Origin of the sequence: Bradyrhizobium sp. U531 (genome assembly GCF_051710265.1) — a bacterium.
In the GTDB taxonomy this organism is placed as follows: Bacteria; Pseudomonadota; Alphaproteobacteria; order Rhizobiales; family Xanthobacteraceae; genus Bradyrhizobium.
Window position 1 is genome coordinate 736,541 of record NZ_JASVEN010000002.1, and the last position, 115,343, is coordinate 851,883.

At 65.0% G+C, this 115,343-nt stretch carries 94 protein-coding genes and 1 tRNA gene (2 of these 95 running past the window's edge); 56 read left to right on the plus strand and 39 right to left on the minus strand.

Going from position 1 to position 115,343, the window contains the following annotated elements:
* From QRQ56_RS15380 to QRQ56_RS15395, 4 genes are all read right to left on the minus strand, one after another.
* A protein-coding gene (locus QRQ56_RS15380; RefSeq protein ID WP_097660705.1) for a hypothetical protein crosses the window boundary here: on the minus strand, positions 1-32 show its 5' end (the start). 217 nt of this gene lie to the left of the window's left edge; only the first 32 of its 249 coding nucleotides appear in the window; it begins with the start codon at positions 30-32; the stop codon falls past the left edge of the window.
* Between the two features lie 191 nt (positions 33-223).
* Positions 224-601, minus strand: coding sequence for an Hpt domain-containing protein (locus tag QRQ56_RS15385; RefSeq protein WP_438741206.1), 378 nt, complete (start codon positions 599-601; stop codon positions 224-226).
* A 158-nt stretch (positions 602-759) separates the two neighbouring features.
* On the minus strand, positions 760-1,458 hold the full coding sequence (locus QRQ56_RS15390; RefSeq protein ID WP_438741208.1) for a Crp/Fnr family transcriptional regulator: 699 nt from the start codon (positions 1,456-1,458) through the stop codon (positions 760-762).
* Between the two features lie 178 nt (positions 1,459-1,636).
* Positions 1,637-2,347 carry a Crp/Fnr family transcriptional regulator gene (locus tag QRQ56_RS15395; protein WP_438741209.1) on the minus strand — a complete coding sequence of 237 codons (711 nt, stop codon included), beginning with the start codon at positions 2,345-2,347 and terminating at the stop codon, positions 1,637-1,639.
* Positions 2,348-2,773: 426 nt separating this feature from the next.
* On the opposite strand from QRQ56_RS15395, the gene QRQ56_RS15400 reads away from it, so the two are divergent.
* The 7 genes from QRQ56_RS15400 (at position 2,774) to QRQ56_RS15430 (ending at position 9,290) form a co-directional block, all read left to right on the plus strand.
* A complete protein-coding gene (locus QRQ56_RS15400; RefSeq protein WP_438741210.1) occupies positions 2,774-3,256 on the plus strand; it encodes a response regulator in 483 nt (160 codons plus the stop codon).
* 428 nt (positions 3,257-3,684) lie between these two features.
* The gene (locus tag QRQ56_RS15405) at positions 3,685-6,459 is read left to right on the plus strand and encodes a hybrid sensor histidine kinase/response regulator (RefSeq protein ID WP_438741211.1); all 2,775 of its coding nucleotides are present in this window, start codon (positions 3,685-3,687) and stop codon (positions 6,457-6,459) included.
* Between the two features lie 27 nt (positions 6,460-6,486).
* Complete coding sequence (locus QRQ56_RS15410) at positions 6,487-6,963, plus strand: chemotaxis protein CheW (protein WP_438741212.1); 477 nt, start codon at positions 6,487-6,489, stop codon at positions 6,961-6,963.
* Between the two features lie 33 nt (positions 6,964-6,996).
* Complete coding sequence (locus QRQ56_RS15415) at positions 6,997-7,383, plus strand: response regulator (protein ID WP_438741213.1); 387 nt, start codon at positions 6,997-6,999, stop codon at positions 7,381-7,383.
* A gap of 61 nt (positions 7,384-7,444) precedes the next feature.
* Positions 7,445-8,323 (plus strand): CheR family methyltransferase, encoded by an 879-nt coding sequence (locus QRQ56_RS15420; RefSeq protein WP_438741215.1) that lies wholly within the window; start codon positions 7,445-7,447, stop codon positions 8,321-8,323.
* 2 nt (positions 8,324-8,325) lie between these two features.
* The gene (locus QRQ56_RS15425) at positions 8,326-8,643 is read left to right on the plus strand and encodes a hypothetical protein (RefSeq protein WP_018321617.1); all 318 of its coding nucleotides are present in this window, start codon (positions 8,326-8,328) and stop codon (positions 8,641-8,643) included.
* Between the two features lie 143 nt (positions 8,644-8,786).
* Entirely contained in the window at positions 8,787-9,290 is a 504-nt protein-coding gene (locus tag QRQ56_RS15430) for a response regulator (protein WP_438741216.1), read from the plus strand.
* A gap of 56 nt (positions 9,291-9,346) precedes the next feature.
* Here the strand turns inward: QRQ56_RS15430 and QRQ56_RS15435 are convergent, their stop codons facing one another.
* Positions 9,347-9,622 (minus strand): hypothetical protein, encoded by a 276-nt coding sequence (locus tag QRQ56_RS15435; protein ID WP_438741217.1) that lies wholly within the window; start codon positions 9,620-9,622, stop codon positions 9,347-9,349.
* Positions 9,623-9,808: 186 nt separating this feature from the next.
* On the opposite strand from QRQ56_RS15435, the gene QRQ56_RS15440 reads away from it, so the two are divergent.
* Positions 9,809-10,444 (plus strand): response regulator transcription factor, encoded by a 636-nt coding sequence (locus QRQ56_RS15440; RefSeq protein ID WP_063198355.1) that lies wholly within the window; start codon positions 9,809-9,811, stop codon positions 10,442-10,444.
* Positions 10,445-10,556: 112 nt separating this feature from the next.
* Here the strand turns inward: QRQ56_RS15440 and QRQ56_RS15445 are convergent, their stop codons facing one another.
* Positions 10,557-14,150, minus strand: coding sequence for a PAS domain S-box protein (locus QRQ56_RS15445; protein WP_438741218.1), 3,594 nt, complete (start codon positions 14,148-14,150; stop codon positions 10,557-10,559).
* On the minus strand, positions 14,128-14,547 hold the full coding sequence (locus QRQ56_RS15450; RefSeq protein ID WP_438741219.1) for a response regulator: 420 nt from the start codon (positions 14,545-14,547) through the stop codon (positions 14,128-14,130). The genes QRQ56_RS15445 and QRQ56_RS15450 overlap by 23 nt, the downstream gene beginning before the upstream one ends.
* A gap of 351 nt (positions 14,548-14,898) precedes the next feature.
* On the opposite strand from QRQ56_RS15450, the gene QRQ56_RS15455 reads away from it, so the two are divergent.
* Complete coding sequence (locus tag QRQ56_RS15455; RefSeq protein WP_438741220.1) at positions 14,899-17,079, plus strand: HAMP domain-containing methyl-accepting chemotaxis protein; 2,181 nt, start codon at positions 14,899-14,901, stop codon at positions 17,077-17,079.
* A gap of 139 nt (positions 17,080-17,218) precedes the next feature.
* On the opposite strand, the gene QRQ56_RS15460 is transcribed toward QRQ56_RS15455, so the two are convergent.
* Positions 17,219-17,935, minus strand: a complete 717-nt coding sequence (locus tag QRQ56_RS15460; protein ID WP_438741222.1) for a GntR family transcriptional regulator — start codon at positions 17,933-17,935, stop codon at positions 17,219-17,221.
* Positions 17,936-18,029: 94 nt separating this feature from the next.
* On the opposite strand from QRQ56_RS15460, the gene QRQ56_RS15465 reads away from it, so the two are divergent.
* The 8 genes from QRQ56_RS15465 to QRQ56_RS15500 all read left to right on the plus strand — a co-directional run bounded on the left by QRQ56_RS15465 (position 18,030) and on the right by QRQ56_RS15500 (position 31,209).
* Complete coding sequence (locus QRQ56_RS15465; protein WP_438741223.1) at positions 18,030-19,049, plus strand: ABC transporter substrate-binding protein; 1,020 nt, start codon at positions 18,030-18,032, stop codon at positions 19,047-19,049.
* On the plus strand, positions 19,049-19,810 hold the full coding sequence (locus QRQ56_RS15470) for an ABC transporter ATP-binding protein (protein WP_438741224.1): 762 nt from the start codon (positions 19,049-19,051) through the stop codon (positions 19,808-19,810). The genes QRQ56_RS15465 and QRQ56_RS15470 overlap by 1 nt, the downstream gene beginning before the upstream one ends.
* Before the next feature lie 10 nt (positions 19,811-19,820).
* Entirely contained in the window at positions 19,821-20,681 is an 861-nt protein-coding gene (locus QRQ56_RS15475; RefSeq protein ID WP_438741225.1) for an ABC transporter permease, read from the plus strand.
* Positions 20,678-22,414, plus strand: coding sequence for an L-arabinonate dehydratase (araD, locus tag QRQ56_RS15480; protein ID WP_438741226.1), 1,737 nt, complete (start codon positions 20,678-20,680; stop codon positions 22,412-22,414). Before QRQ56_RS15475 ends, araD begins: the two co-directional genes overlap by 4 nt.
* A gap of 122 nt (positions 22,415-22,536) precedes the next feature.
* A complete protein-coding gene (locus QRQ56_RS15485; protein WP_438741228.1) occupies positions 22,537-23,256 on the plus strand; it encodes a ribonuclease activity regulator RraA in 720 nt (239 codons plus the stop codon).
* A 73-nt stretch (positions 23,257-23,329) separates the two neighbouring features.
* Entirely contained in the window at positions 23,330-24,421 is a 1,092-nt protein-coding gene (locus tag QRQ56_RS15490; RefSeq protein WP_438741229.1) for an SMP-30/gluconolactonase/LRE family protein, read from the plus strand.
* Positions 24,422-24,835: 414 nt separating this feature from the next.
* Entirely contained in the window at positions 24,836-26,356 is a 1,521-nt protein-coding gene (locus tag QRQ56_RS15495; protein WP_438741230.1) for a ShlB/FhaC/HecB family hemolysin secretion/activation protein, read from the plus strand.
* Positions 26,356-31,209: a beta strand repeat-containing protein gene (locus QRQ56_RS15500; RefSeq protein WP_438741231.1), complete on the plus strand. Its 4,854-nt coding sequence runs from the start codon at positions 26,356-26,358 to the stop codon at positions 31,207-31,209. Before QRQ56_RS15495 ends, QRQ56_RS15500 begins: the two co-directional genes overlap by 1 nt.
* A gap of 118 nt (positions 31,210-31,327) precedes the next feature.
* Here the strand turns inward: QRQ56_RS15500 and QRQ56_RS15505 are convergent, their stop codons facing one another.
* Complete coding sequence (locus QRQ56_RS15505) at positions 31,328-33,427, minus strand: S9 family peptidase (RefSeq protein ID WP_438741232.1); 2,100 nt, start codon at positions 33,425-33,427, stop codon at positions 31,328-31,330.
* Between the two features lie 352 nt (positions 33,428-33,779).
* Between QRQ56_RS15505 and QRQ56_RS15510 the strand changes: the two genes are divergently transcribed.
* The gene (locus QRQ56_RS15510) at positions 33,780-35,216 is read left to right on the plus strand and encodes an MBOAT family O-acyltransferase (protein ID WP_438741233.1); all 1,437 of its coding nucleotides are present in this window, start codon (positions 33,780-33,782) and stop codon (positions 35,214-35,216) included.
* Positions 35,216-36,316: a hypothetical protein gene (locus tag QRQ56_RS15515; RefSeq protein WP_438741236.1), complete on the plus strand. Its 1,101-nt coding sequence runs from the start codon at positions 35,216-35,218 to the stop codon at positions 36,314-36,316. Before QRQ56_RS15510 ends, QRQ56_RS15515 begins: the two co-directional genes overlap by 1 nt.
* Positions 36,317-36,592: 276 nt before the next feature.
* Here the strand turns inward: QRQ56_RS15515 and QRQ56_RS15520 are convergent, their stop codons facing one another.
* The 3 genes from QRQ56_RS15520 to QRQ56_RS15530 all read right to left on the minus strand — a co-directional run bounded on the left by QRQ56_RS15520 (position 36,593) and on the right by QRQ56_RS15530 (position 40,565).
* On the minus strand, positions 36,593-37,780 hold the full coding sequence (locus QRQ56_RS15520; protein WP_438741237.1) for a pyridoxal-phosphate-dependent aminotransferase family protein: 1,188 nt from the start codon (positions 37,778-37,780) through the stop codon (positions 36,593-36,595).
* A 165-nt stretch (positions 37,781-37,945) separates the two neighbouring features.
* Positions 37,946-38,671 carry a thermonuclease family protein gene (locus tag QRQ56_RS15525; protein ID WP_438741239.1) on the minus strand — a complete coding sequence of 242 codons (726 nt, stop codon included), beginning with the start codon at positions 38,669-38,671 and terminating at the stop codon, positions 37,946-37,948.
* A gap of 166 nt (positions 38,672-38,837) precedes the next feature.
* On the minus strand, positions 38,838-40,565 hold the full coding sequence (locus QRQ56_RS15530) for a hypothetical protein (protein WP_438741241.1): 1,728 nt from the start codon (positions 40,563-40,565) through the stop codon (positions 38,838-38,840).
* Between the two features lie 437 nt (positions 40,566-41,002).
* Between QRQ56_RS15530 and QRQ56_RS15535 the strand changes: the two genes are divergently transcribed.
* Positions 41,003-41,851 (plus strand): caspase family protein, encoded by an 849-nt coding sequence (locus QRQ56_RS15535; RefSeq protein ID WP_438741243.1) that lies wholly within the window; start codon positions 41,003-41,005, stop codon positions 41,849-41,851.
* Positions 41,852-42,038: 187 nt separating this feature from the next.
* Here QRQ56_RS15535 and QRQ56_RS15540 read toward each other — a convergent pair whose 3' ends face one another.
* The gene (locus QRQ56_RS15540) at positions 42,039-42,929 is read right to left on the minus strand and encodes an efflux RND transporter periplasmic adaptor subunit (protein WP_438741246.1); all 891 of its coding nucleotides are present in this window, start codon (positions 42,927-42,929) and stop codon (positions 42,039-42,041) included.
* A gap of 291 nt (positions 42,930-43,220) precedes the next feature.
* Here QRQ56_RS15540 and QRQ56_RS15545 point away from each other — a divergent pair, with 291 nt between their 5' ends.
* Positions 43,221-43,844, plus strand: coding sequence for a PAS domain-containing protein (locus tag QRQ56_RS15545; protein WP_438741248.1), 624 nt, complete (start codon positions 43,221-43,223; stop codon positions 43,842-43,844).
* Positions 43,845-43,851: 7 nt separating this feature from the next.
* On the opposite strand, the gene QRQ56_RS15550 is transcribed toward QRQ56_RS15545, so the two are convergent.
* From QRQ56_RS15550 to QRQ56_RS15560, 3 genes are all read right to left on the minus strand, one after another.
* Entirely contained in the window at positions 43,852-44,022 is a 171-nt protein-coding gene (locus tag QRQ56_RS15550; protein ID WP_438741249.1) for a hypothetical protein, read from the minus strand.
* A 66-nt stretch (positions 44,023-44,088) separates the two neighbouring features.
* Positions 44,089-45,216, minus strand: a complete 1,128-nt coding sequence (locus tag QRQ56_RS15555; RefSeq protein WP_438741252.1) for a lactonase family protein — start codon at positions 45,214-45,216, stop codon at positions 44,089-44,091.
* Positions 45,217-45,344: 128 nt separating this feature from the next.
* The gene (locus tag QRQ56_RS15560; protein WP_438741255.1) at positions 45,345-45,476 is read right to left on the minus strand and encodes a hypothetical protein; all 132 of its coding nucleotides are present in this window, start codon (positions 45,474-45,476) and stop codon (positions 45,345-45,347) included.
* 140 nt (positions 45,477-45,616) lie between these two features.
* On the opposite strand from QRQ56_RS15560, the gene QRQ56_RS15565 reads away from it, so the two are divergent.
* The 3 genes from QRQ56_RS15565 to QRQ56_RS15575 all read left to right on the plus strand — a co-directional run bounded on the left by QRQ56_RS15565 (position 45,617) and on the right by QRQ56_RS15575 (position 47,787).
* Complete coding sequence (locus QRQ56_RS15565; protein ID WP_438741258.1) at positions 45,617-45,793, plus strand: hypothetical protein; 177 nt, start codon at positions 45,617-45,619, stop codon at positions 45,791-45,793.
* A gap of 104 nt (positions 45,794-45,897) precedes the next feature.
* Positions 45,898-46,020, plus strand: coding sequence for a hypothetical protein (locus QRQ56_RS15570; protein ID WP_438741260.1), 123 nt, complete (start codon positions 45,898-45,900; stop codon positions 46,018-46,020).
* A gap of 318 nt (positions 46,021-46,338) precedes the next feature.
* Positions 46,339-47,787 (plus strand): acetyl-CoA hydrolase/transferase family protein, encoded by a 1,449-nt coding sequence (locus QRQ56_RS15575; RefSeq protein ID WP_438741261.1) that lies wholly within the window; start codon positions 46,339-46,341, stop codon positions 47,785-47,787.
* Between the two features lie 10 nt (positions 47,788-47,797).
* On the opposite strand, the gene QRQ56_RS15580 is transcribed toward QRQ56_RS15575, so the two are convergent.
* The 3 genes from QRQ56_RS15580 to QRQ56_RS15590 all read right to left on the minus strand — a co-directional run bounded on the left by QRQ56_RS15580 (position 47,798) and on the right by QRQ56_RS15590 (position 51,626).
* Complete coding sequence (locus QRQ56_RS15580) at positions 47,798-50,461, minus strand: bifunctional diguanylate cyclase/phosphodiesterase (RefSeq protein WP_438741263.1); 2,664 nt, start codon at positions 50,459-50,461, stop codon at positions 47,798-47,800.
* Between the two features lie 266 nt (positions 50,462-50,727).
* Positions 50,728-51,423, minus strand: coding sequence for a hypothetical protein (locus tag QRQ56_RS15585; RefSeq protein WP_438741266.1), 696 nt, complete (start codon positions 51,421-51,423; stop codon positions 50,728-50,730).
* Between the two features lie 11 nt (positions 51,424-51,434).
* On the minus strand, positions 51,435-51,626 hold the full coding sequence (locus tag QRQ56_RS15590; protein ID WP_438741268.1) for a hypothetical protein: 192 nt from the start codon (positions 51,624-51,626) through the stop codon (positions 51,435-51,437).
* Here QRQ56_RS15590 and QRQ56_RS15595 point away from each other — a divergent pair.
* Both QRQ56_RS15595 and QRQ56_RS15600 read left to right on the plus strand, forming a co-directional pair.
* Entirely contained in the window at positions 51,601-52,731 is a 1,131-nt protein-coding gene (locus QRQ56_RS15595; RefSeq protein WP_438741270.1) for a LysM peptidoglycan-binding domain-containing protein, read from the plus strand. The two genes, QRQ56_RS15590 and QRQ56_RS15595, sit on opposite strands and share 26 nt — an antisense overlap.
* A 172-nt stretch (positions 52,732-52,903) precedes the next feature.
* A complete protein-coding gene (locus QRQ56_RS15600; RefSeq protein ID WP_438741489.1) occupies positions 52,904-54,184 on the plus strand; it encodes a Spy/CpxP family protein refolding chaperone in 1,281 nt (426 codons plus the stop codon).
* Here QRQ56_RS15600 and QRQ56_RS15605 read toward each other — a convergent pair whose 3' ends face one another.
* From QRQ56_RS15605 to QRQ56_RS15615, 3 genes are all read right to left on the minus strand, one after another.
* The gene (locus QRQ56_RS15605; protein ID WP_438741272.1) at positions 54,185-55,051 is read right to left on the minus strand and encodes a hypothetical protein; all 867 of its coding nucleotides are present in this window, start codon (positions 55,049-55,051) and stop codon (positions 54,185-54,187) included. It abuts the gene before it with no gap.
* Positions 55,052-55,360: 309 nt separating this feature from the next.
* A complete protein-coding gene (locus QRQ56_RS15610) occupies positions 55,361-57,808 on the minus strand; it encodes an adenylate/guanylate cyclase domain-containing protein (RefSeq protein WP_438741274.1) in 2,448 nt (815 codons plus the stop codon).
* Positions 57,809-58,043: 235 nt separating this feature from the next.
* Positions 58,044-60,134 (minus strand): AsmA family protein, encoded by a 2,091-nt coding sequence (locus tag QRQ56_RS15615; protein WP_438741276.1) that lies wholly within the window; start codon positions 60,132-60,134, stop codon positions 58,044-58,046.
* 252 nt (positions 60,135-60,386) lie between these two features.
* On the opposite strand from QRQ56_RS15615, the gene QRQ56_RS15620 reads away from it, so the two are divergent.
* The gene (locus tag QRQ56_RS15620; protein ID WP_438741278.1) at positions 60,387-61,061 is read left to right on the plus strand and encodes a Crp/Fnr family transcriptional regulator; all 675 of its coding nucleotides are present in this window, start codon (positions 60,387-60,389) and stop codon (positions 61,059-61,061) included.
* Between the two features lie 2 nt (positions 61,062-61,063).
* Here the strand turns inward: QRQ56_RS15620 and QRQ56_RS15625 are convergent, their stop codons facing one another.
* The 6 genes from QRQ56_RS15625 to QRQ56_RS15650 form a co-directional block, all read right to left on the minus strand.
* Positions 61,064-61,429: a DUF5615 family PIN-like protein gene (locus QRQ56_RS15625; protein WP_438741279.1), complete on the minus strand. Its 366-nt coding sequence runs from the start codon at positions 61,427-61,429 to the stop codon at positions 61,064-61,066.
* Entirely contained in the window at positions 61,426-61,665 is a 240-nt protein-coding gene (locus QRQ56_RS15630; RefSeq protein ID WP_438741280.1) for a DUF433 domain-containing protein, read from the minus strand. The genes QRQ56_RS15625 and QRQ56_RS15630 overlap by 4 nt, the downstream gene beginning before the upstream one ends.
* 60 nt (positions 61,666-61,725) lie before the next feature.
* Positions 61,726-64,875, minus strand: a complete 3,150-nt coding sequence (locus QRQ56_RS15635; protein ID WP_438741281.1) for an efflux RND transporter permease subunit — start codon at positions 64,873-64,875, stop codon at positions 61,726-61,728.
* The gene (locus QRQ56_RS15640; RefSeq protein WP_438741282.1) at positions 64,875-65,804 is read right to left on the minus strand and encodes an efflux RND transporter periplasmic adaptor subunit; all 930 of its coding nucleotides are present in this window, start codon (positions 65,802-65,804) and stop codon (positions 64,875-64,877) included. The genes QRQ56_RS15635 and QRQ56_RS15640 overlap by 1 nt, the downstream gene beginning before the upstream one ends.
* A gap of 158 nt (positions 65,805-65,962) precedes the next feature.
* Positions 65,963-66,637 carry an OmpA family protein gene (locus QRQ56_RS15645; protein WP_438741284.1) on the minus strand — a complete coding sequence of 225 codons (675 nt, stop codon included), beginning with the start codon at positions 66,635-66,637 and terminating at the stop codon, positions 65,963-65,965.
* Positions 66,638-66,783: 146 nt separating this feature from the next.
* On the minus strand, positions 66,784-68,343 hold the full coding sequence (locus QRQ56_RS15650; protein WP_438741285.1) for a caspase family protein: 1,560 nt from the start codon (positions 68,341-68,343) through the stop codon (positions 66,784-66,786).
* Between the two features lie 370 nt (positions 68,344-68,713).
* Here QRQ56_RS15650 and QRQ56_RS15655 point away from each other — a divergent pair, with 370 nt between their 5' ends.
* Together QRQ56_RS15655 and QRQ56_RS15660 are read left to right on the plus strand one after the other, a co-directional pair.
* The gene (locus QRQ56_RS15655; RefSeq protein ID WP_438741288.1) at positions 68,714-69,520 is read left to right on the plus strand and encodes an N-acyl homoserine lactonase family protein; all 807 of its coding nucleotides are present in this window, start codon (positions 68,714-68,716) and stop codon (positions 69,518-69,520) included.
* Between the two features lie 280 nt (positions 69,521-69,800).
* Positions 69,801-70,559 (plus strand): hypothetical protein, encoded by a 759-nt coding sequence (locus QRQ56_RS15660; RefSeq protein ID WP_438741289.1) that lies wholly within the window; start codon positions 69,801-69,803, stop codon positions 70,557-70,559.
* An 85-nt stretch (positions 70,560-70,644) separates the two neighbouring features.
* On the opposite strand, the gene QRQ56_RS15665 is transcribed toward QRQ56_RS15660, so the two are convergent.
* Entirely contained in the window at positions 70,645-71,187 is a 543-nt protein-coding gene (locus tag QRQ56_RS15665; protein WP_438741291.1) for a MarR family winged helix-turn-helix transcriptional regulator, read from the minus strand.
* Between the two features lie 109 nt (positions 71,188-71,296).
* Between QRQ56_RS15665 and QRQ56_RS15670 the strand changes: the two genes are divergently transcribed.
* The 5 genes from QRQ56_RS15670 (at position 71,297) to fahA (ending at position 76,970) form a co-directional block, all read left to right on the plus strand.
* Positions 71,297-72,928 (plus strand): FAD-dependent oxidoreductase, encoded by a 1,632-nt coding sequence (locus QRQ56_RS15670; RefSeq protein ID WP_438741293.1) that lies wholly within the window; start codon positions 71,297-71,299, stop codon positions 72,926-72,928.
* Positions 72,929-72,963: 35 nt separating this feature from the next.
* Positions 72,964-73,188: a DUF2783 domain-containing protein gene (locus QRQ56_RS15675; RefSeq protein WP_438741295.1), complete on the plus strand. Its 225-nt coding sequence runs from the start codon at positions 72,964-72,966 to the stop codon at positions 73,186-73,188.
* 22 nt (positions 73,189-73,210) lie between these two features.
* Entirely contained in the window at positions 73,211-74,167 is a 957-nt protein-coding gene (locus tag QRQ56_RS15680) for an MBL fold metallo-hydrolase (RefSeq protein WP_438741490.1), read from the plus strand.
* A 2-nt stretch (positions 74,168-74,169) separates the two neighbouring features.
* Entirely contained in the window at positions 74,170-75,516 is a 1,347-nt protein-coding gene (gene hmgA / locus QRQ56_RS15685; RefSeq protein ID WP_438741297.1) for a homogentisate 1,2-dioxygenase, read from the plus strand.
* A gap of 179 nt (positions 75,517-75,695) precedes the next feature.
* Positions 75,696-76,970: a fumarylacetoacetase gene (fahA, locus tag QRQ56_RS15690; RefSeq protein WP_438741299.1), complete on the plus strand. Its 1,275-nt coding sequence runs from the start codon at positions 75,696-75,698 to the stop codon at positions 76,968-76,970.
* 224 nt (positions 76,971-77,194) lie between these two features.
* Here fahA and QRQ56_RS15695 read toward each other — a convergent pair whose 3' ends face one another.
* Positions 77,195-77,506: a DUF1272 domain-containing protein gene (locus QRQ56_RS15695; protein WP_438741300.1), complete on the minus strand. Its 312-nt coding sequence runs from the start codon at positions 77,504-77,506 to the stop codon at positions 77,195-77,197.
* Between the two features lie 71 nt (positions 77,507-77,577).
* Entirely contained in the window at positions 77,578-78,057 is a 480-nt protein-coding gene (locus QRQ56_RS15700) for an Lrp/AsnC family transcriptional regulator (RefSeq protein ID WP_438741303.1), read from the minus strand.
* A gap of 120 nt (positions 78,058-78,177) precedes the next feature.
* Between QRQ56_RS15700 and hppD the strand changes: the two genes are divergently transcribed.
* Entirely contained in the window at positions 78,178-79,296 is a 1,119-nt protein-coding gene (gene hppD, locus QRQ56_RS15705; RefSeq protein ID WP_438741305.1) for a 4-hydroxyphenylpyruvate dioxygenase, read from the plus strand.
* A gap of 193 nt (positions 79,297-79,489) precedes the next feature.
* Here hppD and QRQ56_RS15710 read toward each other — a convergent pair whose 3' ends face one another.
* The 4 genes from QRQ56_RS15710 to QRQ56_RS15725 all read right to left on the minus strand — a co-directional run bounded on the left by QRQ56_RS15710 (position 79,490) and on the right by QRQ56_RS15725 (position 84,531).
* Positions 79,490-80,599: a CaiB/BaiF CoA transferase family protein gene (locus QRQ56_RS15710; protein WP_438741307.1), complete on the minus strand. Its 1,110-nt coding sequence runs from the start codon at positions 80,597-80,599 to the stop codon at positions 79,490-79,492.
* A 206-nt stretch (positions 80,600-80,805) separates the two neighbouring features.
* Entirely contained in the window at positions 80,806-81,606 is an 801-nt protein-coding gene (locus QRQ56_RS15715) for an FAD binding domain-containing protein (protein WP_438741308.1), read from the minus strand.
* A 14-nt stretch (positions 81,607-81,620) separates the two neighbouring features.
* Positions 81,621-83,963: a xanthine dehydrogenase family protein molybdopterin-binding subunit gene (locus tag QRQ56_RS15720; RefSeq protein ID WP_438741310.1), complete on the minus strand. Its 2,343-nt coding sequence runs from the start codon at positions 83,961-83,963 to the stop codon at positions 81,621-81,623.
* A gap of 82 nt (positions 83,964-84,045) precedes the next feature.
* Positions 84,046-84,531, minus strand: coding sequence for a (2Fe-2S)-binding protein (locus tag QRQ56_RS15725; RefSeq protein ID WP_298240482.1), 486 nt, complete (start codon positions 84,529-84,531; stop codon positions 84,046-84,048).
* 114 nt (positions 84,532-84,645) lie between these two features.
* Between QRQ56_RS15725 and QRQ56_RS15730 the strand changes: the two genes are divergently transcribed.
* From QRQ56_RS15730 to QRQ56_RS15755, 6 genes are all read left to right on the plus strand, one after another.
* Entirely contained in the window at positions 84,646-84,906 is a 261-nt protein-coding gene (locus QRQ56_RS15730; protein ID WP_438741311.1) for a hypothetical protein, read from the plus strand.
* An 81-nt stretch (positions 84,907-84,987) separates the two neighbouring features.
* On the plus strand, positions 84,988-85,389 hold the full coding sequence (locus QRQ56_RS15735) for an SRPBCC domain-containing protein (RefSeq protein WP_438741312.1): 402 nt from the start codon (positions 84,988-84,990) through the stop codon (positions 85,387-85,389).
* 248 nt (positions 85,390-85,637) lie between these two features.
* Positions 85,638-87,353 carry a PQQ-dependent methanol/ethanol family dehydrogenase gene (locus QRQ56_RS15740; protein WP_438741314.1) on the plus strand — a complete coding sequence of 572 codons (1,716 nt, stop codon included), beginning with the start codon at positions 85,638-85,640 and terminating at the stop codon, positions 87,351-87,353.
* 221 nt (positions 87,354-87,574) lie between these two features.
* A complete protein-coding gene (locus QRQ56_RS15745) occupies positions 87,575-88,684 on the plus strand; it encodes a c-type cytochrome (RefSeq protein WP_438741316.1) in 1,110 nt (369 codons plus the stop codon).
* Positions 88,685-88,807: 123 nt separating this feature from the next.
* The gene (locus QRQ56_RS15750) at positions 88,808-89,494 is read left to right on the plus strand and encodes a response regulator (protein ID WP_438741318.1); all 687 of its coding nucleotides are present in this window, start codon (positions 88,808-88,810) and stop codon (positions 89,492-89,494) included.
* Positions 89,495-89,595: 101 nt separating this feature from the next.
* On the plus strand, positions 89,596-90,291 hold the full coding sequence (locus QRQ56_RS15755) for a response regulator (protein WP_438741319.1): 696 nt from the start codon (positions 89,596-89,598) through the stop codon (positions 90,289-90,291).
* 151 nt (positions 90,292-90,442) lie between these two features.
* On the opposite strand, the gene QRQ56_RS15760 is transcribed toward QRQ56_RS15755, so the two are convergent.
* Together QRQ56_RS15760 and QRQ56_RS15765 are read right to left on the minus strand one after the other, a co-directional pair.
* A complete protein-coding gene (locus tag QRQ56_RS15760; RefSeq protein WP_438741321.1) occupies positions 90,443-91,801 on the minus strand; it encodes a hybrid sensor histidine kinase/response regulator in 1,359 nt (452 codons plus the stop codon).
* A complete protein-coding gene (locus QRQ56_RS15765) occupies positions 91,798-92,964 on the minus strand; it encodes an FIST N-terminal domain-containing protein (RefSeq protein WP_438741322.1) in 1,167 nt (388 codons plus the stop codon). Before QRQ56_RS15765 ends, QRQ56_RS15760 begins: the two co-directional genes overlap by 4 nt.
* 251 nt (positions 92,965-93,215) lie before the next feature.
* Between QRQ56_RS15765 and QRQ56_RS15770 the strand changes: the two genes are divergently transcribed.
* The 5 genes from QRQ56_RS15770 to QRQ56_RS15790 all read left to right on the plus strand — a co-directional run bounded on the left by QRQ56_RS15770 (position 93,216) and on the right by QRQ56_RS15790 (position 102,205).
* Positions 93,216-95,255, plus strand: a complete 2,040-nt coding sequence (locus QRQ56_RS15770) for a methyl-accepting chemotaxis protein (protein ID WP_438741323.1) — start codon at positions 93,216-93,218, stop codon at positions 95,253-95,255.
* Positions 95,256-95,563: 308 nt separating this feature from the next.
* Positions 95,564-97,597, plus strand: a complete 2,034-nt coding sequence (locus tag QRQ56_RS15775; RefSeq protein ID WP_438741324.1) for a methyl-accepting chemotaxis protein — start codon at positions 95,564-95,566, stop codon at positions 97,595-97,597.
* 596 nt (positions 97,598-98,193) lie between these two features.
* Positions 98,194-99,678 (plus strand): MFS transporter, encoded by a 1,485-nt coding sequence (locus tag QRQ56_RS15780; RefSeq protein ID WP_438741491.1) that lies wholly within the window; start codon positions 98,194-98,196, stop codon positions 99,676-99,678.
* Between the two features lie 4 nt (positions 99,679-99,682).
* Positions 99,683-100,501 carry a trehalose-phosphatase gene (gene otsB, locus QRQ56_RS15785; protein ID WP_438741326.1) on the plus strand — a complete coding sequence of 273 codons (819 nt, stop codon included), beginning with the start codon at positions 99,683-99,685 and terminating at the stop codon, positions 100,499-100,501.
* 240 nt (positions 100,502-100,741) lie between these two features.
* Complete coding sequence (locus QRQ56_RS15790) at positions 100,742-102,205, plus strand: trehalose-6-phosphate synthase (protein ID WP_438741328.1); 1,464 nt, start codon at positions 100,742-100,744, stop codon at positions 102,203-102,205.
* A gap of 99 nt (positions 102,206-102,304) precedes the next feature.
* Here the strand turns inward: QRQ56_RS15790 and QRQ56_RS15795 are convergent, their stop codons facing one another.
* Complete coding sequence (locus tag QRQ56_RS15795; protein ID WP_438741329.1) at positions 102,305-102,646, minus strand: hypothetical protein; 342 nt, start codon at positions 102,644-102,646, stop codon at positions 102,305-102,307.
* Between the two features lie 195 nt (positions 102,647-102,841).
* Here QRQ56_RS15795 and QRQ56_RS15800 point away from each other — a divergent pair.
* The 8 genes from QRQ56_RS15800 (at position 102,842) to recQ (ending at position 113,243) form a co-directional block, all read left to right on the plus strand.
* A tRNA-Ser gene (locus QRQ56_RS15800) sits at positions 102,842-102,931 on the plus strand.
* A 397-nt stretch (positions 102,932-103,328) separates the two neighbouring features.
* Positions 103,329-104,891: a M15 family metallopeptidase gene (locus tag QRQ56_RS15805; protein ID WP_438741330.1), complete on the plus strand. Its 1,563-nt coding sequence runs from the start codon at positions 103,329-103,331 to the stop codon at positions 104,889-104,891.
* Positions 104,892-105,080: 189 nt separating this feature from the next.
* On the plus strand, positions 105,081-106,718 hold the full coding sequence (locus QRQ56_RS15810) for an amidase family protein (RefSeq protein WP_438741332.1): 1,638 nt from the start codon (positions 105,081-105,083) through the stop codon (positions 106,716-106,718).
* Between the two features lie 68 nt (positions 106,719-106,786).
* Entirely contained in the window at positions 106,787-107,722 is a 936-nt protein-coding gene (locus tag QRQ56_RS15815; RefSeq protein ID WP_438741333.1) for a glutathione S-transferase family protein, read from the plus strand.
* Between the two features lie 239 nt (positions 107,723-107,961).
* Positions 107,962-109,263 carry an O-acetylhomoserine aminocarboxypropyltransferase/cysteine synthase family protein gene (locus QRQ56_RS15820; RefSeq protein ID WP_438741334.1) on the plus strand — a complete coding sequence of 434 codons (1,302 nt, stop codon included), beginning with the start codon at positions 107,962-107,964 and terminating at the stop codon, positions 109,261-109,263.
* A gap of 12 nt (positions 109,264-109,275) precedes the next feature.
* The gene (gene metA / locus QRQ56_RS15825; RefSeq protein ID WP_438741336.1) at positions 109,276-110,316 is read left to right on the plus strand and encodes a homoserine O-succinyltransferase MetA; all 1,041 of its coding nucleotides are present in this window, start codon (positions 109,276-109,278) and stop codon (positions 110,314-110,316) included.
* 63 nt (positions 110,317-110,379) lie between these two features.
* Positions 110,380-111,126 carry a polysaccharide deacetylase family protein gene (locus QRQ56_RS15830; RefSeq protein WP_438741337.1) on the plus strand — a complete coding sequence of 249 codons (747 nt, stop codon included), beginning with the start codon at positions 110,380-110,382 and terminating at the stop codon, positions 111,124-111,126.
* A gap of 251 nt (positions 111,127-111,377) precedes the next feature.
* Complete coding sequence (gene recQ, locus QRQ56_RS15835; RefSeq protein WP_438741339.1) at positions 111,378-113,243, plus strand: DNA helicase RecQ; 1,866 nt, start codon at positions 111,378-111,380, stop codon at positions 113,241-113,243.
* Between the two features lie 210 nt (positions 113,244-113,453).
* Here recQ and QRQ56_RS15840 read toward each other — a convergent pair whose 3' ends face one another.
* Positions 113,454-114,470, minus strand: coding sequence for a 1-aminocyclopropane-1-carboxylate deaminase (locus QRQ56_RS15840; RefSeq protein WP_438741341.1), 1,017 nt, complete (start codon positions 114,468-114,470; stop codon positions 113,454-113,456).
* 158 nt (positions 114,471-114,628) lie between these two features.
* Between QRQ56_RS15840 and QRQ56_RS15845 the strand changes: the two genes are divergently transcribed.
* Together QRQ56_RS15845 and QRQ56_RS15850 are read left to right on the plus strand one after the other, a co-directional pair.
* A complete protein-coding gene (locus tag QRQ56_RS15845; RefSeq protein WP_438741343.1) occupies positions 114,629-115,093 on the plus strand; it encodes an Lrp/AsnC family transcriptional regulator in 465 nt (154 codons plus the stop codon).
* A gap of 42 nt (positions 115,094-115,135) precedes the next feature.
* Positions 115,136-115,343: the 5' portion of a PLP-dependent cysteine synthase family protein gene (locus QRQ56_RS15850; protein ID WP_438741344.1), read on the plus strand. It continues 953 nt past the right edge of the window; 208 of the gene's 1,161 nt are visible here — the first part of the coding sequence; the start codon lies at positions 115,136-115,138; its stop codon lies off the right edge, out of view.

Genomic DNA, 115,343 nt, shown 5'->3' on the forward strand with positions numbered 1-115,343 from the left:
TCTTTCTGGTCCGCGGTCTCGTAGGTGAACATGGAAAACCCTCCTGGTTTCCCGCGACTATCACCACCTATGATTAGCCATCTCTAAAAATCCCAAGCCGTAGAAGTACGGCGGGTTTCGCGCGGCCCGAGCCGGTGCGCTTTTTTGCAGCGATCGTTCGAAGACACTATGCCTGAAAAGGTATGCGTAGCGTGACGATGTCTCGTCTCGAATGCGTCGCGCGTCAGGCCTGCGGCTCTTGCACACGCGCGGCGGCATAGGCCGCGTCCATCCGATCCAGGAGATCGAGGAATTCGACCTCGCGGAGCGTCTCCACTGTTCTCTCCAGCGTCAGCGCCAGCGCCGCGAGCCTGACATAGCCGAACGTCCCGGCCGCGCTCTTCAGCGAATGGGCCTCGCGCGCGATCCTGGCGGCGTGCTGCGCGAGAGAGAGCGTGCGAAACAATTGCAGGCGCGCGCAGGTCTCGCTCCAGAACACCTCGCGCACTTCGCCGGCCCCGTCCTCGCCGATCTCGCGCACCAGCGCTTCATAGGCGCGCGGCTCGCGTGCGGGCTCGGCATCGAGCGCCTTCTGCGCGGGTGCGACGGGAACGTCAAACATGGTCTTGCTGCCTCGGTCACGGGTCCTTGGCCGCGCGCATGTCGCGGCGCGCGAGCATGTCCCCATGCCTACGGCATTCGGATTTCAGTTCCGGTAGCGGGACGTGAGGAGTTTGCCGGCCCGCATTAGCCGGCGGTTTACCAAACCAGGGGCCGCGGTCAGCGCGGGCCGAGCAGCCGGTCGTACTGCGCCTTCACCGTGGCGTAGCATTCGCACGCCGTCTGGCGCAGTCCGTCGAGGTTGACGATCTGGATGTGCCCGCGGCTGTAATGGATGAAATTGGCCTGCTGCAATGTATTGGCGACCAGCGACACGCTGTTGCGCCGCGCCCCGATCATCTGCGCCATGGCCTCCTGGGTCAGCAGCAGCCGGTAGTCGCCGGACAGGTCATGCGTGTGCAGCAGGCAGCGCGACAGCCGCGACTCCACGGGATGGGCGGCGTTGCAGCCCGCGGTCTGCTGGACCTGGGCATAGACCGCCAGCCCGTGGCGCGTCAGCGAGGTGCGCAGGGTGCTGCTCTGTTCGGCGGCGCTCCGCAGCCGGTCGAGATCCATCACGGACGCAAGGCCGGGAACCAGCACGACGGCGGTGTTCAATGCACACGCGTCGCCCATGGTCGAGAGCGTCCCGAGCAGGCTGTCGCGGCCGATCATGGCGACCTGTACATGCTCGCCCTTGGCGAGCTTCACCACCAGCGAGATGACGCCGCGGTGGGGAAAGTAGGCGCGCTTCAGCGTCTCGCCGGTCTCGACCAGCACCGCGTCATGGGGCAGATCGACCGTCCGCAGATGCGGGCGGATCAAGTCGTAATCCTCCGCCGGCAGTGCGGACAGGAAACCGTTGGATGAGCGCACCATCGTTTCCAAAGCTGCCTCCCGTTTCCTGCACGATGAATCACGATATGCACGTTCTTCGCAGATAGGTTCCATCATGTTCGCGTCGGGATATATTGGCAATTGGGACAAGATGTCCGACCCGGCGATCGTTCCTATGCTGCATTCACGCCGGCACACAGAAGATCATCCCGCGCCGTGATCACGGCACGGCTCCCACCAGGCGGAAATGATGGGCCTTCACGGCGGCATAGCAGCTGCAAGACGTCATCTGCAGCGCCCGCAGATCGACGATCTCGATTTGACCGCGGCTGTAGTGAATGATGCCGGCGCGCTGCAGCGCATGTGCGACCAGCGAGATGGCATTTCGCCGGACGCCGATCATCTGCGCCAGCACCTCCTGGGTCAGCGGCAGGATTTCACTGTCGGAAAGGTCGCGGGCGCGCAGCAGCCAGCGCGCGAGCCGCGCCTCGACCGGGTGCAGCGTGTTGCAGAGCAGCGACTGCTGCGCATGCGCGAGCAAGGTCTGCTCATGGCGGACCATCAGCCTGCGAAACGCCGCGCTCGCGGCGGCGACTGCGCGGAAGGCCGCAATTTCCAGCACGGAAGCGGTGCCTGGGAACAACACGACCGCGTCCGTCAGCGCGATGCCGTCGGCCAGCGCGGCGCCGCCGCCTACGACGCTGTCGCGGCCCAGCATCGCAATCTCGATCATCTGTCCTTCCGACAGGCTCACCGTGATCGAGACCGATCCGCCATGCGGGAAGTAGACGTGTCGGAGTGCAGCACCCGCTTCACCCAAGACAGATTTCCTGACCAATTCGACCGTTGCGAGATGCGGACGCAGCCGATCGAGATCCGACGCATCGAGCAATTGCAGCAGCTGATTGGGCGGAGGGCCGCTCACGGTCATGCAAGTCATCCGGCGGGTTCGATGGACGATCGGCGCAGCGTCGGTTCGTCGTTCAGTTGCACGACGAACGAAGAATATTGTAAAGGTTGTGGCGTCGTCCATATACCCGTTAGAGGGCAGACAGGCTGTCTCATTTGCGGCGGAAATGAGAACTGTGCGTTGATTCGCTTTTGAGCAGCGCGAGTCCTGCAAGGGCATGCAGGAATAAGCGGCAAGGGGGCCTTGTGAGCCGGGATCATTGCATCCGTGCTGTCATCGGACGCTGGTCGATCCTGGTCGCCTCGTCGCTCGGCCGCGCGCTGACAGCCGTCCAACATCGCTCTCAACCCCGGCATGCCATCACCGCGGACCTCGTCACGGTCGTCTTCGGCGCGCCGACGAGCTTCGCGACCATCCCTCTCTTGATCGACAGCAAAGGAGAAAGGCGTGCCCCACGGTTCAATTATTGAATCGACGAAATCGGAAGCTCACACGGGGACTGACAGTCTACGCCATATTCTCGTTGTCGACGACGACCCGATGGTTTGCATGGCCATCGAAGTCTATCTTCAACGCAATAATTTTCGAGTGACGATCGCCGAGGGTGGTGACGCCGGATTGCGCGCTCTCGAGCACGGCCAATTCGATTTGATGATCATCGATATCTTCATGCCGCACATGCGCGGATTCGAATCGATCCGGATCTTCCACGAGCGGGCGCCCGTCATTCCCCTGATCGCGATGTCCGGCTACGCCTTCGCGAACCTGAACTCGCCTGCACCCGACTTCCTCCGGATGGCATTGGAGCTCGGTGCCGCCCGCTGTCTGCGCAAGCCGTTCACGCCGCATGCGCTGCTCGCCGCCATCAATGATTGCCTGGCGGAGCATCGTCCCGACGGTGGCATCACCTCGGCTGCGCGAATGGGTTAGCGCCTCGCGAGCCGCTATGGCGACGGGGTAACCGTTCGTTTACCGCGTCTGCGGAGCTTGCGGCACGCGGCGACCCCGGCAAACCAGGGGACAGACTGCGCGCGCGGCTGCGGGCGTCTCGTTCCAATATCACGCCGGCCGGCCCTATCGCCCTTCCCGCGCAGGACTTTCCCGCGCGCTTCGCCACGCCATTGTCGGAACGTTTACCGGGCGGCTTGCCGCCGGTGCGGCGCGGAGGCGGCGTTGCCGAAAAGCGCTGCTGCAGGCCGCTGAACGGCAAACTTCTCTTCAATATCCGTATTAGCACGGAGGATGAAATTAACGGGACTGTGAAAGGGGTTGTCTAACGATCCAGGGGAGGGACTTCCGTCCGTGCCAAGGGTGGCTCCGGCGTCGAAGTCCATGTTCAGGTCAGTAAGGCGTAGCTCATGGATGATCTGTTGCGGGAGTTTCTGACGGAGACCAGCGAGAGCCTGGACACCGTCGACAATCAATTGGTGAAGTTCGAGCAGGAGCCGAACAACGCCAAGATCTTGGACAACATCTTCCGCCTCGTTCACACCATCAAGGGCACTTGCGGCTTCCTCGGATTGCCCCGGCTCGAAGCGCTGGCGCATGCCGGCGAGACGCTGATGAGCAAATTCCGCGACGGCATGCCGGTAACGGCCGACGCGGTGTCGCTGATTCTGGCCTCGATCGACCGCATCAAGGAGATCCTGGCCGGTCTCGAGGCCACCGAAGCCGAGCCCGAGGGCAACGACCGCGATCTCATCGACAAGCTGGAAGCGATGGTCGAGCAGGGCATGGCCGCTATGGCCGCCGGCGCTGCCGCTCCTGTCGCCGAAGCTCCGCCGCTCGTGCCGGAAACCCCGGCTGCCGCAGCCGCGACCTCCGGCACGCTGATCGACCAGACCCTGGAGCGCCCCTTGCGTCCGGGCGAGGTCTCGCTCGACGAGCTCGAGCGCGCCTTCCGCGAGACCTCGATCGAAGCGCCGGCGCCCGTCGCCAAGGTTGAGGCCGCGCCGGCCGCTGAAGCGCCCGCGCCTGTTGCCAAGGAAGCCGCGAAGGAAGCGAAGCCCGCCAAGGAAAAGGCCGCGCCGAAGAAGTCGATGGCCGACGAGGGCGCATCCGACGGCGACCGCATCGCCAACCAGTCGATCCGCGTCAACGTGGATACGCTGGAGCATCTGATGACCATGGTCTCCGAGCTGGTGCTGACCCGCAACCAGCTCCTGGAGATCTCCCGCCGCAACGAGGACACCGAGTTCAAGGTGCCGTTGCAGCGCCTCTCCAACGTCACCGCCGAGCTGCAGGAAGGCGTCATGAAGACGCGCATGCAGCCGATCGGCAATGCCTGGCAGAAGCTGCCCCGCATCGTCCGCGATCTCTCCGGCGAACTCGGCAAGCAGATCGAGCTGGAGATGCACGGTGCCGACACCGAGCTCGACCGCCAGGTGCTCGATCTGATCAAGGACCCGCTCACCCACATGGTGCGCAACTCCGCCGATCACGGCCTCGAGACCCCCGCTGAGCGTCTCGCCAGCGGCAAGGGCGAGCAGGGCACCATTCGCCTGTCCGCCTATCACGAGGGCGGCCACATCATCATCTGCATCGCCGACAACGGCCGCGGCCTCAACACCGACAAGATCAAGGCCAAGGCCATCTCTAGCGGGCTCGCCACCGAGGCTGAGCTGGAGAAGATGTCGGAAGCCCAGATCCACAAGTTCATCTTCGCGCCGGGCTTCTCGACCGCCGCCGCCATCACCTCGGTCTCCGGCCGCGGCGTCGGCATGGACGTGGTGCGCACCAATATCGACCAGATCGGCGGCACCATCGACATCAAGTCGGTGGCCGGCGAGGGCTCCTCCGTCACCATCAAGATCCCGCTGACGCTCGCGATCGTCTCGGCACTGATCGTGGAAGCCGCCGGCGACCGCTTTGCGATCCCGCAGCTCTCGGTCGTCGAGCTGGTCCGCGCCCGCGCCAACAGCGAGCACCGCATCGAGCGCATCAAGGACACCGCGGTTCTTCGTCTGCGCAACAAGCTCCTGCCGCTGATCCATCTGAAGAAGCTGCTGAAGATCGACGACGGCGCGGCCTCGGATCCCGAGAACGGCTTCATCGTGGTCACTCAGGTGGGCAGCCAGACCTTCGGCATCGTCGTCGACGGCGTCTTCCACACCGAAGAAATCGTGGTCAAGCCGATGTCGACGAAGCTGCGTCACATCGACATGTTCTCCGGCAACACCATTCTGGGTGATGGCGCGGTCATCATGATCATCGACCCCAACGGCATTGCCAAGGCGCTTGGCGCCGCCGGCTCCTCGGCCCACGACATGGGCGACGAGAACGGCGCGCACCATATCGGCTCGGGCGAGCAGACCACTTCGCTTCTCGTCTTCCGCGCCGGCTCGTCGCAGCCCAAGGCAGTTCCGCTCGGGCTGGTCACGCGCCTGGAAGAGCTGCCTGCCGACAAGATCGAGTTCTCCAACGGCCGCTACATGGTGCAGTACCGCGAGCAGCTGATGCCGCTCGTTGCCATGGAAGGCGTCACCATCGCCAGCCAGGGCGCCCAGCCGATCCTGGTGTTCGCCGACGACGGCCGCTCCATGGGCCTCGTCGTCGACGAGATCATCGACATCGTCGAGGAACGCCTCAACATCGAGGTCGGCGGCTCCGCCAGCGGCATCCTCGGCTCGGCCGTGATCAAGGGCCAGGCCACCGAAGTGATCGACGTCGGCCACTTCCTGCCCATGGCGTTCTCCGACTGGTTCACCCGCAAGGAGATGAAGCCCTCGCTGCACTCGCAGTCGGTGCTGCTGGTCGATGACAGCGCGTTCTTCCGCAACATGCTGGCTCCGGTGCTCAAGGCCGCGGGCTACCGCGTCCGCACCGCGCCGACCGCGCAGGAGGGCCTCGCTGCGCTCCGTGCCCAGACCTTCGACGTGGTCCTGACCGACATCGAGATGCCCGACATGAACGGGTTCGAGTTCGCCGAGACCATCCGCTCCGACAACAATCTGGGCTCGATGCCGATCATCGGTCTCTCCGCCCTGGTGTCGCCGGCGGCGATCGAGCGCGGCCGTCAGGCCGGCTTCCACGACTATGTCGCCAAGTTCGACCGTCCCGGTCTGATCGCGGCGCTGAAGGAACAGACCGCGGGTGCCGCCGGCGCCTCCGAGCTGAACCGGGCAGCGGCGTAAGCAGGACAGGGATCAGGAGATACCGATATGAGCAACAAGAAGACCCAAGTAGGCGAAGGCGCCATGGTCGAATACGTCACCGCGATGATCGGGGGCCAGCTGTTCGGCCTGCCGATCTCCCGCGTCCAGGACGTGTTCATGCCCGAGCGCGTCACCCGCGTGCCCTTGTCCTCGCGCGAGATCGCGGGCGTGCTGAACCTGCGCGGCCGCATCGTCACCGTGGTCGACATGCGCGCCCGTCTCGGCCTGCCGCAGCCCGAGGACGGCAAGGTGCCGATGGCGGTCGGCGTCGACCTGCGCGGTGAATCCTACGGCCTGCTGATCGACCAGATCGGCGAAGTGCTGCGCCTGCCCGAAGCCGGCATGGAAGAGAACCCCGTCAACCTCGATCCCCGCATGGCCAAGCTCGCCGGCGGTGTCCATCGCCTCGACGGACAGCTCATGGTCGTCCTCGACGTCGATCGCGTGCTCGAGCTCGAAACCAAAGTGCAAATGGCTGCCTGAGCTAACGAAAAAAATCGGAGCCGGAGAACCAACATGAAAACCTGCTTGGTGGTTGATGATTCCAGCGTGGTGCGCAAGATCGCGCGCCGGATCCTGGAAGGCCTGGAATTCCAAGTGACCGAGGCCGAGGACGGCTCGAAGGCGCTGGAGATCTGCCAGCAGCAGCTGCCCGACGCGGTGCTGCTCGACTGGAACATGCCCGTCATGGATGGCTTCGAGTTCATGGGCCACATGCGGCGCCTGCCCGGCGGCGACCAGCCCAAGGTGGTGTTCTGCACCACCGAGAACAACGTGGCGCATATCGCTCAGGCGCTCAGCGGCGGCGCCAACGAATACATCATGAAGCCTTTCGACAAAGACATCATCGCCGACAAGTTTGCTGAAGTCGGCTTGCTCCCGGTCGGACAAGCCATGGTCTGAGCGAAATCTGGCCCGCGCGTTTTGGCCAGAGTGTTCCAGTACAGCTTCGAAGAGGCTACCAGTGACCCCGACCGAGTATGAGTACCTGCGTAAATTCCTGAAGGACAATTCAGGGCTCGACCTGTCCGCAGACAAGCAATATCTGATCGAAAGCCGGCTGCTGCCGCTCGCCCGCAAGGCCGGGCTTTCAGGCATCACCGAGCTCGTGCAGAAGCTGCAGGGCGGCGCGCGTCAGATGATCACCGACGTGGTCGAAGCCATGACCACCAACGAGACCTTCTTCTTCCGCGACAAGGTCCCGTTCGATCACTTCCGCGACCACATCATGCCGGAGGTCATCAAGGCACGCGCCGCCAGGCGCAGCGTGCGGATCTGGTGCGCCGCCGGCTCGACCGGGCAGGAGCCCTATTCGCTGGCGATGTGCCTGAAGGAGATGGGCGCGGCGCTGACCGGCTGGCGGGTCGAGATCATCGCGACCGACCTGTCGCAGGAAGTGCTGGAGAAGGCCAAGGCCGGTGTCTACAGCCAGTTCGAGGTGCAGCGCGGCCTGCCGATCCAGATGCTGGTCAAGTACTTCAAGCAGACCGGCGAGACCTGGCAAGTCAATCCCGAATTGCGGGCGATGATCCAGCATCGGCAGCTCAATCTGCTGCACGATTTCTCTCAGCTCGGCACCTTCGACGTGATCTTCTGCCGCAACGTGCTGATCTATTTCGACCAGGACACCAAGATCAACATCTTCAACCGGCTGGCTCGCCAGATCGAGCCCGACGGCTTCCTGGTGCTGGGCGCGGCCGAAACCGTGGTCGGCCTGACCGACACGTTCCGCCCGATTCCGGAACGGCGCGGCCTCTACAAGCCGAACGATCCGCGTGCCGCAGCCGCCAAGCCGGCCCTCGCCGGTGCCGCGCCGCGCCTTGCGGTCATGGCGGGACGATAGACATGGCCGAGGATGGCAAGGGTACGGAGCGCGTGACTTTCAGTCGCGGCTATGACGTCTGCATCATGGCCATCGACGGCACCTGGCGCCGTGACTGCAAGCTCAACGCGATCTCCGATACCGACGCCATCCTCACGGTGGAAGGCTCGATCCAGGGCTTGAACCTGAAAGAGTTCTTCCTGCTGCTGTCGTCGACGGGCCTCGCCTATCGCCGCTGCGAGCTGGTCCGCGTCAACGGCGCCGAAATGGACATCCAGTTCCTGCGCGGCAAGAACAGGAAGAAGCGCGGCGCGGCCGGCGGCCGTGACGAAGCGGCGTGATCCCTCTGCGCCGCTCGCCGTCGCCTTTCCGATCCCTTGCTTCACATATTCTGAACATATCGAAACGAATTCGCGACGGCAGCTTTACGCGGCCTAAGCGCGAACCGTGTATCCGTTGATGATCTCATTCCCAGGATACTGAAATGCCCAGAAGCTCTCTTTCGCCCATCACGCCCAACCTGCCCGACAGCACCGAACGGCGTGCGCTTCAGCTCCTGGTGGTCGATGACGACGCCACGCAGCGCAGCCTGATCACGGTCGCCGCCAAGCAAGCCGGTCACGAGGTCACGACGGCGCCGTCCGTGGCCGACGCGATCGAGAAGCTTCGCGCGGCCCGCTTCGACTGCGTGACGCTCGATCTCGTGCTGGAGGACGGCGACGGAATCGATGTGCTGCGCGAGATGGCGGCGGCGAAGTTCGGCGGCGCCGTGATCGTCATCAGCGGCATGGACGGCAAGCGCCGCAGCGCCGCCCGCAGCTTCGCCCGGTCCGTCGGGATCGAGCTCCAGAGCCTGCCCAAGCCGCTCGATCTGGCGGCCCTGCGCATCAGCCTCGCCAATCTCGGCAAGACCGCGATGGGCCTTCCGGCGATCCACACCTGGGGCGGCGTCGCGACCGACGCGATCGTGGAGCGGCACCGCGCCTAAGGGCGCAGCGGAGCTGTCATGCGATCGGACGAGGCGGTCGCCGCGTCGATCGCGATTTAGGCCGGGTTGCCGGATTCCGACAGAGATTGCAGGGCGTGGCCGAGGCCCGCCCGACAGACGTTGAGGGCGGCGCTCGCCGTGGCATAACGCGGCGTCACATCGTCGAGCACGAAAACGTCGGTGGAACCGGCCGGATCGCTGCAGGTGAGGCCCGTTTCCAACGTGTCCGCATTCATCATGGCTGCGTCGATCAGGCGCATGCTGCTCTCGATCCGCATGATCAGAGCGCGAAGATCGGCTGCGATCAACCGGCGGCTGTCGGTTTCAGCCATCGCGACGAGCGGGGGTCGTGGCCGCGAAATTTAGCATGGATATTCTCCGTACCCCGCAATTAGGCACCTTGCCGCTACTTGTGCGTTAAGTCCATGTCCCGTACAAATACGGGTGGGCCGAATCCGCGCCGAACGCCATAACGGGAGGCGCGGACGCGAATCCTTCATGCCAACCGGATGTGGCACATGGCCGAACAAAGCTCTCGCGGTGAAATCTTCGTGGTCGATGACGACCCTGCCGTTCGCGACACTCTATCGATGGTGTTGAAGGCGGCGGGTTATGAGGTGATCTGTTTTGCGGACGGCGCGGCGCTGCTCTCCGTCGCGCGCAACCGCACGCCGGCTGCGATCCTGCTCGACGTGAACATCCCCGGAAAGTCGGGTCTCGACATTCTGAAGGAGCTGCAAGGCGAGGACTATCCGGCGCCGATCTTCATGATCTCCGGACAAGGCGACATCGCGATGGCGGTGGGCGCGATCAAGAGCGGCGCGCTCGACTTCATCGAGAAGCCGTTCCGCGGCAGCGAGATCGTCGGCCGCCTCGACGAAGCGATCGGTGCCTATGCACGCAGGCAGGCGGAGAACGCCTCGCCGAAATTCGGCTCGCTGCATTTCCCAGGACGCGAGCCGCTGACGCGCAGGGAGCGCGAGGTGCTCGAGCAGTTCGCCTCCGGCGCGTCCAACAAGGAAGCCGGTCGCACGCTCGGCATCAGCCCGCGCACGATCGAGGACCACCGCGCCAACATCATGAAGAAGCTCGGTGCGCGCAACGCCGCCGACCTGATCCGCATCGTGATGACCGCGGCCCAGCGCGCGTCGTAACAAGCTGTCGTAGCCCGGGTGAGCGAAGCGACACCCGGGAACGCAGTTGCAAGAGTCCCGGATATCGCTTCGCTCATCCGGGCTACGAAGCTCGTCCGGGACACGAGCGCAATCAAGCGTTCAGCGCCTTGCGGATGATCCGCGCCAGATCCGATTTTCGATAGGGCTTGGCCAGCAGCATCACGCCGGAATCCAGCCGGCCGTGATGGATGATCGCATTCTCGGTATAGCCTGACGTGTAGACCACCCTGAGATCGGGCCGCTTCCTCATCAGCTCGTCGGCGAGCTGCCGTCCGTTCATCTTGCCGGGCATGATGATGTCGGTGAACAGAAGGTCGAACGGCTTGCCTGCGGCGACGATCGCGAGCGCCTCCGCGGCGTTGGCGGCCTGCAAGGTGACGTAACCCAGCGAATGAAGCTGCGCCAGCACGTAGTCGCGCACCAGCCGGTCGTCCTCGACCACCAGGATCGTCTCGTGTCCGCCCTCGATCGTCGCCGGCGTCACGCCCTCGCCGGCTGCGGTCGGCGTCTTGCCGGGCGGCAGGTACATCTTGATCGTCGTGCCGTGGCCTTCCTCGCTGTAGATCTTGATATGGCCCGCGGACTGCTTGATGAAGCCGTAGACCATCGAAAGGCCGAGGCCGGTGCCCTTGCCCGGCCCCTTCGAGGTGAAGAAGGGGTCGAACACCCTGGTCAGGATGTTCGCGGGGATTCCGCTGCCGGTATCGCTGACGGCGATCAGCACGTAGTGCCCGGGGCGTACGTCGTTGTCGCTGGCATAGATCTCGTCGAGATAGGCGGCGCCGGTCTCCACGATCAGCTTGCCGCCGCCGGGCATGGCGTCGCGGGCGTTGAGCGCGAGGTTGAGGATCGCGGTGGTGAGCTGGTTGGGATCGACGATCGCGACGCAGCTCTCCTCCTCGAACACGGATTCGATCTGGATCTGCTCGCCCAGTGTCGGCCGCAGCAGCTTCGCGGTGTCGACGACCAGCGAGTTGATGTCGATCTCGCGCGGCTGAAGCGGCTGCTTGCGCGCGAAGGCGAGCAGGTGCTGGGTCAGGTCGGCGCCGCGCGCGGCTGCCTCGTCGATCATCTTCGTGATGGCCGCGAGCTGTGGCTCCTTCTCGACGGCCTCCGCGAGAATTTCGATCGTCCCGGTGATGACGGTGAGGATGTTGTTGAAGTCATGCGCCACGCCGCCGGTCAGCTGGCCGATCGCCTCCATCTTCTCGGCATGCCGGATGCGCTCGTCGGCCGCGATCTTGTCGGTGAGGTCGCGGTAGAACACGTTGAACAGCAAACCCTCGCGGCGCTTCAGCGCGGTCACGCTGACCTCGGCCTTGAATTCCTTGCCGTCGCGGCGGCGGCACATCAGCTCGCGGCGGCGGTTCAGCGTCCTGCCGTCCTCGTTTTCGAGGAAGGTCTTCAGGCCCGATCTGACCCTGTCGCGTTCGCTCTCGGCGACGATCAGGTCGATCGTGCTCTTGCCGAGCACCTCGTCACGGCGCCAGCCGAACAGCTCCTCGGCCTGCGAGTTCCAGTTCAGGATGCTGCTGGTCTCGTCGGTCTGGATGAAGGCGTCGAGCGAGGTCTCGACGATGTTGCGGGCGAGCCGCTCGCTTTCGCGCAGCGTCTCCTGCGCGAGCCGGGCCTCGGTCATGTCGCGCCCGACGAAGAAGTAGCGCTGTGCCGGCTCGGACCAGCTGCCGAGCCAGGACAGCCAGACTTCGTGTCCATTGCGGTGGAAGCAGCGCGTGTCGGCAAGCTTGACGCGCTCGCCGCGGCGCAGCGCGCGCATTTCGGTGCGGGCGTGGTCGAGATGATCGGGATGAATGAAGTCGGCGCCGCTGTGGCCGATCATCTGCTCCGGCTGGTAGCCCAAAATGGTCTCGCTGCTCGGGCTGACCTGCGCGATGTGGCCGCGCGCGTCCATGACCATGATCAGATCTTGCGAGGTGTCGAAGATCTGCCGGCGCTCCTCGAGCTGCTGCTGGAGCTGCCGCTCGGCCCGCCGTGCCTCGGTCAGGCTGCGCGCGGTTCCGGCAACGCCGATGATCTCGCCTGAAGGCCCCCTGATCGACGACAGGCTGAGCGAGATCTCGACCGGCGTGCCGTCCTTGCGCATGCGCACCGTCTCGAATCGTTCGATCGGTTCGCCCCCGGCGATCCGCGCCAGATAGTCCTTGCCATGCGCACGGCGGTCGGGCGGGACGATGATCGCCGTGGGCTTTCCGATCGCCTCGCTCGCCGGATAGCCATAGAGACGTTCGGCAGCCGGATTCCAGCCCGTGATGATGGCGTCGAGCGATTGCATCACGATCGCGTCGTCGGATGATTCGACGGCGGCGCTGAACAAGCGCTCGCGCTCGGCGTGGTGGCTTCGCGCGGCCTCGGTGCGGCGATGCTCCCGGATTTCGTGCTCGAGGGCGGCCGTCTTCGCCCGCGTCTCTTCGACCATCTGGGCGAAGGCCCGCGCCAGCACGCCGGTCTCGCCGCTGGCATCGACGGGGATGTCCGCCGCCTGTCCGCGGCCGATCGCCTCCACAGCCGCGGTCAGACGGCCGATCGGACGCGTCAATGAGCGCGCCAGCAGCACCGCGAGCGCCGCCGCGGCAAGGATGGCGAGCACGCCGACCAGCACGGAGGTCTTTTGAATGGCGGCAGGCACCCGGCCGAACACGGCCGGGGGAATGGTCACGATGATCGCGACCCATTGCTTGCCGGCGAGCAATGCCGGCGCCAGCGCGGCGCCGGTCGGCCGCCCCGATTCGTCGGTCATGAGCCGCGTGGACACTTCGGTGCTGCCGGCGAGCGCTGCGAAGAACGGGAAATCATTGCGCCAGTTGGTGGCATGACCGCGCAGCGAGCCGAATTCGCGCGCGGGATCGGGATTGACGAGATAGTCGCCGCGCGAATTCACGACATAGATCTCGCCACCCGAGCTCGCCGTTGCGCGCACATGGTCGAGCGCCGGACGCATGTCGATATTGGCGACGATGATGCCGAACGCCTTGCCGTCCTGCGTGAACAGCGGGGTCGCGACCCGCAGCGTCGGGACGTGCGGGGCCGTGGTGCCGCCCTGGCGGGTCGCCAGATCGATGGACGACACGTAGATCTCGCCCGGAGCCAGCTTGATCGTGTCCTGAAAATAGGCGCGATCGCCCTTGCGCTCGAGCTCGCCGCTGGGGACGATCCGCACCGCTCCGTTCGGGCCGGAGCGGTCGACGCGGACCAGCTCGCGCTGATCGTCGTCGAGACCGATGATTCGAAACTGTCCGTAGATGGGTTTGGCTTCGATCTCGGCCGCGAGCCGCGTGGCGATTCGCTCGCGCCAGGTCTGCTCCGAGACGCCGTCCGACGGGTCGATTCCTCCGGCGAGGTGAGCGCGGATCAGGCCGTTGATGGCCGCGGCGGAACGATAGCCGACCAGATCACCGTGGGCGCCGGCAACATAGGATTCCAGACTGGTCGCGAGCAGGCGTGCCTGGGCCTCGACGCGCTCGAGCACGCGCGGAATGACCGCTTGCGTGGTGTTGCGATAACCCAGCCAACCGACGGCCGCCACGGTCACGGCCACCAGCAGGATCATGGCAATGGCGAGCTGCGTGGCGAGCGTGGAGGGGATGTTCGCGGCACTTCCCGGGTGATCGCGACCGATCTCGTCTGATGCAGACGAGCCCTCCTTATCGGTGGCCGGAGTTGACATCGGACCCCTCCGGCTCACCCGCCTTGAGGCAGCCATCGACCGCGGCGAGCAGTGCGCCGGCGCGGAAAGGCTTTTGCAGGCTGGCCACCGCGCCAAGCTTGGTCGCCATCTTCAGGAAGTCCGGTTCCGCATAGGCATCCGGGGTGATCGACCGGCCGGAGATGACGATGATCGGAATGGCCGGGGCCAGCGCCCGGATGTGACGCATCGTCTCCAGCCCATCCATGCCGGGCATGAAGATGTCGAGAAACAGCAGGTCGAATTGGTCGGCCTCGAACAGCGCCAGCCCCTTGCGACCATCGCCGGCGACGGTGACGTGATGGCCGGCCCGCTCAAGGAGCATCCGGATCGTGATCTGGACGGCCGGGTCGTCATCCACAATCAGGATGTTGGCCACGTCTGAATTCCTCCGGGCCGGGCAGGACATTCCCGCCGGCCACAAATCAAACCATCAAAGTCGAAATTGTTGCGCGGATTCCGCCCTGCCCGCAAGCACTTCGCGAGCGCACCACGACATTATGCATGGTTCCGTGCACATGACATCCGGGACGACTTCCCTTTCCTGCGCTGCGAAAGGATCAGCACTATTTTTCTCGCCGTAGTTGCACGGAACCCCGACTTCACCAGCGATTAAAGCCGGCGGTTCACAATCGGTACCAGTTCAGAAAAGCCAATTGTATCGGATCGCGCCGCCCCGTCCTGGCCCCCGGCGAGCCGGCCGATCAGACGAATTCAGTACGAGAGACTTATGTTCAAATCGATGGCGAACACCGGAATTCGCACCCGGCTGCTCGGCGGCTTCGCGCTGATCTGCATCCTGCTCGCGGCCACCGTGATCTACACCGTCACGGGGGTTTCCGACATCTCCTCGCGCATCAAGACGGTGGCGAACCAGCGGGCGCCGGTCGCGATTGCGAGCACCGAGCTCGTCGGCAACCTCTATTCCACGCTCTCGACGCTGCGCGGCTATCTCCTGACCGGCGATGCGCAGGGCAAGCAGAACCGCGCATCGGTGTGGGCCGAGCTCGATCGCACAATGGCCGCGGTCGATCGCATGGCCGAGGGATTTTCCAGTGCGGACAACAAGGCCAATTGGCGTGAGGCGAGGGCGCTGATTGCGGAATTCCGCCAGGCCCAGGACAAGGCCGAGCTGGCCGCCTTCACCCCGTCGGCCTATCCGGCGAGCGAGCTGCTGACGAAGGAGGCCGCGCCGCTGATCGCGACGATGTTCGCCGAAATCACAGGAATGATCGACGAGGAGGAGACGCTGGAGGCAACGCCGCAGCGCAAGCACCTGCTCAAGACCTTTGCCGATGTGCGCGGCAATCTCGCCGCCGCCGGATCGCAATTGCGGCTCTATGTGGCATCGGGCGAAACCGCCGACCGTGAGAAATTCGAGAAGCCGCTGGCGACGTTCCGCACCGCGCTCGCCGCGGTCAAGACGCAGGAAGCGCTGCTGACGCCGACCCAGCGAAACGCCTATCAAGCCATCGTCAAGGCGAACGAAGCCTTCGCGGCTTCGCCGGGAAAGATCTTCGCGATCCGCCAGACGCCGCAATGGAACATGCCGGTCTTCATTCTGTCCACTGAGGCAGCGCCGCGTGCGGCCCGCATTCTCGATCTGCTGGACGGCCGCAAGGACGCCGACGGCAAGCGCGCCGGCGGCCTCAAGAGCGACCAGCAATCGAAGCTCGCCGTGGACGCCGGCCGCGTCGTCGATCAGGCCGAGACGCTGCTGCAGCTGCAATGGATCCTGCTCGTCGCCGGGCTGGTGCTCGGTACCGCGATCGCGCTTCTGGTCGCGCGGTCCATCACGCGGCCGATCGTCGAGCTAGTCGGCGATTCCGCGCTGCTGTCCGCCGGCGACACCAGTGTCGCGTTCAGGACGGCCGAGCGCGGCGACGAGATTGGAACCGTCTCGCGGGCGGTGGCCAAATTCCGCGACAACGTGATCGCCCAGCAGCACGCCGCGGCGGGCCTTGCCCGCGAAGCCGAAGCGCGCGAGGCCAACAATCGCAACACGGAGAACGCGGTCGAGGAGTTCCGCGCGACCTCGCGCGACCTGCTCGCGCTGGTCGGCGAGAATGCCGGCACCATGCGGCAGACCGCGGAGAGCCTCGGCGGCATCGCGCATCATGCGACCAGTCAGGCCACGTCCGCAGCCACTACGTCCGAGCAGACCGCGGTCAACGTCCAGACCGTCGCAGCGGCCGCCGAGCAGCTTGCGAGCTCCATCGTCGAGATCGGCCGCCAGATCGAATTGTCGAATAAGACCGTCCGGTTGGCGGGCGACGTCACCGCGCGATCGGAATCGGAGATCGAGGGCCTGGCGAACGCCGCCCAGAGCATCAGCTCGGTGGTGGACCTGATCCAGGCCATCGCGGCCCAGACCAACCTCCTTGCGCTCAACGCCACCATCGAGGCCGCGCGCGCCGGCGAAGCGGGCCGCGGCTTCGCCGTGGTGGCGTCCGAGGTCAAGGCGCTGGCCGGCCAGACCCGCAATGCCACGCAGGACATTGCCCAGCACATCGCGGCGATCCAGAATTCGACGGGAAGCGCGGTCGCCTCGGTCAAGGAGGTCGCCAACGCCATGCGCAAGATCGACGAGGTCACCGCAGCGATCGCCAGTGCCGTGGAGCAGCAGGGCGCGGCAACGCGCGAGATCTCGCATAACGTCCAGCTGGCGGCGTCGGGGACGCAGACGCTCGCTGGCAGCATCGGCACCGTTTCAGGGGCCATCGCGGAAACCAGCCGCTCGGCCGACGACGTGATGGGAGCCGCCAACGCGGTCTCGGGTGCATCCGAGCGTCTTGCCGCGGAGGTCCAGGCCTTCTTCGTCAGGTTGCGCAGCGGCCCGATGGATCGCCGCAAGCGCGACGCGGCCGACTATCGCGGGCCGGAGCGGCGAAACGGCCGGGATGCGGCCTGATAAGAATAATCACCCTGCACACGAGGTATGAACTGAAGGCGCCGACGGCACGACAGCGTCGTGGCCGGGACAAGCCCGGGCATGACGACCTCTGCTGGCTGTTCAAATGCGATCGCGGCGCTCGCCGGGCTTCACTCCGCTAATCCGTCAGATATTCCGGGTAATTGCTTCGGATCTTGTCGAGCTCGCTCAGCGTGCCCGACAGATGCTTGCGCAGATGCTGTTGCGCGGCGTCGGGGTCGCCGGCTTCGATCGCGCGGGTGATCAATCGGTGGTGGCGGACGATGTTCTGGGCCTTGCCGGGTGAGGGCAGATGCAGACGGCGCAGCCGGTCGATATGTCCGCTGCGGCTGCGCACCAGCGTCCACAGCTCCTGCTTGCCGGCCGCGGCATAGAGCTGGGCGTGAAAATCATTGTCGGCGGCGATGAAGCTCTCGAAATCACCGGCCTTGGCGAATTGCTGCTGAAGCGCGATCACGTGGTCGAGGCGGAGGACCAGGGCCTGGTCATGCTGCTCGGCGAGCAACCGGACGATCTCGAGCTCGAGCGCCTGGCGCAGGAAGTGCGCCTGCTCGGCGCGGCCGACATCGACGCGGCTGACCACGGTCGCGTGCTGCGGAAACACGTCGACCAGCCCTTCCTCTTCCAGCCGCATCAGGGCATCGCGGATCGGCGTCGAGCTGACGCCGAACTGCGTGGCGAGATCGGTGCGGGACATCGGCGCGCCCGGGGGCAGCTCGAGCGCGAGAATGGCGTTGCGCAGCCGCTCGAACACCTGCGGCGCGGCCTGCCGCGCCCGGTCGAGCGGCGGCCCCCGGCGGGCGGTCGCGCGGGACGCGGAATGGGCGGTTTCCATGGCACGAGCTCCGGCAGGCTTGCCTTTGATGCACTAATGCATTAGTGCATCAGCAGGGTCGCCCGTCAATGCCGGCCGGAGGAAACGAACAATTATGATCAAGCCATTTCAGCGTGGCGTCGCCGCCATCGCCCTGATCGCTGCAACCGTGCTGGCGGCTTCGCCGGCGGTTGCGCAGCAGAAATCCGAGATCGGGCTGTCGCGCCAGCCCGGCATTTTCTACATGCCGAGCCACGTCATGGAGAAGCTGAAGCTGATCGAGAAGCACGCAGCTTCCCTCGGCGTCTCCGGCGTCACCACCAAATGGATCACCTTCTCCGGCGGCGGCGCGCAGACCGACGCGCTGCTCGCGGGCGGCGTCGACATCCTCAACACCGGCACCGGCAATCTTCTCCTGCTGTGGGACCGCACCCGCGGCGGCGTGAAGGGCATCGTCGCGACCTCGGCGCAACCGATGACGTTGATCAGCCGCGACGCCAACATCAAGTCGATCAAGGATTTCGGGCCGAGCGACAAGATCGCGGTGCCGACCGTGAAGGTGTCGACCCAGGCGATCGTGCTGCAGATCGCGGCCGCCGAGGCTTTCGGCGCCGACCAATGGTCGAAGCTGGACGCCAACACCGTGCAGCTCGGCCATCCCGACGCCTATGCGGCGCTGTCCAATCCCAAGCACGAGGTGCACAACCACTTCTCGATTCCGCCCTTCACCTTCCTGGAGCTGAAGAACGTGCCGGGCGCGCACATCGTGCTGTCATCGCCCGACGTGATGGGCGGTCCGCTGAGCCAGGCGCAGTTCTTCACCACCACGAAGTTCGCGGACGCCAATCCCAAGATCATCCAGGCCGTGCGCGACGCCACCAAGGAAGCGCAGGACCTGATCCACAGCGACACCAAGCAGGCGGTCGAGATCTACAAGGAGATCACCGGCGACAAGACCTCGGTGGAGGAGCTGCTCGACCTCCTGAAAGAGCCCGGCATGATGGAGTGGAATCTCGAGCCGCAGGGCACGATGAAGTTCGCCGCCCATCTGTTCAAGACCGGCACGCTGAAGAACCAGCCCAAGGCGTGGACGGACTATTATCTTCCGGTCGCGCACGATCTGAAGGGCAACTGATGGCGCTGCTCGACGTCAACTCCGTGACGCTGCGCTACAAGACCTCCAGCGCCGTCGTCACGGCCACGGAGCGGGTCAGCTTCACGGTCGACAAGTCCGACCGCTTCGTACTGCTCGGGCCCTCCGGTTGCGGCAAGTCGACCTTGCTCAAGGCCGTCGGCGGCTACATGAGCCCGAGCGAGGGCCGCATGACGATCGGCGATCGCGAGATCCACGGCCCCGGCGCCGATCGCATGATGATCTTCCAGGAATTCGACCAGCTGCTGCCCTGGAAGAGCGTGCTCACCAACGTGATGTTCCCCCTGCTGACGGCGCGAAAATTGTCGCGCAAGGACGCCGAGGCCAAGGCGCGGGCCTATATCGAGAAGGTCGGTCTCACCCGCGTGGTCGACGCCTATCCGCACACGCTGTCCGGCGGCATGAAGCAGCGCGTCGCGATCGCGCGCGGCATGGCGATGGAGCCGGATATCCTGTTGATGGACGAGCCGTTCGCCGCGCTCGACGCGCTGACGCGACGGACCTGCCAGGACGAACTGCTCCAGCTCTGGAGCGAGACCAGGTTCACGGTGCTGTTCGTGACCCATTCGATCGCCGAAGCCATCCGCATCGGCAACCGCATCCTGTTGCTGTCGCCGCATCCCGGTCGCGTCAAGGCCGAGGTGATCGACGTCGACAAGGTCTCGAACGACGACGGCAGCGCCGGCCGGCTGGAGAAGGAGATCCACGATCTCCTGTTCGCCGGTGAAGCCACCGCGCATTGAAGGATCCGTTATGGGCGAAGCGAGAATTCTGCTGCGTGACGCGCCTTCCGCCGCCATCGGCGCAGGTGAGGTCGAACGCAAGCTGAGTGTGCTGGAGCTGCTCTGGAATGACGGCTTCGTCCGCAAGGCCGTCATCATCCTGTTCCTGGCCGCGATATGGGAAGCCTACGGCCTCTATCTCGACAATCCCCTGCTGTTTCCGACGCTGCATGACACGGCCGTCACGCTGTTCGACCGCGTCAAAGACGGCACCATTCCGATGCGGGCCTGGACCTCGCTCAAGGTCCTGTTCATGGGCTATTCGGCCGGCATCGTGCTGGCCGCGATCTTCACGATCCTCGCCATCTCGACCCGGATCGGCACCGACTTCCTCGAGACCGTCACGGCGATGTTCAATCCGCTGCCGGCAATCGCGCTCTTGCCGCTCGCCTTGATCTGGTTCGGCCTCGGCAATGGCAGCCTCGTCTTCGTGCTGATCCATTCGGTGCTGTGGCCGGTCGCGCTCAACACCCACTCCGGCTTCAAGAGCGTCTCCAACACGCTGCGCATGGTCGGACGCAATTACGGCCTGCGCGGATTGCCCTACGTTGCCAAGATACTCATCCCGGCGGCCTTCGGCTCCATTCTCACCGGCCTGAAGATCGGCTGGGCGTTCGCCTGGCGTACGCTGATCGCGGCCGAGCTGGTGTTCGGCGTGTCATCCGGGCAGGGCGGGCTCGGCTGGTTCATCTTCGAGAACCGCAATCTCCTCGACATACCCGCAGTGTTCGCGGGCCTCTTGACGGTGATCATCATCGGGCTCTTTGTCGAGAACCTGATCTTCCGCGCGATCGAGCGGAACACCGTTCAGAAATGGGGCACCCAATCATGACCAAGAAGAAAACACCCGACCAGCTCCGCAGCGCGCGCTGGTTCGCGCCCGACGATCTGCGCTCGTTCGGCCATCGCTCGCGCACCATGCAGATGGGCTACGCGCCCGAGGAGTGGAAGGACCGCCCCTGCATCGCGATCCTCAATACCTGGTCGGATGCGCAGCCCTGCCACATGCACTTCAAGTCGCGCGTCGACGACGTCAAGCGCGGTATCCTGATGGCCGGCGGCCTGCCGATCGAGCTGCCTGCGCTGTCGCTGTCGGAATCGCTGCTCAAGCCGACCACCATGCTCTATCGCAATCTGCTGGCGATGGACGCGGAAGAGCTGCTGCGCAGCCATCCCGTCGACGGCGTCGTGCTGATGGGCGGCTGCGACAAGACCACGCCGGCGCTGCTGCTGGGCGCGACCTCGATGAACATCCCGGCGATCTATCTGCCGGCCGGTCCCATGCTGCGCGGCAATTGGAAGGGCAAGACGCTCGGCTCCGGCTCGGACGGCTGGAAATATTGGGACGAGCGCCGCGCCGGAAAGATCTCCGACAAGGACTGGCTCGACATCGAAGCCGGCATCGCGCGCAGCTACGGCACCTGCATGACCATGGGCACGGCCTCGACCATGACCGCGATTGCGGAAGCGATCGGCATGACGCTGCCCGGCGCCTCCTCGATTCCCGCCGCCGACGCCAACCACATCCGCATGGCCTCCGAATGCGGCCGCCGCATCGTCGAGATGGTGTGGGAAGACCTGACGCCGAAGGTGATCCAGAGCCGAAAAGCCTTCGAGAACGCGATCGCGGTCGCGATGGCGATGGGCTGCTCGACCAACGCGATCATCCATCTGATCGCGCAGGCCCGCCGCGCCGGCCAGGATGTCGGCCTCGACGATTTCGAGGTCGCGAGCCGCAAGGTACCCGTGATCGCCAACGTCCGCCCGAGCGGCGATGCCTATCTGATGGAGGACTTTTTCTATGCCGGCGGACTGCCGGCGCTGATGGGCGAGATCAAGCAGCATCTGCATCTCGACTGCATCACGGTAACAGGCAAGACCCTCGGCGAGAACATCGAGGGCGCCGAGGTGCACAATGCCGACGTGATCCGCTCGGTCGCCAATCCCATCTACAAGGAGGGCGCGCTCGCCGTGCTCAAGGGCAACCTCGCGCCCGACGGCTGCGTCATCAAGCCCAGCGCCTGCGCGCCGCGCTTTCTCAAGCACACCGGCCCGGCGCTGGTGTTCGACGACTACCCTTCGATGAAGAAGGCGGTTGACGATCCCGATCTCGACGTCACCGAGGATCATATCCTGATCCTGCGCAATGCGGGGCCGCAGGGCGGGCCGGGCATGCCGGAATGGGGCATGCTGCCGATCCCGACCAAGCTCGTGAAGCAGGGCGTGCGCGACATGGTGCGCATTTCCGATGCGCGGATGAGCGGCACCAGCTACGGCGCCTGCATCCTGCACGTCTCGCCGGAATCCTATATCGGCGGCCCGCTGGCGCTGGTGCGGAATGGCGACCGCATCACGCTCGACGTCGCCGCGCGCACCATCAATCTCGACGTCAGCGAGGCCGAGCTCGACAAGCGCCGCGCCGCCTGGAAGCAGCCCGAGCGCCGCTTCGAGCGCGGCTATGGCTGGATGTTCACCAAGCACATCAAGCAGGCCAATGACGGCTGCGACTTCGACTTCCTCGAGACCGATTTCGGCGCGCCGATCGGCGAGCCGTCTATCTATTAGCCACCTGTCATTCCGGGGCATCGCGAAGCGATGAGCCCGGAATCCATAACCACGATCGGGAGTATGGATTCCGGGCTCGCGCCAAGCGGCGCGCCCCGGAATGACGAAAGAAAGAGCACGAGATGTCCAAACTGTCCGAAGCCACCCGCAACAAGCTCAAGTCCGTCTCCACCGCCACCGTCGCCACCGCCTTGTTCAAGCGCGGCCTGCGTATCCAGATGATCCAGGACGTGCATCCGCTCGGCGCGGACCAGCCGAATATGGTCGGCGAGGCCTTCACGCTGCGCTACATGCCGGCGCGCGAGGACCTCAACACCATCGACGTCTTCAAAGACCGCTCCCATCCGCAGCGCAAGGCGGTCGAGGATTGCCCGCCGGGCGCCGTGCTGGTGATGGACAGCCGCAAGGACGCCCGCGCGGCGTCCGCCGGCGCGATCCTGGTGACGCGGTTGATGAAGCGCGGCGTTGCCGGCGTCGTCACCGATGGCGGCTTTCGCGATTCCGCCGAGATCGCCAAGCTCGGCATTCCCGCCTATCACCACCGCCCCTCGGCGCCGACCAATTTGACGCTGCACCAGGCCATCGAGATCAACGTCCCCATCGGCTGCGGCGATGCGCCGGTGTTTCCCGGCGACGTCATCCTCGGCGATGCCGACGGCGTCATCGTCATTCCCGCGCATATCGCGGATGAGATCGCCAATGAGACTTTCGAAATGACCGCGTTCGAGGATTTCGTCACCGAGGAGGTCGGCAAGGGCCGCGGCATTTTCGGCCTCTATCCCGCCACCGATCCGCAGACGCTGATCGACTTCGCGGCCTGGCGCAAGGCGAACGGCCGCTGAGCCCAACGAACGCACGTCAAGAAACGAGCCGGCGCAGCAAGCGCCGGCCTTTTATCAACCAGGGAGGACTTCCATGAATTTCACGCGACGTAACCTCATGGCCGGCGCTGGTGCTGCCGCAGCATCGACGCTTCTCGCCCGCGCCGCCGGCGCGCAGTCGTTTCCATTCACGCCGAACCAGCGCTATCCCGATCCCGCCGTCCAGATCCTCGATCCGAGCTTCGGCAAGTACCGGCTCTATTCCTCGACGGTCGAGCAGGTCGCGACCGGCTTCCGCTGGGCCGAAGGCCCTGCTTATTTCCCCGAAGGCGGCTATCTCCTGTTCTCCGACATTCCCAACAACCGCATCATGAAGTTCGACGAGAAGACGGGGCAGACCAGCGTCTTCCGCGCCAACGCCAATTACGCCAACGGCAATGCCAGGGATCGCCAGGGCCGCCTCGTCACCTGCGAGCACTCGGTGACCCGTCGCATCACCCGCACCGAGAAGGACGGCAAGATCACCGTGCTCGCGGACAAGTTCGAGGGCAAGCGACTGAACGCGCCGAACGACATCGTGGTGAAGTCCGACGACAGCATCTGGTTCACCGATCCCCTGTTCGGCATCAACGGCGAGTGGGAAGGCAAGAAGGAGAAGGCCGAACAGGCCACCACCAACGTCTATCGCATCGCCAAGGACGGCAAGATCAGCGCGGTCCTCACTGATCTCGTCAATCCCAATGGCCTTGCCTTCTCGCCGGACGAGAAGAAGCTCTACATCGTCGAGTGGAAGGGCACGCCCAACCGCAGCATCTGGAGCTACAATGTCGGCGACGACGGCACTCTCAGCGGCAAGACCAAGCTGATCGATGCCGCCGACCAGGGCTCGCTCGACGGTTTTCGCGTCGACCGCGACGGCAATCTCTGGTGCGGCTGGGGCTCCAACGGCGCGCTGCAGGGCGAGCCCACCGAGATCGGCGGCCGCAAGGTGTTTCAGCTCAAGGCAAAGCCCGAGGATCTCGACGGCGTCATGGTGTTCAACCCTGAGGGCAAGCCGCTCGCCTTCATCAAGCTCCCCGAGCGCTGCGCCAATCTCTGCTTCGGCGGCCCGAAGAACAACCGCCTCTACATGGCGAGCAGCCATTCGGTCTACGCGCTGTATGTGGAAGCGCACGGGGCGGTGTGACATCTGAATCGCGGCGCATGTCCGTGGGATTACGGGCATGCGCCGTGACGCGTTCGCATCATGAGATCCTTCTCGCAGCGAAAGGGACTCCGTTCCGCCATTTGCAACGCTTTCTTAAAGTTAACGCGGCAATTTCGGACGCAGATTGTCTGAAGTGCGCGCTTGAGGATGTTCTCGGGTGCGATTGTCTCATGAATATTGCCCGAGATTGCTCGAATGCTCCGTCGCTGCCTTCGCATTGCGATATGCACTGGAGTAGGCGTGGGCTCTCCCGTCGGACTGACGGCCCGAGCGCAGGTCACCGCGCCAAGTCAGCTCACGCCGCAGGATCTGCGTCCGCCCGCTCTGACGGGTGAACAGACGACGATTCTTCCGGGGGCATCGGTCAACGCACCTCCGGCAGGCGATCGCAACATGACGGTGTTGCCGAGCGAAGTCCGAATCGACGGGGCATTCGTCGAGCTTGCAGGCGCCGGCAGCGCCCTGGCCGCGGAAATTCGCGGACGACGGGTCAGCGTGACCGAGATCTACGCGATCGCATCCGCCCTGGAACGCCTCTATCACGAGGCTGGCTATCCGCTCGTGCGCGTCGCGGTGCCGCCACAACATCTCGTCGATGGCGGCGCGTTGCGGCTCCTGGTGGTCGACGGCTTCATCGAGGCGATCAATGTCGACGCTGTGCCGGCTCGCGTGCGGCCGGTCGTTGCAGCTCGCACCGCTGGATTGATCGGACGCAGGCATCTGCGGCTCGCCGAGCTCGAGCGGGCGTTGCTGGTCGCGGGTGACCTGCCGGGCCTCGCGCTCCGGAGCACGCTGATGCGCGGTGATCGCGAGGGGGGTGCCAAGCTCATCCTCGACGGCGCGCATCGCCTCGTTTCGGCGTCGGCAGGCGCCGACAATCGCCTGCCGGCTTCGGTCGGTACGTGGCAGCTTCGCGGCACGATGGCCGTGAACAGTGCGCTCGGACTGGGAGAGCAGGCCTACGGCTCGGTCGGCCTTGGCGCCAATATCGAGGCTGCGGCCCAGGGGCAGGCGCCGCTCGCCGTCTATGGCGGCGGCTTGGTCGTTCCGGTCGGCGTCGATGGCGTGACGGTGAATCCGGAGTACACCCACTCGACGACCCGGACGCCGCAGGCGGCGGGCGTCGTCGGCTCGCTCGGCACATTCGACCGCGTCGCGGTGCGGCTGCGGACGCCAGTGAGCCTCACGCGCGCATCGTCGATCTACGCGAATGCTTCGATCGAATATATCGATCAGCAGATCGGGGCGCCGGCTTTCGGCGTGATGCTGAGCCACGACCGTTACGCCGTCGCCCGCTTCGGCTCGGACTATGCTGCCACGTTGCCGTGGGGCGCCGGCATCCAGGCCGGCGTGACATTTTCGGGCGGGCTGGGCGGCCGGGACCTGGCTGATGCCGCGTCATCCGGGGTCCCGCTGTCGCGGCTCGGCGCGAGCCCGGAATTCACCAAGCTGACGGGCAGCTTTCATCTGGCGCAGCCGCTGCCGTGGGGCGCCCGTTGGGACCTGATCGGCGCTGGGCAGTCGAGCTTCGGCAAGCCGATGCTGCGTTCGGAGCAGATCTCGCTCGACGGCGCGGATGCGGTCTCTGCCTTCGCGTCGGGTACACTGACCGCGGATCAGGGCGTGACACTGCGCAGCGAATTGTCGCGTTCGTTCAGGCTCGACGCTGCTGGCGCGACGCTGTCACCTTATGTCTTCGGCGCAGCCGGTCGCGGCTGGCTTGCGAACGCGACCGTCATCGAGCGGTCGACATTCAGCGCTGGATCGGTCGGCGCGGGCTTGCGCAGCGCCACAGATGGCATCGGCGTGCTGCCGGGAGCTTCCCTCGGGCTCGAGGCCGCGCGCGGCTTCACCGATCTGCCGGGCGCGCGCCTCGGATGGCGCGCCAACGTCATCGCCTCGATGGCCTATTGATGGCTGCCCATCGCCCGAGGGCAATGCTGCCGATGCATCGCGCAGGAGCAGCGGCGCTGCTGCTCAGTTTGCCGGTCACGCCGTTGTGCTCGCCAACACATGCGCAAGCCGTGCTGCCGCAAGGCGGAAAGGTTGTCTCGGGCCAGGCCAGGATCGACGCCGCCGGCAACGCGCTCACGATCACGCAAAGCTCCTCCCGGTCGATAATCGACTGGAATGCATTCTCGGTCGGGCAAACCGGCACCGTCAATTTTGTCCAGCCGAATGCCGCCTCGGCCACGCTCAACCGCGTTACCGGCCAGACCTCGTCGGTGATCGCCGGCAGGATCAACGCGAACGGTCAGGTCTTCCTCGTCAACCCGAACGGCATTGCCATCACCTCGACCGGCACGGTCCAGGTCGGCGGCGGCTTCGTGGCCTCGACGCTCGATATCGATGCGGCTGACTTCAATGCCGGGCGTCTTGGCTTCACCGGCAAAGGCGCATCCGCGGCGGTCACCAATGACGGCGTGATCTCGGCCGCTCCCGGCGCTTTCGTCGGGCTGATTGGCGGCACCGTTTCGAACCGCGGCACCATCAACGTGCCGCTCGGCAAGGTCGGTCTCGGCTCGGGAGAAGCGGTGACACTCGATCCGACCGGCGACGGCTTTCTTCAGGTCGCGGTTCCCACCAGCGCGACCGCGGCCAGCGGCCGAGCCCTGATCGATGTCTCCGGCCGCATCAAATCGGCCGGCGGGCGCGTCGAGATCAAGGCCGCAACGGCGCAGCAGATGGTGCGCGACGTCATCAATGTTTCCGGCTCCGTCACCGCACGCAGCATCAGGGGCCGCAGTGGCAACATCATCCTCGATGGCGGCGACGGCGGCGCGGTTACTGTCTCGGGCAGGCTCGCGGCCAATGGTGGCAAAGCGAGCAAGGGCGGCGTCATCGTCGCGACCGGCCGCAAGGTGGCGTTGACGTCGACCGCGCGCGTCTCCGCCGATGGTGCGACCGGTGGCTCGGTGCTGATCGGCGGCGACATGCGCGGCGGTATCGATGCCGCGGCGAAGCTCGTGAGCATGTCGGTGCGAACGGCCGAGACGACGTCGATCGACGAAGGCGCGATCATCTCGGCCAACGGACGCGCGAGCGCCGGCGGCAATGTCGTGATCTGGTCCGACGCCGTGACCGATTTTCGCGGCACGATCACCGCGACCGGCGCCGGGGCAGGAGCGGGCGGCGCCGTGGAGGTCTCCAGCCATGGCGTGCTCGGATATGGCGGCTATGTCGACGTCACCGCCGCCAGCGGCAGCACCGGGACGCTGCTGCTCGATCCCTACAACGTGACGATATCGACCGGCGCCAACAGCAACATGTCCGGCAGCACGCCCTTCACGCCGTCGGGAAACAGCTCCGTTCTCAACGTGACCACGCTGCAGACCGCGCTGGCGTCGGCCAATGTCACGGTCAATACCGGCGGCGCCGGGGCGCAGAGCGGCGATATCACGGTCGCCAATGCGGTGACCTGGAACAGCGGCAATTCGCTGACCCTGACATCGGCGCGGGACATTCTGGTCAATGCCGGCATCACGACCAATGGCGGCGCTCTCAACCTGAACGCGGGCCGCGGCGTCACCGTGACCAACGCGACCATCAGCACGTCCGGTGGCGGTCTGAGCGTGACCGGCAGCACCACCGACGGCACCACGGGCATCACGCTCAACGGCGCCACCATCAGCGTCGGCACCGGTACGGCCACGCTGACGGGCACGGCGACCAACGGCAAGGGCGTCTTCTTCACCATCGCAACCAACACGCTCACGGCGAGCGGAGCGGGCTCGATCACCATCAACGGCAATTCCAGCACCACCGTCACCAATTACGGGGTGGCGATCAACACCAGTCTCACGACCTCCGGCTCGGTCTCGATCTCCGGGACCAACACCGGCTCCGCATCGCAGGCCTATGGGCTCTACATCAACGGCGGCAACACGATCACCGACAGTTCGGGCAATTTGACCCTCAGCGGCACCTCGACGTCGGCCAACGGCGTCTGGGTCAATTCCGCGACGACCAACTTGACCAATTCGGGCGCGGGAATGCTGGCGATCAACGGCACCAGCGGAAGCCTCAACGGCATCAGGATGAACACCAGCACGAGCCTGGTGACGTCGGGCACGGTCACGCTCGCGGGCAGCTCCACCAGTGGCTCGGGATTCTCCGCCAAGGGCAGCAACACGCTGACGATATCGAGCGGCAATCTGACGATCACCGGATCGACCAGTTCCGGATCGCTCGGCATCGACCTGTCGTCAAGCGGCAATACGATCACGAACAGCGGCAGCGGTACGCTGACGCTCAGCGGCACCGGCGGCACCAATCTGGCCGCCACCATCACCTCCTCTTCCGGCGTTCTCGCGATCAGCGACACCAGCGCGGTGACGCAATCGGGCGGAATGATCACGGCCGGCAATCTCCTCTTGTCCGGCGGCGGCAGCGTCTCGCTTGGTCAGGCCAATCTGGTCGGCACCATCGCGGCCACCGGCATCGGCTCGATGTCGTTTCTCAATAATCAAAGCCTGACTATCGGAACCGTTCAGGGCACGTCGGGAATTTCCGCGCTGGCCTCGGCAAGCGTCACGATCACGACCAGCGGCACCAGCGACATCACGGTCACCAATGCGGTGAGCGGGAGCAGCGGCAATACGGTGAGCCTGACGGCCGGGCGGGACATTCTCGTCAATGCCGGCATCACGACCAACGGCGGAGCGCTCGCGCTGAACGCCAGCCGCGCCGTCAACATCGCCAATGCGACCCTTGCGACATCAGGCGGCAATCTGACGGCCAGCGGCTCGACCACCGACAGCACGACGGCCTTTACCCTCAACGGTGCCACGATCAGCGTCGGCGGCGGCACGGCCACGTTGAGCGGCACGAGTTCGACCTCCGGCATCGGTGTCCGCTTCACGACGACAGCCAGTGCCTTGAGCGCGAGCGGCAGCGGCTCGATCACCGTCACCGGTCAATCCGCCAGCACCAATGGCGTTCAGGCCGACGCAAATCTGACCACGACAGGGTCTGTTTCGATCTCGGGAACGTCGAACACCGCAATCGGCGTGCAGTTCGGAGCGGTGACGTTCAACGTCGCGAGCGGCAATGTCGCGATCAACGGAACGTCGAGCAGCACTGCAGGCACGGGATCGACCATCGGGACGCGCTTTGCCGGCACCACCGTAAGCAATTCGGGCAGCGGGGCCGTCACGATTCAGGGAACGTCGAATGACGCCGGGGCCGCCAATTCAGGCAGCGCCGGCGTGCTCTGGAGCGGGACGAGCTCGCTCGCCAATTCCGGCGGCGGCAGCCTTGCGATCAGCGGCACGAATACGTCCGGCTATGGCGCCGAGGTGAAGACCTCGGCGACGTTGACGACATCGGGCGCGATGTCGATCTCGGGAACATCGAGCTCGGGCTACGGATTTTTCCTGGCCAGCGGGACCACCGTGACGGCATCGAGCGGAAATCTCAGCCTGTCGGGCAGTTCGAGCTCGACCATCGCCATGAGACTCCGGGGCAGCTCGATCAACAACAACGGCACGGGAACGCTGGCGTTGATCGCATCGGGCGATACCGACCTGCATGAATCGATCTCTTCGACGAACGGCGTTCTGAGCTTCTCGCAAAGCGGAACCATGACGCAGGCGACCGGCACGATCACCGCGGCTCATCTGTTGCTGTCTGGCGCGAGCGGGACCTTTACGCTCACGGCGAGCGGAAACAGCATAGGAACCCTCGCGGCCAATGCCGGCAGCGTTGCGGTGACCGACGGCGCTTCGCTCACGATCGGGACGGTCGCGGGAACGTCGGGCCTCACCGCGACAGGCGCCGCGACTATTCAAACATCGGGCGATCTCACCCTCGCATCGCCCGTCAGCGCCGCGAGCCCGGTGCTCTCCGCGTCCGGCGCCTTCATCAACAATGCCGGCAGCAGCGCCGTGATCGCCACATCGGGACGGTGGCTGATCTATTCGAATACGCCCAGTTCGGATGTCTTTGGCGGGCTGGACAGCGGCAACACCGCGATCTGGAATGCCACTTACGCGACGATGCCGCCGGCGAGCGTCACTGCCTCGGGCAATCGCTATCTGTTTGCTTATCAGCCAACGCTGACTTTCACGTCGACCAATGCGAGCAAGACGTATGGCGCGGATGCGACCTCTGCCGTCGCGTCAAGTTATGGCGTCTCCGGCTATCAAGGCGTCAGCGGCGCCTTTACCGGCGACAGCGCCGGCTCGGCGTTTACCGGAAGTCCCGTGGTGACCTCGAGCGGATCGGCCGCGAACGCCTCCGTCAGCGGAGGTCCCTATGCCATCACGATCACACAAGGGTCGGTGTCGGCGACATCGGGCTACGCGCTGGCGTTCAGCAGTGCGGGCAGCCTGACGGTTAATCCTGCGCCGGTGATGGTGACCGCGCTCGGCGGCTTCTCGTTCTACGGGCTGTCGGCAAGCAATCCGGGCCTGTCGGCCGCGGGCCTTCAGAACGGCCAGTCCATCAGCGATCTCACCGGCCTCTCCAACTCCTTCGGCATCAGCAAGACCAGCCCCGCCGGAAGCTATACGCTCAGCGTGACCGGCACGCTTTCCAACCCAAACTATGTGCTGGCCGGCACGGTCAACGGGACCTGGCTGGTCTATGCGCCATCTCCCGCGACGTCGCTTCCAGTCGAGCCGACCCGGTTGTGGCTCGCGGTGGATGGCATCAATCACCGGATCGATTCCAAAGGCAATTGCAGTCACGGTTCGAGTCCGCCATGCCTTGAAGGCCGGCAGGCCATCAACCAGCTCGCAGAAGGATTGCGCGCATCGCTACGGTAGTTGCCGCGTCCGGGGTGCGGGCGCCGTGCATTGGGTCGCCCGGATGGAGCGAAAGCAAAATCGGGGAACAGTGTCGCTGGCCGCACGGCTCCCGGATTTCGTTGCGCCCGCGACCACGTCAGGCCTCCGCCATTCCCGCCGCCCACAGCGCGAACGCGTAGACGATGGCGACTTCGTCGAGCCGGTCGAATCGGCCCGAGGCGCCGCCATGGCCGGCGCCCATGTTGGTGCGGAGCAGAACCGGGCCGCCACCCTTCATCGTGGCGCGCAGGCGCGCGATCCATTTGGCGGGCTCCCAGTAGGTGACGCGCGGATCGGTCAGCCCGCCCATCGCCAGGATCGCCGGATAGTCCTTTGCCGCGACGTTGTCGTAGGGCGAGTAGGACAGGATCGTGCGAAAATCCTTCTCGCTCTCGATCGGGTTGCCCCATTCCGGCCATTCCGGCGGCGTCAGCGGCAGGGTGTCGTCGAGCATGGTGTTGAGCACGTCGACGAACGGCACTTCGGCGACGATGCCGGCGAACAACTCGCCGGCGCGGTTGGCGACCGCGCCCATCAGCATGCCGCCGGCCGAGCCGCCATGGCCGACGATGCGTTTTGCGCTGGTGTATTTCGCCGAGATCAGCGCGCGGGCGCTGGCCGAGAAGTCGTCGAACGAGTTGGTCTTCTTCTCGCGCTTGCCGTCGAGATACCAGCCCCAGCCCTTGTCGGCGCCGCCGCGGATGTGTGCGATGGCGTAGACGAAGCCGCGGTCGACCAGCGACAGGCGGTTGGCGTTGAACGAGGCCGGCATCGCCATGCCGTAGGAACCGTAGCCGTACAGCAATAGCGGCGCCGAGCCGTCGAGCTTCAGCCCGCGGCGATGGAGGATCGAGACCGGCACCTCGGCGCCGTCACTCGCCTTCGCCATGATGCGCGTGGTGACATAGTCGGCCGCGTTGTGGCCCGAGGGAATCTCCTGGCGCTTGCGCAAGGTGCGCGTGCGCTTGACCATGTCGTAGTCATAGACCTCCGACGGCGTCGTCATAGACGAATAGGCAAAGCGCAGGTTAGTCGTCTCGAATTCGTAGGAGCCCATCGTATCCAGCGAATAGGCTGCCTCGTCGAAGGCGATGGCGTGCTCTTCGTTCGAGGCGAGGTCGCGGATCACGATCGACGGCAGCGCGTTGGCGCGCTCCAGCCGCACCAGATGGCCGGCATAGAGATCGAGGTCGATGATGTAGATGCCCGCACGGTACGGGATCAGATCGCGCCAGTTCTTGCGCTCGGGTGACGCGAGCGGTGCGGTGACGATCTTGAAGTCGATGGCATCGTCGGCATTGGTGAGGATGAAGAGCTGATCGCCGCGGTCGGCCAGCGAATATTGCACGCCTTCCTCGCGCGCCGCGACCAGAAGCGGCGGTGCCTCGGGGTTGGCGAGATCGATCAGCCGTTGCTCTGATGTCTCGTGGTCGCCGCCCGCGATCACGCAGAAGCGGCTGCTGGTGCTCTCGTGCAGATGGGTGAACCAGCCGGCATCCTGCTCCTCGTAGACGAGTGCATCGTCGGCCTGTTTGGTGCCGAGCCGGTGTCGCCACACCTGCATCGGCCGGTGATTGTCGTCGAGCTTCACATAGAAGAAGGACTTGGCATCCGCGGCCCAGACCACGCCGCCGTCCGTCTCCTCGACGAGATCGTCGAAATCCTTGCCCGATGCCCAGTCGCGCACGCGGATCGAGAAATATTCCGAGCCGTTGGTGTCCGCGCTCCAGGCCTGCAGCTTGTGATCCCAGGAGTGTCGGCTGCCGCCGAACTTGAAATATTTATGGCCCTTGGCGAGCGCATCGCCGTCGAGCACGATCTCGCCTTCGCCGCCGTCGCGCGGCATGCGGCCGAACAGCTCGTGCTGGCCGCCTTCGCGGAACCTGCGGAAATAGGCGAACGGGCCATCCGGCGACGGCACGCTGGAATCGTCTTCCTTGATCCGGCCGCGCATCTCGCGCACCAGCGTCTTCTGCAAGGCCCCGGTGTGGCCGAGCAGGCTCTCGGTGTAGACGTTCTCCTCGTCGAGATATTTGCGGATATCGGGGTCGAGCACCGCGGGATCGCGCAGCACCTCCTGCCATTTCGCGTCCTTCAACCAGGCATAGTCGTCGGTCACGGTGATCCCGTGCCGCGTGAAGGAATGCGGCCGGCGCGGGGCGACGGGGGGCGGGGAAGGGGTTTTGGCCTGGGTCACTCGATCCTCATCATCTGTCGTTCGCGCGGCGCACTTTCTTCACCTCGCCCCGCTTGCGGGGAGAGGTCGGATTGCATCGCAGATGCAATCCGGGTGAGGGGGACTCTCCGCGAGTCCGACTGTTACCGTCCCTGTGGAGACTCCCCCTCACCCTGACCCTCTCCCCGCAAGCGGGGAGAGGGGAAAAAGTGCACCGCATTCTCCTTATATCGTCCCGATTCCGAGAATTGCCAGCGCGGAAGTTCCGAGGGTTGCGCCAAGAACCTGAGAAGAACCTGTGCCAAGGCGCCGGGTTGTTGATCCGCCTCTTGTGTGCTTTGAGGGGCCATATCCCCGCCGTCGGTCCAGCCTGATGCTGTTCAATTCCTATCCGTTCATCCTGCTGTTCCTACCCGTCGTGCTGGCCGGCTATTTCTGGCTCGGGCGGCGCAGCAATCTGGCGCCGGTGATCTGGCTGGCGCTGGCCTCGATCGCCTTTTACGCCATCGGCAGCTGGCAGTTCGTGGCGCTGCTGCTGCTCTCGATCGCGTTCAATTACGGCGTCGGTCATCTCCTGATCGTGGCGAAGCTCGGCCCATCGCAGCGCAAGGCGGCGCTCGCGCTCGGCGTCGCCGGCGATCTCGTCGTGCTCGGCATCTTCAAATATGCCGGCTTCGTCGCCGAGAACGTCAATGCGCTGTTCGGCACGCATGTGGCGGTCCACATCCTGCTGCCGGTCGGCATCTCCTTCTACACCTTCACCCAGATTGCGTTCCTGGTGGATGCCTGGCGCGGCCGGGTCGCCGCCTATGCGCTGCCGCATTACGCGCTGTTCGTGACTTATTTCCCGCATCTGATCGCGGGGCCGATCCTTCACCACAAGGACATGATCCCGCAATTCGAGCGCGAGGAGACCAAGCGGCCCGACGCGCATCTGATGCTGTGCGGTGTTATCATCTTCGCCATCGGCCTGTTCAAGAAGACCTGCCTTGCCGACGGCATCCAGCCGCTGGTCGCGCTCGCCTTCGAGGCGCGCTCGCCGAGCTTCGACCAGGCCTGGTGTGGTGCGCTCGCCTATACGTTCCAGCTTTATTTCGACTTCTCCGGCTATTCCGACATGGCGATCGGGATTTCGCTGATGTTCGGCATCTTCCTGCCAGTGAATTTCAACTCGCCCTACAAGGCCACCAGCATCGTCGATTTCTGGCGGCGCTGGCACATGACGTTGTCGCAGTTTTTGCGCGACTATCTCTACATCCCGCTCGGGGGTAACAGGCGCGGCCGCGTGCTGCGTTACGTCAATCTGATGATCACCATGCTGCTCGGCGGGCTCTGGCACGGCGCGGCCTGGACGTTCGTGGTGTGGGGCGCGCTGCACGGCGCCTATCTCTGCGTGAACCACGCGTTCAATGCGCTGGTGCCTGACGTGCCGGCGTTACTGGCGCGGCCTGTTCGTATCGCAGGCGCCCTGCTGACGTTCCTCGCCGTCGTCGTCGCCTGGGTGTTCTTTCGTGCCGCGAGTGTGGAATGGGCGCTGCGCGTTCTGCATGCGATGGCCGACCCCACGAATATCGTGCTCGGCCGCGAGGAGATCGCGGCCCTCGTCCTCATCGCCGTCTACGCCGCGCTGGTGTGGCTGGCGCCGAACACGCAGGGCCTCATGGGTTACGACCACGGCAATCGCAGGGTCGGCGAGACCTTGCGGGCCGGGCGCATGCGGCCGCTGGTGCTCTATGCGGCGTCGCTGGTGCTGGCCTTCGGCATCCTGGGCATCCAGAGCCACAGCGAATTCATCTATTTCCGGTTCTGATGCGCAGCGCTTTCACACATGTCGGGCGTCTTCTGCTCGCGAGCATCGTGTGCGTAGCGGGCGCCGCATTGCTCGTCTATGCCGTCGATCCTCTGCAGCTCTTCCGCCCGTCGTCGCGTGCCTTCTATTCCGACGACACGCGCGTGCAGAATGCCGGGCTGATCCGCAGCCAGCGGTTCGACACCGTCTTCATGGGCACCTCGCTCGCGATTCATTTCCGCCAGAGCGACATCGATCGCGCGCTCAATGTGCATTCGCTCAAGCTGGCGATGACCGGCTCCAATTCGCGCCAGCAGGCCTTCGTGCTGGAGCAGGCGATCGAGCACGGCGCGCGGCGCGTGATCTGGGAGATGGACGATTTCATCTTCGTCGACGCCGCCGACATCGAGACGGATCCCTATCTGTCCGTCGATCTCTATCGCGGGACGGCGAAGGGCATCGCCTCCTATCTGTTCAGCGCGGCGATGGCGAAGGAATCCCTGTTCACGCTGCTGCGCTCGGTTCCGCCGCTGCAGGGGTCGCTGACCCGGGCCGCGCCTTACCTCCCGGTCAAGTTCGCGCTGCCGGATGTGGACGACATCTACGCGCTGCCGCGTGATTTCGACGTCGCTCGCGGCTACAACGCGGCGAAGACGCGCGCGGCCTTCGCCTACATCACCAGTCCCGTGCGCAGCCGCTTTCTCGGCGAAGGCTATGGCTTCGATGCCATGGTCCGGCATTTCGAGCAGGATGCGCTCGCTCTGGTCGCGCGCCACCCCGAGGTGACTTTCGACATCTATTTCCCGCCCTATTCGATCCTGCAATTCGTCGCCATGCGCGACGCCTCGCCGCCGACGTTGAAGATCGTCATGGACCTGACCGCAATCGCCGCGCAGCGCCTGACGCAGCTTCCCAACGTGCGCCTGCACGATTTCCGCGCGATCAAGGCGGTGACGCACGATCTCGACAATTACGGCGACGTCATCCACCATTCGCCTGTCATCGATGCGAAGGTGTTGTCGTGGCTGGCGCGCGGGGAGTATCGGGTCGATCCGAAGGCGCCGCTGAAGCCGCTGGATGAACTGAAGGCGCAGGTTGAGGCGTATCGCGTGCCGAAGTAATCGCGGCAAACTCAGCCGTCGTCCCTGCGAACGCAGGGACCCATAACCCCAGGCAAAAGTTTTGCGAAGACTCGTAGTCAAAGGCCTTCGGTACAGCGGCCGCGCCCAATCGATAGATCACGCGGTATGGGTCCCCGCGCCCGTGCGCAATTGCGCACTAGGCAGGGACGACAGCTGCCGTAGCCCGCATGAGCGAAGCGATATGCGGGGCCTCGCGCAAGATCCCGGGTATCGCTTCGCTCCCCCGGGCTACGACAGCGGAATTTGTGGGCCCGCTTACGCCGCCACCTCGTCCCCGAGATACGACACCGCCGCTTCCAGGCCGCCCTTGCCGTGCGGGATCTTCAGCGCGTTCAGCGCGACCTCGACTACGCCCAGCGTGCCGAGCAGCATCGGCGCATTGACGTGGCCCATGTGCGCGATGCGGAAGGCCTGGCCCGAGAGCTCGCCGATGCCGGTGCCGAGCACGACGCCGCATTTGTCCTTGCAATAGCGCTGCAGCACCGCCGGGTCGTGGCCGTTGCTCATCGTCACCGTGGTCACGGTGTTGGAGCGCTCGCTGGCCTCGGCGACGTTGAAGCCGAGCACCTGGCCTTCTGTCCACGCGGAGACCGCGCGGCGCGCGGCTTCGCCGAGCAGGCTGTGGCGGCGGAAGGCGTTCTCCAGTCCTTCCTCGTGCAGCATGTCGATCGCCTTGCGCAGCGCGAACAGCAGGTGCACCGGCGCGGTGCCGGCGTATTTGCGATAGTTTTCGGTGCCCTCGCGCTCGCTCCAGCTCCAATAGGGCGTCGACATGTTGGCCTTCTTGTGCACCTCGAGCGCGCGCGCATTGGCGGCGACGAAGCCGAGGCCGGGTGGCGTCATCAGGCCTTTCTGCGAGCCGGACATCGCGACGTCGATGCCCCATTTGTCCATCTCGAACGGCATACAGCCGAGCGAGGCGACGGTGTCGACCATGTAGAGCGCGGGATGGCCGCTCGCCTTGATCGCTTTGCCGATCGCCTCGATGTCGTTCTGCACGCCCGAGGCCGTGTCGACCTGGACCACGACGACGGCCTTGATCTTGTGCTCGGTGTCGCGGCGCAGGCGCTCCTCGACCTCGTGCGGGCGCACGGCGCGGCGCCAGTCGCCCTTGAGCACCTCGACCTCGGCGCCCATCAGCGCTGCCGCATTGCCCCAGCCGATCGCGAAGCGACCGCTCTCCAGCACCAGCACCTTGTCGCCGCGCGACAGCACGTTGCTCAGCGCCGCTTCCCAGGCGCCGTGACCGTTGGCGATGTAGATGTAGGACTTGCCCTTGGTCGCGAACAATTTCGAAATGTCGCCGAGCAGGCTCTCGGTCAGATCCAGCATCTCCTTGGAGTAGATGTCGATCGCCGGACGATGCATCGCCCGCAGCACCTCGTCGGGCATCGTGGTGGGCCCGGGGATGGCCAGAAACTCCCGGCCCGCGCGAACGGTCATTGCTATCGGTCCTTGTTGCCAGAGAACAGGATGGTGGGTTGCTGAATCACGTTTTACGCGTGGCCCGGTCCTGAGAAAAGCACGTAAAATGCAGGTCTGCCGTGGTTTTTTGTTTTGGGCATGGTCTTTGTCGGAAAACCGCTTCGCACTTTTCCGGACCATGCCCTATCGCTTCGTCTCGCGGCAGCCGGCGGCTTCGGCCTCTTCCACAGAGCAGAACCAGCGGGTGCCCTTGCTGATCTTCATCTTGATCTGGGTGTACCAGCGGCTGGTCGGCTGGTGGAAAATGCACTCGCCGGCGCTGTTGACGTTGCCCTTGATGGTGCAGTCCGGGGAGGGTGCCACCGGCCCCGAGGCGGAGGCGAGCAGCACCGCATGCGCGCCATCAGGCGGTTTGGTGGCGCCGAGGATGGTCGTCTTCTTGTTGCGGACGCGCCAATCCCAGGGTGCGATGAAGGCGCCCTGCCACATCCCGGCTTTGGCTTCACGTGCGGCCGCCTCATCCGGCTCGTAATCCTTGGAGAGGCGGGTGTAGGCCAGCGCCCAGCCGCTGCGCACCAGCCATTTCTGGATGTCCTCGCCGCCGACCTCGCAGCGCGCCACGGTGCGGCCGCGCCGGTCGATCGAGCGGGTGTGGCAGACCCAATTCTTGCCGTCGGCGTATTTGGCGAGCTCGTCGCGCGCCGCGATCCCGCAGGTCCAGCGCTCGGCCTTGGTGTTGAGGCAGAGCTGGTCGACCGCGGGCGCGTCGATGCCGCCGAGCCGGATCCGCGTGTTGCCGATCATGACGGCATCGCCGGAGCGGACCTTCGCCGTGCCGGTGATGTCGGCGGCCTCGGCCAGTGACGGGAGAGCGAGGAGTGACAGCGCAATCAGGATCTTTCGCAACATGCCGGTCCGCGTGTGATGAACATCTCGATAAGCCGCGCAATTGTGGTCGGCTTTTGGCCGCGCGGCCAGCTTATGCCCATCGATTGAGCTTTCAACTTCCCGTCATTGCGCGACGGCCTCTCTGCGCGTGTCCGGGCCGCGCCGCGTCCGGGGCACGAGACCTACCTCACCCCCGCGCCATCGCACGCTTCGCCAGCGCCAGTCCCATCAGCACGAAGGCCGAGGTCACCTCCGGCCCGCCGACCAGGATCCGCGTCGGGGTCTTCATCTTGTTCCACTCATAGGCGCGGAACGGGCCGCGGCGGCCGCCTTCGCCAAGCCCGGCGACGATGACGTTCAGCGCCGGCGCGAAGGCGCGCGGGTCGGCGCCGAGATGGCCGAGCGCGATCAGCGCCAGCGCCGCGTCGAACACGTTCATCTCCGCGGCCATCAGCTCGCCCTTGACGTAAGACAGCACGCGGTGACGGATGAAGTCGAAATCGCCGTCGGGATCGATCACAGCCTGCGCCGCCAGCGGCAGCGCCAGGAAGGCGGCATAGCAGCGGCCGAAATAGGCGCTGTAGAGCTCCGGCAGGTAATAGATGTGCGAGCGCGGATTGGCGAAGGCGCCGCTCGCGGCCAGCCGCTTCTGGAAGCCGATGATGCGATGCACGGTGGCCAGGCGCGACGGCGTTTCCAGGACCTTCCAGCGCGCCAGGTTGCGAAAACTCACCTCGAGAATGTCGAGATTGAGCGTGGGGTCGAGATCGTTGCCATAGGGCCGCTCGCCCCTGAGGTTGTCGATCCAGGTCGCGACCCCGCCCTCATAGTCGATGTTGTCGTTGAGCGGCACGGTCACGCGCGGCGCGTTGACGCCGGCCTGGACCTGATAGCCCGAATAGAAGTCGAGCAGCGGCTGGTCGATGATTGGATCGGTGCAGCCGGCCTGGGTTGCGGCCGAGATCGAGCACGCCGTGGTGTCGCAGTCTGGCACGTAGATGCCGAAGCCGAGGTCCTGCTTGATCTGCGCGAAATAGCGCGAGAAGCGCGGATGCGGCGCGGGCGCCAGCGCCGTAACGACGTTGAAGCGCGCGCCGTCGATGCTCTCGACCTCCTCGCGGCTGATGTTGACGCAAAAATCCACCATGTCGGCGATGGCGCGCTCCGATGCGACCTTGTCGGCCGGCGAGGCGAGCCCGGTCTCGCCATAGCTCAGCAGCGCCTCGATGAAGAACGCATCGTAATAGGCCGAGCGGTGGCGGATCTGCACCGGCTCCCACATCGGCTCGGCGATCCCTCGCCAGGGCGGATTGACGACCGCGGCGGCCTTCGAGCGCGCGATGAAGACGCGGGCGAGGTTGAACAGCAGCGAGGAGTTCTTGTAGCCGCGGGCGTTGAGGCCCGTGAGCGCCATGATCAGTTCGCGGCCGCGGAAGTCGGGATCGCCGATCAAATTGAAGGCGGCATAAGTCGGCAGGAAGCCGTTGCGGCGGTACGAGCCGAGCAGATGCTGCGCGCAATCGCGGATGATGCCGTCGATCTGCGCCTGGGGCGGCGCCGAGCCGGTGAACATCGCCGGCGGTGGCCTGGGATGATCAGCCGTGATGCTGTCGACGAGATCGGCGACAGGCTGGCCGACCGCCGCCCAGTCCGGCTCGGCCTCGTCGCGGGCGCGGACCAGCGCCGCGCGCAGCGCCGTCATCCGGGCCTCGTCGCGCAGCTCCGGCAGACCGGCCCGCCGCAGCAGCACCCGCAGCGCGGGATTGCCGAGCGCGGTCTTGTAGAACTTGGCCAGATGCGGATCGCCGCTGGCTGGAAGCGACAATACGGGATCGCACACGTCGTACAGCGAAGGACCGTCCTTGGGCGCCAGCAGTGCCCGGCAGGCGGCGCCGGCAAAATATTGAAAGCTCATAAAATACCTGGTCGCGGGGGACTTTGGCGGGGTTTTGGCCGGGGGCCGGCCAGCGCGCTCCCAACCACGCGCCACCCCCTGCAAGTCGTTGAAAAAGCTACCCGGATTCGCAGGAAATACAAATGTGACTGATGTCACGGAAAAACTCGGCATGAAGGCTGCAAGATGGCCTCTCGGAAGGCCCTCCGGGAGGAAAAAACGCACAAATCTGGGCGATGAAATTAACGAACATCTTCAATCGCTTAGTTCAATTTTTGGGCAATCTATTGCCGGGGAGGCGATATCCGGTTAAGGGTTTGTTTGGTGCGGCGCCGCAAATTGCGCGCAATTCGGGGGCACATCCCCGGCCAATCCCTCAAACCTAAAGACGCTATCGCGCTACTCAAACAGTGTGCGCGCGCTTGGCTGGTCTTTGGCACTGACAGGAATGAAGCGAGATGAATTTCAGGCAGCTCGACATTTCCCGACGCACCATTGCGGTGGCCGCTGCCCTGATCGGCACGGTCTCGCTCGTGATCGGCGCCCACGCTGCCCTCAACATGCGCGCGATCGACGCCGCCAAGGCCGTCTCGACCGACCAGATCACCGGCTCGATCGGCGGGGCCTCGCGCCTCGCGCTGGTCATCGGCAATGGACATTATCCCGACGCCAGCGCGCCGCTGACGCAGTCGATCAACGACGCCCGCGCGCTGTCCTCGTCCCTGCGCAAGAGCGGGTTTGACGTCGACATGGTCGAAGACGCGACCAAGGACGACATGGTTCGCGCCGTGGCCCGCCTGAAGTCCCGCATCAAGCGCGACACCGTCGTCATGCTGTTCTTCGGCGGCTACGGCGTCCAGGCCGGCCGCGAGAGCTACATGCTGCCGGTCGATGCCGTGATCTGGAAGGAAAGCGACGTCCGCCGCCAGGGCGTCTCGATCGACGGCGTGCTCGACATGATGAAGGAGCAGGGCGCCAAGGCCAAGCTCGTCGTCGTCGATGCCTCCCGCCGTAACCCTTACGAGCGCCGCTTCCGCTCCTACAGCCACGGTCTCGCGCCGATCAGCGCGTCCGACAATGCGCTGATCCTCTCCTCCGCCTCGCCCGGCAAGGTCGTCGACGACGGCAAGGGCGAGCACAGCGTGCTCGTCAGCGAGTTCCTCAACAACCTCAATACCAAGGGCAGCGCCGAGAGCGTCTTCAACAAGACCCGCGTCGCCATCTCCCGCGCCAGCGAAGGCGATCAGGTCCCGAGCGTCTCCTCCTCGCTGCTCGAGGACGTTCATTTCGGCGAAGCCGGCGGTTAGGTTTTCTCAAGTCTACGGTCTCTCGTGCTCCGGACGCGGCGCATCATGCAATGATGCGACGCTGAGCCGGGGCCCATTTTTTTAGACGATTGCCGTGTGACGAGATGGGTCCCGGCTCTGCGCAGCAGCGTTGCCGGACGATGCTACGCATCGCCTAGGCTGCAGCGCGTCCGGGACACGGACGATCCTACTTCGCCGCTTCCGCGGCCATCACCGGGCGCACCGGGTCGCCTTCACGCAGCAGCGCGCCGGCGCGGGCGACGACGACGTCGCCTTCGTTGAGGCCGTCGCGCACCTCGATATTGCCGCCCGACATCAAGCCGATCTCGACACGCTTGGTCTCGACGCGGTTGCGGCGGATCACCTGCACCACGGTGCCGGCCGAGGAATATTGCACTGACGTCAGCGGCACCGCGACGTTGCAGCTCTGCCCGGTCTTGATCAGCGCGCGCCCGCTCGCCTTCAGCAGCAGCCGCTTCTGCGAGGAGATGCCGATATAGACCATGCCCTGCTGGATGTTGGGCTCGACGGTCGGGCCGATGCGGCGCACCTTGCCCTCGACGTCGCCGGCGCCGGCGATCCGCACCGTCGCCGGCTGGTTGACGGCGAGCTTGCGTACATCGGTGGTGGCGACGAGGCCGACGAGATCGTATTCGCTGCGCGCCACGATCGTGAACAGCGCCTCGCCCTTGGCCGAGGCGAAATTGCCGATCTGTGCGGTCGATGTCGCGATCACGCCCGCCACGGGTGCGGTGATCTGCAGAGTGCCGCCCTCGGGGAGCGCCAGCCGCGCCAGCACCTGGCCCGCCGTGGTGGTGTCGCCGGCTTCCGCCAGCACGTCCGTGACCTTGAGGCCGGGCCGCTCGGGCCGCACCGAGGTTTCCTCGCGCGCGATGATCGTGCCGGTGGCCTCGACGATGTCGGAGAAGCAGGATTTGGCGACCTTCAGCACCGTGACCGCGGGCCCCTTGGGCGCCTCGTCGTCGGCGGCTCCGGCCGGGGACTGACCGAGGACGAGCAGGCCGGCCACGGTCGCGGGATACAGGCTTCGAACAACGGCACGGGACAAATGACGCATTGGAAATTCCACGGGGGCTATGCCTCCAATCGATAGCAGATGGCGGCCGCGCGGACTACGGCAGCGTCGCCCTCGGGAAGGACGTCACGCAGCCGCCGATCCGCGCGGCAAGTCTTTGATTAGTCGCGGGATTGGCGAACAGGTTCGCGTTTTATGGGCGCGGGCCGCTGCCCGGCCTACTTCCAAAGTGCGGACTCTCACGGTCTTCTCATCTGCCAGGGCCGCCTGTATGGAACTAGGATCAGGATGGCGCGGCACTGCGGCCGCATGGGCTCACGGTCGAGAGGCGGGATGCAGCGGTTCGTTTGCGAGCAGAACATCGTTCATTTCGAGCGGCTGCTCCATGAAACGGGCGATCCGACGGTGCAAAGCACCGTGCGCGCACTGCTGGCGTCGGCGAAGCGCCAGTTGGCACTGCTGAACTCGGCGGCGTCAGGGGCCGATACCACGCCGCTCGAGCAGCGCCGGCGGCAGCACGGCGACGCCGACACGATCCGCCGCCAATTCCAGCCCGAATTCGATGCCTCGCCGCATCCCTATATGCTGCTGGATCCGGGGCCGGGCCTCGTGATCGTCGACGTCAATGATGCCTATGCAACGGCGACCCTGACCGGCCGGGCCGAGATCGTCGGCCGGTCGCTGTTCGAGATATTCCCCGACAATCCCGACGATCCGCTCGCCGATGGCGTCAGCAATCTCTATGGCAGCCTGAGGATCGTGGGCGAAACCGGGCGGGCGCATGCCATGGCGGTCCAGCGCTATGACATCCGCGATCCCGGCGGGACCTTCGTCGAGCGCCATTGGCAGCCGATCAACTCGCCGATCCACGACACGGCGGGCCATCTGGTCTACCTGCTGCACCACGTCGAGGACGTCACGGCGCAAATAACAGGGCAAGCCGCGGGGCGGCTGTAAACGCCGCTCAGCCGCGGCGGTCGCCCGCCAGCTTGCCGCTGGCCCGGTCGATGAAATGCAGCCGCGTGCAGGCCGGGCAGGACACCGACACATGCGTGCGGTCGGCCGGCTCGTCGCCGAGCCGGTGCTGCACGTTCATGCCAGTCTGGGGGCATTTGAAGACAATCTGGCGGTCCATGACCAAGATATGACGGCAAGGACCGCCTTCCGAAATTACGGATGTTTACGTAGGTCGGCCGGCCCCTCACGGCAGGTTCAGGAACTCCACCCAGTTCGGCTTCTTGCCGGTGGGGTAGGATTTCAGCTTGGCCAGCGCGCCGCTGCCCTGGTCGATCGCATAGACCGTCATGCTGTCGGAGAGTTCGCCGACCGCGGCGAGGTAGCGGCCGGAGGGGTCGATGTGGAAGCCGCGCGGCTGCTTCTCGGTCGGCACGCTGCCGATCGTGGTCAGCTTGCCGCTGGCCGCGTCCACCTTGTAGGCGGTGAGCGTGTTGGTGGTGCGCTCGGAAGCATAGAGGAAGCGGCCGTCCGGCGTGATGTGGATGTCGGCGGCCCAGGGCTTTCCGTTGAAGCCCTCCGGCAAGGCGGTGGTGCGCTGGATCTCGTCCCAGGCGCCGCTCTTGGCTTCGTAGGCAAAGGCCGCGACGTCGCCGTTCAGCTCGTGGATCAGATAGACGAACTTGCCATTGGGGTGGAACACGAAGTGCCGCGGCCCTGATTTTTCCGGCACCTTGTGCGCCGGCGGGTCGCTCGGCGTCAGCGTGCCCGATGTGGCGTCGAACGCAAAGGCCAGCACCTGGTCGGAGCCGAGATTGGTCGCGAACACGAAGCGGTTGTCGGGCGAGGGCAGGAAGGCATGCGCGTTCAACCCGGTCGGGATCACCTGCTTCGGCTCGCCGGCAACGCCGTTTGCGCCAAGCGGATTCAGCGCGACCTTGTTGCCGCCATAGGAAGCGCTGAACAGGAACTTGCCGCTGTGGTCGATTGCGATATTGGCCATGCTGTCGGCGAGCGGGCCGTTGCCGATCGGGCTGAGCTGGCCCGTCTTGGGATCGATCGCAAAGCTCACCGCCTGAAACGGCTGCGAGCGCACACCTGCGATCAGCACGCGATGGTCGGGCGTGATCGCGAGCGGCGTCGAGGAGCCGGGCTTGTCGATACCCTTGAAGGTGGCCGTCTGCACCGGCGTCATCTCGCCGCTCTCGGTCATCTTGAACACGCTGATGTCGTTGCTGTCGGCGTTGCCGACATAGGCGAAGGTCTCGGCCATGCCGGCGCGGACTCCAGAAATGAGAGTGAGGACAGCGAACAAAGTGGTGGCGATCGCAGCGCGTGGCGCTTTGGTTGCGATGCGGCGGGTCGGTCTCAACATGGGTTCCTCCTGAAAGCCGCGCCCGCGGCATTGTCGTTTTGCCCGTGAGGATAGCGGGCGGCGCGCCGCCGCACCAAATTCCAATTGGGATCGATCGATGCCGAAATTGTATCGGTCGCCGCCGGTGGCTACCGCACCGCAGCCGTGCGCGAGGGCAGATGCGGGCTCGATGGAGGGGCGGGTGGTCCGAGCAGGGTCCAGACCCCGACCGCAACCAGTGCGGACGTCAGGATGGTCCAGGCGATGAGGCGTTTCCGCATCCGGTCGAATCCGTCGATGTCATGGAGGTCGGGCACGGCGGAGATCGTGCACTGCAAACCGCGGCAATCCTATGAACTCGTTCACAGGCGAAATTGGCCAGGCAATACGAACCAAAGCCGCGCCAGCGCATTGAAGGCGCATGCCCCGCGAAAACGATCTTGAAGGCAAGCCCGACATGGGTGGCAAGCATGGCGGCCAGGCCGGCCAGCCGAAGTCACCGCCGCGTCCGCGCCAGGGCGAGCGCGACGAGGACGTCGTGGCAAAGCGCCACACCGGTCAAACCGATCAGGCCCCGCCGCCGACCAAGTCAAAATAGCGCCTCGCCGCGCGGTCGTGCCGCGCCTCGCGTCGGGAACGGCGGCACCGCCTTGCCGTTACCCCGGTCCCGCGGGCGGGTGAGATGAAGACGGAGGCTGGCTCGTGTTTTGGATCTATTGGGACACCGCCTGGTCGCTGATCATCAGCGGCATCTGGGTCGCCACCATCGTCAGCCACCCCGATTCCGAGTTCGTCGAAGTGCAGGCTGCCAGACGGCAGATGTGAACGATCCTCTTCGTTGAAGCGTTGTCGATCCGATCGCGCCTTCGCCTCACGGCGCATTCGCGGTCCGAGGTCCGGTCTGGATTCGCCTCCGTTTCCGGGCCTCGTCCCCTGCATTCCCCGGGGGTCGCCGCTACGGCGTGTACCTCCGAAGCAGATCGCGACGGCAGGACTGCGCGCCGCGCGAGGAAGCCCCGCGCCGGGCATTTGACCTAGATCATGTAGAGGCTGCTCGTTTCATGGAGTATCCGCTCACTCTGTGAGGTTGAAGTGTCGATCGATCATTCGCGAATTTCGTCGCCGGCGTTCCGTTCGAAAATCATGTCAGCCGACGAGGCCGCGACGCTGGTGCCACACGGCGCGAATGTCGGCATGAGCGGCTTCACCGGATCCGGGCATCCGAAGGCGGTTCCGATGGCGTTGGCGCGCCGGATCGAGCAGGCGCATGCGCGCGGCGATCAGCTTCGGATCGGCGTGTGGACCGGCGCCTCGACCGCGCCCGAGCTGGACGGCGCGCTCGCCCAGGTCGACGGCATCGAGTTGCGCCTGCCCTATCAGTCCGATCCGGTCACGCGCGCGCGCATCAATGCCGGTGCGATGGACTATATCGACCTGCATCTCAGCCACGTCGCGCAGTTCGCATGGTTCGGCTTTCTCGGACATCTGGACGTCGCGCTGATCGAGGTCGCCGCTATCCTGCCGGACGGCAGCCTGGTGCCCTCGGCCTCCGTCGGCAACAACAAGACCTGGCTGGATCAGGCCGACCGCATCATCCTCGAGGTCAATTCCGGCGTCAGCACGGCCCTGCACGGCATGCACGACATCTACTACGGCACGAGGCTGCCGCCGCATCGCAAGCCCATTCCCATCGTGTCGCCCGGCGACAGGATCGGCGAGAGCACGTTTCGTTGCGATCCGAACAAGGTCATCGCCGTGGTCGAGACCAATGCTCCCGACCGTGACACCACCTTCACCCAGCCCGACGCGACGTCGAAGGCGATCGCCGGCCATATCCTCGAATTCTTCAGCCATGAGGTTCGCCGCGGCAGGCTGCCGCCGGAATTGCTGCCGCTGCAGTCCGGCGTCGGCAACGTCGCCAATGCCGTGATGGAAGGCCTCGACGAGGGGCCGTTCGGCCGGCTGACCGCCTACACCGAGGTGCTGCAGGACGGCATGCTGAACCTGCTGCGTTCGGATCGCATGATGCTCGCGTCCGCCACCGCGCTGTCGCTCAGCGCGGACGCGACCCGGCAGTTCAACAGCGAGATCGACCGGCTGAAGCACAAGATCGTGCTGCGCACACAGGAGATCTCGAACCATCCGGAGGTCATCAGGCGGCTCGGCGTCATCGCCATGAACGGGATGATCGAGGCCGACATCTACGGCAACGTCAACTCCACCCATATTCGCGGCACCGCCATCATGAACGGCATCGGCGGCTCCGGCGATTTCTCCCGCAATTCCTATCTGTCGATCTTCATGACGCCGTCGACCGCGAAGGGCGGAACGATCTCGGCCATCGTGCCGATGGTGACGCATGTCGATCACACCGAGCATGACGTGCAGATCATCGTGACCGAGCAGGGCCTTGCCGATCTGCGCGGCCTGTCGCCCAAGCAGCGCGCGGCAAGCATCATTGGCAACGCGGCGCACCCGTCGTTCCGGCCTGCGCTCCAGGACTATTTCGATCGCGCCTGCCAGCTGTCGCCCGGCAAGCACACACCGCATCTGCTCGACGAAGCTTTCCACCTGATCAAGGCGACCGGCTGAAGCGCGTGCCTCAGGCCGCCACCGCCTGCGCCGCCAGGAGCTGCTTCAATTTCGCCGCCGGCACCGCCGGGCTGAACAGCCAGCCCTGCATCTGGCTGCAGCCGAGCTGCCGCAGCACCTCGCGCTGGGCTTCGGTCTCGACGCCTTCGGCGGTCGTCGCCATGCGGCGCGCCGCGGCCATGTGCACCACGGCCTGCACGATCGGCGAGGAATCCTCGGGTTCGCCGATGTCGCTGATGAAGCTGCGGTCGATCTTGATCTTGTCGAACGGGAAGCGGTGCAGATAGCTCAGCGACGAATAGCCGGTGCCGAAATCGTCGAGCGCGATGCGCACGCCGAGCTCGCGAAGCTGCTGCAGGATCGTCAGCGCCTCCTCGTCGTCGCGGATCAGCACGGTCTCGGTGATCTCGAGCTCGAGCCGTCCGGGCGCAAGCCCTGACTCCGCAAGCGCCGCCGCGACCTTGAGCGCCAGCGTTCGCGAGCGAAACTGCACCGGCGAGACGTTGACAGCGATGTGGATCTGGCCGGGCCAGGAGGCGGCCTCGCTGCAGGCCTGTCTCAAGACCCATCCGCCGATCTCGCCGATCAGCCCGGTCTCTTCCGCCACGGGAATGAAGTCCGCCGGCGAGATCATGCCGCGCTCCGGATGGCGCCAGCGCAGCAACGCCTCGCAGCCGGTGACGACATTGGCGGCGAGATCGACCAGCGGCTGATAGTGCACCTCGAACTCGCCGCGCGCCAGCGCCTGGCGCAGATCGAGCTCGAGCTGGCGTCGCAGCCGCGCCTTGGCGTCGTATTCAGCCGTGAAGATGCGATAGGTGCGGCGCCCCTCCGTCTTCGCCGCGTACATCGCGAGATCGGCGCGCTTGAGCAGGTCGTCGGGATTGTCGCCATGGTCGGGCGCGATCGCGATGCCGATGCTGGCATCGGTCGGGATGTCCTGGCCGTTGCAATTCACGGGGATGCGCAGCGCCTTGAGGATGTTCTCCGCCAACGCGGTCAGCTCGGCCGGGTCGCGCGTGCCGGTCTTGACGATGGCGAACTCGTCGCCGCCGAGCCGCGCGACGAGGTCGTTGCCGGACACGCAGGCGCGCAGGCGGTTCGCCACCTGGCGCAGCAGCTCGTCGCCGACCTCGTGTCCGAGCGAATCGTTGACGCCTTTGAACTCGTCGACATCGATGTAGAGGATCGCGAACGGCTTGCCGTCAGAGAGCTCGGCGACGCGCCGCTCCAGATGCCCGCGCATCATCACGCGGTTGGGCAGGTCGGTCAGCGCGTCGTAATGCGCCATGTGGGCGATGCGCTCGTCGGCGCGGATGCGCGCCGTGACGTCCTCATGGGTCGCGAGCCAGCCGCCGGCAGCACCGGGCTGGTTCTTGATCTCGATCAGGCGGCCGTCACTGGTCTCGACGATGGTGTTCTGCGTGCTCCCGACATGGCTCAGGATATCGTCGCAATAGGACGCGACGTCGCCGTGGAACGATCCGGTGTCGTGGCGATGCCGGATCACGTCGCGGAACGCGGCGCCGGGCTTCACCACGTCGGTGGACAGGCCGTACATCTCGATATAGCGCCGGTTGCAGACGATCAGCCGCTCGTCCTGATCGAACATCAGCAGCCCTTGCGTCATCGTGTTCATCGCGGTGTCGAGCCGCTGCTTCTCCAGCGAGAGCCGGTTCGTCACCTGGCGGAAGATCAGGAACAGCGTGAGCACCAGAAGGCCGATCGAGAGCACGGCGATGGTGACGAAGAATTTCGTCTGGGTGCGCCACGTCGCCAGCGTCGCGTCCAGCGACTTGGTCGCGACCACCACCAGCGGTTCGCCGGCGAGCAGGCGCGAGGCGACGATGCGGTCCTTGCCGTCGATCGGGCTCGCAAGCTGCATCGAGACGAAGGTGCGCTCGAACACCGCCATCTGCTCCGGCGTGCCGTTGCGGAAATTCTGGCCGATCATCGCATCGACATGCGGAATGCGCGCGAGCAACTGGCCGTTCTGGTGATGCATCGCGATCGAGGAGCCTTCGCCGAGCCCGCTCGAGGCGAAGAAGGATTCGAGCTGATCGGGCGCGATCGCACGCGAGACGATCCCGAGGAATTCGCCGTGCGGGCCGGAGACGCGCCGCGCGAACACGATCGCCGGTCCGTTGCCGAGCCGGCCGGGCACGACCTCCACCTCTTCCTGCGCGGCCGGATCGGTCTTGAGGCGGTGGAAATAGCCGCGATCGGCGACCGAGATGTCGGCCACGGGCCAGCGGCGCGACGAGTTGATCAGCATGCCCCTGGAATCGAACAGGTTGGCGCCCGCCACGTCGGACCAGCCGCTGGCCTTTGCACGCATCACTTCGTGCATGGCCAGCGTGCCCATCTCGCTGCGGAACATTTCGGCGGATTCGATGCCGCGGCCCTCGAGCTCTGTGATGATGCTCTTCTGGAGCACCGCAAAGTCCTCGAACTCGCGGTCGAAATGCCGGGCCAGCAGGCGCACGGAATTTTCAAGGCTGTCGCGGCCGCTCTCGATCGCGTTCTGCCGGAAGCGGTCGACGGTGAGCGCGGTGCCGACGGCCGTCGCGGCCATCAGCACGAAGCCGCCGACGATCAGCCATGTCAGTGGCGCTCCCCGCCAACGACGGAACAACGCGCGCATGCGCGCGGTCCATCGGATCGATGTGCCCATGCAGCCCTCCCGTGGGATGCAAGATGCAGCAAAACCGAAAAGACCCCGTTACCATGCAGGGTTAGGGAAATATGAATCGGAGTGGAATCAGTGGGTTGGTTTCCTGCGCGGGAAGTCTCATAGGGGTCGGCGAAGGCGCGCTCTTGGCGCGCCGTGCCCACGGTCTGTCCGTGATGGAGCGAGGTGGTGGGCACGCTTCCGCCTTTGCTCTGCGAGCTACGGCGGACAAGCCGCTTTGCCCACCCTACGAAGCTAGGAAGCGGCACTCACCGCTTGATCTCCCAGTTCAACGCTTCCGCATTGCCCTTGGCGAACATCCTGGGGACGTCGAACTTGCCGGTCTGGAGATCATAGCGGCATTTCCAATCCGCCAATCCCTTCACGGCGACGTTCTTCGGATGCTTGTCCATTGCGCCCGACAGCGAGATCACGAGGTAGCGGTTGTTGGGCCAGTCGACGCCGAGCCAGCGATAGGCGCTCTCGGTGCCTTTCATCAGATTGGCCGAGATGTGGTAGTCGAGCCTCATGTTCCCGGTGTCGGGCCGGCTGTGGAAATAGGCCCAGGCGAGGTCGCTGAGCGACTTCTTCGTCGCGGTGACGAAGGCGCCGTTCTCGACATGGTAGAGAAACAGATCCTGCGAGCCCGAACCGGTCTTCTGCATCCGCACCAGCCATTGCGAGTCGCTGGTGAAGCGGAAGCCGGCGCCATAGCCCTGCTCGGGCTTCAGCTCCGTCATCCGGTCGCCGCGCCGCGCCCAGACCTGCCATTTGACCTCGAACAGGTCTTCGCTGTCCTTCATGTACTGCTCGAGCTTGGTGGCGCCGTCGGGCGAGGTGAAGGCGAGATCGGCATTGTCGGTGAGGACGTAGCCCGGCGACGGGCCGGAGGCTGAAAGCGCAGGGGAAGCGGCGAGCGTCAGGGCAAGCGCCAGCCATTTGGCGGGACTGCGAAATGGGGTCACAGGAAAATTCCTTAAAAAATGCCGCGGTGCGGCCTCGGTGATTTGACGCCCGTGGGGTGGCGCCGGTTCATCCCAGGCTCGCCGAACGGCGCACTCATCCCATCGACCGTCTTGCTGCCGCTGCCAAATCGGCGCAATTTGCCGGCCTCGGTTGATTTGCCACCCAGGGTTTTTCCGATGATGACCGCATCCAAGGCCTTCATTGCTCTCTGCCTGCTCGCGCTGGTCGGCACGGTGCTGGTGATCGGCCCGACCGAGCTGCGCCGCATGCTGCCGGACGGCAGCAAGACCGTCGTCGCGGCCAAGCCGGAAGCCAAGGTCGAGCCCAAAGCGGAGGCCAAGGTTGAGGCCAAATCTGAAGCCAAGCCTGAAACCAAGCCTGAAACCAAGCCTGAAACCAAGACCGAGACGGCCGAGCTGAAGCCCGAGCCGAAACCGGCGGCGCAGGAGCAGCCGAAGCTCGCCGCCACCGCGCCGCCGGCGCCTGCCGCAGGGCCTTCACCGGCACCGGCCGCCGAGCCGAAGGTCGGCCTGCTGGCCGAGACCGAGAAGCTGGCCACGGCGCTGCCCGATCTCGCCCCGGCCAAGCCGCCGGCAGCGGTCGCCGACACCGGCCCGCGCTTCGACGTTGCCCGGGTCGACGATCATGGCGAGGCCGCGGTGATTGCGGGCCGTGCCGTGCCGGGTTCAAAGGTCGAGCTGTTGCGCGACGGCAAGCCGCTCGATACGGCGATCGCCGACGCCTCCGGCCAGTTCGTGATGACCCCGCCGCAGCTTCCCGCCGGCTCCTATGAATTGACGCTGCGGGCCAAGGCGCCCGATGGCACGGTCGCGCAGTCGGGCCGGACCATGCCGGTGACCATTGCCGAGGCGGCGCCGCCGCCTGCACGCCCGGCGCCGGTCGCGCGTCAAGAGACTAAACAAGAGACTAGGCAGGCCGAGAAGGCCGATGACAGATCGGACGTCGTGGCTGCCCTGCCGTCGGGCTCGCCGCGACTGGCTTCGGTGCCCGACAGGGCGGCCCGATCAAAACTGGTCGCCACGCCGAAGCCCAAGGTCCTGGCGCGGGTGCCCGCCGCCACGACGGTTGCGTCGGCCTCGCCGGCCGACGCGCTTCACACGCCAGCGGCTGAAGCCGGCGGCAGCCGGGTGATCTCGCGTGGCGACAGCCTGTGGTCGCTGAGCCGGCTCGCTTATGGCGACGGCGCCCGCTTTGCCGTGATCTTCAACGCCAACCGCGACAAGATCCACAACCCCAATCTGATCTATCCCGGCCAGACCTTTGTGATGCCGCAGAAGACGGAGTGAGCCGGCAAAGCAGGATTGCGCCGGTCCCGTCACGGATCGCCCGCGACGCCTTGCCCTGTGTGTCCCTCCGGAACAATTGGTTCCCTCGCGAGTCATCCACATGCGACGCAATGCGCGCGTGGGCAGCCGGGAGGAGGCCGAATTGGTCAGGTCAGCGGTCTTGCCGGGACGCATGGGACTGGCGCTGACGGGCGCGACCATCTTGATTGCGGCCGTGCTCCTGCCTGTGAAAGCCGAGGCGCAGTTCGGATTGCGCGGTGGCCCGCTGGGCGTTGCGCGCTTTGCCGTCGGTCACGTCATCGGCCTGTCGCGGCTGCGCCATTCCCGCATGGCGGTGCGTAGTGGCCGATACCGCTCCGCAGCCTTGAGGTCGCAAGACCCGCGCGGGGCCGTGCGTGGCCAGGCTGCCAACCCCTACGTCCTGCGCGCGGCGCTCACGGCGCAAGCCGCGCTGTCGGGCTGGCGCGGCGGCCGCCGTCCGCAAGGCTGGTGGCGCCATCCCGATGGCAGCTACGGCTGGGCCGGCCCTGTGTTCTGGCCCTTCGCGCATGACGATCTCACCAATGCCGTGGTGCTCGGCGATGCCACCAGTGTTTCGCTCTACGGCTATAGCGATATCTACGCCGCGATCTTCGCGCCCTATGCGGCGACTGAGCTTGCGGCCTACACCGGCCCGCAAGGCCGCCGCGGGCGGCGCGTGCCGAGTGCGGAGAGCCTCTGCGAAGCCAGCGACACCGGCGGCCTGCCCGTCGATCGCATCATTGCGGCCGTCACACCGAACGAACTGCAGCGCACCGCGCTCGACGAGCTCGCATCCGCCTGGACCAATGCGCGCGACACCATTGCCGTGGCCTGTCCGGCGCAGGCTCCCGCCACGGCAGCGGAGCGCCTCGGCCTGATGCGCGAGCGCCTCGAGGCCATGATCAAGGCCATCGACGCGGTGGCCCCGCCGCTTGCGAAATTCACAGATCTGCTCGACGACGATCAGAAGGCAAAGCTCGAGGCGCTCGGCCAGGATCGCCGCGCGGCGCTGGTGGCGATGCAGCGCAAGGCAGCTGGCAAGGACGCGAGCAAGGATGCGCAGGCGTCGAATGCGTGCAGCGCAGACAGCGATCCGCGCTATGACGAAAAGCTGCAGCGTCAATACGAGCAGCTCGTGCAGCAGCAATGGCCGGCGGGCGACATCGCCACCACGCTCCGCCTCGACGAGGTCGCCCGCGCCCGCTTCGAGGTGCTGCAGGACACCACGCTGCGCACCATGGAAACGCTCAGCGCCTGCCCGTCACCGCCCGCCGCGACCCCGCAGGTCCGCCTCACCGCCGTCAAGGCGCGGCTTCAGACGATGCTGCAGGCCGTGAACGGCGTCACCGACGCACTCGACGATTTCGAGGCCGACTTGAGCGACGAGCAGAAGGCGGCGTTCGAGGCGATCGGCCCGAGGCGGGGTGCGTGATCAGCCGCACGCCCAGTCGAACTTCATCTCCTTGAAGTCGAGCTGGGCGTTGCCGCCGCCGAAATTGTAGCCGCCGAAATATTCCTCGAACTCGATGTAGAACGGGCTCATCTCAGGCACCGCCTGGCACGGCCGCATGGTGCCGCCGAGATGGTTTTGCGCGTGGTCCTTGCCCCAATCGTGCAGGCGGAAATTTTCGCGGCTCGGCACGCCGCCAGTATAGTAATAATAGGGCTGATAGCCGGTTGGCGGATTGCTGCGCGTATGCTCGTCCTGCGGACCCTTGCCGGCATTGGGATCCTCCGCGCGCGGCGCGATTGCGATCGCGCGCGTCTCGCTGAGATCGGCGCGCGGCGGCGCGGCAAACATCTTTTTGGCATAAGCGGGCGCAGCCTCGACGAAGGCGCTGGCGCCGCCGACATCAAGCCAGCGCGGCCGGTCGGCCGTCGCCAGCGCGAGCGGCGCGGGCGGCCTTGCGAACGGACCTTCATATTCGGCACGCGTCAGCAGCAGCGCGGCATATTCGTAATCGAGGATGTCGGTCATGCGCGACAGCCGCGGATGCGCGGGCAGCGCCATCATAGCGGTCCGGACTTCGGGATCATCGGGTGCGCCGCCGTCATTGTGATCGGGCGCGGTGGCAAAGAACGACACCGCAACGATATCAGCGCCATGCACGCGATAGTCTTCCGGCAGCAGCAAGGTGAAGCCGTGCATCAAGGGATAGCCGGTGACGGGATCGAGCGGCCATTGCTCGCTCGAAATGCCCGGCGGCAACCCATAGACCCAGCCCTGGTCGCGCGCACGGTCAACCGGCCGGTCCAGCATCTGCAGATCATACGCACGCGAAGGCAAGGCAAGGTCCACAGGTGTCTCCCATCGAAACCGCCTCGCCGTTGAGGCGTGGGTTAGTCGCGAGGAAGAGGGATGTGGTTCGGGCAAGGAGACCGCTCCGCCGGTGTTTTGCCCGGCGAGCCAAAGAGCATTGTGGTCAGCGTCTGGCCGCCCGCGTAACTCTCTGATCTTGCGGGCCTCGTCTACTGTGCATGGGGTTGTTTTTCAAATTTTGCGGCCCGTAGCCCGGATGGAGCGAAGCGCAATCCGGGGCCTTCGTCGCTCGTGGCACGACCCGGATTTCGCTTCGCTCCATCCGGGGCTACAGGATCGTCAAGGCCGCTACCCCCGTCGCCGCAGCGCGGAGGCATCCACCACATTGTCGACTTCCTCGCGCCAGCTCAGGATCTCCATCGCCAGCACCGGATGATTGAAACCCTTGAGCTGGAGATCGTCGAGCGGCTGGGCTTCGACCCATTGCTCGACGATGCCGTAGACGCGGCGGCTGACCACGATCTGGTTCGGCTTGGCTTCGCCGCAGAGGCGCGAGGCGAGGTTGGTGACGCTGCCGATCGCGGCATATTCCAGCCGCTGCTCGAAGCCGACCTGGCCGAGCGTGGCATAGCCGACCGCGATGCCGATGCCGAAGCCGAGGCTGTGCCCGCGATTGCGCCAGCGCTCGGTCAGGGGGCCGATGGTGTCGCGCATCTCCACCGCCATCTTCACCGCGCGCTGGGTGTGGTCCTCGAACTGGATCGGCGCGTTGAACAGGATCATCACGCCGTCGCCGGCATATTTGTCGAGCGTGCCCTCGTATTTGAAGATCAGCTTGCCGAGGGCTGCGTGATATTCGCGCAGCACGTTCATCGCCTCTTCCGGCTCGGTCGCTTCCGTGAATGCAGTGAAGCCGCGCAAATCGCAGAACACCACCGTCACCTCGCGGCGCTGGCTGGTGAGCAGCCCTTCCGGGCTGTCGGAGGAAGCGATCAGCTGCGCCACCTGGGGTGCCAGGAAACGCTCGAGCTTGCGGATGCGCTCGATCTCGCCGAGCTGCGTTTCGACGCGCTCCTCCAGCGACTTGTTCCAGTCCTTGAGCTGCTCGGTCTGCTGCTTGAGCTTGTCGGACTGGGCGCGCACGGTTTCGTTCGCCGTCTCCAGCGCGTGGCTTTTCTGGTCGACCTCGGTGAACAGCCGCGCATTGCGCATCGCCAGCACGGCCTGGTTGGCGAAGGTGCGCATCAGGCCGATGATGCTGGGCGCGAACTCGCCGCCGGCGCGGCGCAGCACCACCAGCGAGCCGAGCGTGCCCTGCTGGTCGACCAGCGGGACCACCAGCACCGAGTGGAAGCCGGCCGCGATCGCGACCTCGCGCAGCGGCTGCTCGGCGGCGTGCTCGAGATCGGCAAGCGCGATCGGCTCGCCGCTCCTGGCGGCATCGCTCAGGATGTTCTCGCCCTCGTCGATGGTGACGTGCGGGCCGTCGGCGGATTTGTCGATGCCGCCGGACTCGACCAGGTTGAAGCGGCGCTGTTCGGCGTCGAAGCCGTAGATCAGCACGGCGTCGGCATGGGTGATCTCGATCGCGCGCGCGGCGATGGTCGGCAGCACGGCGTTGAGATCGAGCGAGGAGGCGACGGCGCGGCCGACCTCTTCCAGCACCTTCAGCTCGTTGATCGACTGAGCGAGATCGCGGGTGCGTTCCTCGACCTTGGTCTCGAGGTTCGAATAAGTCTCCTGGATCTGGCCGGCCATGCGGTTGAACTGGCCGGCGAGGTCCTCCAATTCGTCCGAAGTGTGCACGTCGATGCGGTGGCTGAAATCGCCTTCGCCGAGCTTGTGAGCGCCGTCGCGCAGCGCCGTGATCGGGATGATCATGCGGCGCGCCAGCAGCGTGCCGGCGAGGATCGCGACCATCAGGCCCATGCCGATCAAGAGCGCGATGCGAACCAGCTGGTCGCGGATCGGCATCAAGGCCTGCGTGGTCGGCTGCTCGAACAGCACGCTCCAGCCGAGCTTCGGCACGGTGCTCGCCGCGCTCATCACCGACTGGCCGTTGAAGTCGGTGCCGGAGCTGTCGGGCTCGCGGCCCGGCGCGATCGCGGCCGCGACCTGCGGCAGCTTCGACAGATCCTTGCCGACATCGGGGCCTTTGGACGACGTCGCCAGCACGCGGCCGCGCGGATCGACCACATAGGCAAAGGCGGCCTTGCCGACCTGGGCATCGGACAGGAAGTCGGAGAGAAAACCGAGATCGATCTCGGCCACGGTGACGCCGGCGTTGAAGCCGGAATGCGCCACCGAGATCGACATGTAGGGCGTCCGGTCGGCGAACCAGGCCGGCGCGTAGCTGACGCCGCGGGCGACGGTTTCGGTGAAGCGTATGTCGCGGGAGAGGTCGGCGTTGCTGCCGGTCGTGGTCGACTGGCGCGAGACGCGCAGCACCTCGCGGCCGTCGCCGTTGAGCTGGAATAGCTGGTTGACCACCGAGACCTGGTGCAGCAGCTGGGCGTAGTCGGCGCGGCGTTTTTCGAGGGTGTCCTGGCTCGCCCGCGTCACCCAGCTGATCTGGCGATCGAGCTCGGAGATCGACTGCTCGATCCGCCGGGCCGCGGCTTGCGCCTTGTCCTCCAGGCCGTCGGTCAGCTGGGTCCTGGTGGCGCGATAGGAGATCCAGGTCTCCATCGCACCGTTGACGGCGAGGACGAACACGACGAGGCCGACGAGGGAGACGACATATTTGGCGAACAGGCCCTCGCGCAGAAACCGTGTCTTGTCGTTCGCTCCTGCCATCCCGATCCTCTCGCGCCATCGACGCCGGCGCTACGGGCCGTAGGCCCTTGCAAGGCCGTTCTACCACATTTTGCTCCGGAGGACTGCCGTCCGGCCGGCGTGGTTACCTGCTTTGGACCGTTCGGACGGGTGGAAGAGGGGGGAATTGCCGCCGTCTCATCCGTTCGGAGGAAGCCGCGGGCGGGGAGGCTGATGTAAGGGGATTGCCGTGGAGTTCAGCCCGCCCGTCCGCCCATCACCGGTTGAAGAGTTGCCGCAGCACGTCGTTCATTGGCTGACTGTCCTGCTGCGCGACCGGCGGGTTATCCAGGGCTGGAGCCGCGTCCGGAGCTGCAGGCGAGGTCTGCGGTGCCGGTATGGAGGATGTTGCGGGCAGGCTGCGGCTGCGGCCGCTGCCTGGCGCGGCGCCGGTGCTGCTTGCCGCGCCATTCCCGAGTCCCTGTTGAATCAGATTTCCGATCGCCTCGCCCAGGGGACCGCCGAGCAGATTGTTCTGGCCCGGCTGCTGGGCTTGCGGATGGGCGGTGCCGGCCGCATTGCCGCTGTTCGGCGCAGCGCTGCCGCCGAGACCGAGATTGCTGCCGAGGCTGCCGAGGAGGTTGCCGAGCCCGGCGCCGTCGGGGCCGAACAGGCCCTTGCCCATCTCGCGCAGCTTGGCATAGGCAGCGTCCGGATTGTCGAGCATGCCGGCCATGTCAGGGTAGATCCGCGGCGCCGACCAGGGGCCGGTGATCATCACGGGGATGCCGAAGCCCACCGGCTCGTTGGCGCGGCCCTGGCCCTGTGTCGTCATCACCAGCTTCGGCTCGACGCGAAAACCCATCATCTTGGTATCGAGCGCAATGGTGCCGGCGCCGGTGACGCGCACGAGCGGCCCGATCAGATTGAGGTCGGTCGTCACCGCCTGGCCCTTGTCGATGCGGAAGGAGGCCGAGAGCTGCGACAGATCGGTGCTCTGCTCCTGGCTCGGGCTCTGGGTGTTCTGCCAGCCGGACAGCGTCCCCGTCGTCAGCGAGCGGATCATTTGGGCGACATTGATGCCGCGGATGGCGCCATCCTGGAAATTGACGAAGGCGGTGCCCTGCATGTTCGCCATCAGCGCGCGCTGGCTGGTGCCGGCGCCGCGCAAAGCGATCTTGGCCTGCAGCTTGCCGTCGATGCGGTCGAATTCGGCAAGGCCCTGCAGCAGCGGCAGCGCCTGCACGCCGACGAGATCGGAGTGCATGGCAAAGCTCGGCGCGCCCGTGGTCGCGTCCAAAATCACTTCGCCCGAGACCTGGCCGCCATAGGCGCCGAGATTGGCCGTGCCTGCCTTCAGCACGCCGCCGGCGAGCTTGGCATCGAGCGCCAGCGGCGCGAGGCGCGCATCGCCGATCACGGCCTCGTTCGCGGAGATCCTCACCTGCGCATCGACGTAATTGAGCCCGGACACATCGATTGGCGCATTGCTCCAGGGTTGCCCGGCCGCGCCTTCCGGCGTTTTCGCCAGCGGAACCGCAAGCCGCTGGAAGTCGAGGTCGACCTTGACCAGCGGCTTGCTCGCGATGTCGACCGAGGCCCAGCCGTTGAAGCTGCCGTCGCCGAGCCGGCCATTCACGCCGTTGATCATCACGACGTCGCCGTTCATCCGCATCTCGGCATGACCGGTGAGCTGGGACTTCAGCACGTCGGGCATGTCGATGGCGAACTCCACCGGGATCGTCGGCCGGTCGGCCGGCGGCGCCGGCGTGGTCGCCTTGATGTCGAACTTGGTCGGATGGTCGCCGACGCGCGCGGTGCCGGTGACATTGACCTTGCGGTCGCGGCCAACGACCGCGTCGGCGTTGATGGCGCTGATGCGGCCCTCGACGCGGTCGCGCAGGCGGGAGAATGCGACTTCGCCGTCGGTGATCTTGACGTGCTCGATCGACGCGCCGTCGAAATCGACCGCGAGCGGCTTCGACGAACCTCCCGCATTCGGCAGGCGCTCACGCAGCAGCGGCTGGTAGAGCACGGGACGGGTGACGATGAGCTCGCTGACCTTCGGCCGGCCCGACCAGACGCTGGAGAGCGACATGTCGGCCTGCACGCTGTCGATCGTCAGGCGCGTGATGCCGCTGCGGTTCTTCGGGTCAAACAGCGCGAGATCGTTGAGGGTGACATTGAGCGTCGGCCACAGGCTGATCTTGGTGGTGCCGTCGATCGTCAGGCGATAGCCGGTCGCGCTCTCGACGCGCGCGGCGATCGTCGAGCTCAGGAAGCCCGATGGGATCCCGACCACCAGAAGGACTGCGATCAGGATGATGACGACGGCCAAAGCCGCGCCGGTGAATTTCACTGCTCTCATGTCGACTTTCCAACGACGGACAATCGGCGTCGAATCCCGCAGAATGCCGTCCTTTGCACCATCCCTCACGCCTTGAGTTTATCCCCGGACGGGAAGCGGCTCCAAGCGCGTAAAAATAGTCAGGGGGTGCTGCAAAATTATGTGACTTATGACACACTTCCCCGGCGCGGTTTTACGCGATCCTGATGTTTCAAACGATTTGCCGAGACAACCGACAAGACAACTGACCAGGACGTTCACAAGGACATTGAAATGAGCAAGCAGGCCGAATTTGCGGTCATTCTGAAGATGAACGCCATGTTCGCGGATCTCGGGACAGACGAGCTCCAGCGGTTGTCCAATCTCTGCCACACCCAGCATCTGGGGAATGGCGAGGTGCTGTTCCAGAAGGGCGATGCCGGAGACGCGCTGTTCGGCGTGCGCCGCGGCCAGGTCCGCATCGAGACCGGCGCCTCCGACGGCAGCCGGCTGACGCTGAACTTCATGGGACCGGGCGACCTTTTCGGCGAAGTGGCGGTGCTGGATGGCCAGAACCGCACCGCGGATGCGACCGCGGGCGAGGTCAGCGAATTGTTCGTGCTGCGGCGCGAGGATTTCCTCAGCTTCCTCGAACGCGAGCCGAAGGTCGCGATCAAGATTATCGGATTGCTGTGCCAGCGCATCCGCTGGCAGAGCGAGCGCATGGAGGAATCCATGCTGCAGCCGCTGCCGGTGCGCCTGGCGCGCCGGCTCTGTGCGCTCGCCGCCGATTTTGGTTCCGAGGTCCACATCTCGCAGGAGCAGCTCGGCGTCTTCGTCGGCGCCGCCCGCGAGAGCGTCAACCGTCAGCTCCAGGCCTGGCGCAAGGAAGCGATTTTGGATCTCCAGCGCGGGCGCATCCTGCTCCGGAACATGACCAAGCTGACGGCGATCGCGCGGAACGAGTAGAATCAAGTGATCGGGAGCCTGCGGCGGCGAACACGATCCCGGTCAACGGTGATGATGCTGCCCTGAATTTCGTCCTCGGTCAGGGCGGACAGAATTTCTGCGAATCGGGTCCGTACGCCTGCTTCTGTCCAGCTACCGCCTCGGAAAAGAATGAGACTTGGGCTGTCACTGCCTGCAGCGGCAATCAGTCGAGGATAGTCGAGGTCTGCGGTGACGACCGTGCGAGTCTCTCGCCGGGCATATGCGATGATTTCAACATCACTCGCAGCATGAAGTCCGATCGCCGAGGCGTGGACGGCGTCATGCCCTGTCTCCGTGAGCCAGCGCGATAGCGCCGGCGAGAGCGGCATGTCGATGAGGAATTTCACTTAGCCGGGACGAAGGGGTGCAACTCGACGGCCTCATCCTCAGCAAGGAAGGCCGCGTAGCGCAAGGCTTCGTCGATGTCTTCACGTTCGAGATACGGGTAGTCGTTCAAGACGGATTCACGGGTCTCGCCGGCTGCCAGCAAGCCGAGCAGCCGTGCCACGGGAAACCGCAGCCCGCGAATACAGGGCTTGCCGGTGCAGATCGCGGGGTCGATCGTGATACGCGCAAACGTCATAAGCACAACATAGCGTTGGCGCCCGCCTTCCGCCAGTACGTGACCGCGGCCTTTCGAACCCTACTCCGCCGCGGGGTGCACGATGGCCTTCGGCGCCGGGCCTGCTTCGGCCGGTGCCGCGCCGTGATGGCCGCCAGTCTCGGCATCCTCGCTGTGCACGATCAGCCGCTTGGCGAAGCGCCAGATCAGGGCGCCGAGATCGTCCATCACCATGAACATCGCGGGCACGAATACCAGTGACAGGATGGTCGAGAAGATCAGGCCGCCGATCACCGCGAGAGCCATCGGCGAGCGGAACTCGCCGCCCGCGCCGACCGCGAGTGCGCTCGGCATCATGCCGGCGGCCATCGCGATCGTGGTCATCACGATCGGACGGGCGCGCTTCATGCCGGCGTCGATCATCGCCTCGTCGCGAGGCTTGCCCGCATTGATGGATTCGATCGCGAACTCCACCAGCATGATCGCGTTCTTGGTGACGATGCCCATCAGCATCAGGATGCCGATCCACACCGGCGTGGTCAGCTGCTTGCCGGTGAGGAGCAGGGCCGCGATGGCGCCGCCGATCGAGAGCGGCAGCGAGAACAGGATGGTGATCGGCTGCAGGAAGGTGCCGAACAGCAGCACCAGCACGGCATAGACCATCATCAGGCCCGCGGTGATCGCGGTGGCGAAGCCGTCGGACAGCTCGTTCAGGCTTTCGGCGTCGCCGGAGGGCGAGACCTTCACGCCCTTCGGCCGGCTCTTCATCACCGGCAGGTCGTAGATCTTCTTGGTGGCGTCGCCGAGCGCGGCGGAGCCGACGAGGTCGGCGGCGACGGTCGCCTGCCGCTCACGATCGTAGCGGTTGATGCTGGTCGGACCCTGGTCGAGCTTGACGTCGGCGATGACCGAGAGCGGCACGCCGCCCTTCTCGCCGTGCTCGCCGAGCGGCACGCGCAGCTGCTCCAGCGTCTTCAGATTTCCGCGCGCGGCATCCTCGAGCTGAACGCGGATCGGCACCAGGCGGTCGCCGACGTCGAACTTGGCGAGCGCGGGCCCGACATCGCCGATGGTGGCGACACGGATGGTCTGCGACAGGCTCTCGGTCGAGACACCGAGCCGAGCGGCGAGATCCGCGCGCGGTTCGACGCGCAGCTCGGGCCGTTCCAGCGTGGTCTCCGAGATCACGTTCGAGATGGTCGGGATCCGCTTCATCTGCGTCGCGAGCTCGCTCGCGAAATTGTTGACGATGTTGGCGTCCACGCCGGTCACGACCAGCGAGATGGCGCGCAGGCCGTTCTCGTCGAGGAACCAGAAACGGATGTCGGGGATGTTCTCCAGTTCCTGGCTGATCGAGAATTCCAGCTCGCGCTGGGTGATGTCGCGGGAATCCTTGGGCGTGTAGTTGATGATCAGAGCCGCGCGCCGGACTTCCTGCGTGCCCGGCGGGACGCGCCCGCCGTCGACGAAGATGCTCTTGACCTCGGACCGCTTGCGCAGCCGCGCGACGATGTCCTCGGTGACCTTTTCGGTATAAGCGAGCTGGGTGCCCGGCGGCAGCTCGAGCGCAAGCAGCGAACGCGCGCTGTCCTGCGCCGGCAGGAAGCCCTGCGGCAGCAGCGTGATGCTCCAGATCGAGGCGGCGAAGACGCCGAAGCCGACCAGCACCGTGATGAAATAGTGCTTCACCGACCAGGCCACGATCCGATGGTAGGACCTCAGCACGCGGCCGGGCGGCGGCTCTTCGTGATTGCCATGCTTGAGGAAGTAGGCGGCGAGCACCGGCGTGACGAAGCGCGCCGCGAGCAGCGAGAAGAACACCTGCACCGAGACGGTGATGCCGAACTGCTTGAAGAACTGTCCGGCGATGCCCGACATGAAGCTGGCGGGTGCGAAGATCGCGATGATGGTCAGCGAGATTGCGATCACCGCGAGGCCGATCTCGTCGGCGGCCTCCAGCGCGGCACGATAGGGCGATTTGCCCATGTTCATGTGCCGGACGATGTTCTCGATCTCGACGATGGCGTCGTCGACCAGAATGCCCGTCGAGAGCGTGATGGCGAGGAAGCTGACGAGGTTCAGCGAGAAGCCGAGCAGGTCCATCGCCCAGAACGCCGGGAAGATCGATAGCGGCAGCGAGATCGCGGCAATGATGGTGGCGCGCAGGTCGCGCAGGAACAAGAGCACGATGACGACGGCGAGGATGGCGCCTTCGAACAGGGTCGAGATCGCCGCGTGGTAATTGCCGTTGGTGTATTCGACCGAGGTGTCGATCACCTTGAGGTCGACGTCGGGATAGGCGGCCTTGAGCGCGTCGACGCGCTTCTGCACGGCCTCGGCGACCTTCACGTCGCTGGCGCCCTTGGAGCGCTTGATGCCGAGCGCGACGATCGGCTCGCCGTTGAAGCGGGCGAAGGTGCGGCGGTCCGCGATGGTGTCGGTGACGGTACCGAGATCGTCGAGCCGGACCTCGCCGCCGCCAAACAGCGGGATCATGGTGCCGGCGAGATCGCTCAGCGTCTTGGCGCCGGCAAGCGTGCGGATCGCCTGGTCGTTCTTGCCGATCTCGGCGCGGCCGCCGGCGACGTCGACATTGGTGCCGCGCAGGCTCTGGCTGACATTGACCGCGGTCAGGCCCATTGCCTGCAGGCGGTCGGGATCGAGAGAAACCAGAATCTCGCGCTCGACACCGCCGATGCGCTCGACCTGGGCGACGCCGCGCACGCCCTGCAGCGCGCGCTTGACCACGTCGTCGACGAAATAGGAGAGCTGCTCCGGCGTCTTGCCGGGCGAGATCGCGGCATAGGTGACGATCGGCAGGCCGATGACGTCGACGCGCTGGATCAGCGGCTCGGTGACGTTCTGCGGCAGGTTAGAGCGCACACGCGTCACCGCGTCCTTGACGTCGTTGAGGGCGCGGTCGGTGTTGGTCTCCAGCGCGAACTGGATCGTGGTGACCGACACGCCGTCGGTGATCTGCGAGGTGATGTGCCGCACGCCCTCGACGCCGGAGACGGCGTCTTCGACCGTCTTGGTCACCTGCGATTCGAGCTCGGTGGGCGCCGCGCCGAATTGCGAGACCACGACCGAGATCACGGGAATGTCGGCCGACGGCAGCCGCGTCACCGCGAGCTTGGTGAAAGACACCCAGCCGAGGATCAGCAGGATGATCGAGAAGACGACCGACGGCAGCGGATTGCGGATCGACCAAGCCGAGATATTGAGAGCCATCAGCGTACCCGCGTGCGATCGAGTTCATCGGCGAACATGGTCTTGATCTGGTCGCCGTCATGGAGTGAAGAGCCGGCATCGGCCACGACGATTTCGCCGACGTCGAGGCCTTCCAGGATTTCCGTGGCGCTGTCGGACGACAGTCCGACCCGCACCTTGCGCGTCTCGATCGTGTTGCCCTTGACGACCTGAATGGTGAGATGGTCGATCGCGGTCTTGGGGATCGAGACGCCGCAGCTTCGCTTGGCGTCGATCGAGGCGCGCGCGAACACGCCGACCTTCAGCGAGGGATTGTTGGTGACGCTGATGCGGACGCGGCCGAGCTGCGTGGCGCGGTCGATCTCGGGCGCAACCAGCCGGACCCGGCCGATCAGATCGGGCGCGTCGTCGCGGCTGATGCGCACGGTTGCGCCGGCGCTCAGCTTGGGCATGTGCACCGCCGGGACCTGGGCATCGAGCTCGATCTCGTTGTTGACGGCGATGCGGAACATCGGGCCGGCCTGCGGCGATGCGGGCGCGCCGACGATGGTGCGGACTTCGGTGACGAGGCCCGCCGCCGGTGCCTTCAGCGAAACCGGACCCTGCGGGCCCGGACGCTGCGGCTGGCCCGGAATCTGCGGCGGCGCGGTCAGGCGCGCCAGCTCCTGATTGTCGGTGACCATGGCGCCTTCGGTGACGAAGAGGTCGGTGACCTTGGAGCCCTCCTGGTCGGCGATGACCACGGCCTCGCGGCGCGGCACGAAGAAACCAGTCACCCGCACGAGGTCGGAGAAGCAGGCATTGGTCGACTTCGTCACGATGACGAGCGCCTCGCTCTGCGTCTCCTTCGGCTCCGGACGCTTCCGATGCTCGAACAGGTAATAGCCGACGCCGAGCGCGACGACGAACACGATGGTTCCGGCCGGCTTGAGGTATTCGGAGAGCTTCATCGCCGGATCATCCTGGCCTGGCTCACGGCCATCCGCGCGCGGCCTATGAAGAGCGTTTCCCTGAAATAAAGCGGCGTCCCGCAAGGCTGCGGGACGCGCTTCGGAAGCGAGACTTTACACCACATCACGACTGGTCATTCCAAGGGATTGCGTCGTGCTTACTTCGATGCGGTGGTCTTGTTTTCCATATTGACGACCTGCACGCGGCGATTGACCTCTGCCATCGGCTGGGCCGGATCCTTCAGCTTGCTCTTGCCATAGCCGACGGTGACGAGGTCGGTCGCGGAGATCTTGTACTTGTCGACGAGGTAGCGCTTGATCGAATCCGCGCGGCGTTCCGACAGGTCCTGGTTGTAGCCTTCGCCGCCGGCGGCGTCGGTATGACCGGCAACCACGAAGGTGGAGCCCTGCAGGTCCGGGCTGGTCAGCGCGCGGCCGAGCGCCTGCACCGACGACATCGACTTGGCGCTGATATTGGCGGAGTTGTAGTCGAACGTGATTTCGAGATCGATGTTCGGCTTGTCCTTGGCGACGGAGGCGATCTCCTCGCGCTCGGTCGACGACAGCGAACGCGTCGAGCGGCCGCGGACCGACTGGATCAGCTTGGTCTCCGCGGCATTGGGCGCGGGATCGGCTTGCGGGGCGCCGATCGACAGGCCGCGGGTCAGCGGCTTCTTCGGCGCCGGCGCCAGTGCGCGGACGATGTCTTCCTCGGTGACGTTCTTGCTGTTGCCGTCATCGCCGGCGAAAACGGGAGAGGCCGGCAGCGACAGGATGATGCCGAGAGTGGCAATGGACAGGATCGCGGTAAGTCCCTTTGCAGCCGATTTCATAGCCAGTCCCTCCTGCGCAGCGCGCTCGCGCGGTTCGAAAATTCCTGCAATCAGCCTCCCGGAGAAGGCCGCCTGCGGCATCCGTTTGTTAGTCTTTCCTGAGCCGCCAAGGTTCGAGGCGCCGCCGGCCTCAACCCAAAAAAATACTAGCGTACTCCGTAGCTTGCGAATTCCTGAACGATGTTCGGATCCATCGCCTTGGCATTGGCGATGTCGAGGGCGCCTTCCTGGGCGGAGCCGTTGCGCTGCTTGGCGAGGCCGCGTCCGTAGAGCGAGGAGGTCAGGCGCGGATTGATCTTCAGGGCCGCGTCGAAATCGGCGATGGCGTTCTTGACGGCGCCCGACTTCAGATTGACGAGCCCGCGGCTATCCAGCGCATCGACGAAGTTCGGCCGCAGCCGCAGCGCCTCGTTGCAATCCTTCAATGCGCCCTGGAGATCGCCGACCACGGTGCGGGTCCAGCAGCGGTTGTTCAGCGCCTCGACGTCCTTGGTGTTGATCCGGAGCGTGTCGTCGAAATCCTTGATGGCGAGATTGTAGGCGCCCTTGCTGGCATAGACCTGGCCGCGCCGGTACAGCGCGTTCACGTCGTCCGGATTGGCGGCAATCTTGGATGTCAGGCTCTTGATCGTGGGATCGTCAGCCAGCGCGGCCGCGCTGGGTCCGGTGTCCATGCTCGGCGCCGGGGTAGTCTCGGGCGGCAACACCGGAGGCGGCAACACCGGCGTGGGCGGCGGCGGAGGCAAGGCGGCTTCGACCTGCGGCTTCGGCGCGGGGGGCGGCGCAGGCGGTGGAGGAGGAGGCGCAGGTGCCGCAGCGGTGTTGGCCGGCTTCTGCGGCGGAGGTGGAGGCGGTGTCGGTGCGGCGGGCGGTGCCGGCGGCGGGTTGTTGGCGACGACCGGCGGCGGGGCGGGAGGCGCAGGCGGCGCGGCAGGTGCCGGACGCGATCCGCCGCCTCCCGGGCTGAACGAGAAATCTTCGGCCAATGAAGAGGATATCCACGGCACCTGCTCGCCGCGCGAAGCCCGCGTGACGCCCATCTTGGTGCGGTTCAGGGTTTCCTCGGCCATCAGGTCGGGGACGCGGATTTCCTTCAGAAGCTCCTGGACGAACAGGCTGTGGTCGCCGCCTGCGTCCGAGACCACGGAAGCGAGGGCGGCCGAGTACATCACCAGCGTGCCGTTCGGCGCGATCACCGGGGTCAGGCCGGCCGAGAAGCTGCGGAACCGGCGCTCGAACGGGTTGCGCCTGGAAGCGTCGATCAGCGCGATCTTGACCCCGGCGCCGCGGGTGTTGAGCTCGCCGAGGACGGTTTCCAGGCTGACACCGTCGCGACGCACGTCGGATTCGGTCCAGATCTGCGCATCGATCGGTAGCATGTAGCTCTGGCGCGCCGACTGGATGCCGAAGCCGCTGAAGAACACCAGCGCCACCGATCCCGGCTTGATCTTGCCGTAGAGCTTGTCGAAGGCGCGGCGCATGCCTTCGCCGGTCAAATTCTCGGCGAGATCGACCGCAAAGCCGTCGCGCTTGAGCTCGTCGGCGACGTCACGGGCATCGTTGAGCGGTTCCTTCAGCGGGGCATCCGCGTCCGGATATTTGGCGTTGCCGATCACCAGCGCAAAGCGGTCACCGGCCGCGAGCGACGGGGCGGTCGGGACGAGTGAGATGAGCAGGGGCAGAAGAAAAAAGAAGCGAATTTTCATAATCAGCGCGGTCCAGCCAAAAAGGCGCCGTTCCCAGCTTGCGCCGCGGCGACCTTAACTTACGCTTCCTTCATTATCAAACCGGGGGCGGGGGGCGTCAACCGCTTGGAGATTCGGCGTTATCGCGACGATTGACCGCAACGCCGGAACGGGCCGCAAGGGGAATAAACGGGTTCTCATGGTTGTGCTCGACGCGATCCTGTTGCCGGCATGTTAGGGCAGGCATCGCGACGAAAATGTGATTGGTCTCACATAGAAGGCTTGGCTGCCCTCGCGCTGCGAGGCGTTTGACCTTTGCGGCTGACAATGGCTTGTTGTGCAGGATCGTCCCGAAGATCCACTCAGAAAAGCAAAGCCAAAAGCAAGAACCATGGGAAACGTCTACGAAATCTACGCCCTGCGCTACGCGACGATGTCGCCGCGCACCCCCAACATGAACTTCCTGGCGCCCGATCCGCATGACACCGCGGCGCAGGACCTCGACTATTTCGTCTGGCTGATCCGAGGGAACGGCCGCGAGATCCTGGTCGACACCGGCTTCAATGCGGAGGAGGCCAGCGCGCGGGCGCGCAAGCTGACGCTCAATCCGGTCGACGCGCTGGAGCGCTTTGGCGTTGCGGCGTCGAGCATTCGCGACGTCATCGTGACGCATCTGCATTACGACCATGCCGGCAATCTCGATCGCTTTGCGAATGCGCGCTTCCATCTCCAGGAGCGCGAGATGGCCTACGCGACGGGACGCTGCATGTGCAACGGCCTGCTGCGACATCCGTTCTCGGTCGAGCACGTCACCCAGATGGTGCGCCATGTCTATGGCGAGCGTGTCACCTTCTATTCGGGTGACGGCAAGGTCGCGCCCGGCGTCACCGTGCATCGTGTCGGTGGTCATTCCGATGGCTTGCAGGTGGTCAAGGTCGAGACCGCGCGCGGCCCCGTGGTGCTGGCGTCCGACGCCGCGCATTACTACGCCAATCTGCAGCGCAAGAGCCCGTTCCCGATCGTCTACAATGTCGGCGACATGGCGATGGGTTGGGAAACGATCGAGCGCCTCGCCGGCCATCCCGACAGATTCATCCCCGGCCATGATCCGATCGTGACGGAGATCTATCCACGCGCCAGCGACAAGGTGGACGCCTGGGCGCTGCACCTGCCGCCGTCGCGGTCGTTTGCGAAGTGACGATGTCGTCACTTTGGAGACAGATTTGATCACCGGCCTCACGCCGATCCCGCAGCCGCGGCCGTCGCGCACGACGACCTCGTCTTTAACGTCGCGGCCGCGCCTGACCCGTCAGACCCGCGTGGCGACGGCGGCGAAATAGGTTTCGGCAAGTGAGGGTCGCAACTTTCGTCGCTCGGGGTGATGTATAGCATCGGCCCAGGATGCGCGATCGTGCACGCCGATTGACGTATTCATCCGTCATTTCTAGGTTGTGCCTGACATTCACAAGGTGTTCGGCGTGCTTTCAAAACTCAAAAACCTTGCTGCTGACGCCATGAAAGGCGCCAGCGAGCATTTTTCTAAAGCTTCCAGGGCAATTGCCGACCTGGCCGCGAGTCTTGCCGACCGCGCCGCGGCCGCCGCTGACCTGGGCCGCATTCTCGATATCATCGAGATGGTCCCGGGCGTCAGTTTCGAGAAGCCAGAGCCTGATGCCGATTATCTCAATACGCTGCTCGCTGCGGTGCAGATGGGCCAGCTTACGCTGGCCGTGCACTACCGCGAGCAAACCGAAGCTAGCGTGGTGCGCTTGCATCCCGTCACAACGGTTGAGGCCAATGCACTGACCGGTTCAGACGATAAATTTTCCTCGATGATCCTGGTCGACGGTGAGAACGACAAGCCTGCCATCCAGATGCTCATGAACACCGAGCATCTGGCAGAGAATTATCGGTACGTCACTGCCGATACCCTGGTCAACGCATTGGCTTTCCCGATCGAGAATGTCAAAGGCGGCTTCATCATTGCCAGGCCGTTTCGTGCAATCGCGCGACCGATCGCAGGATGGCTGCTCAACATCATTTTTGATCAGGGTGAGAAATTACATCGCCGTTTCCGCGGCAACCGCGCCGAAGATCAGCCGCAATCACCGTCGCTATCAGCGGAGGAGGAAACCGGCGCGGCGAGTGTCTCGATCACGCCGGAAGACAGTGACGTCCAGGCTCCGGTCTCCGATCGAGCCATCGACGACCAGCCGCGGAATGATGGCGTGAATTGATTGAACAGCGCTGAGGGCCGCGCGCTTCGTCTCATCGCCACACGCTTCAGCCCTTGAGTGAGAGCCGGTCTGTCAGCCAGCGCCACTAATACGCCTGCTTGGCGTCGGCTTCCTTGCTGGTCTGGATCAGATCGAGACTCTCCTCGATCTTGCCGAGCAACGCCGAGAGCTGCTTGCGTTCCTGCGGGGAGAGGCAGGCGAGGATTTCATCTTCCCGCCGCAGCAAGCGCGGGAACAGTTCTTCGTAAAGCGCGCGGCCCTTCTTGCTCAGTTGCAGGCGGAATTCGCGGCGGTCGGCTTCGTTCTCGACCCGCTCGATCAGGGCCTCGTTGAGCAGCATGGTGACGGCGCGGCTGATGGTGGATTTGTGGGTGCGGGTGCATTGCGCGATGTACTGCGCGCTGCAGGCATCGTTGCGGAACCCGAGCGTGGCGATCACGCGCCAGGCCGGAATGTCGAGGCCGTGCCGATCCTCATATTCGACCGAGAGCGCGGAACTGACCTCGGCCGCGAGCCGGTTGAGGCGGAACGGCACGAACTTGAACAGGTCGAGCCGTGCCTTTGTCCGCACCGAGGCCTCATCGGCCTCGCGCGTCTTCAGGGCGATATCGCCAGATGTCCTAGCCAAGGGAGCGCTCCGAATTCCAGTTGACGGCCGGCCGGCTCCGGTCCAAAATAGTTGCACGTGAGACTATCTAGCAGATCAGTGCTCTCCTGACCATAGCCGAGGTTCGCGTATGGCGCAGGCCAAGACACTCCAGGCCACGACGTATCAGGCCAAGACCCAGTTCGGCTATCGCCGCCATTCCGATCAGGACCGCACCGGCCAGAGCCCGGCCGAGCATCCGGTCGTGATTGTCGGCGCCGGGCCGGTCGGGCTGTCGCTGGCGATCGACCTTGCCCAGCGCGGCCAGCGCGTCGTCCTTCTGGATGACGCCGACCGCATCGGCGAAGGCTCGCGCGCGATCTGCTTCTCGAAGCGGTCGTTGGAATATTGGGACCGGCTCGGCGTCGGCGACCGCATGGTCGCCAAGGGCGTGGTGTGGAGCGTCGGCCGCATCTTCCACGGCGACTCCCAGCTCTATCAGTTCAACCTGCTGCCCGAGGACGGCCACAAGCGGCCGGCCTTCATCAACCTGCAGCAATATTACGCCGAGGCCTATCTGGTCGATCGCATCCAGGATTTGCCCGAAATCGACCTGCGCTGGCGCAACAAGGTGACGGCGCTGGAGCAGCGCAACGACGGCGTGGCGCTGACGATCGAAACGCCGGAGGGCGCCTATCGCCTGCATGCGCAATACGTCATCGCCTGCGACGGCGCGCGCTCCTCGCTGCGGCAGATGGTCGGGGCCGAGTTCGCAGGCCAGGTGTTCGAGGACCAGTTCCTGATCGCCGACGTCAAGATGACCGCGGAATTCCCAACCGAGCGCTGGTTCTGGTTCGATCCGCCATTCCATGCCGGACGCTCCGCGCTGCTGCACCGGCAGCCCGACGACGTCTGGCGCATCGATCTGCAGCTCAACCGCTACGCCGATCCCGTGGTCGAGAAGAAGCCGGAGAACGTGCGGCCGCGGATCGCGCGCATGCTCGGCCACGACAAGTTCGACTTCGAGTGGATCTCGCTCTACAAATTCCAGTGCCGGCGGATGGATCGCTTCATCCACGGCGGCGTGATTTTCGCGGGCGATTCCGCGCACCAGGTCTCGCCGTTCGGCGCGCGCGGCGCGAACTCGGGACTCGAGGACGCCGAAAATCTGTCCTGGAAGCTCGATCGCGTGCTGCGCGGCATTTCGCCGGCAAGCCTGCTGGAGAGCTACCACACCGAGCGCAGCATGGCGGCCGACGAGAACATCCGCGAATCCACCCGTTCGACAGATTTCATGGCGCCCAACTCGCATCAGGAGGCGCGGCTGCGCAAGGCGGTGCTGTCGCTCGCCAAGGAGACCGAGTTCGGCAAGCGCATGGTCAATGGCGGCCGGCTGTCGGTGCCGTGCAGCTACGAGACGCCGCTGTCATCGCGCGATGCGGAGACGTGGCGCGGCGGGCCGCCTCCGGGCTGCTCCATGCTCGATGCGCCAATTGCCGAGCAAGCTTATCTGACGGATGCCTTCCGCACGGGTGGAACGGGCTTCACCCTGCTGTCGTTCAGCAATGGTGCCGCGGTCGATCCGCCCGATGGCGTCAAGACCATCCGGGTCGGTGGCGGAAGCGGACTTGCCGATCCAGCGGGCCTCGTCGCCAGACGCTATGATGCAGAGCCCGGCACGGCCTATCTGCTCAGGCCCGACGGCTATGTCGCGGCGCGCTTCCGGCATCCAACGCGCGAGGCCATCGCCGCGGCGCTGTCGCGCGCCCAAGGTCTGAATTAAAGGCCTGAATTGAAAGGTTCGAATCGAGGATTTGCATGCCGTTGTCCACCAGCTCCAATTTCGCGCGACCCGACGATGCCTTTCGCGCGATCGTCGAAGCGCATCGCGGCTTCACCGACGAGCAGAGCGCCGATTTCGACGCGGCGCTGGTGCTGATCCTCGCCAACCATATCGGCGATATCGACGTGCTGCGCGAGGCGATCGAGCTCGCCAAGCGCCGCATGATCGATGGCCAGCAGCAGCAACAGCAACAACAATAACCCCAACACCAAAGGACTGATGATGGCGAAGAACTTCGCATCCACCGGCGATCTCGCCGAGAAGAAGATCACTTTCTCCGAGATCGGCACCGATCTCTACGCCTTCACCGCCGAGGGCGATCCGAACACGGCCGTGATCGTCGGCGACGACGGTTGCCTCGTGTTCGACGCCCAGGCGACGCCTGCGATGGCGAACAAGGTGATCGAGCGCGTCAAAGCCGTCACCGACAAGCCGATCAAATATGTCGTGCTGTCGCATTATCATGCGGTACGCGTGCTTGGCGCCTCCGCCTATCACGCGCAAGGCATTGTCGCCTCGCAGGAGACCTATCGGCTGATCGAGGAGCGCGGCAAGCAGGATTGGGATTCCGAATATGGCCGCTTCCCACGCCTGTTCCAGGATGCGCAGAGCATCCCCGGCCTGACCTGGCCGACGCTGACCTTCGAAGGCGAGATGTCGATCTTTCTCGGCAAGCGCGAGGTGCGGCTGATGCAGTTAGGCGCTGGCCACACCTCCGGCGACATCGTCGCCTGGGTGCCGGATGCCGAGGTGATGTTCTCCGGCGATCTCATCGAATATCACTCGGCATGCTATTGCGGCGATGCGCATTTGCGCGAATGGCCGATGACGCTGAACGAGATCCGCAACTTCAATCCCAAGGCGATCGCGCCGGGCCGTGGCGATGCGCTCAACGGCACGGCGACGGTTCGCGAGGCCATCGCGATGACGCGCGACTTCGTCACCTCGCTCTATGGCGCCGCCGAGATCTCGGTCGCCAAGGGCCGCAGCTTGAAGGAATCGATGGCGGCGACGCGCGAGGTGATGGATCCGAAGTTCTCCAGCTTCGCCATCTACGAGCACTGCCTGCCGTTCAACGTGTCGCGCGCTTATGACGAGGCGTCGGGGATCGACGATCCCGTGATCTGGACCGACAAACGCGACCAGGAGATGTGGGCCGCTCTTCAAGGAGGAGGATAGCCATGAACATAAACACCTCGCCTGACCAGATTGTCCGCAGCTCGGCCCAGGTGACGCCGGGCTACATGTCCGGTTTCGGCAACTCTTTCGAGACCGAGGCGCTGCCGGGCGCGCTGCCGATCGGGCGCAACTCGCCGCAGCGCTGCGCCTACGGGCTCTATGCCGAGCAATTGTCCGGCTCGCCCTTCACCGCGCCGCGCGGCACCAATGAGCGCTCCTGGCTCTACCGCATCCGCCCGTCGGTGAAGCATTCCGGCCGCTTCGAGAAGGCGGATGCCGGGCTGTGGCGCTCGGCGCCGTGCCATGAATACGATCTGCCGATCGCCCAGATGCGCTGGGATCCGACGCCGCTGCCGAAGGGCGAGGTGACCTTCGTCCAGGGCGTGCAGACCATGACGACGGCGGGTGACGTGAACACGCAAGCCGGTATGGCGGCGCATGTCTACCTCATCACCAAGTCGATGGTGGACCAGCATTTCTATAATGCCGACGGCGAGCTGATGTTCGTGCTGCAGCAGGGCAGTCTTCGCCTCGTCACCGAGTTCGGCCGTATCGATGCCGAGCCTGGCGAGATCGTGGTGATCCCGCGCGGCGTCAAGTTCCGTGTCGAGATCCCGAACGGCCCGGCGCGCGGCTATCTCTGCGAGAATTATGGCGGCGCCTTCACGCTGCCGGAGCGCGGGCCGATCGGCGCCAACTGCCTCGCCAACGCGCGCGACTTCCTCACCCCCGTCGCGCATTACGAGGACAAGGACACGCCGACCGAGCTCTACGTGAAATGGGGCGGTGCGCTGTTCAAGACCACGCTGCCGCATTCGCCGATCGACGTCGTCGCGTGGCACGGCAATTACGCGCCCTACAAATATGACCTGCGCACCTTCTCGCCGGTCGGTGCGATCGGCTTCGACCATCCCGATCCTTCGATCTTCACGGTGCTGACCTCGCCATCGGAGACTGCGGGCACCGCGAATATCGACTTCGTCATCTTCCCCGAGCGCTGGATGGTCGCCGACAACACCTTCCGGCCGCCGTGGTACCACATGAACATCATGAGCGAGTTCATGGGCCTGATCTACGGCGTCTATGATGCCAAACCGCAGGGCTTCGTGCCCGGCGGCATGAGCCTGCACAATTGCATGCTGCCGCACGGCCCCGATCGCGACGCCTTCGAGCACGCCAGCAATGGCGAGCTGAAGCCGGTGAAGCTCACGGGCACCATGGCCTTCATGTTCGAGACCCGCTATCCCCAGCGCGTCACGGCGCACGCGGCGAACGCCTCGACGCTGCAGGATGATTACGCGGATTGCTGGAAGGGACTGGAGAAGCGGTTCGATCCGAGCAAGCCGTAGCTTTCTTCCCCTCTCCCCTTGTGGGAGAGGGTGGCTCACCGCGCAGCGGTGAGACGGGTGAGGGGTCTCTCTCCGCGAGTGAACCTCTCACATTTGGACATGTGGATAGAGACCCCTCATCCGGCGCTTCGCGCCACCTTCTCCCACAAGGGGAGAAGGAAGAAGGAATTGAGCCGAACGTGACAACCCATCCCAACGACCCCAGCCTCCGCTCCTTCATCGAGGTCGATGCTTCCTCCGACTTCCCGATCCAGAACCTGCCCTATGGCGTGTTCTCGACCCCTGCCAATCCGACGCCGCGGGTTGGCGTTGCAATCGGCGCTTGCGTGCTCGATCTCTGGGAGCTCGAGCAGGATTCCCGGCTCGATGTCGGTCCGCTCGGCGTGTTCTCCGGCCCGTCGCTGAATGCGTTCATGGCGCTCGGGCCGAAGGTCTGGAGCAGGACGCGGGCGCGGATCAGCGAGTTGCTGCGGCACGATCATCCGGAGTTGCGCGACAACGAGGAGCTGCGCGGCCGCGCGCTCGTGTCGATGCGTGATGCGAGATTGCATCTGCCGTTCACCGTCTCCGGCTATACCGATTTCTATTCGTCGAAAGAGCACGCCACCAATGTCGGCGTGATGTTCCGCGGCAAGGACAATGCGCTGCAGCCGAATTGGCTGCATATGCCGATCGCCTATAACGGCCGCGCCTCCACCGTCGTCGTGTCAGGCACGAAGGTGAAGCGTCCGCGTGGCCAGTTGAAGCCGCCGAATGTCGAGCTGCCGAGCTTCGGCCCCTGCAAGCGGCTCGATTTCGAGCTGGAGATGGGCGTCGTGATCGGCCAGCCGTCGCCGATGGGCGGCATGCTGAGCGAGCAACAGGCCGAGGCGATGATCTTTGGCTTCGTGCTGCTCAACGACTGGAGCGCGCGCGACATCCAGCAATGGGAATATGTGCCGCTCGGCCCGTTCCTCGCGAAGGCCTTCGCAACCTCGATCAGCCCGTGGGTGGTGACGCGCGAGGCGCTGGAGCCGTTCCGCCTGAAGGGCCCGGCGCAGGAGCCGGTGCCGCTCGACTATCTCAAGCAGGGCAAGCCCCAGAACTACGATTTGGAGCTGGACGTTGCCCTGCGCCCCGCGGGTGCCAACACGCCTGCCGGCATCAGCCGCACCAATTTCAAATACATGTACTGGTCCTCGGTGCAGCAATTGATGCACCACGCCTCGAGTGGCTGCGCCATGAATGTCGGCGATCTCCTCGGCAGCGGCACCATCTCCGGTCCGGAGAAGAACCAGCGCGGCAGCCTGCTCGAGATCAGCTGGAACGGCACCGAGCCCGTGGAATTGCCCGGCGGCGCCAAGCGCTCGTTCCTGGAAGACGGCGACAGCCTAGTGATGCGCGGCTGGTGCCAGGGCAACGGCTATCGCGTTGGGTTTGGCGAGGTCGAGGGGACGATTGTGGCGGCGGAGTGATTGCCGCGTGCGAGGTCTCGTAGGGTGGGTAAAGCGGAGCGTGCCCACCATTCGTTGCGATGGAGAAAGTACGTGGGCACGGCGCTAATGCGCCTTTGCCCACCCTAGGGGACTGCCGCAACCTTCGTCATTGCGAGGAGCCCTTGCGACGAAGCAATCCAGTCTGCCTCCGCGGACGCATTTCTGGATTGCTTCGCTTCGCTCGCAATGACGGCGTCGAGAGCCTACCGCTTCTCCGGCGGCACGTCGCGCACCCGCGCGCAATGCGCCGCGACGTCTTCGACGCTGTATTTCAGATGCACACGCTTGTCGGACGGTATCTGCTTCGTCGCGCATACGCCCGGCCGCCATTCCTGCGTCGGCCTGATCGGGCGCGGCGCAAAGCCGCCGCCGCAGTTCGGGCAGACGTTGGACAGCCTGGTCTCGACGCAGTCCGCACAGAACGTGCATTCGTAGGAGCAGATCCGCGCATTCGTCGCATCCGGCGGCAGGTCGCAATCGCAATATTCGCAGTTCGGTCGAAGCTGGAGGGCCATGGCAAATCTCCGGACGGATGCGGATCATCGCAGATCGTGTCGTCAGCGCGAATGACGTAGTTCCCTCGATTTCAGCCGGGCTTGATTTCCTTCAACGGCAATCGCGAACTCTCCTTCAGCCTGTCGAGCACGATCGACGAGCGCACATGCGCCACGCTCTGGTGCGGCATCAACACGTCGTTGACGAGGTTGGAGAGACCCTTGAGATCGCGCAGCACGGCCTTGAGCACGTAATCGGCATCGCCGGTCAGCGAATAGGCCTCCTGGATCTCGTCGATCCGGTTCACCAGCGCGCGAAAGCGCTTGGAATTGTCCGGCGAGTGGGTCGCAAGCCCGACCTGGATGAAGGCGATCACGCCGAAGCCGAGCGCCTCGCTGGAGAGGTCGGCGTGATAGCCGGAGATCACCTTGTCCTCCTCCAGCCGCATCCGCCGGCGCGAGCATTGCGAGGCCGACAATCCTGCGAGGTCGGCGAGCTCCTGGTTGGTAAGGCGACCGTCGTCCTGGAGCGCGCTGAGGATCTTGAGATCAAAGGCGTCAACCGGAATCATGCGTCATTCGTCCATTTCGTGCACGGATCGTGCATATCATAGCCAAAACGCGTCCCGTTTGCACGCTCCTTGCGCATCACATGAAGGATAGTTCCTCCAGCCACCATTCGGGAGAACACCATGGGACCGTTTCCGCACGATGCACCGCCGGCCACCGTCAGCGCCGACAATCCGATGGGCACCGACGGGTTCGAGTTCGTGGAATATGCGCACCCCAATCCGGAAGAGCTGCACGCGCTGTTCAAGCTGAAGGGCTATGCGCCCGTCGCGCGCCACAAGACCAAGAATATCACGGTCTATCGCCAGGGCGACATCAACTACATCGTCAACGAGGAGCCCGGCACCCACGGCTATGAATTCGTCGCCGCGCACGGCCCCTGTGCGCCGTCGATGGCGTTCCGCGTCGTCGATGCCAAGGCGGCCTACGACCGCGCGATTGCGCTCGGTGCCGAGCCGGCCGATGCGTCGTCCGCGCAGAAGACGCTTCAAGTGCCCGCGATCAAGGGCATCGGCGGTAGCCTGCTTTACTTCGTCGATCGCTACGGCGCCAAGGGCTCGGCTTACGACGCCGAGTTCGAATGGCTGGGCGCGCGCGATCCGCGTCCCGTTGGGGCCGGGCTGTTCTATCTCGACCACCTCACCCACAACGTCCATCGCGGCCGCATGGATGTCTGGACCGGCTTCTACGCAAAGCTGTTCAACTTCCGCCAGATCCGCTTTTTCGACATCGAAGGCCGCGCCTCCGGCCTGTTCTCGCGCGCGCTGACCAGCCCCGACGGCAAGATCCGGATCCCGATCAACGAAGATGCCGGCGATTCCGGCCAGATCGAGGAATATCTGAATATCTATCGCGGCGAGGGCATCCAGCACATCGCCTGCGGTTGCCGTGATATTCACAGCACGATCGAGGGCCTGCGCGCGGCCGGCCTGCCCTTCATGCCGTCGCCGCCCGAGACTTATTTCGAGAAGGTCGATGCGCGCCTGCCCAAGCATGGCGAGGACGTCGCACGCCTGCAGAAGAACGGCATCCTGATCGACGGCGAGGGCGTTGTCGAAGGCGGCCAGACCAAGGTGCTGCTGCAGATCTTCTCGGCCAACGCGATCGGCCCGATCTTCTTCGAGTTCATCCAGCGCAAGGGCGACGACGGATTCGGCGAGGGTAATTTCAAGGCCCTGTTCGAATCGATCGAGGAAGACCAGATCCGGCGCGGGGTGTTGAAGGTGGAGGATGCGGCGTAAGGTCGCTTGTGACGCGCGAATTGCGTCCACGTCACCGCCGTCGTCCCGGCGAACGCCGGGACCCATACCGCGTGATCTATCGATTGCGGTCGACAGCAGTCAAGGACTCCGAGTCTTCGCCCAACCACTTCCTGGGGTTATGGGTCCCGGCGTTCGCCGGGACGACGGCGGAGGGTATTGCAACAGCCCGGGTCTAACGCCCCGCCCAGGCCTTCGTCACCGCGCCGATCTCCGCACCTTCCGGCTCGCGCACGGTCGACGGTGTGCGTGAGAATCTCGGCGCCGGCGCGGGCTGCTTCACGCCGTGGCGCTCGATGAAGACCTCGCGCGCGACCATGTGCGGATGCTTCGTGGATTCCGACATGGTCAGCACCGGCGCGAAGCAGATGTCGGTGCCTTCCATGATCTTGCACCAGTCCTCGCGCGTCTTGCTCTTGAACACGGCCTTGAGCTTTTCCTTCAGCGCCGGCCAGGCCTTGGGGTTCATCTGCGCGTCGAAGTCGGCATCCGTCAGGCCCGCATGCTCGCGCAGCAGCGCGTAGAACTGCGGCTCGATAGAGCCGATCGAGACGAAGTGCCCGCAGGCGCATTCGTAGACGCCGTAGAAATGCGCGCCGCCATCGAGGAAGTTCTGGTCGCGCCCCTCGGTCCAGCGGCCGAGCGTGGTCATGTCGAAGAAGAACGACATCAGCGAGGCCGCGCCGTCGCACATCGCAGCATCGACGACCTGGCCCTTGCCGGACTTCTGCGCTTCGAGCAGTGCTGCGAGCACGCCGACGACGAGATAGAGCGCGCCGCCGCCGAAATCGCCGACGAGGTTGAGCGGCGGTACCGGCGCTTCCTTCGTGCCGATCGCGGCGAGCGCGCCGGTGATGGAGATGTAGTTGATGTCGTGGCCGGCGGCATTCGCCAGCGGGCCTTCCTGGCCCCAGCCGGTCATGCGGCCGTAGACCAGTTTTGGATTACGCGCGAGCACCACGTCCGGCCCGAGGCCGAGCCGCTCCATCACGCCGGGACGAAAGCCCTCGACCAGCGCATCGGCGCTCCCGAGCAGTTCGAGAACCTGCGCGATCGCCGCCTTGTCCTTGAGGTCGAGCTCGATCACCTTGCGGCCGCGGCCTGCGACCGACTTCATGCTCTTCTTCGCGCCGACCCGGTCAAGCGTCACGACCTCGGCGCCCATGTCGGCCAGCATCATGCAGGCGAACGGGCCGGGCCCGATGCCGGCGAATTCGACGATGCGGAAGCCCGAGAGCGGGCCGGAGGTGCGGACGGAGGAAGTGGGGGCTGATTTGTCGAGCACGTTTTTGTTTCCTCGGGTCGCGCGCAGATACCGATGGCTCGGCGATCGCCGCTGACCTTCTTCTTTGGAGAGAGTTAATCGGCTGATTAACTTTTCTCGCCTTCGTGCCGGCGAGGCAAGCGGTTTTCATGCCGCACGGCCAAAATAAAACGGCGCGCACCGAAGTGCGCGCCGCGGAAAATTTGTGTCGAGGCGCTGCGGCGAATTCAGCGTGCGGCGGCGACCGCGCGCTGCGCCATCACCTTGACGAGGTTGGCGCGGTACTCCGCCGAACCGTGGATGTCGGCCAAAAGTCCATTCGCCGAGATCGTCACGCTGTCGATCGCCGACGGCGACCAGTTCGCCTTCAACACGGCTTCGATTGCGGGCACGCGCATCACGCCGCTCTGCGAAGCACCGGTGGCGGCCACGCGAACCTCGCCCGACTTGGTCTGCGCGACGAATACGCCGGTCAGCGCGAAGCGCGAGGCCGGATGCCGCATCTTCTCGTAGCCCGCCTTCGCCGGCACGGGGAACGAGACGGCGGTGATGATCTCGCCGTCTTCCAGTGCCGTGGTGAACAGGCCCTTGAAGAAATCCTCCGCCGCGATCGACCGCTTGTTGGTCTTCACGGTGGCACCGAGCGCGAGCAGGGCGGCCGGGAAATCCGCGGCGGGATCGTTGTTGGCGATCGAGCCGCCGATCGTGCCGCGGTGACGCACGGCGGGATCACCGAGCACCGAGGTGAGATGAGCGATCGCGGGGATCGCCTTCTTCACATCGGCATTCGTCATGATGTCGTAGTAGATCGTGGCGGCCTTGATGGTCAGCGTGTCGCCCGACAATTCGACGCCCTGCAGCTCCTTGATCTTGCCGAGGTCGATCACGTCGGAGGGGCTGGCGAGGCGCTGCTTCATCACCGGCAGCAGCGTCTGGCCGCCGGCGAGGAACTTGGCTTCGCTGCTCTTGCCGAACAGGCTGACGGCCTCGTCGACCGAGGAGGCGCGATGATAGGTGGTCTGGTACATCTTCGTTCCTCCTCTTAAGCCGTATGGATCGTGCGCCACACCCGGTCCGGGGTTGCGGGCATTTCCAGATTGTTCTTGCCGATCGCATCCGTGATCGCGTTGATCACGGCCGCAGAGGCGCCGATCGCGCCGGCCTCACCGCAACCCTTGATGCCCAGGGGATTGCCCGGGCACAGCGTCGTGGTGTGGGAGAGGTTGAAGGAAGGCACGTCGTCGGCGCGCGGCATGGCGTAGTCCATGAACGAGGCCGTGATCGGCTGGCCGCTGGCATCGTAGATCGCGTGCTCGAGCAGCGCCTGCCCGATGCCCTGGACGAGGCCGCCATGGACCTGGCCCTCGACGATCATCGGGTTGATCAGCCGGCCGAAATCGTCGGCCGCGACGAAGTTGACGAAGCTTGTCTTGCCGGTGCCGGGATCGACCTCGAGCTCGCAGATATAGGTGCCGGCCGGGAAGGTGAAGTTGGTCGGATCGTAGAAGGCGCTTTCCTTCAGACCCGGCTCCATCCCGTCAGGTAAATTGTGCGCGGTGTAGGCCGCGAGCGCGACCATCGGCAGGGCAATCGCCTTGTCGGTGCCGGTCACCTTGAACTCGCCGTTCTCGATGACGATGTCGGCCTCGGAAGCTTCCAGCGCATGCGCTGCAATCTTCTTGGCCTTCGATTCCATCTTCTCCATCGCCTTCAGGATCGCGGTGAGGCCGACGGCCGCCGAGCGCGAGCCGTAGGTGCCCATGCCGAACTGCACCTTGTCGGTGTCACCATGGACGATCGAGACCTGGCTGATGGGAACGCCGAGGCGTTCCGCGACGAGCTGGCAGAACGTGGTCTCGTGGCCCTGGCCGTGGCTGTGCGAGCCCGTGAGGATCTCGATGGTACCGACCGGGTTGACGCGCACCTCGGCCGATTCCCACAGGCCGACGCCGGCACCCAGGCTGCCGACCGCCTTGGACGGCGCGATGCCGCAGGCCTCGATGTAGCAGGACACGCCGATGCCGCGCAGCTTGCCTTGCGACTTGGCTTGCGCCTTGCGCGCGGCAAAGCCGGCATAGTCGATCGCCTTCATCGCGGCATCGAGCGAGGCGTTAAAGTCGCCGGTGTCATAGGCCATGATCACGGGCGTCTGGTGCGGGAACTGGGTGATGAAGTTGCTCCGGCGCAGCTGGGCCGGATCGACCTTGAGCTGCCGCGCCGCCGTTTCCATCAATCGTTCGATCAGATAGCTCGCCTCGGGGCGACCCGCGCCGCGATAGGCATCGACCGGCGTGGTGTTGGTGTAGACCCCGACCACCTCGGCGTGGATCGCCGGGATGTTGTACTGGCCCGACAGCAGCGTCGCGTAGAGATAGGTCGGCACCGACGACGAGAACAGCGACATGTAGGCGCCGAAATTGGCGTAGGTCTTCACCTTCAGGCCCAGGATCTTGTTCTGGGCGTCGAACGCCAGCTCGGCATGGGTCACATGGTCGCGGCCATGCGCGTCGGTGAGGAAGGCCTCGGTGCGGTCGCCGGTCCATTTCACGGGACGGCCGACCTTCTTCGAAGCCCACAGCGCCACCATCTCTTCCGGGTAGATGAAGATCTTGGAGCCGAAGCCGCCGCCGACGTCGGGGGCGATCACGCGCAGCTTGTGCTCGGGGGCGATGTTGTAGAACGCCGACAGCACGAGGCGGGCGACGTGCGGGTTCTGCGAGGTCGTGTAGAGCGTGAAATGCTCTTCCGCGGCATCGTAATCGGCGATCGCCGCGCGCGGCTCCATCGCGTTGGGCGCGAGGCGGTTGTTGGTGACGTCGAGCTTGACGACGTTGGCGGCCTTGCCGAAGGCGGAGTCCACGGCGCCCTCGTCGCCGATCACCCAGTCATAGACCTGGTTGCCGGGGGCTTCGGGATGAAGCTGCGGCGCGCCCGACTTGATCGCGGCGTGTACGTCGGCGACGGCCGGAAGCTCCTCGTAATCGACCACGACCGCTTCGGCGGCATCGCGCGCCAGGTTCTTGCTTTCGGCGATCACGACGGCGACGGCCTGTCCGACGAAGCGCACCGTTTCCGGCGCCATCGCCGGCCATGCGCCCATCTTCATCGGGCTGCCGTCCTTGGAGGTGATGGCCCAGCCGCAGATGAGGTTGCCGACCTTGTCGTCGACGATCTGCTGGCCGGTGAGCACTGCGACCACGCCCGGCATCTTCAGCGCGGCGGAGGAGTCGATCCCCTTGACCTTGGCGTGGGCGTGCGGGCTGCGGACGAAATGAGCATGGGTCATGCCCATCAATTTGATGTCGTCGACGTAGCGGCCCTTGCCGGTAATGAAACGCTTGTCTTCCTTGCGCACGACGCGTGCGCCGATGCCTTCAACACCCATGTCTGGTCCTCCCGACCGGAATTTTATGACTGCGCTTTCCCTCGAAAGCAGCAGGCGGTTTTCTTTTTTCGAGGCGCGCCGCTTACTCGGCCGCCTGCGAGACCTTCATGCGCCCGGCTGCGTCCAGCACGGCTTTGACGATGTTGTGGTAGCCGGTGCAGCGGCAGATATTGCCTTCGAGCTCGGCACGGACGGTGGCTTCGTCGAGCTGACCGCCATGGCGATGCACGATGTCGATCGCCGACATGATCATGCCCGGCGTGCAATAGCCGCATTGAAGACCATGATTGTCGCGGAAGGCGGCCTGCATCGGATGCAGCTCGTCGCCCTTGGCGATGCCCTCGATGGTGGTGATGCTGGCGCCATCGGCCTGGCCTGCCAGCATGGTGCACGATTTCACCGCACGACCGTCCATGTGCACCACACAGGCGCCGCACTGGCTGGTGTCGCAGCCGACATGGGTTCCCGTGAGATTGAGGTGTTCGCGCAGGAGCTGGACCAGCAGAGTGCGGTCCTCGACCTCGACAGCAACGGCCTTGCCGTTGACCGTCAGTTTGACTGTAGACACGTGAAGTCCTCCCAAAGTGATTTTGATTGGTTCTAATTAGAGACAGCGCAACGGAACTTTGCAACTGGCATTTTGGTGACCTCGCGTCATGGAAAGGTCATCGGGGCGGGCGTCATGGCGCGCGAATCGATCATGATGCCCCTGACCGTCACCATCGCTGGCGCAGTTGTCGGGCAAATCTGGAAAGTTCGGTGTGTTGATCGCAGCGAAGGTCGCATCGTCGATGCCGCACGGCGCCGCGGTCGGACGGCGGATTCAGCCCTGTGGCAAATCGTTCTCCCCCTGATGTCTCGTTCGTTGCCGCGAATAGGAGCACGTGCCCGCGGTTTTGTAATCGCGATCTTGGTAGTACGCGAGAACAAGCTAAGCCATTGATTTTGCTGTGCCCACGCCCGGCATCCCAGGTCCGGGCCGCGACGTTTGTGCGCGCTCCGCCCGGCCGGTGCTTCTTGGCGGTTGATCGACGGCGAGTGCTTTCCTCTCAGGCGCTGTATTCCCCGTGGCCAGTCGTTCGAGATGGCCTCGCCGACGGAGATGACGGCAACTGTGGTGCTGAAGGTCGGTCCGGCGAAAGCAACGTTCAGCGGCAAGCTGACGCTGGCCGACATCGATGCGCCGAGCGGCGACCGCATCGTCGGCGAAGGAGCGGGCGGCGTCGCGGGCTTTGCCAAGGATGGCGCGAAGGTCAGGCTTCGGAGGAAGAATCGCTCGACGTCACCATCCTGCACGACGAGGTCGACGCGCAAGATCGGCGGCAAGCTCGCACAGCTCGGCGCGCGCCCGATCGACTCGACTTCGCGAAAACTCGCGGCGGACTTTTTCGAGAATCGTGCAGCGGTGGTAGCGCCATCATCGTGACCGATGCGCGATGCTGCCTGAATTCGCGTGCGCATTTCGAGCTGCAAAACAAGGGCAAGACGCGAGGCGGCACAACGAGATGAGCGACGAAAGCCGCCAATGATTTGCACTACTACCTTCCGCCTATACTAAGCGCGAAAGCTCGATGCTGTAATTTCGAACGATGGATCGCAGACGAACTGCGCATCACGGGCGCAACGCGCTCTGACGCCGACATGGCGTGCACAACAACATCGCGGAGGGAATACATGACCTTTGGAACGAAGGGATTTCTGGCTGGCATCTCGATGATTGCGATGCTGGCCGCCGTCACGTCAGACGTTCGCGCCAACGACTCGCTGATCAAGGCGCAATCCGACCAGAACCAGTGGGCCGTTGCCGGCCACGACTACGGCAATACACGCTACAGCCCGCTGAAGCAGATCAACACCGAGAACGCCGGCAAGCTCACGCTCGCCTATTCGTTCTCGCTGGCGTCGCTGCGCTCGAACGAATCCTCGCCGATCGTCGTCGGCAATACGCTGTACGTGTCGAGCTCCTGGGGACCGAAATACGTCTACGCGCTCGACGCCGCGACGGGGCAGCGCAAGTGGACCTGGGAGCCCGAAATCCCTGAGGACGTGCTGCAATTTGCCTGCTGCGACGTGAACAATCGCGGCGTCTCCTATGCCGATGGAAAGATCTTCGTCGGCCGCCTCGACGGCAAGCTGACGGCGCTCGACGCCGCAACCGGCAAGTCGCTGTGGACGACGAAGGTCGTCGACTACAAGCAGGGCTCGGTCATCACCTCTCCTCCGCTGATCGTGCGCGACAAGGTCATCACCGGCTTCGGCGGCGGCGAGTACGGCGTGCGCGGCTCGCTGCAAGCGTTCGACATCAACACCGGCAAGCAGCTGTGGCAGACCTTCACCGTTCCCAGCCCGGACGAGCCCGGCGGCGATAGCTGGAAGGGCGACACCGCGCAGCACGGCGGCGGCGCGGCCTGGCTGGTCGGCTCCTACGACGCCAAGACCGACACGGTCTATTGGGGCACCAGCAATCCCGGCCCGTGGAACACCGGCGTGCGTTCGACCGGCGACGGCAATTTCGGCAAGCTGACCAACCTCTACACCGCCTCGACGCTCGCGCTCGATCCCAACACCGGCAAGATCAAGTGGCACATCCAGACCACGCCGGCCGATGCCTGGGACTATGACGGCGTCAACGAGGCCGTGCTCGCGGATCTCAAGATCGGCGGCAGCACCGTGCCGGCGCTGATGAAGGCGGATCGCAACGGCTATTTCTTCGTCGCCAACCGCGAGACCGGCAAGGTCGTCTCGGCGGAGAAGTATGTGTTCTCGAACTGGGCGAAGAAGTGGGACGTCACCACGATGCGCGCGGAAGAGGATCCGGACAAGCGTCCGGGACCGAACCATCCCGCCAAGGACATCTGCCCGAACCTGATCGGCGGCAAGAACTGGCAGCCGATGTCGTTCAACCCGCAAACCGGCCTCGTCTACATCCCCTCGAACAACGTCTGCATGGACTGGTCGGTCTCCGACGTCGCCTACAAGCGCGGCGTGTTCTATCTCGGCGCCGAATTCCCGACCAAGGAAGGCCCCGGCGGTTTCCTCGGCGAGCTCGTGGCCTGGGATCCGGTGGCGCAGAAGAAGGTCTGGTCGATCAAGGAAGATTTGCCGTTCAACGGCGGCACGCTGACCACCGGCGGTGGCCTCGTGTTCGCCGGCAACATTCACGGCGACTTCCGCGCCATCGATGCGAAGTCCGGCAAGGTGCTCTGGAGCAAGAATCTCGGCTCCGGCATCGGCGCAGGACCGGTGACCTATAGCGTCGACGGCAAGCAATATGTCGCCATCGTCGTCGGTCGCACGGCAGCGTTGCCCGCGTTCCTGGGCGAGGTAGGGAAGAGGATGACGGCCGCAGCCCCCGAGGGCGGTTCGCTCTTCGTGTTCTCCGTCCAGTGACAACTCGCGCGCGTATCCCGAAGGAGACGGGATACGCGCGCGCTTTCTCGACATCGCGCGGCGACGGCACAGGTCGGATCTGAGGTCAGATCCCGTGCCGCAACGCCTGGTCCAACAATTCCCAACTGCCGGAGATGAGGATGCGTCCGATCAATCCAGCGACCCGCAATAGCCGACCTCGCAGCATCGCGGGACGGCTGGCATGTCTCGCCGCGTCCGCGGTGATCGCATCAGCCACGGCCGTCCAGGCCGACGAGACGACGCCGTTCCGTCTGTGTGCCGATCCGACCAATCTGCCGTTCTCGAGCGATAACCCGTCGCAGCCCGGCTTCTATGTCGAGATCGGTCAGGCGCTGGCGCAGGCGCTCGGCCAGCCCATCACCTACGACTGGTACAAATCCTATTTCGGCAAGCGCACCGTGCGGGTCACGCTGCTCGGCAAGCAATGCGACGCCATGATCGGCTTGCCGCGCTCCGAGGACTTCATGGGACCGGCCGTGATCTTCTCCAGCACCTTTGCAAGGGAAGGCTACGCCCTGGTCGCGGCGAAGGGGCAGGCGATCAGTGGCGTGGACGATCTCAGGGGCAAGCGCGTCGCGGTTCAGTACGCCAGCACGCCGCAAAATCTTCTCGCAACCCGGGACGACATCCAGAAGGTGACGGTGCTGTCGCCCGAGGAAGCCATGCAGGCGCTCGACCAGGGCAGGGCGGACGTCGCCTTCATCTGGGGGCCCGTCGCCGGCTGGCTGAACATGACCACTTACAAGGATCGCTATCAGATCCGGCTGACCGAAGGCGAGGGCCTGTCATGGGATGCCGCGATCGGCTTTGCGAAGGGATCAACCGAGCTGCGCGATCGCGTCGACGCGATCCTGCCGACGCTTCAGCGCACGATCGCCGATCTCGCGGTGAAATACGGCTTGCCGGCGGGACAGCCGGTCCGCTTCGGCGCGACTGAAGCCGTGCCGGCGGGAACCACGACCGGGACCGGTCCGGGAACCAGCGCAGCGCAGGTCGCAAGTGTGGTGGCGACCGAGACCAAGGGCGATGCGGCGCTGCCGAATGCGGAGATCGCCGGCGCGGGCAAGGAGATCTTCAACGGAACCTGTGCGCATTGCCATGGCCCCGACGCCATCCAGAGCGAACGGAAGATCGACCTGCGGCTCTTGCGTCACCGCTATGGCGACGACATGCGCGACACGTTCTGGAAGACCGTGCACGAGGGCCGCCCTGCCAAGGGCATGCCGGCGTGGAGGGAGGTCTTCACCGACAACCAGTTCGACAGCATCTATTCCTTCCTGCTGTCGGTTCAGGTCGAATCGAACGACTGAACGGCCTTGACCGGACGAGATCGGGAAGATGTGGTAGCATCCACCTTGCATCTTCCCGGTGCCGGACCGGCCCAGGACGGGTGCGCTGCTGCCGCTGCCGCGGTGGATGTTGTGGAAGGCGCCATGGCCAGCTTCCTGATCATCGACGATCATCCGCTGTTTCGCGAAGCGCTGGGCAATGCGGTGCGGCTGGCTTTGCCGGAGGCCCGCATCCTGGAGGCGATGTCGATCGAGGACGCGCTGGACATCCTGTCGGCCGAGCAGGGGATCGACCTTGCGCTGCTCGATCTGCAGCTGCCGGATGCGACCGGCTTCTCCGGCTTCCTGCGCCTGCGCGAGACCTATCCGCGCCTGCCGGTCGCCATCGTATCGAGCGAGGAAGACCAGCACGTGGTCCGCGAGGCGCTGGCGTTAGGTGCGGCCGGCTATCTGCCGAAGTCGACGTCGAAGCGCGAGCTGGCCCAGTCGATCGAGGGCGTGCTGTCCGGATCGGTGTCGGTGCCGCGCGATTTCGTGGCGACACCGCAGCGGCGAAAGGCCGAGACCAGCAAGGCTCTCGAGGTCAAGCTCCGCGAGCTCACGCCGCAGCAGATCAGGGTGCTTGACCTGCTGCGCCGCGGCTATCCGAACCGACAGATCGCGCAGGAGCTGCAGCTCGCCGAATCCACCGTCAAGGCGCACATCACCGAGATCCTGCGCAAGCTCGGACTGTTCAGCCGCAACAAGGCGATCATCGAGATCGGCAAGATGGACCTGCCCGATCCCAGGAACCGGCCCTATGCGCGGGTCGACCGCGGGAGGCCGCAATGACCGGCGCTGTCAATGTTGACCTCGATCAAGCCGGCGCGCGGCGGCTGATACATCCTCTCGCAAGGCTCGAAACCCGGCAACGATTTGGAAATGGCTGACGCGTGACGCGATTTCTGATTGTCGAAGATCATCCATTGTTTCGCGAGGCGCTCGAAGGCGCGCTGCAAATGGTCGCGCCCGAAGTCGAGATCCTGCAGGCGATTTCGATCGACGGCGCGCTCGAGCAGCTGTCCGCGGGGGCCGAGCTCGATCTGCTTCTGCTCGATCTGTCGATGCCGGGCACGACCGGCCTCTCGGGCATCGTTCGCATCCGCAAGGCCTTCCCGAAGGTACCGGTCGTCATCGTGTCGGGACATCAGGATCCCCGGATCATCTCCGGCGCGCTGTCGCTCGGCATCGCCGGCTACATCTTCAAATCCTCCTCGAAGCAGGAGCTCGCCCAGTCGATCGGCGAGGCCCTGCAGGGGCTCGTCTGCCTGCCCGGCGCCTATCGCGCACTTCGGCCGCAGCGCGCCCCGAGTTCTACTCATGATCTGTTGAAGCGGCTCCATGATCTGACGCCGCAGCAATTGCGTGTGCTCGAAATGCTCAAGCGCGGGCTGCAGAACAAGCAGATCGCCTATGAGCTGAAGATTTCCGAGACCACCGTGAAGGTCCATGTCTCCGACATCTTGCGCAAGCTGAACGTCGTGAGCCGCACCAAGGCGATCGTCGAAATGTCGAAGATCGATTTTGCGACGCTGGCGAGCGACGGTAGCCGTGCGAAGCACGATCGGGCCCAACCGGATCAGCCGTGACGCGCATTTCTCCGGTCCTGCCGCGCCGATCGATGGCCGTTTGATCGGTGAATCGACAAAGAAGTCATGGCATTGGCGGAATGTAATTCAGTACCGCTACTGTGCATGGGGTTGTTTTTCGATATTTGGTCTGGCCGCCCGGCGCAGGGAACTAGCTCAGCAGGAACGACAACAGCGCACGCATCTCGGCGGGCTTGACCGGCTTCTTCAACACTTCGAGGCCGGAGAGGCTCGCCTGCTTGGCGGCTTTCTCGGAATAGTCGGCGGTGATGATCATCGCGGGCACGTCGAGCTTCAGGTGCTCGCGGATGTCGGCGATCGCCGACAATCCGCTCTCGCCGTGATCGAGATGAAGATCGGCGATGACAGCGTCGGGCGCGCCGCCGAGCTCATTGAGGCGCAGCAGCGCGTCCGCCGCCGATGGCGTGGTCGCGACATCGCAGCCCCATCCTTCCAGCAGGGCGGCCATGGCCTCGGAGCCGGATGGATCGTTCTCGACCAGCAGGATCTTGGCGCCTTCGAGGCCGCCGTAGCGCCGCTCACTGAGCTTGGTCTCGTGCACCTCGTCGCTGACTTCGGCGAGATCCGCAGGCTCGAGTTCGAGCACGAAGGTCGATCCCTTGCCGACCTGCGAGGACAGCCGCACCTCATGTCCGAGCACGGTTGCGAAGCGGCGAACGATGGAGAGGCCGAGCCCGAACCCGGCCTGGTCGGTCGCGCTGGCTTCACCGCGCTGGAATTCGCGGAAGATGGCCTCCTGCTGCGCCTGCGCGATTCCAGGCCCAGTATCGGAGATCTGGACGCAGATGCGGTCGTTTCTGCGCCTGCAGCCCATCACGACGCCGCCGCTGCGGGTGTAGCGGATGGCATTGGCGAGCAGGTTCTGCAGGATGCGCCGGAGCATCATCCCGTCCGACGACACCGCGAGCGGGGAGGTGCGGATGCGCAAGGACAGGCCTTGCCGCGCCGCGATCGGGGCGAATTCGTTGCGGAGTTGCTCGAACAGCGGCGCCAGCGCGAGCGGGCGCACGTCGGGCTTGAGCGCGCCGGCGTCGAGCTTGGCGATCTCCAGCAGCGACCGCAGCAGGTCCTCTAGCGTCACCAGCGAGCGATCGACCTGGTCGACCAGCAGGCCCGCCTCCTGCGTTTCCATCATCTCCGCCAGGGCGGAGAGCGTCAGGCGCGCCGCGTTCAGCGGTTGCAACAGGTCGTGGGTGACCGAGATCAGAACGGACGATTTCAGCGAGCTTGCAGCCTCGGCCTGCTGCTTGGCGCGATAGAGGCCGTCGTTGGCGCGTTCGATCGAATACAGGGCTTCGCGCAGCTGGGTGGTCCGGTCGCGGACCTGGCGGTCGAGCGCGATGGCCGTCTCGAACAGCGAGAAGGCATTGAGTTGCTGGTCCATCGAGCGTTCGACGCGCGACATCAGCGCGGCATTGATCTTCCTGAGCTTCGCGGTTTCCCGCTGCAGCTGCTCGACCGTGTCGGGATCCTGCCACAGCTCGGTCACGACGGACGCCTGCCGATGGCGACGCCCGTGAAGGTCTGGTTCACATGCATCGAGCCGAATTGTTCGCCATAGGTATGAAACCCGACCACGCGGTTCTGCCGATAGAGCTCGGACATGTCGCGGGCGAGCTGGTGCTGCTCGGCGTCGAGCCGGCGCAGCAGGCACTCGAAACCGATATAGAGCGAGACGTCGCCGATCTGGTCTTGCGTTTCAGCAAACGCCGCGCGCGTCGAGCCGACGAGGCTGCGCGACGTCGCCGCCGTCAGCACCATGCCTTCGTCGATGGCGCAAAAGAAGTGCAGCGACCCGTCCGGCTCGACGCGCTGGATCGACCGGGCATAGTAGGAGCCGCCGACCCGTACCAGAACGGGATGCGAGGCGAACGAGAACGGATCGAGCTTGGCGTCCAGGATCCCGACGACGCGGGAATATTCCTGGGCCGCGGGCTCGGCGTTCAGCTCGCGGACGGTTCTGTTCTCGATGTCGGCCTCGGTGACCACCATCTTCTGGGGCCGCGGTTCGAAATTGTCGCATTTGAAGACGCGGAACGGCAGCGACGTGCTCAGCAGGATGAGGAGAGCGGCGTTGGTGTGCGCCTTGCCGTCGAGGAACACCCAGGTCCGCTCGAACCGCATACCGTCGCCCGCGGAGCCGCCCACGATGGGAATGTCGTCCAGCGAGGCATAGAGTGCGGACATCACCGCTTCCTCCCGGCGGCACAGGCCGTCGATCAGCACCAGGCCGAAGGGATTTCCGCGCTCGACCTGGGAGGACACCCGCAGCAATTCCTGCCTGGCCTCGGCGCTGATCCTGCGGCCGTCCTCGACGTGGAAGCCGTCGAGGTTGAGAATCGGGCGCACCACGGCCGAGAAATCGGCGCGGCTGAAGGCGAGTGCGACGACGCTGTTCTCGTCCCAGCCGTCGGGCCCCAGCTCGCCGGCGGTGGTGCAACCGCAGACCGGGATGCCGTCGAAGCGGCGGCTGATCTCGGCGATGAACTGGTGGGGATCGTAGCTCGGGGAGACGAACAGCAGGATGAGCGCCATCTCGTCGGCAGGAAGCTGAGCGGCAAGATCGGCAACGGCTTGCTCCGCGCCCGCGGCCTTCGACTTCGCGACGGCAACGCCAGATGCACCGCCAAACCGAAAGTCGGTTTGCCCCACTCCGTTTCTCCCCTCAAAGGCCTGCTCGGTCTCATGCCGAGTGCCTGACAAGTGTCCAGAGAATATGGTCTTTTTCGTCTGGTCGCAACATCGCGGCCAGTTCCGCGGAACGTGTGCTCCGTGCCGGGTGATCTCAGGCTGGAGGAATTTACCGCCCCTTGACGTTTCTGCCCTAATTTTCATCGCCGGTCGGGGAGGGGCTGCTCCCGGGCCGTGCTGCACGTGCAAGAACTGACTTATTGGGGGTAGGAATGACCGGGCGTATCGCGTCGCCGTCCAAGCGCACAATATTTCCGACCCTCAGATTCCGCGCCAAGATCATCCTCGGCTTCGCTGCCGTGCTGGTGATCTCCGCCGGCAGCATGGCCTTCTCCTATTTCGGCTTCGAGCGCGTCTCGGCCGAGGTCGGTTCCTACCGCAGCAGCGTGACGGAGGCCGACCTTGCCCGCAACATCGACCGCGAGCTGCTCGCCTACCGTTCGGCCGTCAAATATTTCGTCGTCACCGGCAAGGAAGATGACGCCAAGGCGGCGCTTGACGCCGAGACCAGCCTGAAGAGCGCCATCGACCAGGCCGTCAAGAGTGCCAAGAGCCCGGCGCGGAAGGAGAGCCTCGACAAGCTCGCCAAGGAATTCGCGAATTTCTCCGCAACCTTCGCCAAGGTTCTGCAGGCCAAGCGTGACAGCACGCTGCTGGTGCAGAACCAGCTGCAGCGGCAGGCCAATCTCCTGAAATACAAGCTCGACGACGTCGGCAACAACGCGTCCGATTCCGAGGCGCAGGCGATCGAGTTCGGCACCAAGCAGGTCAACGCCCAGTTCCAGACCGCGAGCGCCGCGGCAACCAATTTCGTGCTGACGTCCGATCAGGCGATCGCGACCAGCGCGCTGGCCCGCCTGAAATTCGTCGAGAACTCGCTCGGCGCGGTCTATTCCATGGACGAGAAGATCGTCGCCGGCCTCAAGGACGCCAAGACCATCCTCGGCGCCTATCGCGAAGCGCTGGAGAAGCTGATTGCCAACGCCAAGCTGGTCGACGACCTCGTCAAGGAGATGAGCGGCTCGGCCGGCGCGATCCTGCAAGGGGCGACCGCCATGAAGGCGGACCTCGTCGCCGAGCAGCAGCGGCTGGATACCGAGTCGGAAGCGACGATCGGGAAGACCGAGCAACTGGTCCTGATGCTGGCCATCGGCGGTACGATGCTCGGCGCGGTTCTCGCCTTCCTGCTCGGCACCGGCATCTCGCGTCCGATGATCGCGATGTGCAAGGCGATGCGCGAGCTGGCCTCGGGCAATTTCGATGTCGTGCTGCCCGGCCTCGGCCGCAAGGACGAGATCGGCGAGATGGCCGGCGCGGTCGAGGAATTCAAGGTTCAGGCCGTGGCGAAAGCCGAGCGCGATGCCGCCGCCAGCGAGGTCCACAACCGCGAGCAGGCGGCGAGCCGCCGCTCCGAGCTGATCCGCTTTGCCGACGATTTCGAAAGCGCGGTCGGCGCCATCGTCTCCAACGTCTCGGCCTCGGCCGTGCAGCTGGAATCGGCGGCGTCCACATTGACCCGTACCGCCGAGACCACGCAGAGCCTGTCGAGCCAGGTCGCAGGCGTCTCCGAGCAGGCCTCGTCCAACATGCAGTCGGTCGCCACCGCGACCGAGGAGCTCTCGGCCTCGGTCGAGGAGATCGGCCGCCAGGTCCGCGACTCGAACCGCATTGCGGAAGCTGCCGTGGTGCAGGCCCGTGAGACCGACGGTCGCATCGGCAAGCTCTCGCATGCCGCCCAGCAGATCGGCGAAGTGGTCAAGCTGATCACGGCGATCGCCGAGCAGACCAACCTTCTGGCGCTCAATGCCACCATCGAGGCGGCGCGCGCCGGGGAGGCCGGCCGCGGCTTTGCCGTGGTCGCGAGCGAGGTGAAATCGCTGGCGAGCCAGACGGCGAAGGCGACCGACGAGATCTCCTCGCACATCGCGGGCATGCAGGGCGCGACCGCCGAATCGGTTGCCGCGATCAAGGAGATCGGCGCGACCATCGGCCAGATCTCGTCGATCGCGACCTCGATCGCGAGCGCCGTCGAGCAGCAGGGTGCGGCCACGCAGGAGATTGCCCGCAGCGTCCAGACGGTGGCGCAGGGCACCCAGACCGCGGCCACCGATATCGGCCAGGTCAACCGCGGCGCCGCCGAGACCGGCTCGGCCTCGGAAGAGGTGCTGCATTCGGCCAAGACGCTGTCGTCCGAAAGCACCCGTCTCCGCGCCGAGCTCGACCGCTTCATGGGCAATATCCGGGCGGCGTAAGCCTCTGGGGTTCGTTGTGAGTTAGACGCTCCGCCGTCGCTGCACTCTCGGCGACGAGCGCAACCGCTCGCGCGGACGTCCCGGATCTTCGCTGCGCTCCTCCGGGACGACAGCGGAGATTGGCGCGGCACTCAATTGTAATGGTGCGGGAAGGCGCGCCTTAACAATTCCCTGCGTCACCTAACCGCCAGTTGCGGCGTCGCAAATTTACCACAGCTTATCCTTTGCCAATTACCGTGCGGACGAGTCGGGGAGCGGGCTGCTCGTTCGGCTGCGCCTGGTTTTCCGCGAATGGAATGGGGTGGGGAATGTCGGTCAAGTCCAAGTCGAACCAATCGAGGCTGCCAACTTTGCGTTTCCGTGCAAAAATCATCCTCGGCTTCGTGGCGGTGCTCGCCATCCTCGCCGTCAGCATGGCTTTCGCCTATTTCGGCTTCGAGCGGATTGCAGGGGCTGTGGCCTCCTATCGCACCAGTGTGGCCGAAGCCGATCTGGCACGGACCGTCGATCGCGAGCTGATCGCCTACCAGGGATTGGCGCGGGCCTACACCCTGACCGGGGCCAACGACGACGAGACCGCAGCCAAGGCGGCCGAAGAGAATCTGAAGAGCGCCATCGCCAAGTCGTCGGCCGCCACCACGGGTGCTGCGCGCCGCGAGCAGGTTGGCAAGCTCGAAGCCGAATTCCAGCGCTTCACGAAGGTGTTCGGGGAAATCATCGCCCTGACGCGCGAGAACAACAAGATCGCGGCCGAAGAGCTCAACAGCGTCGGCAACAAGATCCGCTTCAAGTTCGACGATCTCGCCGACACCGCCGCGCTGGCGGGGCTGGCATCGGTGCAGACCACGGCCAAGGACATCACCTCGCAATATCTGGCGGTCTCCACCTCGGTCAGCGCTTTCGTCGCCAAGCCGGAGCCGAAGACCGCCGATGGCGTGATCGCCCGCATCAAGTTCCTGGAGACCCTGCTGGTCTCGATCTATGCCAACGACCAGAAGATCACCGATCGCGTCACCGAGATCGGCAATCTGTTGAAGCAATACCGCAGCTCCTTCTCAAAGCTGACCGAGAACGTGAAGGTCATCGTCAAGTCGAACGGCGACATGACCAAGACGGCGGCGACCATCCTCAAGCTCTCGGGTGAGCTGCGTTCGGAGTTGACCGCTGACCAGCAACGTATCGAGGTGAGCGCCAACGAGACCATCGGCGAGACCGAGCGGTTGATGCTGATGCTGGCGCTCGGCGGCCTTGCCATTGGAGCCGTGTTGGCCTTGTGGCTCGGTAACGGCATCTCGCGTCCGATGATCGCGATGTGCAAGGCGATGCGCGAGCTGGCCTCGGGCAATTTCGACGTCGTGCTGCCGGGCCTCGGCCGCAAGGACGAGATCGGCGAGATGGCCGGCGCGGTCGAGGAATTCAAGGTTCAGGCCGTGGCGAAGGCCGAGCGCGATGCCGCCGCCAGCGAGGTCCACAACCGCGAGCAGGCGGCGAGCCGCCGCTCCGAGCTGATCCGCTTTGCCGACGATTTCGAAAGCGCGGTCGGCGCCATCGTCTCCAACGTCTCGGCCTCGGCCGTGCAGCTGGAATCGGCGGCGTCCACGTTGACCCGCACCGCCGAGACCACGCAGAGCCTGTCGAGCCAGGTCGCAGGGGTCTCCGAGCAGGCCTCGTCCAACATGCAGTCGGTCGCCACCGCGACCGAAGAGCTTTCGGCTTCGGTCGAGGAGATCGGCCGCCAGGTCCGCGACTCCAACCGTATTGCGGAAGCTGCCGTGGTGCAGGCCCGTGAGACCGACGGCCGCATCGGCAAGCTCTCGCATGCCGCCCAGCAGATCGGCGAAGTGGTCAAGCTGATCACGGCAATTGCCGAGCAGACCAACCTTCTGGCGCTCAATGCCACCATCGAGGCGGCGCGCGCCGGGGAGGCCGGCCGCGGCTTTGCAGTGGTCGCGAGCGAGGTGAAATCGCTGGCGAGCCAGACCGCGAAGGCGACCGACGAGATCTCCTCGCACATCGCGGGCATGCAGGGCGCGACCGCCGAATCGGTTGCGGCGATCAAGGAGATCGGCGCGACCATCGGCCAGATCTCGTCGATTGCCACCTCGATCGCGAGCGCGGTCGAGCAGCAGGGGGCGGCCACGCAGGAGATCGCGCGCAGCGTCCAGACGGTGGCGCAGGGCACCCAGACCGCGGCCACCGATATCGGCCAGGTCAACCGCGGCGCCGCCGAGACCGGCTCGGCCTCGGAAGAGGTGCTGCATTCGGCCAAGACGCTGTCGTCCGAAAGCACCCGTCTCCGCGCCGAGCTCGATCGCTTCATGGGCAATATCCGCGCGGCGTAAGCGCGCTATCACCTCGTTCTCCGCTGTCGTCCCCGCCTAGTGCGCAATTGCGCACGGGGCGCGGGGACCATAACCACAGGGAGTGGTTATGGAGCGAGTGGGTAACTCCGAGTCTTCGCCCCACTTTTCCCTGTGGTTATGGGTCCCGGATCTTCGCTTCGCTCGTCCGGGACGACAGCGGAGATTGGTGCGGCACTCAATCTCACTCACTCTCACTCCCGCCCGAACGCCCGCTTCAATTCCACCTTTGCCTGCTCCAGCCGCGCGCTGCGTCTTCGGCAGCGTCTTGCCGGCGCGGTTGATGTTGCGGCGCATGCCGGTGCTCGGCTGATCGCTTGAGTGACGCTACGCCTTGCACTCGTCTTCTTGCGCGCGGGTTTGCGGGATTGTGTCGTCTTTCTGACATGAGCCATGCGTCAACTCCTTGCGGCACCAACGGAAACGGGCGGCCGCAACGGCTGTTCCTTGCGGAACCGGGCCTTGCCGCAGGCGTTGTCGCAGGTGGCAGGCGGAATGCCGCACCCCCGATGATCGGATCGTCCCCGTTCACACCAAGTGAGCCGGGGTCGCTTCCATTGATCGAACGCAACAGCCCGATGGAATTGCAGCAGAGACCAGCACTGAACGACGCATCTGCGGCCGCGGTGAACGCGGCCGACCGCATCGTCGAGACCAGCATTCCCGCGCGGCTCGACGCGCTGCCCTGGAGCGGCTTTCACACCCGCGTCGTGCTCGCGCTCGGCATCACCTGGATCCTCGACGGGCTCGAGGTGACGCTCGCCGGCGCGCTCTCCGGTGCGTTGAAGCAGAGCCCGTCGCTGCATTTTTCGAATCTCGATCTCGGCATCGCCAATTCCGCCTATCTCGCCGGCGCCGTGCTCGGCGCGCTCGGCTTCGGCTGGCTCACCGACCGCATCGGCCGCAAGAAGCTGTTCTTCATCACGCTGGCGCTCTACCTCTCGGCGACGGCCGCGACCGCTCTGTCATGGGATGTCGCGAGCTACGCGCTGTTCCGCTTCCTCACCGGCGCCGGAATCGGCGGCGAATACACCGCGATCAACTCGACCATCCAGGAACTGGTGCCGGCGCGCTACCGCGGCTGGACCGATCTCGTCATCAACGGCAGCTTCTGGATCGGCGCCGCGATGGGCGCGGTCGCGTCCATCGTGCTGCTCGATCCCGCCGTGATCGCGCCCGATTACGGTTGGCGTCTCGCCTATCTGATCGGTGCCGTCATCGGGCTCGTCGTGCTGCTGATGCGGATGTGGATTCCGGAGAGTCCGCGCTGGCTGATGATCCATGGCCGGCCCGATCAGGCTCATGCGATCGTCGACGAGATCGAGCGATCGGTGCTCGGGCATGACCAGACGACGAGCGACGGACGCTTCAGCAAGATCCGGCTGAAGATGCGCGATCACACCCCGATCCGCGAGGTCGTGCACACGCTGTTCTCGGCCTACCGCCAGCGCGCACTGGTCGGCCTCGCCCTGATGAGCGCGCAGGCGTTCTTCTACAACGCGATCTTCTTCACCTTCGCGCTGGTGCTGACCGATTTCTACGGCATCAAGGCCGATCAGGTCGGCTGGTACCTGCTGCCCTTTGCGGCCGGAAATTTCCTCGGGCCGCTGCTGCTCGGCCGGCTGTTCGACACGCTGGGACGCCGCATCATGATCATGTTCACCTATGGCATGTCGGGCCTCCTGCTGGCGCTCTCGGGCTATCTGTTCTCCATCGGCGTCCTCAGTGCGCAGGGGCAGACCATCGCCTGGATGGTGATCTTCTTCTTTGCTTCGCCGGCCGCGAGCGCGGCCTATCTCACCGTGAGCGAAACGTTTCCGCTCGAAGTTCGCGCGCTGGCGATCGCGGTGTTCTACGCGGTCGGCACCGGCATCGGCGGGGTGATCGGGCCGGCGCTGTTCGGCGTGCTGATCGACACGGGATCGCGCACCAGCGTGTTCGCCGGGTATTTGCTGGGGGCATTCCTGATGATCGCGGCCGCGATCGTGGCGTGGCGCTATGCCGTCTCCGCGGAGCGCAAATCGCTCGAACAAATCGCGCGGCCGCTCGCCTTCATGGAGTAGACTGATGAAATCGGAACTTGCAGAAATGGCGATGGACCAGCAGCCCACCAGACGAGAGGACGAGGCGCCCGAAACGGTGCCGGTGCCGCATGCGCTGGTACCGCATCTCGACGAGACCGCGATCCTGCTCGACATCGACGGGACGCTGCTCGACCTGATGCCGACGCCCAGGGAGGTCTGGGTGCCGCCAGGCCTGTCGGACACGCTGAACCGGCTGACGCAGCTGACCTCCGGCGCGCTGGCGCTGGTCAGCGGCCGTTCGCTCAACGATATCGACCTGATCTTCGCGCCCGACGTGTTTCGTGCCGTCGCCGGCCACGGCGCCGAGATGCGGCTGTCGCTGGACAATGAAGCGGACGATGTGCACGCGCCGCCGCTCGACAAGGAGCTGAAGCGGCGGCTCGCGGCCATCGCCAAGCTTTCGCCCGGCATTCTGCTCGAGGACAAGGGCTATTCGCTCGCGCTGCATTACCGCCTCGCGCCGCACGCGGAGAAGGCGATCTACGAATCCGTCGCGGTGATCCGTGCCGACCTGCCCAATGCACCGATCGAGGTGTTGCCGGGCAAGTTCGTCTGCGAGATCAAGCATTCCGGATTCACTAAGGCAACCGGCGTGCGCGAACTGATGAAGCGGGAGCCGTTCAAGGGACGGCGGCCGATCTTCATCGGCGATGACGTCACCGATGAAACCGTCTTCGCGATCATGCCCGACATGAACGGGCTTGCGTTCTCGGTCGGCCGCCGTGCGATGGGCGTGAACGGCCATTTCGACGCGCCGAGCGATGTGCGCGCGTTTCTCGGCCGCCTCCTCGATCCAAGGTGAAACAGAGGCAGCGCCACGCTGCCGACATTATATACGCAGATCGGCGCCGGCCCGCGCCGCGATGCGTGCTGCGCAACATCGCGGCGAAAGCTGTCTTTGCAGCAAAATCCCGGGTTCCCTCGAGCGAAACCAGTTCCAACGCACGTGCCCGATTTTGGTTTCAATTGGTTGAAACGATGACAGGAACCATATTGATGAACGGCAGTTAAACGGGTGGAATGAAACAGGAGGGGACGACCTGTGAATTTAGTCGTCGTTTCGAATCGCGTTGCCCGTGGCAAGCCGAATGAACCCATGACGGGCGGCCTTGCGGCGGCTTTGCTGCCGGTAGTGGAACACTCCGGTGCGATCTGGGTGGGTTCCTCGGGCCGGGTGCGTGATGGCCACCAGAAGGAACCGTTCGCCGAGATCGAAGCCTTGGGCACGGGCGCAATCGCGACGCTGGATCTGCCGGCGGCGCATTACGGCGGCTATTACGAAGGCTTCGCCAATTCGGCGCTGTGGCCGGCGCTGCATTCGCGCAGCGATCTGATCCGCGTCTCGCAAGGTGACTATGTCAGCTATCGCGAGGTCAACGCGTTCATGGCGCGCGCCTTGCTGCGCTTCCGCAAGGCCGAGACCGCGTTCTGGGTGCAGGATTATCATTTCCTCGCGCTCGGTGCCGAGCTGCGTGATCTCGGCGTCGACGCTCCGATCGGTTTCTTTCTGCATACGCCATGGCCCGTCGCGGCGGTGATGCAGGGCGTGCCGCATCATCGCGAGCTGATCACGGCGATGCTGGCCTACGATTTGCTCGGCTTCCAGACCAATGAGGACTGCCAGAATTTCCTTGGCTATGCCGGCGGCGAGCTCGGACTCACCGTCGAAGACGGCGTCGTGCTCTCGCAGCACGGCCGCACGCGATGTGAAGTCTTCCCGATCGGCATCGATGCGGAGAAGTTCGCAGCCTACGCCGCGAAGTCGGCTTCGCATCCCGACGTGTCGCGTCTGCGGCGCAGCCTCAACGGCGAGCGTCTCGCGATTGGCGTCGACCGGCTCGACTATTCCAAAGGCCTCGTCAACCGTATCAGCGCGTTCGACCGGCTCTGGACCGAGCAGCCGCAGTTGTCGCGCAGCATCTCGCTGCTTCAGATCGCCAATCCCTCGCGCGGCGCGATCGAGGCCTACGGCAATCTCCAGAATGAGGTCGCGCGTCTCGTCTCCGACGTGAACGGCCGTCATGGCGAGGTCGACTGGACGCCGATCCGCTATTTGAACAAGGGCTTCAGCCAGGCCGTGCTCGCAGGTCTCTACCGCACGGCGCAGGTCGGCGTGGTGACGCCGCTGCATGACGGCATGAACCTCGTCGCCAAGGAATATGTCGCGGCCCAGAACCCGGCCGATCCCGGCGTGCTGGTGCTGTCGAAATTCGCCGGCGCCGCCAACGAGCTCGACGCCGCGCTCCTGGTCAATCCGCATGACATCGATGGCATGGCGCGTTCGATCGCGATCGCAGCCGCAATGCCGCTCACCGAGCGCAAGATGCGCTGGGATGCGATGATGAAGAAGCTGCGCGGTCACACCATCCAGCAATGGTCGGCCGATTTCGTCGCCGAGCTCGAGAAGTGCCGGACGGAAAAGGCCGCCGTCGTCCCGCTCGCCACCCAGCCGCCGCAAGCGCTGCGCTGGCTGAAGTCGGCGATCTCAGGCGTGCGGCTGATCTAACATCCCGTCATGGCCGGGCTTGTCCCGGCCATCTACGTCTGAGTCCACGACCTAAGAGCGCGAAAGCCCGGGCATGACGGCTTGTGGCGACCTGCACCCTCAATAGCAATACGACACCCCATCCAGCACCGCGCATTGTCGCTTGTTCGGTGCGTTGGGATCGTCCATCGGCACCACGCCCTTGCCCTGGCCGACGAACACGCCGGGCCCGACATGGATCGAGCTCTTGTTGCCGATGATGACGCTCTGATGCGGCGTCGAGCTCGAGCGGGTGCCGTCCGGCCACAGAATGGCATCGCCTGACAGCATCCCGCGTCGCCCGTCGTCGCAACTGACGTCGACACCCTGACGGGTGCAAACTTGCGCGATGGCAGGCACCGCGAGGGCGGAGCCAAGGGCCGAAATCAGGCTGACGGCGGCGATGGTCTTGCGAATGGTCATGGCGTCCTGAGGTCTTGTTCGGTGCATCCCAGTGAATCGTCGCGCCAAACCCGTCACGGGTTCAGCCTACGAGCGGGGCGGATCAGCTCTCGCGCCGAATATTATCATGTAAATACAATGGCTTGCGGAAAATTCACCCGTTTTCCCCGCCATCTCTTGCAAAATCGTCGGCGCCCCTTCAAGAGAGGGCGCTCCGGAGAGATGGCCGAGTGGCTTAAGGCGCACGCTTGGAAAGCGTGTGTGCGGGAAACCGTACCGTGGGTTCGAATCCCACTCTCTCCGCCACCCCACCAAAACGCACCCGACTGAGGCCCCGACCAAAGCGCGACCGCTTTAGGGTGAGCCGATTGCCGCAGCGGCGCGTTCGTCATTTCCCGCAGCTTATCCTCTTGTCTCCCGCAGGCGAGGGAGCGCGCTGCATGGCGGCAATCAATCCCGATCTCATCACAGCGGGCCGCGTCATTGGATCGCATGGCGATTGTGAAGCGCTTCACAACGCGGCCTGAGCCTAAGGCATAGGCTGACATTCCTCGATACGCGTTGCGGACGCGCCGTGGCCTTTCGGCATGGCGTGCCTCGAAGGTGGCGCGCAACCAGCTTTGGCGCAACGAGTCTTGTGCTGAGCGATGAAGGCCACAAAGAGCCGCGCAGGCTGATCGTGGCAGATTGCGGAGGGCTTTGAATGAGCACACCAGCAGACCGCCAGCGGATGGCAGCATCCATCCTCAGTTTCGAAGCCCGGCGCGACAAGCAGGGACGGCTTACGGTCTACAAGCTGCCGAGCGACGACGGCGGAGGCACATATGAAGTCGCGGGCATCAACGAGCGCTTCCATCCCGAAGAAGCAAGGATGCTGGCTGATCTCATCGAGGCCGGACAGTTTCAGGAGGCCGAGCGGCACGCCTGCGAGATCATCGCCACTTACACCGACGGCGTCTCGACCTGGTCGAAGAAGCCGGCGATCGAATGCTATCTGCGCGATTGCTGTTTCAATCGTGGCCCGCGTGGAGCGGCGAGAATCCTCCAGAGGGCCCTCGGTGTTGCCGACACTGGCGTGATCGATGCCGCCGCACGGACGCTCGTTGCCGCCCGCGAGGACGACACGCTGGAGCTCTTGCAAGAGCTGCGCGCGGCCCGCGAACAGTACGAGCGGGATGTCGCGAAGCGCAATGAAACGAGCAAGTTCTGGAAGGGCCTGGTTAATCGGTGGAATAACGCACTGAACGTTGCAAAGAGCTTCATCACCAGTAGTTCGGAGGAGGTTGACATGACCGATACTCAGATCGAAAGCCCGAATATCACGCCTCAATCGCGCGGCTTCAGCGCCACGCGAGCCGCAACCAATGCGATGTTGCTGAGCGGCGGCGGCGTGGCACCGGAGATCGTGCCGGTCGCGGAAGCGCCTGCTTTGTCGCCGGGGGAGTCGACGAGGCCCGTGACCTTGCGGGCGCTTCGATTGGGTTCGCAGGGGCCGCTCGTGAAAGCCTGGCAGAGCTTTCTGCAGGGGCAGCACTTCGATCCCGGTGGTTTCGACGGAGAGTTCGGCGACAAGACCCAGGCGGCAACGAGCGCGTTTCAGGCGGCAAACGGATTGACGAGCGACGGTGTCGCAGGTCGCCAGACCATCATCAAAGCCATGCAGCTCGGCTTCGAGCTGATCGAAGAGCCCGCCTCCGACATGACGGGCTCGAACTTCCCGCCACGGCCGGATTTTCCGCCGCTCGAAAACACTGCGGCGAGACAGGCCGTGTTCGGAGCGTTCAACTTCGTCTCGGAGCCCCGTCCGGACAACCGCGAGAACATTCGAATCCTGGGAACGTGGGAGCGGGACAACATCGTGAGCGTTCCCATCCCGCAATTGCGCAAAGCTCTGGGCGCGCACGCTCCTGCTACGATGCGCTTCCACAAGTTGGCCGCGGGGCAGCTGAAAGCGCTTTGGGAGGACTGGGAGAGAGCGAATCTGCTGGACAGAATCCTCTCGTATGACGGGTCCTTCGTGCCTCGCTTCATCCGGGGATCGACCACGCAACTCAGCAACCATGCGTTCGGGAGTGCCTTCGACATCAACGCCGACGAGAATCCGCTGGGCGCCCGGCCGGTGCTCGTGGGCCATCGTGGCTCCGTCCGGGAGCTGGTCTCGATCGCGAACAAGCATGGATTCTATTGGGGCGGACATTTTGGCACCCGCCAAGATGGCATGCATTTCGAGATCGCCTTCATTCAACGATCGAACGAGATCGCGTAGCGCGAGGACAATTGTCGAGCGCGACACGGAAGGGTCGGGCCGAGTCATTCGGCCCGGCCCTTCAAGCTTTGAAAGAAGCGGCTGATTGGTCGCACTGGCACCCCGCGCCAGCGCGCCATGCAGAAACGCACCTGTACATGCCCGATCCGCCTCCGTAACCTCCCGCCGCGTAATTTCAGGAGGTACCAGGTGGCGAAGAAGGCGGCGGCCAAGAAAGCTTCGAAGAAAGTTGCTTCGAAGAAAACTGCTTCGAAGAAAAGTGCTTCGAAGAAAAGTGCTCCCAAGAAGTCGGCGACGAAAACATCGCGCAAGACATCTCCCGCCCGGAAGGGCGTTGCTGCGAAGTCTGGGGCGAAGACATCAGGCGCGAAGAAGCCCGCCCCGCGCGGGCGGGCCGCGTCTCCCCGCCCCAAGGGAGCGCCTTGGCAGTGGTCGGCCGTGGAGACCGCTTCTGCCATCCGCGCGGGTGCGATCTCCGCAGTCGAGACGGTCGAAGCGCATCTGGAGCGCATGCGCGCCGTCAATCCGAAGCTGAATGCGGTCGTCGTCGATCTCTCGGAGGAGGCGCTGAAGGCCGCCCATGCGGCCGACAAGCAGCGCGCCAGGGGCGGTGCGCTCGGTCTTCTCCACGGCGTGCCCGTGACGATCAAGGAAAACGTCGATTACGAGGGACGGCCGAATTTCAACGGCGTACCCGCCAATGAGGGCCTGGTCGCTCCGTCGGATGCGCCGGTCGTGCGCAACCTGAAGAAATCGGGCGCGATCGTCATCGGGCTCACCAACACGCCGGAATTCTCCTTCCGCGGCTTCACCGACAATCCCCTGCACGGGTTGACGCTCAATCCCTGGAATCCCGATATCACCTGCGGCGGCTCTTCGGGCGGCGCCGGTTCGGCGGTTGCCGCCGGCATCGGCACCATCGCCCATGGCAACGACATCGGCGGCTCGCTGCGCTGGCCGGCGCATTGCAACGGCGTTGCCACTATCAAGCCGACGCAGGGGCGCATCCCCGCGTTCAACGCGAGCGCCACGGCCGAACGACCGATGCTGGCGCATCTGATGTCGGCGCAGGGGCCGCTCGCGCGCCATGTCGGCGACGTTCGCCTTGCGCTCGAGGTGATGAGCCAGCGCGATCCACGCGATCCCTGGTGGGTGCCGGCGCCGCTGGTCGGCGACAAGCCGAAGGGCCCGATCAAGGTGGCATTGGCCAAGATCCCTGAGGATATGCAGGTCGATCCATCCGTCGCCGCGGCGCTGCGCCAGGCCGCGGACCATCTCGAACGTTCCGGCTACCGCGTCAGCGAGGTCGAGGTGCCCGACATCAACGGCGTCTGGCAGACCTGGTGCGACATCATCACCAACGAGACGGTGGTGATGCAGGAGGCCGGCATGCTGAAGGTCACGTCGGAAGACTTCCACAAGGCGTGGAACGGCATGAAGACCAAGGCCAACGTGCTCGATCTCAAGGCCTGGATGCAGGCCACCGCCGCGCGCAACGGCCACATCCGCGCGTGGCAGTTGTTCTTCGAGGAATATCCGGTCGTGCTGGCGCCGACCACGGTGAAGCCGACGCCCGGCCCGCGCGACGACACCGTCAGCGCGGAGCGTGTGAAGGAGATCTTCTGGGGCGAAATCCGCTTCATCTCGGCGATCAACGTGCTCGGCCTGCCCGGCGCGGTGGTGCCGGTCGCCGTTCACGACGGCAAGCCGATCGGCGTGCAGCTGATTGCCGGGCGCTACCGCGAGGACCTCGCGCTCGATGCGGCGGCCGCGATCGAGAAGCGCGCCGGCGTGCTCACCCACCGGCTCTGGGAGACGATGGGCTAGGCTGATCAGATCGACCTTGCGTCCCTTCTCCCGCGTGGGAGAAGGGACCGACGGAAGGGGAGGGACCCATGGCACCGAACGATCATTCCGTCATTCTGCATCATTTCGACGAGTCGCCGTTCTCCGAGAAGATCCGGCTCGTCTTCGGCCTGAAGAACATCGCCTGGACCTCGGTTCGCATCTCCAGGATCATGCCGCGTCCGGACCTGATGCCGATGACCGGGGGCTACCGGCGCACGCCCGTGATGCAAATCGGTGCGGACATCTATTGTGACACCCAGTGCATCATCCGCGAGCTGGAGCGCCGCTGTCCCGCGCCGAGCCTGTTTCCCGGAGGCAACGAAGGGCTCGCCTCCGCAAGCGCGATGTGGACCGACAAATCATTCTTCCAGAACGCGGTGAACCTCGTATTCGGCTCGCTCGCCGACAAGGTGCCGCAGAGTTTCATCGAGGACCGCGAGAAGCTGCGCGGCGCCAAATTCGACGTCGCGGCGATGAAAGCGGCGATCCCGCAGATGCGCGATCAATTTCGCGCCCATGTCGGCTGGATCGAAACGCAGCTTGGCAGCGGTGGCCCGTGGCTCGGCGGCGGCGCGATGGGCCTGTTCGACATCAACGCCTATATGAACATCTGGTACGTCCGCTCCAATCTGCCGGTGGCCGACGAATTGCTGGCCCAGTTTCCAAACGTCCGCGCCTGGGAGACGCGCGTGCGCGCGATCGGCCACGGCACGCGCACCGAGATGTCGACGGCGGAAGCGCTGGAGATCGGTCGCCGCGCGACCCCGCAGACGATCGAGGTGGAAGACCCGCACGATCCCAATGGCCGCACGGTCGGTGATCTCGTCGACGTCAGGCCGGACGACTACGGCAAGATCGCGGTCCGCGGGCGGATCGTGGCATTGTCGGCACAGAGCATTGCCATCCGCCGTCACGACGACCTTGCCGGAGACGTCGTCGTCCATTTCCCGCGCGCAGGCTTCCTGGTGACGCCGGCGGCGTAGCGTCCAAGAACCCTCCGCGGCGTTGGAGAGGGGATGGCACCGTCATGGCGGTGGCAATTCATTAATCCAATTTAACTCGAATTTGAGCCAATTCGCCAACAACGGTTAGGGTTACTTCCTCGATCTCTAAGCGAATTATTGTCCGCTTTACCACCCGCCTCTAACACGGGCGAGGCGGACAACGCACATGCCTCATTCCAGGCCAATAAGTGCGGACCGCTCCACGCGGAGGTGGCACGATGCGAAACGAAACGATCGCGATTCACGCCGGTTACGAGCCCGAAGCCACCACGCACGCGGTCGCCGTGCCGATCTACCAGACCGCGGCTTACGCCTTCGACAGCGCCGATCACGGCGCGGCACTCTTCAATCTCGAGGCCGAGGGCTATCGCTACAGCCGCATCGCCAATCCGACCAGCGCGGTGCTGGAGAAGCGCATCGCCGAGCTCGAAGGCGGCGTCGGTGCGCTCGCGGTCGCGACCGGCCAGGCGGCGCTGCATTTCGCCTTCGTCAACGTCGCCGATCACGGCGGCAACATCGTTTCCGTGCCGCAACTCTACGGCACGACGCATACGCTGCTTTCGCACATCCTGCCACGGCAGGGCATCACCGGCCGCTTCGCCGAGAGCGACAAGCCAGAGGCGGTCGCGAAGCTGATCGACGAGAATACCCGGGCGGTGTTCGCCGAGACCATCGGCAATCCCGCCGGCAATGTCTGCGACATCGAGGCGCTGGCGAAGATCGCGCATGCCCATGGCGTGCCGCTGATCGTCGACAACACCGTCGCCACCCCGATCCTGCTCAAGCCGTTCGACTATGGCGCGGACATCGCCGTGCATTCGCTGACCAAGTTTCTCGGCGGTCACGGCACCACGCTCGGCGGCGCCATCGTCGATTCCGGAAATTTCCCCTGGGCAAAGCATGCCGAGCGCTTCCCGGCTTACAACAAGCCGGACGCCTCCTATCACGGCCTCGTCTATGCCGAGCGCTTCGGCCGTACCGCCTATATCGAGCGCGCGCGCAGCGTCTATCAGCGCACGATGGGCTCGGTGCTGTCGCCCTTCAACGCCTTCCTGCTGCTGCAGGGCATCGAGACCGTGGCGCTGCGCATGGAGCGCCATGTCGAGAACGCCCGCAAGGTCGCCGAATTCTTGCGCGGGGATCCCCGCGTTGCCTGGGTCAACTACACCGGTTTCGCCGATAGCCCGTATTACCCGCTGGTCCAGAAATATCTCGACGGCAATGCCTCGTCGCTGTTCACCTTCGGCATCAAGGGCGGCATGGAAGCGGGCAAGACGTTCTACGATGCGCTGAAGCTGATCACGCGCCTCGTCAATATCGGCGATGCCAAGTCGCTAGCCTGCCATCCGGCCTCGACCACCCATCGCCAGATGTCGGCAGAGCAGCAGCGCGTCGCCGGTGTGCTGCCGGAAACCATCCGGCTCTCGATCGGCATCGAGCACATCTCCGACATCATCGAGGACATCGACCAGGCGCTGGACAAGGCCTGCAGGTCGGCGCGCCTCGAGGCCGCGGAGTAGGCGGCACCGCCCATGACGATCCTGATCGACAGGGATCAAGTCATATCGAGCCCGGCGCTGGTGCCGACCGAGCGCGATCTCGCGCGCGATTCCCGCTCCGAGCTCACGATCGGGCTCGTCAACAACATGCCGGATCCGGCGCTGAAGGCGACCGAGCGGCAGTTCATGAAGCTGCTCCAGGCCGCGGCAGGTTCGTACCGCATCCGCTTCCACTGCTTCTCGCTTCCCAGCGTGAAGCGTTCGCCGGAAGCGCGATGGCATGTCGAGAGCGAATATTCCGACCTCTCCGATCTGAAGAAGCAGAAGTTCGACGGGCTGATCGTGACGGGCGCGGAGCCCGTCGCGCCCGAGCTCGACCAGGAGCCGTACTGGCGCGATCTCACCGAGCTGATCGACTGGGCCAAGGCCAACACGCGCTCGACGATCTGGTCGTGCCTCGCCGCGCATGCGGCGGTGCTGCATCTCGACGGCATCGCGCGGCGGCGGCTGCCGGCCAAATGCCACGGCATCTTCGAATGCGATACCGTCACCAGCGATTCGCTGACGCGCGCAGCCGCAGCGCCGCTCAAGGTGTCGCATTCGCGCCTGAACGAGATCGCGGAGAGCGACCTGGTGCAGGCCGGCTATCAGGTGGTGACACGCTCGGATCAGGCCGGCGTCGACGTCTTCGTCCGGCAATATGCCAGCCGCTTCGTGTTCTTCCAGGGCCACCCGGAATACGACGCGCTGTCGCTTCAGCGCGAATATCTGCGCGACATCGGCCGCTATCTCGCGCGGGAGCGCGAGAACTATCCGCGGTTGCCCGTGAGCTATTTTGACGCAGCGACGGAAGAGAAGCTGGTCCGCTTCGAGAAGAAGGCGGCGCATCAGCGCCACCCGGCACTCACCAACGAGCTGCCTGCGCTGAACTTGCGTGCCGATATCGCTGCCGGCAGCGCGGCGGCGGTACTTTTCCGCAACTGGCTGCAATATCTCAGCGGGGAAACCGCGGCATCGGTTCCCGCGGGCCAGCCGCAAGATGTTGGTTCCGCGTTAGGATTACCCGGCCGTTAAGCTTGCCCCAACCGGCACGCGAATGTTTCAGTACGGACATACGGAATCACGGGAAACGCAGTCGTGTGGTCGGCATTCCAGGGACGCGTGAGCAATCGGCTGGCCCGGCATTTCCGTGCCGCGCCGCATCGCTTGCCCGCGTCGCAAGCGCCGCTCGTGAGCTTCACCTTTGACGATGCCCCCGACAGCGCCGCAGGCGAGGGCGCCGAGCTGCTGGAAAAGCATGGTGGCCGGGGCACGTTCTATCTCGCGGGCAGCCTGATCGGCCAGCCGTCGGACCATTGGCATGGCCTGTCGGACGAGGCGATCGTCCGGCTTCACCGCACCGGTCACGAGATCGCCTGCCATACCTTCTCGCATCAGAGCTCGGCCGATCTCGACGAAGCCGCGATGGCGCGCGAGATCGATCGGAACCGATCCTATTTCCGGGCGATCGATTCCTCGATCGCGCTGGAGAACTTCGCCTACCCCTATGGGATCGCCTCGGTCTGGCGCAAGCCGCAGCTCGCCAAGGCATTCCACTCGGCGCGCGGCATTCTCCCGGGCGTCAACAGCGACGTCATCGATCTGCAGTTCCTGCGCGCTTCGCCCCTGGTCGATCGCGAGATCGACAAGGCCGGCGTCGATCGCTATTTCGATGAGGCCGTCGCGAGCGGCGGATGGCTCATCTTCTACGGCCATGACATCGCAAACGCACCGAGCCCCTATGGCTGCACGCCGGACCTGATGCGTCATGCATTGGAAGCGGCCGATAGGCGCAACATGCCGATCGTGACGGTGGCGGAAGCGCTGCGGCGAATCGGGGCGTAGCTGCTTTTTCCTTCTCCCTTTGTGGGAGAAGGTGGCGCGAAGCGCCGGATGAGGGGTATGCTTCCGCAAACAAGCCTCGTCGAACTTGCGGATAGAACCCCTCACCCGTCTCGCCGCTCACGCGGCGAGCCACCCTCTCCCACAAGGGGAGAGGGGAAGAGCCGACCTTGCCGCGCAAACGGTCTTGCCACGCCGGCTCCGTCATGCGACTGGCCTTGGGACGAATCCCACGGTCTGGTTCCAGCCCACTCATGTCCGCTCCTTCCACTGCCCCGCTGCCTGCGCCGGCCGACGGCCGCGACGCGCTGTCGGTGCTGCATTCGGTGTTCGGTCTGCCGGGTTTCCGCGGCTCGCAGGGCGAGATCGTCAGGCACGTCACGAACGGCGGCAATTGCCTGGTCCTGATGCCGACCGGTGGCGGCAAGTCGCTGTGCTACCAGCTTCCTTCGCTGCTGCGCGAAGGCTGCGGCATCGTGGTGTCGCCTTTGATCGCTTTGATGCGCGACCAGGTCGCCGGGTTGATCGAGGCCGGCGTCAACGCCGCCGCGCTGAATTCGTCGCTGTCGTTCCAGGAAGCCTCCGAGATCGAGCGGCGCCTGCTCGCGGGCGATCTCGATCTGCTCTATGTCGCGCCCGAGCGCCTGGTCACGCCGCGATGCCTGTCGCTGCTCGCGCAGGCCAAGGTCGCGCTGTTCGCAATCGACGAGGCGCATTGCGTCTCGCAATGGGGCCATGATTTCCGTCCCGAATATGTCGGTCTGTCCGTCATCGCCGAACGTTTTCCCACCGTGCCGCGCATCGCGCTGACCGCGACCGCCGACGATTTGACGCGCAAGGAGATCGTCGAGCGGCTGCAGCTGACGGGCGCCCCGCAATTCGTCTCCAGCTTCGACCGGCCCAACATCCGCTACGAGATCGTCGACAAGCGCAGCGCCGTATCGCAGCTCAAGGAGTTCATCCGCGAGCGCCATATCGGCGATGCCGGCGTGGTCTATTGCCTGTCGCGCAACCGTGTCGAGGAGGTCGCTGCCGCGCTCGACGAGGCCGGTATCGCAGCGCTGCCCTACCACGCCGGGCTCGACGGCCAGGTGCGGTCGCGCAACCAGGATCGCTTCCTCAACGAGGACGGCATCGTCATCGTCGCGACCGTCGCGTTCGGCATGGGTATCGACAAGCCCGACGTGCGCTTCGTCGCCCATCTCGACCTGCCCAAGAGCATCGAGGCCTATTACCAGGAGACGGGCCGCGCCGGCCGCGACGGCAAGCCGTCGGCGGCCTGGATGGCCTACGGCCTCTCGGACATCGTGCAGCAGCGCCGCATGATCGATGAATCCAGCGCCTCCGACGACTTCAAGCGGGTCTCGATCGGCAAGCTCGATGCGCTGGTCGGCCTTGCCGAAACGGCGCACTGCCGGCGCCGCCGGCTGCTCGCCTATTTCGGCGAGATCGTGATGACTGAGACTTGTGGCAATTGCGACAATTGCCTGACGCCGCCGAAAATGCGCGAGGGCAAGGTGCTGGCGCAGAAGCTGCTGTCCTGTGCCTATCGCACCGGGCAACGCTTCGGCGCGATGCACCTGATCGACGTGCTGATTGGGCGCCTGACCGAGAAGGTGACGCAGTTCGGCCACGACAAATTGTCCGTGTTCGGCATCGGGCGCGAGCTCAACGAAAAGCAGTGGCGCACCGTGTTGCGGCAGCTAGTGGCGATGGGGCATCTGCAGGCCGACAGCGAAGCCTATGGTGCGCTGAAGCTGACGGAGAGCGCGCGCGGCGTGCTGCGCGGGGAGACGGAAGTGTGGCTACGCGAAGAAGCGCCCGACACGCGCGTCCGTGCCAGCCGCGGAAAATCTCGCCGCGGCGACCTCGCGCCCGCGGCCAGCGCGCCGCAAGGCGATGTCGATCCCGAACTGCGCGCGCGTCTGCGCTCCTGGCGTTCGGACATCGCGCGCGAGCGCGGCGTGCCGGCCTATGTCGTGCTGCACGATGCTACCATCGACGGCATCGTCCGGGCCTGGCCGACCACGCTCGACGAACTCCGCAACGTGCCTGGGATCGGCGACAAGAAGCTCGAGCATTACGGCGACGAGTTGCTGCAGATCGTCAGGACGCGGTAGGGAGCGGCTTTTAACTCCGCCGTCATCCCGGACAAGCGCAGCGAAGCGGAGCGCAGATCCGGGATCCATAATCACAGGGCGGCGTTGCTGCGACGCGCTGGCAACGACGAGTCTTCGCAAAACGATTGCTGCGGCGTATGGGTCCCGGGTCTGCGCTTACGCTTGCCCGGGACGACAGCGGTGTATGATGCGCGAAAGCTACGTCCTCACTCACCCATTCCGGAACGCGTAAGCGTACCCGTTCAGCGCCGGCGCGCCGCCGAGATGGGCGTACAGAATCTTCGCGCCCTTCTCAAAATGGTTCTTCTGCACGAGGTCGATCAGGCCCTGCATCGACTTGCCCTCGTAGACGGGGTCGGTGATCATGCCTTCGAGACGCGCGGTCAGGCGGATCGCGTCCTTGGTTTCTTCCGAGGGGACGCCATAGGCGGGATAGGCATAGTCCTCGATCAGCACGACATCATCGGCGACGAGGTCCTTGCCGAGCTCGACGAGCTCTGCGGTGTTCTTCGCGATCTCCAGCACCTGCGCTTTCGTCTGCGCCGGCGTGAACGAGGCGTCGATACCGATCACTTTTCGCGCGCGGCCGTCCGCGGCAAAGCCGACCAGCATGCCGGCATGGGTGGAGCCGGTGACGGTGCAGACGATGATGTAGTCGAATTGGAAGCCGAGCTCCTGCTCCTGCTTGCGCACTTCCTCGGCAAAGCCGACATAGCCGAGGCCGCCGAACTTGTGCACGGAGGCGCCGGCGGGAATCGGGTAGGGCTTGCCGCCCGCCGCCTTCACCTCATCGATTGCCTGCTCCCAGCTCTTGCGGATGCCGATGTCAAAGCCTTCGTCGACGAGGCGCACGTCGGCGCCCATGATGCGCGACAGCATGATGTTGCCGACGCGGTCGTAGACGGCGTCCTCGTGCGGCACCCAGGCTTCCTGCACCAGGCGGCACTTCATGCCGATCTTGGCGGCAACGGCCGCGATCATGCGGGTGTGGTTGGACTGCACGCCGCCGATCGACACCAGCGTGTCGGCGTTGGAGGCGATCGCGTCCGGGATGATGTATTCGAGCTTACGCAGCTTGTTGCCGCCATAGGCGAGGCCGGAATTGCAGTCCTCGCGCTTGGCATAGATCTCGACATTTCCGCCGAGATGCTTCGACAGCCGCTCCAGCTTCTCGATGGGCGTGGGGCCGAAAGTGAGCGGGTAGCGCGGAAATTTGTCGAGCTTCATGGGTCATCCCGATTGGCGTTGGCGTTGGCTGTTGCCTAACATCGCCTCGACAAAATGTGCTCTCGATTATTGCAGGCATATTGCGCATCTTCTTGCGCAAATGGCGGATATTGATAATAATTATTCCGGATTATCGCCATTATATGGAAGCTTCTTTCATGGCTGCCCGGCTTGACCGCACCGACCTCAAGATCCTGAGATTGCTGCAGAATAACGGCCGGCTGAGCAATGCCGATCTGGCCGAGACGGTCGCGATCAGCCCCGCCACCTGCCATCGCCGCACCCAGCGCCTGTTCGAGGACGGCTTCATCGCCGCCGTCCGCGCCATGGTCGCTCCAAAGAAGGTGTCCAAGGGCACGCTGGTGATGGTCGGGGTCGTGCTGGACCGCTCGACACCCGAGAGCTTTGCCACTTTCGAGCAGGCGATCGCCAGGCTGAAATTCGTGCTCGACTGCCACCTCGTCGCCGGCGACTTCGACTATTTCCTCAAGATTCGGGTCGGCGACATGGAGGATTTCAACCGTATCCATGGCGAGCAGCTCATTGCGCTCCCCGGCGTGCGCCAGACCCGCACCTTCTTCGTGATGAAGGAAGTCGTCGACAATGCGCCGCTGGAGTTTTGAACCACCCTTGATGCCCGGTGCGCATCATGAAAGATTCCCCCCATGCAGACATTCCCATTCCGCCACCCCAATCCGGCCGGGCCGTCCTATCGGCGCGGCTGGGTCGACGAGGCCGTGGCCGCGATCGAGGCTGACCAGTGCCGCACCGCCGACACGCATCTGATCCGGCTGATCGTTCCGGCGCTATCAGGCATCGACATCTATCTGAAGGATGAGTCGACGCATCCGACCGGCAGCCTGAAGCATCGCC

Excerpts from the sequence above, each read along its gene's own strand:
- QRQ56_RS15600 (WP_438741489.1), top strand. The coding sequence starts at position 52,904 with ATGGGACTGGCGCTGACGGGCGCGACCATCTTGATTGCGGCCGTGCTC.
- QRQ56_RS15515 (WP_438741236.1), top strand. The coding sequence starts at position 35,216 with ATGCGCAGCGCTTTCACACATGTCGGGCGTCTTCTGCTCGCGAGCATC.
- QRQ56_RS15680 (WP_438741490.1), top strand. The coding sequence starts at position 73,211 with ATGGCGAAGAACTTCGCATCCACCGGCGATCTCGCCGAGAAGAAGATC.
- QRQ56_RS15555 (WP_438741252.1), bottom strand. The coding sequence starts at position 45,216 with ATGTTGAGACCGACCCGCCGCATCGCAACCAAAGCGCCACGCGCTGCG.
- QRQ56_RS15630 (WP_438741280.1), bottom strand. The coding sequence starts at position 61,665 with ATGACGTTTGCGCGTATCACGATCGACCCCGCGATCTGCACCGGCAAG.
- QRQ56_RS15740 (WP_438741314.1), top strand. The coding sequence starts at position 85,638 with ATGACCTTTGGAACGAAGGGATTTCTGGCTGGCATCTCGATGATTGCG.
- QRQ56_RS15840 (WP_438741341.1), bottom strand. The coding sequence starts at position 114,470 with ATGAAGCTCGACAAATTTCCGCGCTACCCGCTCACTTTCGGCCCCACG.
- QRQ56_RS15470 (WP_438741224.1), top strand. The coding sequence starts at position 19,049 with ATGGCGCTGCTCGACGTCAACTCCGTGACGCTGCGCTACAAGACCTCC.
- QRQ56_RS15655 (WP_438741288.1), top strand. The coding sequence starts at position 68,714 with ATGGGAAACGTCTACGAAATCTACGCCCTGCGCTACGCGACGATGTCG.
- QRQ56_RS15520 (WP_438741237.1), bottom strand. The coding sequence starts at position 37,780 with ATGACCGTTCGCGCGGGCCGGGAGTTTCTGGCCATCCCCGGGCCCACC.
- hmgA (WP_438741297.1), top strand. The coding sequence starts at position 74,170 with ATGAACATAAACACCTCGCCTGACCAGATTGTCCGCAGCTCGGCCCAG.
- QRQ56_RS15575 (WP_438741261.1), top strand. The coding sequence starts at position 46,339 with ATGTCAGCCGACGAGGCCGCGACGCTGGTGCCACACGGCGCGAATGTC.
- QRQ56_RS15430 (WP_438741216.1), top strand. The coding sequence starts at position 8,787 with ATGCCCAGAAGCTCTCTTTCGCCCATCACGCCCAACCTGCCCGACAGC.
- QRQ56_RS15750 (WP_438741318.1), top strand. The coding sequence starts at position 88,808 with ATGGCCAGCTTCCTGATCATCGACGATCATCCGCTGTTTCGCGAAGCG.
- QRQ56_RS15460 (WP_438741222.1), bottom strand. The coding sequence starts at position 17,935 with ATGGAAACCGCCCATTCCGCGTCCCGCGCGACCGCCCGCCGGGGGCCG.
- QRQ56_RS15500 (WP_438741231.1), top strand. The coding sequence starts at position 26,356 with ATGGCTGCCCATCGCCCGAGGGCAATGCTGCCGATGCATCGCGCAGGA.
- QRQ56_RS15435 (WP_438741217.1), bottom strand. The coding sequence starts at position 9,622 with ATGGCTGAAACCGACAGCCGCCGGTTGATCGCAGCCGATCTTCGCGCT.
- QRQ56_RS15410 (WP_438741212.1), top strand. The coding sequence starts at position 6,487 with ATGAGCAACAAGAAGACCCAAGTAGGCGAAGGCGCCATGGTCGAATAC.
- QRQ56_RS15640 (WP_438741282.1), bottom strand. The coding sequence starts at position 65,804 with ATGAAGCTCTCCGAATACCTCAAGCCGGCCGGAACCATCGTGTTCGTC.
- araD (WP_438741226.1), top strand. The coding sequence starts at position 20,678 with ATGACCAAGAAGAAAACACCCGACCAGCTCCGCAGCGCGCGCTGGTTC.
- QRQ56_RS15550 (WP_438741249.1), bottom strand. The coding sequence starts at position 44,022 with ATGGACCGCCAGATTGTCTTCAAATGCCCCCAGACTGGCATGAACGTG.
- QRQ56_RS15405 (WP_438741211.1), top strand. The coding sequence starts at position 3,685 with ATGGATGATCTGTTGCGGGAGTTTCTGACGGAGACCAGCGAGAGCCTG.
- QRQ56_RS15715 (WP_438741308.1), bottom strand. The coding sequence starts at position 81,606 with ATGTACCAGACCACCTATCATCGCGCCTCCTCGGTCGACGAGGCCGTC.
- QRQ56_RS15455 (WP_438741220.1), top strand. The coding sequence starts at position 14,899 with ATGTTCAAATCGATGGCGAACACCGGAATTCGCACCCGGCTGCTCGGC.
- QRQ56_RS15820 (WP_438741334.1), top strand. The coding sequence starts at position 107,962 with ATGCGAAACGAAACGATCGCGATTCACGCCGGTTACGAGCCCGAAGCC.
- QRQ56_RS15440 (WP_063198355.1), top strand. The coding sequence starts at position 9,809 with ATGGCCGAACAAAGCTCTCGCGGTGAAATCTTCGTGGTCGATGACGAC.
- QRQ56_RS15635 (WP_438741281.1), bottom strand. The coding sequence starts at position 64,875 with ATGGCTCTCAATATCTCGGCTTGGTCGATCCGCAATCCGCTGCCGTCG.
- QRQ56_RS15730 (WP_438741311.1), top strand. The coding sequence starts at position 84,646 with ATGGCGCGCGAATCGATCATGATGCCCCTGACCGTCACCATCGCTGGC.
- QRQ56_RS15815 (WP_438741333.1), top strand. The coding sequence starts at position 106,787 with ATGGCACCGAACGATCATTCCGTCATTCTGCATCATTTCGACGAGTCG.
- QRQ56_RS15795 (WP_438741329.1), bottom strand. The coding sequence starts at position 102,646 with ATGACCATTCGCAAGACCATCGCCGCCGTCAGCCTGATTTCGGCCCTT.
- QRQ56_RS15390 (WP_438741208.1), bottom strand. The coding sequence starts at position 1,458 with ATGGTGCGCTCATCCAACGGTTTCCTGTCCGCACTGCCGGCGGAGGAT.
- QRQ56_RS15395 (WP_438741209.1), bottom strand. The coding sequence starts at position 2,347 with ATGACCGTGAGCGGCCCTCCGCCCAATCAGCTGCTGCAATTGCTCGAT.
- QRQ56_RS15510 (WP_438741233.1), top strand. The coding sequence starts at position 33,780 with ATGCTGTTCAATTCCTATCCGTTCATCCTGCTGTTCCTACCCGTCGTG.
- QRQ56_RS15545 (WP_438741248.1), top strand. The coding sequence starts at position 43,221 with ATGCAGCGGTTCGTTTGCGAGCAGAACATCGTTCATTTCGAGCGGCTG.
- QRQ56_RS15595 (WP_438741270.1), top strand. The coding sequence starts at position 51,601 with ATGATGACCGCATCCAAGGCCTTCATTGCTCTCTGCCTGCTCGCGCTG.
- QRQ56_RS15720 (WP_438741310.1), bottom strand. The coding sequence starts at position 83,963 with ATGGGTGTTGAAGGCATCGGCGCACGCGTCGTGCGCAAGGAAGACAAG.
- QRQ56_RS15775 (WP_438741324.1), top strand. The coding sequence starts at position 95,564 with ATGTCGGTCAAGTCCAAGTCGAACCAATCGAGGCTGCCAACTTTGCGT.
- QRQ56_RS15590 (WP_438741268.1), bottom strand. The coding sequence starts at position 51,626 with ATGAAGGCCTTGGATGCGGTCATCATCGGAAAAACCCTGGGTGGCAAA.
- QRQ56_RS15670 (WP_438741293.1), top strand. The coding sequence starts at position 71,297 with ATGGCGCAGGCCAAGACACTCCAGGCCACGACGTATCAGGCCAAGACC.
- QRQ56_RS15695 (WP_438741300.1), bottom strand. The coding sequence starts at position 77,506 with ATGGCCCTCCAGCTTCGACCGAACTGCGAATATTGCGATTGCGACCTG.
- QRQ56_RS15540 (WP_438741246.1), bottom strand. The coding sequence starts at position 42,929 with ATGCGTCATTTGTCCCGTGCCGTTGTTCGAAGCCTGTATCCCGCGACC.
- QRQ56_RS15645 (WP_438741284.1), bottom strand. The coding sequence starts at position 66,637 with ATGAAATCGGCTGCAAAGGGACTTACCGCGATCCTGTCCATTGCCACT.
- QRQ56_RS15445 (WP_438741218.1), bottom strand. The coding sequence starts at position 14,150 with ATGTCAACTCCGGCCACCGATAAGGAGGGCTCGTCTGCATCAGACGAG.
- QRQ56_RS15385 (WP_438741206.1), bottom strand. The coding sequence starts at position 601 with ATGTTTGACGTTCCCGTCGCACCCGCGCAGAAGGCGCTCGATGCCGAG.
- QRQ56_RS15415 (WP_438741213.1), top strand. The coding sequence starts at position 6,997 with ATGAAAACCTGCTTGGTGGTTGATGATTCCAGCGTGGTGCGCAAGATC.
- QRQ56_RS15490 (WP_438741229.1), top strand. The coding sequence starts at position 23,330 with ATGAATTTCACGCGACGTAACCTCATGGCCGGCGCTGGTGCTGCCGCA.
- QRQ56_RS15610 (WP_438741274.1), bottom strand. The coding sequence starts at position 57,808 with ATGGCAGGAGCGAACGACAAGACACGGTTTCTGCGCGAGGGCCTGTTC.
- QRQ56_RS15805 (WP_438741330.1), top strand. The coding sequence starts at position 103,329 with ATGAGCACACCAGCAGACCGCCAGCGGATGGCAGCATCCATCCTCAGT.
- metA (WP_438741336.1), top strand. The coding sequence starts at position 109,276 with ATGACGATCCTGATCGACAGGGATCAAGTCATATCGAGCCCGGCGCTG.
- QRQ56_RS15620 (WP_438741278.1), top strand. The coding sequence starts at position 60,387 with ATGAGCAAGCAGGCCGAATTTGCGGTCATTCTGAAGATGAACGCCATG.
- QRQ56_RS15675 (WP_438741295.1), top strand. The coding sequence starts at position 72,964 with ATGCCGTTGTCCACCAGCTCCAATTTCGCGCGACCCGACGATGCCTTT.
- QRQ56_RS15845 (WP_438741343.1), top strand. The coding sequence starts at position 114,629 with ATGGCTGCCCGGCTTGACCGCACCGACCTCAAGATCCTGAGATTGCTG.
- QRQ56_RS15425 (WP_018321617.1), top strand. The coding sequence starts at position 8,326 with ATGGCCGAGGATGGCAAGGGTACGGAGCGCGTGACTTTCAGTCGCGGC.
- hppD (WP_438741305.1), top strand. The coding sequence starts at position 78,178 with ATGGGACCGTTTCCGCACGATGCACCGCCGGCCACCGTCAGCGCCGAC.
- QRQ56_RS15485 (WP_438741228.1), top strand. The coding sequence starts at position 22,537 with ATGTCCAAACTGTCCGAAGCCACCCGCAACAAGCTCAAGTCCGTCTCC.
- QRQ56_RS15700 (WP_438741303.1), bottom strand. The coding sequence starts at position 78,057 with ATGATTCCGGTTGACGCCTTTGATCTCAAGATCCTCAGCGCGCTCCAG.
- QRQ56_RS15475 (WP_438741225.1), top strand. The coding sequence starts at position 19,821 with ATGGGCGAAGCGAGAATTCTGCTGCGTGACGCGCCTTCCGCCGCCATC.
- QRQ56_RS15560 (WP_438741255.1), bottom strand. The coding sequence starts at position 45,476 with ATGCGGAAACGCCTCATCGCCTGGACCATCCTGACGTCCGCACTGGTT.
- otsB (WP_438741326.1), top strand. The coding sequence starts at position 99,683 with ATGAAATCGGAACTTGCAGAAATGGCGATGGACCAGCAGCCCACCAGA.
- QRQ56_RS15615 (WP_438741276.1), bottom strand. The coding sequence starts at position 60,134 with ATGAGAGCAGTGAAATTCACCGGCGCGGCTTTGGCCGTCGTCATCATC.
- QRQ56_RS15525 (WP_438741239.1), bottom strand. The coding sequence starts at position 38,671 with ATGTTGCGAAAGATCCTGATTGCGCTGTCACTCCTCGCTCTCCCGTCA.
- QRQ56_RS15565 (WP_438741258.1), top strand. The coding sequence starts at position 45,617 with ATGCCCCGCGAAAACGATCTTGAAGGCAAGCCCGACATGGGTGGCAAG.
- QRQ56_RS15770 (WP_438741323.1), top strand. The coding sequence starts at position 93,216 with ATGACCGGGCGTATCGCGTCGCCGTCCAAGCGCACAATATTTCCGACC.
- QRQ56_RS15530 (WP_438741241.1), bottom strand. The coding sequence starts at position 40,565 with ATGAGCTTTCAATATTTTGCCGGCGCCGCCTGCCGGGCACTGCTGGCG.
- QRQ56_RS15580 (WP_438741263.1), bottom strand. The coding sequence starts at position 50,461 with ATGGGCACATCGATCCGATGGACCGCGCGCATGCGCGCGTTGTTCCGT.
- recQ (WP_438741339.1), top strand. The coding sequence starts at position 111,378 with ATGTCCGCTCCTTCCACTGCCCCGCTGCCTGCGCCGGCCGACGGCCGC.
- QRQ56_RS15780 (WP_438741491.1), top strand. The coding sequence starts at position 98,194 with ATGGAATTGCAGCAGAGACCAGCACTGAACGACGCATCTGCGGCCGCG.
- QRQ56_RS15535 (WP_438741243.1), top strand. The coding sequence starts at position 41,003 with ATGAATTTCAGGCAGCTCGACATTTCCCGACGCACCATTGCGGTGGCC.
- QRQ56_RS15650 (WP_438741285.1), bottom strand. The coding sequence starts at position 68,343 with ATGAAAATTCGCTTCTTTTTTCTTCTGCCCCTGCTCATCTCACTCGTC.
- QRQ56_RS15465 (WP_438741223.1), top strand. The coding sequence starts at position 18,030 with ATGATCAAGCCATTTCAGCGTGGCGTCGCCGCCATCGCCCTGATCGCT.
- QRQ56_RS15495 (WP_438741230.1), top strand. The coding sequence starts at position 24,836 with ATGACGGTGTTGCCGAGCGAAGTCCGAATCGACGGGGCATTCGTCGAG.